The following is a 115,343-nucleotide window of genomic DNA, read 5'->3' on the forward strand; positions in this document are numbered from 1 at the left end:
GGACGCCCGCGAGCACGCCCAGCACCAGGGTGACGACCAGCGCCGCGAGCACCTGACGCCGCCGTGCGGCGCCCGCCCTGCGCACCGCCCCGCGCCGGGCGGCCACCCTGGCGCGGCTGTCCACCCTGACGGGGCTGTCCGGACCGAGCGCCCTGGCCGCCACCGCTGCCCTGGCCGTCGCGCCGGGCACGGCTGCGGCCGCCACCGGCCTGTCCGGGCGCCTGCGCCCGGCGCCGCTGCGGCCGCTGCTGCTGCGCCACCGGCTGCGGCACCTCGACGGTGACCGCCACGCCCGACGGCTCGCGCGCCCCCGTGAGGCGGGCCAGCTCCTCGTCGCTGGACTTGATCCTGGCGGTGCGCGGGCTGATCCCGGCGTCCGCCATCAGCCGGGTCATCTCACGCCGCTGCTCGGGCAGCACCAGGGTCACGACGCTGCCGGACTCGCCCGCCCGTGCGGTGCGACCGCCGCGGTGCAGATAGTCCTTGTGGTCGACCGGCGGGTCGACGTTGACGACCAGGTCGAGGTCGTCGACGTGGATCCCTCGGGCGGCGACGTTGGTCGCGACCAGCGCGCTGACCTGACCGTTCTTGAACTGCTCCAGGGTGCGGTTGCGCTGCGGCTGCGAACGGCCGCCGTGCAGGGCCGCGGCCCGTACGCCGTTGGCCAGCAGCCGCTTGGCGAACCGGTCGGCGGAACGCTTCGTGTCGACGAAGAGGATCACCCGTCCGTCGCGGGCGGCGATACGGAGGGCGACGGCCTTCTTGTCGGTCTCGTCCGCGATGTGCAGCACATGGTGCTCCATCGTGGTGACCGCACCCGCGGACGGGTCGACGGAGTGCACCACCGGGTCGGTGAGGAACATCCGGACGAGCCGGTCGATGTTCTTGTCCAGCGTCGCCGAGAACAGCATCCGCTGACCGTCCGCCTCGACCTGCTTGAGCAGCGCCGTGACCTGCGGCATGAAGCCCATGTCGGCCATCTGGTCGGCCTCGTCCAGGACGGTGATCGCGACCCGGTCGAGGACGCAGTCGCCGCGCTCGATGAGGTCCTTCAGCCGCCCGGGCGTGGCCACGAGGACCTCGGCGCCGCGCCGGAGCGCGCCCGCCTGCTTGTTGATCGACAGGCCGCCGACAACCGTGGCGATCCGCAGCTGCACGGAGGTCGCGTACGGCGAGAGCGCGTCGGTGACCTGCTGCGCGAGCTCACGGGTGGGTACGAGGACGAGCGCGAGCGGGGCCCTCGGTTCGGCGCGCCGGCCCGCGGTACGGGCGAGCAGCGCAAGCCCGAAGGCGAGGGTCTTGCCGGAGCCGGTGCGTCCGCGGCCGAGGATGTCGCGGCCCGCGAGCGAGTTCGGCAGCGTGGCGGCCTGGATCGGGAAGGGGTCGGTGACGCCCTGCGCGTCGAGGGTCTTCAGCAGGGCGGCCGGCATGTCCAGCTCACCGAACGCGTGGACGGCCGAGAGCGCCGGGGTGATGGTTTCCGGCAGCGTGAATTCCTGTGGGGGCGTCGGCGCGGCCTTGCGGGCGGACGCTTTCCCGGAGCGCTGTGCGGGGACCCTCGCGCGGGAATTGGCAGGGCGCTTTCGTGCCGGGCGTTCGGAGCGGTTCATGCGGAATATGCCTTCCTGGGCCTGTGGACAGATGCGGCCGGGGCCCGCACCGAGCTCGGTGCGGGCCCCGGCCGCGTGCAAACGCGTCCAGCGATCAGGCCGGGACGATGTTCTCCGCCTGCGGGCCCTTCTGGCCCTGCGTGACGTCGAAGGTGACCTTCTGGCCTTCCTGAAGCTCACGGAAGCCCGAGGTGGCGATGTTGGAGTAGTGGGCGAAGACGTCGGCGCCGCCGCCGTCCTGCTCGATGAAGCCGAAGCCCTTTTCCGCGTTGAACCACTTCACGGTGCCAGTTGCCATGTCAATCTCCTAAAACAGGGGCAAGCCGGGAATTCACACTGCGTGAACTCCCCGTCGCCGCAATGACCCCCATCCGGAGAAGCCGGAAACAAAACGTGCGCCTGAGGAAGCTTCCCGTCAGGCGCACACAAAGTTCATGGGTACCAAAACTGCAACTACGTCACCGTAGCACATGCCGCTGAGCTGCTGCCGCCACCGCCCCCGCCGTCGTGTCCCGGCCCCTGCCGCCCGCACGACTGCCCGGGGGCTGCACCCTCACACCCGCTCGATGATCGTCACGTTCGCCTGGCCGCCCCCCTCGCACATCGTCTGCAGACCGAACCTCCCGCCCCTGCGCTCCAGTTCATGCAGCAGCGTGGTCATCAGCTTCGCCCCCGTCGCACCCAGCGGATGCCCCAGCGCGATCGCGCCACCGTTGACATTGACCTTGTCCGGGTCCGCGCCCGTCTCCTTGAGCCATGCCAGCACGACCGGCGCGAACGCCTCGTTGATCTCGACGAGATCCATGTCGTCGATCGTCATGCCGGTCTTCTTCAGCGCATGCGCCGTCGCGGGGACGGGCGCCGACAGCATGCGGATCGGGTCCTCGCCGCGTACCGACAGATGGTGGATCCGGGCGCGGGGGGTCAGTCCGTGCTCCGCGACGGCCCGTTCGCTCGCGATCAGCATCGCCGCCGCGCCGTCCGAGACCTGGGAGGAGCAGGCCGCCGTGATGGTGCCGCCCTCCAGGACCGGCGCCAGGGCCGCCATCTTCTCCAGGGTCGTGTCGCGGCGCGGCCCCTCGTCCCTGGTCACGGTGGCGTACGCGACGGTCTCCCGGTCGAATCGCCCTTCGTCGATCGCGCGGACCGCTCTCTGGTGCGACAGGAGCGCGAACTCCTCCATGGCGCGCCGGGTGATCCCCCATTTCGCGGCGATCAACTGGGCCCCGTGGAACTGGTTGACCGGCGCGTCCCCGTACCGGGCCCGCCAGCCCTCGCTGCCCGCGAACGGCCCCTGGGTCAGACCGAGCGGTTCGGCGGCCTGCCGGGAGGCGAAGGCGATCGGGATCTGGGTCATGTTCTGGGTGCCGCCCGCGACCACCAGGTCCTGGGTGCCGGACAGTACGCCCTGGGCCGCGAAGTGCACGGCCTGCTGAGAGGATCCGCACTGCCGGTCGATGGTCACACCGGGTACCTCTTCGGGCAGCCCGGCGGCGAGCCAGGATGTGCGCGCTATGTCGCCGGCCTGCGGACCGACGGTGTCGAGGCAGCCGAAGACGACGTCCTCGACGGCGGCCGGGTCGATCCCGGAGCGTTCGACCAGGGCGCGCAGCACGTGCGCGCCGAGGTCCGCGGGGTGGACGGCGGCGAGGCCTCCCCCTCGCCTGCCGACCGGGGTGCGTACCGCTTCGACGATGTAGGCCTCGCGCATGACGTCAACTCCCTGTCCGGCCGAGCCGGTCACGTTCGTACGGCGATCCCGTCCAGCACCATCGACAGGTACTGCCGGGCGATCTCTTCGGGGCTGTGCTGTCCGCCCGGCCGGTACCAGGACGCCGCGACCCACACCGTGTCGCGCACGAACCGGTAGGTGAGCCGGACGTCGAGGTCGGCGCGGAAGGCCCGTTCGGCGACCCCGCGCTCCAGCGTGCCGAGCCAGGCCTTCTCGAACTTCTGCTGCGAGTCGGTGAGATAGCCGAAGCGCGGCTGGGTGGCCAGATGGCGGGATTCCTTCTGGTAGATGGCGACGGCGGCGCGGTGCCGGTCGATCTCCCGGAAGGACTCGGTGACGAGGGCCTCGATGGTCTCCCGGGGTCCCAGACCGGCGGCGAGCACGGCGTCGTACCCCTCCCACAGCTCGGTGAGGAAGGAGGAGAGGATCTCGTCGAGCATCGATTCCTTGGAATCGAAGTGGTAGTAGAGGCTGCCGGCGAGCATGCCGGCCGCGTCCGCGATCCTGCGGACGGTGGTGGCGTTGTAGCCCTGGGCGGCGAACACCTCGGCGGCGGTGTCGAGGAGTTGCTTGCGCCGATCGGCCGGGGCGGCGGTCACCTGGTGCTGCTTCTTCGTGGGAGGCACACGACCATTGTGGTGCCAGGCCCGTTCAGGGCGGTCGTGCCGGGTAGGCGACGAGCGCCCGGAGCGGTCTCAGGCATGCTGGCTGCTGACGGAGAGGACCTCGCCGGTCAGGTACGAGGAGTAGTCGCCGGCGAGGAAGACGATCACGTTGGCGACCTCCCACGGCTCTGCGTACCGTCCGAAGGCCTCGCGCGCGGTCAGTTCCTCCAGCAGTTCGGCCGAGGTGACCTTCACCAGGTGCGGATGCATGGCGAGGCTGGGTGCGACGGCATTGACCCGTACGCCGTACTCGGCCGCTTCGACGGCCGCGCACCGGGTGAGCGCCATGACGCCCGCCTTGGCGGCGGCGTAGTGGGCCTGGCCGGCCTGGGCCCGCCAGCCGGCGACGGAGGAGTTGTTGACGATCACGCCGCCGTGGCCGCCCGCGCGGAAGGCGCGCAGGGCGGCACGAGTGCAGCGGAAGGTGCCGTTCAGGGTGACGTCGAGGACGCGGGACCACTGGTCGTCGGTCATGTCGGCGAGGGCCGCGGTACCGCCGAGGCCCGCGTTGTTGACGACGATGTCGAGCCCGCCGTGCTCCTGGACCGCCCTGTCGAACAGGGCCTGGACCTGCGTCTCGTCGGTGACGTCGCACGGCAGTGCGGTGACCGCGCCGGCGCCGAACTCCGCGGCGAGCGCCGCCTCGGTCTCCTTCAGCCGGCGCGCATGGGCGTCGGAGACAAGGATGCGCGCGCCCTCCTCCAGGAACCGGCGGGCGGTCGCGCCGCCGATGCCTGCGCCCGCGGCGGCGGTGATGACGGCGGTGCGGCGCGTCAGCAGGCCGTGCCCGGGTACGTACTGCGCCCTGTCGTTCCTCACATCGGCACGTTAACCTACCAAACACTTGTTAGGGAAGGATGGAGCATGGACCTCGACCTCTCCCCGGACGAGCGGGCCTTCCGCGCCGAGGCCCGCGCGTGGCTCGCCGGGCACGTCCCCGCCGAACCGCTCCCTTCCCTGGAGACCGAGGAGGGCTTCGCGGCGCACCGTGCCTGGGAGGCGCGGCTCGCGGCGGACCGCTGGTCGGTGGTCTCCTGGCCCGAGCGGTACGGCGGCCGGGGTGCGGACCTCGTGCGCTGGCTGCTGTTCGAGGAGGAGTACTACGCGGCGGGCGCACCCGGCCGGGTCGCGCAGAACGGCATCCACCTGCTCGCCCCGACCCTCTTCGACCACGGGACCGAGGAACAGCGCACACGCGTACTTCCGTCGATGGCGAGCGGTGAGGTCATCTGGGCGCAGGCCTGGTCCGAGCCCGAGGCCGGCTCGGATCTCGCCTCACTGCGCTCGCGTGCCGTGCGCACGGACGGGGGCTGGCTGCTGAACGGCCTGAAGACCTGGTCCTCGCGGGCGGCCTTCGCCGACCGCGCGTTCGGCATCTTCCGTACGGATCCCGCTGCCCCGAGGCCGCATCAGGGCCTGACGTACCTGATGTTCGACCTGTCGGCGCCCGGCGTGACGGTCCGGCCCATCGGCCGGCTCGACGGCAGGCCCGCATTCGCGGAGCTCTTCCTCGACGACGTGTTCGTGCCGGACGCGGACGTGATCGGCGAGCCCGGCGCAGGCTGGCGGATCGCGATGGCGGCAACGGGCAACGAGCGCGGGCTGACCTTGCGCTCGCCCGGCCGGTTCCTGGCCGCGGCGGACCGTCTCGTACAGCAGTGGCACGCCTCGGCCCCCGCCGCGGACACGGCGCTGCGGGACCGGGTCGCGGACGCGGTGATCGGCGCCCGTGCGTACCAGCTGTTCACCTGGGCGAGCGCGGCGCGGTGCGCGGCAGGCGGGCGCATCGGCGCGGAGTCGAGCCTGAACAAGGTCTTCTGGTCCGAGTACGACATCGCCCTGCACGAGACGGCGCTCGACCTGCTGGGTGCGGACGGGGAGTTGGCGGACGGCGCATGGTCGGAGGGGTACGTCTTCTCGCTCGCCGGTCCGCTGTACGCCGGCACGAACGAGATCCAGCGCGACATCATCGCCGAGCGGCTGCTCGGCCTGCCGAAGGGCCGCCGCTGATGCGTTTTCTGCTGACCGACGAGCAACAGGCGTTCGCCCGTTCGCTGGACACGATGCTGACGGCCGCGGACACCCCCGCGACGGCGCGCGCCTGGGCCGCCGGAGAGCCGGGACCCGGGCGCGCGGTGTGGCAGCACCTCGGCGGGGCGGGCGTGTTCGCGCTGGCCGTGCCGGAGACTTACGAGGGGTCGGGACTGCTACCCGTCGAACTCGCCGTCGCCTTCGTGGAGTTGGGTCGGCATGCGGTGGCGGGCCCGGTGGTGGAGACGGTCGCCGCGGCGGTGCTGGTCGCCGAGCTGGGCGATTCGGCCCTGGCCAAGCGGCTGCTGCCGGGCATCGCGACGGGCGAGATCGCGGTGTCGGTGCTGCTGCCCGGCTCGGAGCCGTACGCCTTGGACGCGGATGCGGCGGACTGCGTCCTGGCGGTCACCGCCCCCGCACCCCGGCCGGACGCCGGCAGCCCCGCGGGACCCGAGCTGCGCACCGCGCCCGGCCACGGGTCCGTGCGGGCCTCGGTCGATCCCGTGCGGCGGCTGAGCATTCCCCTGCCGGGAGGTGAGATCCTGGCGGCCGGAGCGGAGGTGGCCGCCGCAGCCGCTCGGGCCGGGCAGTGGGCGCGGCTCGCCACGGCGGCCCAGTCCCTCGGTGTCGGGCTGGCGCTGCTGGACCGTACCGTCGCGTACGTCAAGCAGCGCACCCAGTTCGGTGCCGCCATCGGCTCCTTCCAGGCGGTCAAGCACCGGCTCGCGGACACGCTGATCGCCCTCGAGTTCGCCCGGCCCCTGCTGTTCGGGGCTGCGCTGTCCATGGACGGGGCCGATGTCGCCGCCGCCAAGGTGGCGGCGGGCGAGGCCGCGTACACGGCCGCCCGCACCGCACTCCAACTGCACGGCGCCGCCGGATACACCGAGGAACTCGATCTGTCCCTGTGGCTGCGCAAGGCACGGCCGCTGCGGGACGCCTGGGGCACGCCGGCGCAATGCCGGGCCGCCGTGCTGGCCTGACCGGCTGCTCAGTCGTCGCCGGCCGCTCGGTCGTCGCCGCGCGGCGGGCTGTCGTCGTTGCCGCGCCGCATGGTCCGCAACCTCCGGCCCGGACGCCAGATCTGTACGACGAGTTCGTCGCCGTCGACCCTGGTCCGCACCACCTCGGCGAGCTCCGCCCGGAACAGATGGAACGGCTGCGGCTCGCCCGCCTCCTGCGTGAACGCCGCCTTCGCCCGCGGGTCGGTCACCTCGACCGCCCGCCCGGAGACACGGACGTCCCCGCCGTCCATGGAGGTGCCGCTGCCGGGGTTCGCCTGGACGGCGAACCTCGGGTCGCGGCGGAGGTCCTGCGCCTTGCGGGAGTTCGGCATCATGCCGAGCCAGCTCGCCGTGGCTGAACTTCACCTCCAGCCCGGACATCCGAGGCGAACCGTCCTTGCGGAGCGTCGCGAGGACGTGGTGCGTGTGCTTTTCGAAGCGCTGCTGTGCGGTCGCGGCGTAGTCCGGTTCCGCGGCCCGGAAGTCTGCCCAACGGGAGGTCATGACCCCATGGAAGCGCGGATACCCGACATCTTCTGTCGTGTTCGGCACGCGTGTCCCGACCGGACGCCACGGCGGCACGCCGGTGCTCGGGCAGGCACCCTCACGCATGCACCCTGAGCGTGACAACCGCCGCGTGTCCGTCCGTACGCAGCACTCCGGGCGAGCGGTCCAGGACCGCCGCGTCGTACGGGTCGAGTGTCACGGGCTCATCGGCGCCGAGCAGTGTGGTGCCGTCCAGTGCGACGACCACCACGGCCGCGTCCGCCGGGACGGGGAGCAGCAGGGCGCCCCGTACCACCGAGGTCAGCGCCGTGACGCGCCCTCTGCGGTACATCACGTTGAGATTGACGACGGGGCCTTCGAGGAGCCGTCCCGCGGTCGCGACGTCGCCGGGGAAGTCGTGCGGCGCACAGCGCTCGCCGACGCGCAGGTACTCACCGCCGACGGTGAGGTCCATACCGGCGCCCTCGACCACGGTCAGGGTCCGGTCCACGTCCGGGAACGCGGAGAACGGGCCGTCCGCACGCACGTCCGCGAGGCTGATCCGCCAGTCGAAGTCGTCCATCGGCGCGCCTGCGGGTGACACGGCGATCTCCCGGGTCACCCCGCCGCCGTTCTTCCACGGCACGGCCGTACGGCCTGCCGCCCGCAGGATCCTCATCGCACGATGCCCTGTGCCCTCGCCGCCGCCAGCCACTGCGGGAACTCGCCGACCAGCCGGTCGTACAGCTCCGTGTCGGGGACCTGGCGCGGGTCGAGCCCGGCGTGGAAGAAGCCGGCGTTGTCGATGGGCCGTTTGGCCGGTACGGCGAGTTCGTCGAGCCTGTGCAGGAAGTCGAACTGCGAACTGCGCTTGTTGCCGAAGCCGACGAACTGCCAGAACAACGGCAGACGCGCGGCCTTGCACAGATAGCGCTCCGCGGCGTGCTTGCTGATCGGGCCGCCGTCCGTCTGGAAGACGACGAGCGCGGGGGCCGTGGAGCCGCTGTCGAGGTAGTGGTCTATGACCGCGTCCATGGCCAGGTGGTAGCTGGTCTTGCCCATGTGGCCGAGGCCCGCGACGATCTCGTCGACCCGGCCCCGGTGGTTCTCCAGGGCGATGTCGGTCACGGCGTCGATGTCGGTGGAGAAGAAGACCACGGGCACCGAGCCGTCGTCGTCGAGATTGGCCGAGAGGCCCAGCACCCGGTCGGCGAGCCCCTGGACACTGCCGTCCTTGTAGTAGTCCTTCATGGAGCCCGAGTAGTCGAGCACCAGATAGACGGCTGCACGCTGCCCGTGCAGGCCGTGCTTCTGGAGGGACACGCCGGCGCTCTTGTAGAGACTGACCAGGGCCGGTGCCCGCTCCTCGACCTTGCGGAGGCTGATGGCCGGTCCGGGGATGCTGGCAGTGGCCATGCGGGGCTCCGTTTCCTCACGTTCCTCACGCCGAAAGGCGACTCAGCGTACCCCCGAGTGGGCGGGGAACCCGCCGGGTTCCGTCTCACCGCATGGCGCCGCGCCTGCCCCGCGGCGGAACGGCAACGCGGCGCCTGCCCATGTCCGGTCGGGGACGTGGCAGGCGCCGCGTTCGTGTCCGCACGCCGTTGTACGAGACGTTCTGTTCGCGCCGCGGTCAGACCGTCAGCGCGCGGTCCGTCGGGCGGATCGGGGCCGGGAGCGCGCTCGTCCCCGTCAGGAAACGGTCCACGCCACGGGCCGCCGAGCGGCCCTCGGCGATCGCCCAGACGATCAGGGACTGGCCGCGGCCCGCGTCGCCGGCCACGAAGACGCCGGCCACGTTGGTGGCGAAGTCGGCGTCCCGTGCGACGTTGCCGCGTTCGTCCAGCTCCAGGCCGAACTGCTGGACCAGACCGTTCTCCTGGTCCGTACCGGTGAAGCCCATCGCCAGCGTCACCAGCTGCGCCGGGATCCGGCGCTCCGTGCCCGCCTTCTGCTCCAGCTTGCCGTCCTTGAACTCCACCTCGATGAGGTGCAGCGCCTGGACGTTGCCGTCCTCGTCGCCCTCGAAGTGGGTGGTGGAGACGGAGTAGACCCGCTCGCCGCCCTCCTCGTGCGCCGAGGTGACCTTGTAGAGCATCGGGAACGTCGGCCAGGGCTGGTTGGTGCTGCGCTCCTCACCGGGCCGCGGCATGATCTCCAGCTGGGTGACGGAGGCCGCGCCCTGGCGGTGGGCGGTGCCCACGCAGTCCGCGCCGGTGTCGCCACCGCCGATGACGACGACGTGCTTGCCCTCGGCGGTGATCGGCGGGGCCACGAAGTCGCCCTCGACGACCTTGTTGGCGAGCGGCAGGTACTCCATCGCGAAGTGGATGCCGTTCAGCTCACGGCCCGGGACCGGCAGATCACGCGAGACGGTGGCACCCGCGGCGATGACCACCGCGTCGTAGCGCCGGCGCAGCGCGTCGGCCGGCATGTCTCGGCCGATCTCCACCTCGGTACGGAACTTGGTGCCCTCCGCGCGCATCTGCTCGATACGGCGGTTGATGTGCACCTTCTCCATCTTGAACTCGGGGATGCCGTACCGCAGCAGCCCGCCGATGCGGTCGGCCCGCTCGTACACGACGGTGGTGTGGCCGGCCCGGGTCAGCTGCTGGGCGGCGGCCAGGCCCGCCGGGCCCGAGCCGATGACCGCGACGGTCTTGCCGGACAGGCGCTCCGGCGCCTGCGGCCTGACGTCACCCGTGTCCCACGCCTTGTCGATGATGGAGACTTCGACGTTCTTGATGGTGACGGCCGGCTGGTTGATGCCGAGCACGCACGCCGCCTCGCACGGAGCGGGGCACAGCCGCCCGGTGAACTCCGGGAAGTTGTTCGTCGCGTGCAGGCGCTCGCTCGCCGCCGCCCAGTCCCCGCGGTAGGCGTAGTCGTTCCACTCGGGGATCAGGTTCCCGAGCGGGCAGCCGTTGTGGCAGAACGGGATGCCGCAGTCCATGCAGCGGCCGGCCTGCTTGCTGATGATCGGCAGCAGCGAGCCGCGGACGTACACCTCGTTCCAGTCCCTGACGCGCTCGCCGACGGGACGGGTCTCGGCGACCTCGCGCCCGGTGGTCAGGAAGCCCTTGGGGTCAGCCATTGGTCGCCGCCTCCATCATCTTCTCGGTGGTCTCCTGCTCGGAGAGACCGGCGAGCTCAGCGGCGTCCTTGGCGGCGAGCACTGCCTTGTACGTGGTCGGGATGATCTTGCTGAAGCGGTCCACGTTCACGGACCAGTCGGCGAGGAGCCTCGCAGCGACGGTCGAGCCGGTCTCCTCCTGGTGGCGGCGCACGACATCGTGCAGCCACTGCTTGTCGGCGTCGGACAGGGTCTCGATCGCCTCCAGGTTCCCGGCGTTGACGTTGTCCGGGTCGAGGTCGACGACGTAGGCGACACCACCGGACATGCCGGCCGCGAAGTTGCGTCCGGTCTCGCCGAGCACGACCGCGTGTCCGCCGGTCATGTACTCGCAGCCGTGGTCGCCCACACCCTCGGAGACCACCAGCGCGCCGGAGTTGCGGACGCAGAACCGCTCGCCGGTGCGGCCCCGCAGGAACATCTCGCCGCCGGTCGCACCGTAGGCGATGGTGTTGCCCGCGATGGTCGAGTACTCGGCGAGGTGGTCGGCGCCGCGGTCCGGGCGGACCACGATCCGGCCGCCCGACAGCCCCTTGCCGACGTAGTCGTTGGCGTCGCCCTCCAGACGCAGCGTGACGCCGCGCGGCACGAACGCGCCGAAGGACTGGCCGGCCGAGCCGGTGAAGATGATGTCGATGGTGTCGTCCGGCAGACCCGCACCGCCGAACCGCTTGGTGACCTCGTGTCCGAGCATCGTGCCGACGGTCCGGTTGATGTTGCGGATCGCGACCTGGCCGCGCACCGGCTGGGCGTCCTCGGCCGTCGCCGCGTTCAGCGCCTCGGCAGCCAGCTCGATCAGCTCGTTGTCGAGAGCCTTCTCCAGACCGTGGTCCTGCTCGACGATCTGGTGGCGCACCGCGCCGTCGGGCAGCTCGGGGACGTGGAAGAGCGGCTCCAGGTCGAGCCCCTGCGCCTTCCAGTGCTTCACGGCCTGCGCGGTGTCCAGCAGCTCGGCGTGGCCGACGGCCTCCTCGACGCTGCGGAAGCCCAGCTCCGCGAGGATCTCGCGGACCTCCTCGGCGATGAACTCGAAGAAGTTGACGACGAATTCCGCCTTGCCGGCGAACCGCTCGCGCAGCACCGGGTTCTGAGTGGCGATACCGACCGGGCAGGTGTCCAGGTGGCAGACGCGCATCATGACGCAGCCGGAGACGACGAGCGGCGCGGTCGCGAAACCGAACTCCTCGGCGCCGAGCAGCGCGGCGATGACGACGTCGCGCCCGGTCTTCAGCTGACCGTCGGTCTGCACGACGATGCGGTCGCGCAGGCCGTTGAGCAGCAGCGTCTGCTGGGTCTCGGCGAGGCCGAGCTCCCAGGGGCCGCCGGCGTGCTTCAGCGAGGTGAGCGGCGAGGCACCGGTACCGCCGTCGTGGCCGGAGATGAGGACGACGTCCGCGTGCGCCTTGGAGACACCCGCGGCAACCGTGCCGACACCGACCTCGGAGACCAGCTTCACGTGGATACGCGCGGCCGGGTTGGCGTTCTTGAGGTCGTGGATCAGCTGAGCCAGGTCCTCGATGGAGTAGATGTCGTGGTGCGGCGGCGGGGAGATCAGACCGACACCCGGGGTGGAGTGCCGGGTCTTGGCGACCCACGGGTAGACCTTGTGGCCGGGCAGCTGGCCGCCCTCGCCGGGCTTGGCGCCCTGGGCCATCTTGATCTGGATGTCGTCCGCGTTGACCAGGTACTCGCTCGTCACACCGAAGCGGCCGGAGGCGACCTGCTTGATGGAGGAGCGGCGCTCGGGGTCGTACAGGCGCTCCGGGTCCTCGCCGCCCTCACCGGTGTTGGACTTGCCGCCCAGCTGGTTCATGGCGATGGCGAGGGTCTCGTGCGCCTCGCGCGAGATCGAGCCGTACGACATGGCGCCGGTGGAGAAGCGCTTGACGATCTCGGAGACCGGCTCGACCTCGTCGATCGAGATGGGCTCGCGGCCGCTCGTGAAGCCGAACAGGCCGCGCAGCGTCATCAGACGCTCGGACTGCTCGTTCACCCGGTCCGTGTACTTCTTGAAGATGTCGTAGCGGCGGTTGCGGGTGGCGTGCTGCAGCCGGAAGACCGTCTCCGGGTCGAACAGGTGCGGCTCGCCCTCACGGCGCCACTGGTACTCGCCGCCGATGTCCAGCGCGCGGTGCGCCGAGGCGATGCCGGAGGCCGGGTAGCCCTTGGCGTGCCGGGCGGCGACCTCCTTGGCGACGACCTCGAGACCGGCGCCGCCGATCTTGGAGGCGGTGCCGTTGAAGTACTTCTCGACGAAGCCCTCGTCGAGACCGACGGCCTCGAAGACCTGCGCGCCGCGGTAGGAGGCGACGGTCGAGATGCCCATCTTGGACATGACCTTCAGCACCCCCTTGCCGAGGGCGTAGATGAGGTTGCGGATGGCGTGCTCGGGCTCCAGGCCCTCGATGAAGGTGCCGGCGCGGACCAGGTCCTCGACCGACTCCATCGCCAGGTACGGGTTGACGGCGGCGGCGCCGTAGCCGATGAGCAGCGCGACGTGGTGCACCTCACGGACGTCACCGGCCTCGACCAGCAGGCCCACCTGGGTGCGCTGCTTGGTGCGGATGAGGTGGTGGTGCACGGCGGAGGTGAGCAGCAGCGACGGGATCGGCGCGTGCTCGGCGTCCGAGTGCCGGTCGGAGAGCACGATGAGGCGGGCGCCGTCCTCGATGGCGGCGTCGGCCTCGGCGCAGATCTCCTCGATACGGGCGGCCAGCGCGTCGCCGCCGCCGGAGACCCGGTACAGGCCGGAGAGCGTCGCGGCGGTCATGCCGGGCATGTCGCCGTCGGCGTTGATGTGGATGAGCTTGGCCAGCTCGTCGTTGTCGATCACCGGGAAGGGCAGCGTGACGCTGCGGCAGGACGCCGCGGTCGGCTCCAGGAGGTTGCCCTGGGGGCCCAGCGAGGAGAGCAGCGAGGTGACGAGCTCCTCGCGGATGGCGTCCAGCGGCGGGTTGGTGACCTGCGCGAACAGCTGGGTGAAGTAGTCGAACAGCAGCCGGGGGCGCTCGGACAGGGCCGCGATCGGGGAGTCCGTGCCCATGGAGCCCAGCGGCTCGCCGCCGGTACGGGCCATCGGCGCCAGGATCACGCGCAGCTCCTCCTCGGTGTAACCGAAGGTCTGCTGGCGACGGGTGACCGAGGCGTGGGTGTGGACGATGTGCTCGCGCTCGGGGAGGTCCTCGAGCTCGATCTCGCCGGTCTCCAGCCAGTCCGCGTAGGGGTGCTCCGCGGCGAGGGCCGACTTGATCTCGTCGTCCTCGATGATGCGGTGCTCGGCGGTGTCGACGAGGAACATCTTTCCGGGCTGGAGGCGGCCCTTGCGGACGACCTTCGCCGGGTCGATGTCGAGGACGCCGACCTCGGAGGACAGGACGACGAGTCCGTCGTCGGTGACCCAGTAGCGGCCGGGGCGCAGACCGTTGCGGTCGAGGACCGCGCCGACCTGGGTGCCGTCGGTGAAGGTGACGCAGGCCGGTCCGTCCCAGGGCTCCATCATCGTGGAGTGGTACTTGTAGAACGCGCGGCGGGCCGGGTCCATGGAGTCGTGGTTCTCCCACGCCTCGGGGACCATCATCAGGACCGAGTGCGGCAGCGAACGGCCTCCGAGGTGGAGCAGCTCCAGGACCTCGTCGAAGGAGGCGGAGTCGGAGGCGTCCGGCGTACAGACCGGGAAGATCCGGTCCAGCGTCTCGCCCCCGAAGAGGTCGGACACGAGCTGGGACTCGCGGGCGCGCATCCAGTTGCGGTTGCCCTTGACCGTGTTGATCTCACCGTTGTGCGCGACGAAGCGGTACGGGTGGGCCAGCGGCCAGCTCGGGAAGGTGTTCGTGGAGAACCGGGAGTGGACCAGGGCGACGGTGGTGGCGCAGCGCCGGTCGGACAGGTCCGGGAAGAAGGGCTCCAGCTGGCCGGTGGTCAGCATGCCCTTGTAGACGATCGTGCGGGCGGAGAGCGAGGGGAAGTACACCCCGGCCTCGCGCTCGGCGCGCTTGCGCAGCACGAACGCCTTGCGGTCGAGCGCGATGCCCGTGTTCTCACCGTCCGCGACGAAGAGCTGACGGAAGGCGGGCATGGTGGCGCGCGCGCCGCTGCCGAGCAGGTCGGGGGTGACCGGGACCTCACGCCAGCCGAGGACGTCGAGGCCCTCCTCGCCGGCGATCGTCTCGATCCGTGAGACGGCGGCCGTGGTCGCGTCGTCCCCTTCGGCGGGGAGGAAGGCGATACCGACGGCGTACGAACCGGCCTCGGGAAGCTCGAAAGCGGTGACCTCACGGAGGAACGCGTCCGGGACCTGCATCAGGATGCCCGCACCGTCGCCGGAGTCCGGCTCGGAGCCGGTGGCGCCGCGGTGCTCCAGATTGCGCAGTACGGTCAACGCCTGCTCGACCAGCTCATGGCTGGCAACACCGGTGAGGGTGGCCACGAACCCGACGCCACATGCGTCGTGTTCGTTACGGGGGTCGTACATCCCCTGCGGTGCGGGGCGACCGTCCATGGGCGACCAGGCGTCGGAACGCATCGGCTCTCCCGTCGTCGTCGTGGCATGTAGCAGTGCCGAGGGACGACGTTGGCCCTCTGCGAAATTTCGTGCAGGTTACATGATGGAGTGCTTCTCGGAAAGTGGATAGGCCGTTCCAACATGCGGACACCGCGAGGCGGTGGGAGGGGGTCACCGCCGGACAGATCGATGTCCGGTGGACCATCGCAGACAGGCTTCGTTGCCCACAGCGTCTACGGCTCATGCCCGGTGGTGAGGGAATCGAAACAGCCGGGTAACGGCTACTTATGTTGCTCCCTGCATAGTGTCTCACCCCAGGCCTGATCCGCGGAGGGGATGTACGTCACAGGGTCGGCCACGCGGGCCATGAACGCCAGCCCATCAGGCACTGAGCAGGTGCCGGAGCGGCAACCGGCCGCGGTTCCCGGCGAGCGGCGGCCCCTCGCGTGACGCCTCCGCCCGGGCCGCGGACCTCGAACAGCGGCGGGGCACACACACGCCTCGACCGGGGTGGGGCGTACCTGCCGGGGCGCATCACCCGGGGCGTCGGCCGGGCAAGCGGGCTGCCGCCCCGGCGGGACACGCCCGCCCGGCCGGGGCACACGTACGCAAGCGCGCGGCCCCGGGCGCAGCCGGACGAGGGGCGCAGCCCGGGTCGGACCGCGGCAGGGGCGCCGCCCAGGTCAGACGGCGGCGCCGATGAGCATCCCCAGGCCGTAGGTGAACGCCGCCGCCGCGCCGCCCAGGACCAGCTGCCGCAGCCCGCTGAACCACCAGTTGCGTGCCGTCACCTGGGCCACCAGCGCACCGCAGGCGAACAGCCCCGTCAGCGCGAGCAGCACGGCCGGCCACAGCGCGCTCGCGCCGAGCAGATACGGCAGCACCGGCAGCAGCGCACCCAGGGCGAACGATCCGAACGACGAGACCGCAGCGACGGCCGGCGAGGGCAGGTCGTCCGGGTCGATGCCGAGCTCCTCGCGGGCGTGGATCTCCAGCGCCTGCTCGGGGTCCCTGGAGAGCTGCATCGCCACCTCACGGGCGAGCTGGGGCTCGACGCCACGCGCCACGTACAGCGCGGCGAGCTCCTCCATCTCGTCGACCGGGTGCCCCAGCAACTGGCGGCGCTCCACCTCCAGTTCGGCCTGGACCAGCTCGCGCTGGGAGGCGACGGAGGTGTACTCGCCCGCGGCCATGGAGAACGCGCCGGCCGCGAGGCCGGCCAACCCCGTGACGACGATGGTCTGCTGGGAGACCGCGCCGCCCGCGACACCGGTCATCAGGGCCAGGTTGGAAACGAGCCCGTCCATCGCTCCGAACACTGCCGGACGCAGCCACCCGCCGTTGACATCACGGTGGGTGTGGTTGTCGCGGTGTGCAACGTGAAGTGTGGCTTCGGTTTCGATGACGGACACAGCTCTCCCCTTCTCCGGCAGCGGCCCTGCCTGCGCCGCTCCCCCTCTACACCCTCGAAACTACGCACGACGTAAGGGGCGCGCCAGCAAGGCAGGCTTTACTTACTTGGAGTCAGGCGGGTGACAGAAACGTTTCTTCCGACTCGTGGGCCTCGTGAGGTGGCAGGAATCCACGAACACGCGCACTGCGCGCGAAAGGGGTGACGCGTTGAGGCTGCCTGCATGCGATCCCGTCTCTGCCGAGTCGGCCGCGCTCCGGGAGCGAGCTCGCGGCGCACTGCTCGGACTGGCCGTCGGGGATGCGCTCGGGGCGCCGGCGGAGAACATGCGGCCCTCCGAGATCCGCCGCAGATGGGGCCGTATCGAGGGCTTCGTGAGCGACGACCCGGCCGGCACCGACGACACCGAGTACGCGATCTTCTCCGGGCTGCTGCTCGCCCGGCACGGCTCGGCGCTCACCGTCGCGCATGTGGAGGCGGCATGGCACCACTGGATCGCGGATCTCGACGAAGGACCGTTCCGGGGGGCGGGGTTCAGCGAACGCGGCACCCTTGAGAATCTGCGCAGGGGCCTCGCCGCCCCCATCTCGGCCCAGCACCGGCACGCCTGGAGCGACGGTCTCGCCATGCGGGCGGCGCCCTTCGGCGTCTTCGCGGCGGGCCGGCCCGCCGAGGCGGCCCGGCTGGTCGCCATCGACGGCTGCGTCAGCCACGACGGCGAGGGCATCTACGGCGGCCAGGCCGTGGCCGCCGGAGTGGCCGCGGCGATGGCGGGCGCGGGCCCGGCCGGTGTGATCGGCGCGGCGCTGTCGGTGGTCCCCATGGACTCCTGGACCGCGCGCTCCATGCGCCGCGCCGTCGTCGCGGCAGGGCGGGGGGACTCCGACCACCGCACCCGCGAACGGACGGTCCGCTCCGCGGTCGTCATCGGCGGCTACCCGTGGACGGACCTCGCCCCGGAGGCGGTGGGGCTCGCGTTCGGCGCGTTCGCGGCGGCGCGGGGAGACTTCCGTACGTCCGTGCTCACGGCGGTCAACATGGGCCGCGACGCCGACACGACGGCGGCGGTGGCGGGCGCGCTGGCCGGAGCGATGTCCGGTGCCTCCGCGATCCCGGCCGAGTGGGCGGCGGCGATCGGTTCGGTCAGGGGAAGCTGTCTGCCCTCGATGGCGGGCTACCACGTCCTGGACATCGCGGACCTGCTCACTCCGGACGACGACACCGAGGCCCTGTCATGACCCCGCGCCCCCTGGACCCCAACGGCACCCAGCCCCTGCCGGCCGACGATCCCGACGACCGGACCACGGCGACGCCGCCGGTCGCGGACGGGGACCCCGGCGGGCGGGAGGCGCCGGACGACGGCCGGCCGCCCGGCAACCCGCCGCCCGCCCCGGCCGGCCGACCCGGCGGGACGCCGGCCCCCGGTGACCCGCCCACGACCGCGGCCGCCCTGGGCGAGATGCACCGGACACCGCAGGCACCACGGCGCGGACGGACCGGGCCCGGCCGAACCCCTGACGCCCTGGGGGACCACCGCACCCGCCCCGGCGACACGCCCGTTTCGGGCTGGGGGTATCTGCCCGGGGAAGCCGTCGGGGAGGCCGCCGTCGGGGACATCCCCCGGCTGCCGCCCCGGCCACAGGCGACACCCGTGCACGCGTACGCCCCCGTGGCCACGGCGGCACCGGCCCGCGAGCGTGCGGTGCCCGCCGCACCCGTCACCCACCGCGACCGGATCGAGGGACTGATCCTCGGGCTCGCCGCAGGAGACGCCGCCGGGTGGCCCGCCGCCCGGCACCGCGCCGCGCGGATGCCCGAGTGGACCCGCCGGCTCACCCGTGAGCTCGACACGTTCGCCGAGCAGAACGCGACGACCACCCTCCCCGTCCCCATCGCCCTCAACCAGCCGCCCGAGCCGCTGCGCCTCGGTCCCTCGGACGACGCGGAGTGGGCCGCCTTCGCCGCCGGGACCGTACTCACCGCCGCAGGTGCGCTCTTCCGCAGCCTGCCCCCCGGCCGGCGTACGCGCGCCGCCATCGACCTCGCCTGGAACTCCCTCGCCGGCCAGGTCGCCGCCGCCGCCGAGAGCGCGCCCGAGGTCGAGTCCGCCGTACTCCCGCTGCGTGCCCGGATCTCGGTGCGCGCGGGGCTCGGCAACCTCGCCACTGGGCTGCGGCCGCCGGCCACCGGGCACGACAACCCCCACTACTTCGACGACGCCGCCTGTGTGCGAGCCGTTGTGCTCGCGGTCGTCCATACGGGCGACCCGGCCGCCGCCGCCGTGCTCGCCGAGTTCGACGCCCGGTACACCCAGGACGGGGACGGTGTGCACGGCGCCCGCGCCATGGCCGCCGCCGTGGCCACCGCGCTCGGCGGGGCATCCGTCGACGACGCCGTCGACGCGGCGCTGGCCGAACTCCCCGAGTCCAGCGAGATCGGCCGCAACTCCCACCACGCGGTCAAGCTTGCACGCGCCGCGGACGGCGCCTTCGAACTCGTCCCCCTCCTCGAGCACCAGATCGTCGACCACGTCTACAGCTACGGGATCGCCGCCGCCGAGACCGTCCCGGTCGCCCTCGCCGTCGCGACCGCCGCCCGCGGCCGGGTCGCCGAGGCCGTGCCCGCGGCCGTGTGCCTGTCGCGGGTCGCGGACTCCGCCCCCGCGCTCGCCGGAGCCCTCACCGGGGCGCTCGGCGGCGGGAACTGCGTGCCCGTCACCTGGCGCGACGCCTGCCGCACCCTCGCGGGCTGCGCCCTCCCCCGGCTCGCCGGGACGGATCTCGTGGAACTCGCCGGGCTCCTGGCAGACACGGAACTGACCACTACTGGTGGACAATTCCGACATGACGACGACGACACTCGAGACGCTCGCACTCGATGACCGGATCACGGGAAGCCTCATCGGAGCAGCCGTCGGTGACGCGCTCGGCGGCCCCGTAGAGGGCTACACCCCTGAACAGATCGTGGAGCGGCACGGCGGCCGCATCCACGGAATCGTCGGACCCTGGCACGGGGACCAGTGGCGTACGGCCCGCCCGATCGCCCCGTACCACAAGGGCGACGGACACATCACGGACGACACACTCATGACCCACGCGCTCATCCGGGTGTACACGGTGGTACGCGACCACCTCGACGCCTACGCCGTCGCCGACCACCTGGTCCCCGACCTGATCTCGAAACCCCGCTGGATCCCGGAGCTCGAGGCGGAGGCCCTCCCCCTGCAGCGGATCTTCCTGGCCGAGAAATGGCTCGTCAGCCGCCTCCACTACGGACACAACGACCCGCGTGAGGCGGGCGTCGGGAACATCGTCAACTGCGGTGCCGCGATGTACATGGCCCCGGTGGGCCTGGTCAACGCGGCGCATCCGACGGCCGCCTACGCAGAGGCCGTCGACATCGCGGGCGCGCACCAGTCCTCGTACGGGCGGGAGGCGGCCGGCGTCTTCGCGGCGGCGGTCTCGGCGGCGTGTGCGCCGGACGCCACCCCCACCACGGTGGTGGATGCCGCGCTGTCCCTGGCCAAGGACGGAACGCAGGCCGCCATCGAGTCGGTGGCCGAAGCAGCCGCGCGCCACACGGACTTCGAATCGGCCCTGGTGCCGTTGCGGGCGGCGATCGCGCCCTTCGACACGGTCGGCCCCGACTACCGCACCCCGTCCATGGGCGCGCGCCGCCCGTCCCGGCTGCACTCCATCGAGGAACTGCCGATCGCGCTCGGCATGCTCCTGGTCAACGGCGGCGACTACCGCCGTACGGTGCTGTCCTCGGTCAACTACGGCCGTGACTGCGACTCGATCGCCACGATGGCGGGGGCGATGGCGGGCGCGCTGAACGGGGCCTCGGCGGTCCCGGAGGAGTGGGCGAAGCGGGTCGCCGAGGCGAGCCGCATCGACCTGCACGAACCGGCAGCAGCCCTCACGGCCGTGACCCGCGAGATCTTCGCCCTGGACATGGAACGCCGCCGGGCCCACGAAGCGGCGTTCGCCCGCCTGACGGATTCGCGATGAGTCTTCGCCTCACCTGGGTCCAGCCCGAGGATCTGATCGGCCATGAACTCCGCCAGGCGACGGAGGACGGCCGCGACGCCTCCGCCGTCCGCACCCGCTGGCTGCTCGCGGGCGGCGCCCTGTCCCCGCCGAGGGCGGGCGCGTCCCCGGACCCGGCCCCACCGGAACTCCGCGCCCTTGCGCTCGCGCTCCTGGACGAACTGGCCCATCTGCCGTCCCCCATGGCAGAGGCCGAGCCGTCATCTCTGGCGGCGATCATGTCCGCGTGTCCCGCCTGGCCCGCGAGCGGCGGCGGCTCCGGGCACGAACGGCCGGCGGGCCCGCTGCACGCCGCCTGGCTCGGCCGGGCCGTGGGGTGCCTGCTCGGCAAACCCGTCGAGAAGCTCCCCCTCCCCGCCATCCGTGCCCTCGCCCGCGCCACCGGCAACTGGCCGCTTGCCACCTGGTTCACCGCCAGGGGCGTACCTGACGATCTCGCCGCCGCGCACCCCTGGAACCGGCGCAGTGCCGCGAACAGTCTTGCCGAGAACATCGACGGGATGCCCGAGGACGACGACCTCAACTACCCCCTCCTCGATCTGCTGCTCCTGCAGCGCCACGGCAGGGCGTTCACCACCGAGCACGTCGCCCAGCTGTGGCTGGACGAGCTGCCGGCCGGGCGCACCTTCACCGCCGAGCGGGTCGCCTACCGCAATCTCCTCTCCGGTCTCGAACCCCCGCTCACCGCCACCCACCGCAACCCCTTCCGGGAGTGGATCGGCGCCGCCATCCGCGCCGACATGCACGGCTGGACCAATCCCGGCGACCCGGCGGCCGCCGCGGCGCAGGCGTACCGGGACGCGGCGCTCACGCACACCGCGAACGGCGTGTACGGCGCGATGTTCATCGCGGCCGCCGTCGCGGCAGCGGCCGGTGGCGGCGCCGACGTGCACCGGGCCATCACTGTCGGCCTGTCCGTCGTACCGCCCCGCTCCCGGCTCGCCCGCGCCGTCCGCTTCGGCATCGAAGCGGCCCGTACCGAGGCGGACTTCGACGACGCCGTGGACCGCATCCACTCCGCCTACGGCTCCTACCACTGGGTCCATGCCGTCCCCAACGCCGCCCTGCTCGCCGCCGCCCTCACCCACGCCGACGGCGACTTCAGCGGTTCGGTCTGCCGGGCCGTGTCCGGGGGCCTCGACACCGACTCCAACGGTGCCACGGCCGGTTCGATCGCCGGACTGCTCGCCGGTCACCCCGACGCCCTGCCCGACCGCTGGACCGCCCCTCTCAAGAACCGGCTCGCCACCTCTGTCGCCGCCTTCGACGGCATCGGCTTCGACACCCTCGCACAACTCACGCACCAGGAGGCTCTCCGCCCATGACCGGCATCGTGGTGCTCGGCAGCACCAACATGGACCTCGTCGCCTATGTCGCCCATGCTCCCAAGCGCGGAGAGACCGTCACGGGACGCGAGTTCCGTACGATCCCCGGTGGCAAGGGCGCCAACCAGGCGGTGGCCGCCGCCCGCGCCGGCGGTGAGGTCACCATGATCGGCGCGGTCGGCTCGGACGAGTTCGGCTCCCTGCTGCGCCACACGCTCGAGTCCTCCGGCGTCGACACCGATCTGCTCCGTACCGCCGAGGGCCCTTCCGGCACCGCCCATATCGTCGTGGACGACGACGGCGGCAACTCCATCGTCGTGATCCCCGGCGCGAACGGCACCGTCACCGCCCTCGCGCCCGGCGAAGAGGCCCTCATCGCCACCGCCGACACGCTGCTCCTGCAGCTCGAACTCCCCCTCAGCGCCGTGCTCGAGGGTGCCGAGGCCGCCCGCAGACACGGCGTGCGCACCGTTCTCACCCCGTCTCCCGCCCAGCCGCTGCCGCCGGAACTCCTCGCCGTCACCGATCTGTTGGTCCCCAACGAGCACGAGGCGGCCACCCTCGCGGGCCTCGCCGACCCGCACCAGGCGATCGCGGCACTGCTGCGCCAGGTCCCCGAGGTCGTGATCACGCTCGGCTCGGCCGGCTGTCTCTATGCCACCCGGGACACGGCGAACCCCCTCACCGTGCCCGCCCCGAAGGTCACCGCAGTCGACAGCACCGCCGCCGGGGACACCTTCGTCGGCGCCCTCGCCGTCGCGCTCGGTGAGGGCAGACCGGTCCCCGAGGCCCTGACCTGGGCCTCGGCGGCAGCCGCCCTCTCCGTCCAACGCCCTGGAGCCACGTCGTCCATGCCCTACCGCACCGAGATCGACGCCGCCTCATGACCCCGCCGCTGCAGGGCCTGCGCGTCCTGGACCTCGCCACCCTCTTCGCCGGCCCGATGTGCGCCACCCTGCTCGGTGACTTCGGCGCCGAGGTGATCAAGGTCGAGCATCCCGCCAAACCCGACCCTTCCCGGGGGCACGGCCCGGCCAAGGACGGCGTCGGACTGTGGTGGAAAGTGCTGGGCCGCAACAAGCGGGCCATCACCCTCGATCTGTCCACGCCCGGCGGCCGCGCGACCCTGCTGCGCCTGGCAGCCACCGCCGATGTCGTCGTCGAGAACTTCCGCCCCGGCACCCTGGAGAAATGGGGCCTCGGCTGGGAGGAGCTGAGCAATGCCAATCCCCGACTCGTCCTGACCCGGGTCACCGCCTTCGGGCAGTTCGGCCCCTACTCCCACCGGCCCGGCTTCGGCACGCTCGCCGAGGCCATGAGCGGCTTCGCCGCCATTACCGGCGAGCCGCAGGGCCCACCGACCCTGCCGCCGTTCGGTCTCGCCGACTCCATCGCCGCACTCGCCACCGCCTACGCCGTGATGACCGCGCTGACCGCTCGCGACACCACCGGTCGCGGCCAGGTCGTCGACATGGCGATCATCGAGCCGATCCTGGCCGTGCTCGGGCCGCACCCGCTCTGGTACGACCAGCTCGGCTACCTCCAGCCCCGCACCGGCAACCGCTCCCGCAACAACGCCCCGCGCAACATCTACCGCACGGCCGACGGATGCTGGCTGGCCGTGTCCACCTCCGCCCAGTCCATCGCGGAACGCGTGATGCATCTGGTCGGACGCCCCGAACTCATCGACGAGCCCTGGTTCGGCACCGGAACCGGCCGCGCCGAACACGCCGACGTACTCGACGAGGCGGTCGGCGGCTGGATCGCCCGGCAGACCCGCACCGACGCGCTGGCCGCCTTCGAGAAGGCCGAGGCCGCCATCGCGCCGATCTACGACATCCGCGATGTCATGGAGGATCCCCAGTTCCAGGCGCTGGACACGATCACCGAGGTCCCCGATCCCGAACTCGGGCCGCTGCGTATGCAGAACGTCCTCTTCCGGCTCTCCGACACCCCCGGCGCCATCCGCTGGGCCGGCCGCCCGCACGGCGCCGACACCGAAGAGGTCCTCGCCGAACTGGGTCTGACCCCCGCCGACATCACCGCACTCCGCACCCAAGGCGCGCTATGACTCTCCCCCTCACCTTGCTGTACGCCCCCGGTGACCGCCCCGACGTCGTGCACAAGGCCCTTGGCTCCGCAGCCGATGTCGTGATCGTCGATCTGGAGGACGCGGTCGGTCTCGGCCGCAAGGAATACGCCCTTGCCGCCACGGCCGAACTCCTGTCCTCGCCCCAGCCCCTCCCGGTCCATGTCCGCATCAACACCCCCCATGACATCGAGACCCTCGCCGGACTGCCGGGCCTCAGTGCGTTGCGTGTCCCCAAGGTCGCATACGCCACTGACATTCAGCAGATCGCGGCGCGGGCGCCCGGCATCCCGCTGTACGCCCTGCTCGAGTCGGCGCTCGCCGTCGAGCACGCCTACGCCATCGCCACCGCCCACCCGGCCCTGCACGGCATCGCGCTGGGCGAGGCAGATCTCCGCGCCGACCTCGGCGTACGCGGCGACACCGGCCTGGACTGGCCCCGCACCCGGACCGTGATCGCCGCACGCGCCGCCGGTCTCACGCCCCCGACACAGTCGGTCTTCCCCGACATCGTCGATCTCGACGGCCTCTACGAGTCCTGCACCCATGGCCGCGCCATCGGCTTCCTGGGCCGCGCGGCCATCCATCCCCGCCAGCTCCCGGTCATCGAGCGCGCCTTCCGGCCCACCCCGCACGAGATCGAGGCCGCGGAGGAGGTCGTCAAGGCGGCCGCCGCGGACGCGGGCGCGCTCGCCCTGCCGGACGGCCGTTTCGTCGACGCCGCGATCGTTGCGGCGGCACAGCGCACCCTCGCTCTCGCCCGGCGCGAGGAGTCCTGAGCGCCCGGCCTGGAACGCGAAGACCGCCGGATCGATCACCTCCGGCGGTCTTGTCGCTCGAGCGGTACGGTCAGCTCTTCCCGGCCGACTCCGCGTCCGCGTCCTTCTGGGCGGCTTCCGCGGGCTCGGTGTCCGTGGGCCCGGCGTCCGTTGCGGCTTCGGCCGACTCCGCTCCGCCGGAGCCCTCGGCCTCGCCGGAGCCGCCGTCGCTGTCGCTGCTGCCGTCGCCGTCCCCGGCCGCCTTCGACGTCGACTTCGTCAGATCCGCGGCGGCAGGCTCGACGATCTCCTCGCGCCCCGGACGCCGTCGGGACGAGATCACGATGTACGCCACCGCCAGGGCGAAGACGATGATCGAGGTCCACACGTTCAGCCGCAGGCCCAGAACGTGGTGCGCCTCGTCGACCCGCATGTACTCGATCCAGCCGCGGCCCGTGCAGTACGCCGCGACGTACAGCGCGAACGCCCGGCCATGGCCCAGCGTGAAGCGCCGGTCGGCCCAGATGACCAGCAGTGCGACGCCGATGCACCACAGGGACTCGTACAGGAACGTGGGGTGGTACAGCCCGGCCTCGCGGTTCACGCCCTCGGTGATCTTGACGGCCCAGGGCAGATCGGTCTCCTTGCCGTACAGCTCCTGGTTGAACCAGTTGCCCCAGCGGCCGATCGCCTGCGCGAAGGCGATTCCGGGCGCGATGGCGTCCGCGTAGGCCGGAAGCGGGATGCCCCGGCGGCGGCAGCCGATCCAGGCGCCGACGGCGCCCAGCGCGATGGCGCCCCAGATACCGAGGCCGCCCTCCCAGATCTTGAAGGCGTCGACCCAGTTCTCACCCTCGCTGAAGTACAGCTGGTAGTCGGTGATCACGTGGTAGAGCCGGCCGCCGACCAGGCCGAAGGGCACGGCCCATACGGCGATGTCGGCCACGGTGCCGGCTTTGCCGCCCCGGGCGAGCCAGCGCTTGTTGCCGTACCAGACGGCCACGAAGACGCCGATGATGATGCAGAAGGCATAGCCGCGCAGCGGGAGCGGTCCGAGGTGGATCACTCCGGTCGACGGGCTGGGAATGTAGGCAAGGTCCATGGCAGGACCGACGCTACCTTGCCGGGTGGACCGTACGGCAACCCACCCGGCAACGTCTGGGTAACGAGCAGTGGATCAGGAGGCCGAGGCGGACGGGCTGCCGTCCACCCCTGCGCCGGAGGCCGGACTGGGGCGTTCGGTGCCGGGTTTCTTGCCCTGGTTCGCCTCGTCGACCCACTTCTTCAGGTTGGGGACCGACAGCTGCTCGCCGTTCTTCGCGGGGAAGATCGATTCCCCGTTGAGCAGCACGGTAGGCGTACCGCGGAAGCCGCCGTCCTGGAAGGCGGCGTTCGACTTGTTCACCCAGGCGTCGTGCCTGCCCTCGTTCACGCAGCTGCGGAACTCGGGGGTGTCCAGGCCCTCGACCTTGCCCGCGAGCTCGATCAGCTTGCCGTTGTCGGCGAAGGCGTCGACCGTCTCCTGCGGCTGGTTCATGTAGAGCACGTCGTGGTACTCGGGGAACTTGCCGGCGTCCTGGGCGCACGCTGCCGCGTTCGCCGCGCGCAGTGAGCCGGTACCGCCCATGTTCCCGTCGATGATCGTGGCGAGGTGGTACTCGACCTTGACCTTCCCGGCCTGTTCCAGCTCGCGGATGGTGTCGCGCGCGGCGTTCTCGAACGCCGCGCAGGCGGGGCAGCGGAAGTCCTCCCACACGGTGAGGGTGGACGGGGCGTCGTTCGCGCCGACCGGGATCGCCAACTGGTCCTTGCCCTGCACGCCGGCCGGGGCGAGCAGGGGACCCGAGTCGGCCCCGCCGTCGGAGTCCTTTCCGGCATTGGCCGCGATCAGGCCCACCACGGCTGCCAGGCCCAGGACGCCCACCACTGCGCCGGCCACGATCAGCGTCCGGCGGCGCTTCTCGCGCGCCTTGTCCATCTCGCGTTCCTGTTGGAGCCGCTCGCGTGCGGACCGATTTCGTTCAGGTTTCTGACTCACACACCAGCAAACGAACCGGGGAGGCATGCAGCATGCCTCCCCGGTCGCCTTTCCACCCGTACGGGCTACGGCCGCCTGCAACGGGCGCGCGCTACGAGGAGCGGCGCACGCCCCGGGCGAGATCGCCCGCCAGTTCCCGTACGGCCTTGAGACCGGCGCTCTCGTCCGGTGCGTCGAGGATCCGCTTGACGAAGGCGGATCCGACGATCACCCCGTCCGCGAAGGCCGCGACCTCGGCGGCCTGCGCCGCGTTGGACACGCCGAGACCCACGCAGACCGGAAGTTCGGTGGTGGCGCGGGTACGCCGTACCAGGTCCTGGGCCTGCTCGCCGACCGACTCACGGGTGCCGGTGACGCCCATCAGGGACGCGGCGTAGACGAATCCGGAGCCGGCCGCCGTGATCTTGGCCAACCGGGCGTCCTTGCTGCTCGGGGCGACGACGAAGACGGTGGCAAGACCGTGCTTCTCGGCGTGCTCCCGCCACTGCCCGGCCTCCTCGACCGGCAGATCCGGCAGGATGCAGCCCGCGCCGCCCGCCTCCGACAGCTCGGCCGTGAAGCGCTCGACCCCGTACCGGTCGACCGGGTTCCAGTACGTCATCACCAGGACGGGCCTGCCGGTCGCGGCGTGCGCCTCGCGGACGGTGCGCAGCACATCGGCGATCTTGACGCCGCCGCGCAGGGCGATGTCGTCCGCCGTCTGGATGACGGGGCCGTCGAGGACCGGGTCGCTGTGCGGCAGCCCGACCTCCACGATGTCGGCGCCCCCGTCCAGGACCGCCTTGACCGCCTCGATCCCTCCGTCCACGGTCGGGAAGCCGGCCGGGAGGTAGGCGATGAGTGCGGCCCGGTTCTCCCTCTTCGCCGCGGCGAGGGTGTCGCTCAGCAGCTTGATGTTCCCGCTCACTTCGCATCCCCCTGGATCTCGGCGGCGCCGTTCTCGGCGGAGGCGTCTGCCTCGACCTGGGCGTCGGTGTGGTACAGCCCGAAGTAGCGGGCGGCCGTGTCCATGTCCTTGTCGCCCCGGCCGGACAGATTGACCACGATCAGTCCGTCCTTGCCCAGCTCCCGGCCCACCTCGAGCGCACCGGCCAGGGCGTGCGCGGACTCGATGGCCGGGATGATGCCCTCGGTGCGCGACAGCAGCCGCAGCGCCTGCATGGCCTCGTCGTCGGTGATCGCGCGGTACTCCCCGCGGCCGATGTCCTTGAGGTACGAGTGCTCGGGGCCGATACCGGGGTAGTCGAGCCCGGCCGAGATCGAGTACGGCTCGGTGATCTGGCCCTCCTCGTCCTGGAGGACGTAGGAGCGCGAGCCGTGCAGGATGCCGGGCTCGCCTGCGGTCAGCGTGGCCGCGTGCTCCCCGGTCTCCACGCCGTGGCCTGCGGGCTCACAGCCGATCAGACGGACGCCGGTGTCCGGGATGAAGGCGTGGAACAGGCCGATCGCGTTCGATCCGCCGCCCACGCAGGCGACGGCGGCGTCGGGGAGGCGGCCCGCGCGCTGGAGGATCTGGCGCCTGGTCTCCACGCCGATGACGCGGTGGAAGTCGCGCACCATGGCGGGGAAGGGGTGGGGGCCCGCGACCGTACCGAAGAGGTAGTGGGTGCGGTCCACATTGGCCACCCAGTCGCGGAACGCCTCGTTGATGGCGTCCTTGAGGGTGCGGCTGCCGGACTTCACCGCGACGACCTCGGCGCCGAGCATGCGCATACGGGCCACGTTCAGGGCCTGGCGCTGGGTGTCGATCTCGCCCATGTAGATCGTGCACTCGAGACCGAACAGGGCGCATGCGGTCGCGGTGGCGACGCCGTGCTGGCCGGCGCCGGTCTCGGCGATGACCCGGGTCTTGCCCATCCGCCTGGTGAGCAGGGCCTGACCGAGCACGTTGTTGATCTTGTGCGAGCCGGTGTGGTTGAGGTCCTCCCGCTTGAGGAAGACCCGGGCGCCGCCCGCGTGCTCGGCGAACCGGGGCACCTCGGTGAGCGCGCTCGGGCGGCCCGTGTAGTTGACCATCAGGTCGTTGAGCTCGGCGACGAAGGCCGGATCGGCCTTGGCCTTGTCGTACTCGACGGCGACCTCGTCGACCGCGGCGACGAGCGCCTCGGGGATGAACTTGCCGCCGAAGGCGCCGAAGTAGCCCTCCGGGCCGGGAACCTGACCCTCCGGGTCAGGGATGAAGTAGTCGCTGGACATGGCGACGGTGCTCCTTGTCGGGGGCGCGGGGCCCCGGAAGTCTGGTGTGATTGACACGGTATGCGCGCTGCGCCGTCGGCAAGGTGCTCCCCCTGAAGGGCAGGCCCCCAGGCCCCCGTACGGCCCACGGCCGCGTGCCAGGTCGCCTTCCGGACGGACAGGATCTCCCGCCCTGGGGGCGGTGATCGTGCCCGGGAGGCCGACGACCGGAGCGGGCCGAGTCAGGCGTGCGGGCGGTGGAGGCGGTTCCCGGGGGAGAGCCCCGGAATCCGCCGTCGTCGGCACCCTGCGGGACGCTCCCGCGCAGAGACCGACCTCGGCCCCTGCTACGACAGGCACACGCTCCCGGGCAGGGCCCGGAAACCACCCGCGCCGCCCGCGGCGCGAGGTCGCGGGCAAAGCCAGGAACCGGACCCGGTCGCGGACGAGACACAAGATCCCGGGCAGAGACCGGAGACCTGGATCGCCGACGACCAGGACGCGGGATCCGGGCAGAAGCCGGACCCGGCCCCTGGGGTCTCCCCAGGACGTAGTCCGGGGGAGACCGGGCGCAGGGAGTGCGGGGGGCGTCCCCCCACGCCCGCCAGGGCGCAGGGGACCTTGGTGACGAAAGGCCGGGTGGGGGGAGAACCCCCTAGCGGCCGGCGCGCGCGGGCGCGCCGCGCCATCGCATTCCGTTGACCTGGCCCGGCTCGTCCCCGATCACGTAACGGACCCGCCGCCCGTGCACCCGCCGTGCCGGTGCCCGGCAGCCGCGAGGGCGGCATCCGCGGGCGAGCCGCGCATAGCGGTCACACGCCGCCGCGTCCGGCCGCGCGCAGACCGCGGAGCCGGTCGAGCCGGGGCTCGTCCGGGTCCGGGCGGGGGCGACGCGGGCATCGGTCATCGCGGGGGTCAGTCCCTCCCGTGCCGCAGCGCCGGGTGGGCGCCCGCGGCGACCAGGTCGGCGACCGCCGACTTGGGGTCACGGCCGGTGACCAGGGACTCACCGACGAGTACGGCGTCGGCCCCCGAGTTGGCGTAGGCGATCAGGTCGTGCGGACCCCGCACACCCGACTCGGCGATCTTGACGATATGGGCCGGGATCTCGGAGGCGACCCGGTCGAAGGTGGACCGGTCGACCTTGAGCGTCTTGAGGTCCCGGGCGTTGACGCCGATGATCTTCGCCCCGGCCTCGACGGCCCGCTCGACCTCGTCCTCGTCGTGAACCTCGACGAGCGGGGTCAGCCCGATGGACTCGGCCCGCTCGATCAGGGAGACCAGAGCCTCCTGCTCCAGTGCGGCCACGATCAGCAGCACGAGGTCGGCGCCGTACGCACGGGCCTCCCACAGCTGGTAGGCGGTCACGATGAAGTCCTTGCGCAGCACCGGGACGTCGACCCGGGCCCGGACGGCCTCCAGGTCGGCGAGCGATCCGCCGAAGCGGCGCTGTTCGGTGAGCACGGAGATGACGGCCGCGCCGCCCGCCTCGTAGTCCGCGGCAAGTCCGGCCGGGTCGGCGATCGCCGCGAGGGCGCCCTTGGACGGGCTGGAGCGCTTGACCTCGCAGATCACCTGTACGCCCTCGCCGCGCAGTGCGGCGACGCCGTCCTTGGCCGCGGGAGCCTTGGCGGCGCGCTCCTTGAGCTCGTCGAGGCTGACACGCGCCTGCCGCTCAGCCAGGTCGGCGCGCACACCTTCGATGATCTCGTCGAGCACACTCACGCGAGCGGCCCCCTTCCGGGACGGTGATGATGGTTCAGGATCAGCCATGTCGATGGTATCCGCAGGAGGGCGTCGGGCTCGCATCAGGCCGTCGTCCGTCCCACAGGCTGGGACTTCACGGCGCGAGTCCCGCGCCGAACGGCAGGTTCCGCACCACGCTGAAAATCAGGACGACGGCGCCGACGGACCACCACCAGGCGCGCGGGAGCGAGATCCGCAGGGGCCTGGCCTGTACGGCGCGAATCAGCCACATCGCCCACACCACGGCGAAGATCACGTAGCCGACGACGGCGACGGCATTGGCCCCGAGGGCGGTGGCCAGGTCCCCGTGGATGAACGCGTGGGCACTGCGCAGCCCGCCGCAGCCGGGGCAGTAGATCCCGGTGAATCGCACCAGCGGGCAGACCGGATAGTGCCCGGGTTCATTGGGGTCGACGGTGCCGACGTATGCGAAGGCCGCGGCGACCGAGACGATGGCGCCCACGGGCATGGCCACGCGACGCGCGAGCGGAACGTGGCCCGCTCCGGGCCCGCCTGCCGGGCGGGGCACGCCCCACGCCGGACCGCCTGCCGAGCCGGGGTGGTGCTCTCCGGGCGCGTGCGCCTGCGACGGGGGCTCATCGGCAGGAACGGGACGGCAGGCCGGTCCCGACCCGTGGTCGGGACCGCCGGAACCGTGCGCCGTTCCGCGCTCGTGCACGGGCGCGGACGCGGGTTCGTGCCCGGCGAAGGGCGCGTACTCGGGCGCGGACGCAAGCCCGGGCTCGTGCGCGGGCTCAGCGCCCGGTGTCGAGCCCACGGGCCCAGGGTCCCGGTCGGTGGGGAAAGGCATGGCGTCCACCCCGTGATTCTCTCCGTCGGCACACGAAGGCGCAGCCCGGCAGCGCCGGGCTGCGCCCGATGAACAAGCCTGCGCGGCAGGGTCAGGCCGCGCTGCGGGCCTCGGCGCCGGTGGCGCGGTCGCGGGCCTGGACCACGGAGTCCGGCTCCTTCGGCGTACCGAGGCCGGCCATCTTCATCGCGCCACCGACGACACCGCCGAGGAGGATGACGGCCATACCGGCCCAGAAGCCGAGCGGGTTGTCCGCCACCATGAAGACGCCTGCCACGCAGAAGCCGATGAGGGTGATGATGGAACCGGTCCAGGCGGCCGGGGTGTGTCCGTGGCTGCTGCCCGCCATGTGAATGCTCCTCGTATCTGGTGCTCTGGTGCTCTGTCGTGAGCTGGTGCGCTGTGCTGAGCCGGTCGCTCGCCCATCATTGTCCCGTACGGCAACGACGGCATGATCCGGGGGTCATCCTTCGCGCGTCGGATCCTCACCGTGGTCGAGAGCCCTCCAGAGGTCCTCGGGCCGGTCGGGGTCGACGGCCCGGGCCTTGCGGGGCCGCGGGCTGCCGTCGCGCTCGTAGCGGCCGGACATGGCGGGCCACTGCTTGCCGTACCGCAGCGCGAGCAGGCCCGCGAGCAGGATCAGCAGTCCGCCGGCGGCCGTCACGTACGGCCAGGCCGTATGGGTGAGCCCATCGATGGCGGCGGCCGCGTCGCCGGTGGTCCTGGCCGCCTTCTCGTCGAGCGCTTCGCTGTCGGACGCGCCGAGCACGGCGGCGACGGCCGCGCCCGCGCCGCTCACGGCGAGCAGGGCGGAGACGAGCATCCGGCCGCCGCTGCGGACCGCGAACACGGCGACGAGGGCGGCGAGGCCGACGATCGCCAGTGCCGTGGGGACGCCGGTGACATCGCCGCCGTCGGCATTCAGCGGCACCTTTCCACCGCCGACGGCGGCCGTGCCCTCGGCCCAGATCCGGCCGGCGGCGAGCAGGACGACGGTCGCACCGGCACCGCCGAGGAGCAGAGCAGCGGCCAGACTACGGCGGCTGCCGGTGGAGGAGGCGGAGGAGGCGGCCGCGGGACGGGGCTGGGGTACGGGTACAGCAGTCACGCGTCCACTATCCCCTACCGGTCCGCGTGAGAGTTCAGGCGGTTGGCGGTGTGCACGGCGCGCAGCACCGCGGCCGCCTTGTTGCGGCACTCGTTGTCCTCGCCGACCGGGTCGGAGTCGGCCACCACGCCCGCTCCGGCCTGCACATAGGCCGTGCCGTCGCGCAGCAGCGCGGTGCGGATGGCAATGGCGGTGTCCGAGTCGCCGGCGAAGTCGAGATAGCCGACGCAGCCGCCGTACAGACCGCGGCGCGAGGGTTCGAGCTCGTCGATGATCTGCATCGCGCGGGGCTTGGGCGCGCCGGACAGGGTGCCGGCCGGGAAACAGGCGGTGAGGACGTCGAAGGCGGTGCGGCCGTCGGCGACCTTGCCGGTCACGGTCGAGACGATGTGCATGACGTGCGAGTACCGCTCGATGGACATGAAGTCGACGACCTCGACGCTGCCCGGCGCGCAGACGCGGCCCAGGTCGTTGCGGCCGAGATCGACGAGCATCAGATGCTCGGCGCGCTCCTTCGGGTCGGCGAGCAGTTCCTCGGCGAGCGCCTGGTCCTCCTGCGGTGTGGCTCCGCGCGGCCTGGTCCCGGCGATGGGGTGGACCATGGCGTGCCCGTCCTCGACCTTGACCAGTGCCTCGGGGCTGGAGCCGACCACGTCGAAGCCGTCGAAGCGGAAGAGGTACATGTACGGGCTCGGGTTGGTGGCCCGCAGCACCCGGTAGACGTCCAGGGCGCTCGCCGTGCACGGGGTCTCGAACCGCTGGGACGGCACGACCTGGAAGGCCTCGCCGGCCCGGATGCGCTCCTTGATGTCCTCGACGGCCTCCTGGTAGTCCTTGCCGCCCCACAGCGCGGAGAACTCGGGAAGTTCGGAGGGCGGCAGCACGGCGGGGGCGGAGGCCAGTGGCCGGGCAAGGTCCGCCTCCATGGCATCGAGGCGGGCCACGGCGTCCGCGTGCGCCTCGTCGACGCCGGTGTCGAGGTCGTTGTGGTTGATCGCGTTGGCGATCAGCAGGACGGTGCCGTCCCAGTGGTCGAGAACCGCGAGGTCCGAGGTGAGCAGCATGGTCAGCTCGGGAAGCTTCAGGTCGTCCCGCTCGCCGGGGCCGATCTTCTCCAGGCGCCGCACGATGTCGTACCCGAGATAACCGACCATGCCTCCGGTGAACGGCGGCATGCCGGCACCGAGGTCGTGGGGGGTGTGCAGGGTCTCCACGGTGGCGCGCAGGGCGGCGAGCGGGTCGCCGTCGACCGGGACGCCGACCGGCGGGGTGCCGAGCCAGTGTGCCTGGCCCTCCCGTTCGGTGAGCGTGCCCGCGCTGCGTACCCCGATGAACGAGTACCGCGCCCAGCGGCCTCCGCCACTGCCTACGGTGTGGGAGGTGCCCCCCTCCGCCGACTCCAGCAGGAACGTGCCGGGGCGTTCGGCGGCGAGCTTGCGGTAGAGGCCGACAGGGGTGTCGCCGTCCGCAAGGAGCCGGCGGCTGACGGGGATGACGCGGCGGTCCCCTGCCAGCTTGCGGAAGGTCTCGAGATCCATGGCGCCCGACCCTACTCGCCGAGGGGCAGCACGTCGGCGTCGAAGCAGGTGCGGTCCCCGGTGTGGCAGGCGGCCCCGATCTGGTCGACCTTCACGAGCAGGGTGTCCGCGTCGCAGTCGAGGGCGACGGACTTGACGTGCTGGACATGGCCGGAGGTGTCGCCCTTGACCCAGTACTCCTGGCGGCTGCGGGACCAGTACGTGCAGCGGCCGGTGGTCAGGGTGCGATGCAGGGCCTCGTCGTCCATCCAGCCGAGCATCAGCACCTCGCCGGTGTCGTACTGCTGCGCGATGGCCGGGAGCAGGCCGTCGGCGCTGCGCTTGAGACGGGCGGCGATGGCGGGATCGAGGGCGCTTGCGGGGACACTGCTGGTCATGGCGCCATTGTGCCGTGTCGACCGGGCCCTTCGGGCGGTGCGTCCACTGGGCGGACCGGGCGCGCCGGTCGTACGCTGGCGAGCATGTCGACCCATGCGAAGCGTGAACGACTTCTGCTCGCCGAACTGTTGGAGACGGCGGGCCCCGCGGCCCCCACCCTGTGCGAGGGCTGGCTGACCCGGGACCTGGCGGCCCACGTGGTGATGCGCGAGCGCCGTCCGGACGCGGCCGGCGGGGTGCTGATCAGCCTGCTGAGGGACCGTATGGAGCGGGTGCGGGCGGAGTACGCGGCCAAGCCCTACGAGGAGCTGATCCAGCTCATCCGTACCGGTCCGCCGCGTTTGTCGCCCTACGGGATCAAGCCGCTCGACGAGGCCGCGAACACGGTCGAGTTCTTCGTGCACGCGGAGGATGTGCGCCGTGCACAGCCGGAGTGGACGCCGCGCGAGCTGGACCAGGTCTTCGAGAACGCGCTGTGGTCGCGGCTCGAGAAAGGGGCCCGGCTGCTGGGACGCAAGTCGCCGGTCGGTCTGGTGCTGCGCCGGTCGAACGGCCAGACGGCGGTGGCCCACCGCGGCGTCCCGGTGGTGACGGTGACCGCGGAGCCGGGCGAGCTGACGATGTTCGCGTTCGGGCGGCAGGACGCTGCGCGGGTGGACCTGGAGGGGGACAAGGACGCGATCGACCGGCTGCACACGGTCAGGCTGGGCGTGGGGATGTAGCACGGCGGGCGGCCGGCTCCCGTTCCGGGGTCCTGGCGTCGGGGTTCAGGGCACGTCCGACGTCGGTGAGGTCGGGAGTGCGCGTCCGGACGGTGGCCGCGGATGGACGACGGCCGCGGCGGTGGCGTGCAGGGCGGCCAGGGCGTAGGCGACGTCTTGCGCGCGCCGGGCGCGGCTGTCCGTGGCCCGCAGACGGCGCGGCTGCCGAGACGGGCCCGGCGCTCCGCCGTGATCCGGCGAGTGGTCCGCGCACCGCGCATCATCCCCGGTCCGGTTCCGTTGCCCGCCGCCGCTTCCGGAGCGGCCGCCTCCGTACGGTTCAGCGCGGCAACTCGGCGCGGCGCAGGGTCCTGGCGCACAGCCCGTAGATCCCGCCTGCCGCGCAGACCGCCGCGCTGGCCAGGAAGACGGGCGTGGTGCCCCACAGGTCCACGGCGGCGCCGGTGACGGGGAAGCTCAGCGGGGCGAGACCGAGGCTGAAGAGGGTGGCGAGCGAGGTGACCCGCCCGAGGTAGGCCGGGTCGGACTCGGTCTGCACCAGCGCGTTGCACAGGGTGCCGCTGAGCCCGGTGAGGAGACCGATCGTCACGGCGACGCCGACCGCGGCCACGACCGAGGGGACCAGGGCGAGGCCCGCCAGTCCGGTCGCGCCGACGGTCAGGACGAGTCCTTGGACGAGTCCGGCGCGCGGCAGCCGGCCCCGTACGGCGAGCACGAGGGCGGTCGCGCCGGAGCCGACGCCGAACCCGGCGAGGATCCAGCCCATGCCGGACGCGCCCCAGCCGCGTTCGTCGGCGAGCAGCGCGAGGCCGACGTTCAGCGGGCCCACGAAGCCCAGGTCACCGAGGGCGATGACGACGAGCAGCGGAGCGAGTACGCGGTGGCGCCGTACGTACCGCAGTCCGTCGGCCAGGTCGCGCCAGGCGGTGGCCCCTGGCCGGCCGGCATCGTCGGCGGGCAGCGGGGTGATGCGTACGGCGAGCAACAGCGGTACGGAGAGCACGAACAGCAGACCGGCCACGGCGAACGCGGTCACCGGGCCGCCGAGGGCCACCGCGATGCCGCCCAGCGGCGCACCGAGGACGGTGGCGGCCCGGGAGGCGAGTGAGCGCATGCCCTGGATCCTGGCGAGCTGTCCTGGCGGGGCGATCCGGGGCGGCAGGGCGCCGACGGCCGGCATGAACAGTGCGTCGAGGACGCCGAAGACCACGGCGACGGCGGCGAGCAGCCACAGTCCGGGGGAAGTGACGAGCAGGGCGGCGGCGACGCCGAGCACGATCAGGCTGCGCGCGGCGTCACTGGCGATGACGACCCGGCGCGGGCCGATGCGGTCGGCGATCACTCCTCCGCCGAGCATCAGCACGGCGCGCGGTACGGCGCTCACCGCCATGACCACGCCTGCCTGGGCGGGGCTGCCGCCGCGGGTGGCCGCCCAGGACAGAGCGAGGTAGTAGATGCTGTCGCCGACGGCGGATGCCGCATACGCGCCGAGCCAGCGCAGCACATTGCCGTCGCGGTAGGCGGGCCGCTCGGCGGCCGGCGCCATGGGGGTGTGTACGGGGGTGCCCGCGGCGGACATACCGGTCGGGTCCTTTCAGGGCCTGGAACGGCACACCGTACACATGGACACCGGCGCTCTCGCGGCCGGCAGTGTCGCCGGCCGCTCCGGCGCTCCCGGCTCAGCGCCTCCTGGCCCAGGGGGCGACCGGGAAGGGCGGCTTCGGCGGAGCCACGTCGTACGCGGCCTCGTGGAACGCCTCGCCCGCGTACGGCGGTGGCGCGTCCGGGCGGCGGTGCGCAGCGCGATGCCGGCGGGAGCCGAGATACGCGAGCAGGAACCCCGTGGGAATGGTGACCAGGCCCGGCGTCTGCAGCGGGAACCAGTGGAAGTCGCTGTCGGGCAGGAGCGCGATGGGGGTGCCCGACACCGCCGGCGAGAACGCCATCAGGAAGACGACGACCGGCAGCGTCCCATACACCGCCCAGCGCACCCCGCCGGCGGTGAAGCCACGCCGGAACAGCGCGTACAGCAGCACCGGAGGCAGCACGGACGACGCGGCGGCGAACGAGAAGGCCAGCATCACCTGCGGATTGCGGCCGTACGTCTGGGCCGACAGCAGCACGGCCGCGGCACCGACCCCGGCCACCGCCCAGCGGGCGAACCGGACTTCGTGCGCCATGGAACGACGGCCGGCGCTCCACCCGGGCCGGGCGAAATCACGCGCCAGTGACGAGGCGGCGGCAAGCGTGATCCCGGCGACCGTCGAGAGTGTGGTGGCGAAGACCGCGCAGGCCACCACCGCGAAGAGCATGCTGTGCCGCGGTCCGCCCGCTTCCGGGTCCAGCGCCGAAGTGACCAGCAGCAGGGCGGTGTTGCCGCCCGGGTCGGAGGCGTGCAGGAGCTTGCTGCCCACCAGCGCCGACGCGCCGAGCCCGATGACGACCACGCCGGTGCACAGCAGCGCCACCGGACCGACGGCCCAGCGCGTGGCGCGGCGTACGGAACGCGCGCCGCGCATCGGGTGCAGTCTCATGGTGATGTGCGGCATGCAGGCCGCGCCCAGTACGAGGGTGAGCAGGAAGCCGAGCAGGTCCAGCCGGCCGGCGAGGTCGTGGCCGAACTGCAGACCCGGCAGGGCGTACGAGCCGCCCTGGCCGCTGCCTCGCTGCGCGGCGTCGAAGAGCGATGCGGGCGACCATCCGAAGCGGCTGAGCACCTGGCCTGCGAGCAGCAGTATGACGGCGACCACGACGAACGTCTTGAGGATCTGGATGTAGCCGGTGCCCCGCATCCCGCCGAAGGCGGAGTAACAGACCATCAGCGCGCCACAGGCGACGGTGCATCCGGTGAGTGCCCCGGCCGGCAGCCCGAACATTGCGATCATGATCCGGCCGGCCGTGGTCAGCTGGACCACGAGCAGCGGGAACAGGACCACCAGCGTGGCGATGCCCAGAGCGCGGCGTACGGAGGGATCGGCCAGGCGCTCGGCGAGGAAGTCGCCCAGCGTGTACACGCCCGTGCGGCGCAGCGGCCGGGCCAGCACCACCATCACCAGGGCCAGTGAGGCGACGCTGGCACAGGCGAAGAGGATGCCGTCGGCCCCGGTGAGGGCGACCGCGCCGGTGGTGCTGAGCAGGGTGGCGGCCGACACGTAGTCGCCGGCGACGGCGAGACCGCCGCCGACCGGGCCGAGCGCCGCGCCGCCCGCGTAGAAGTGTTCCGGGTCGTCCTGGTCGGCGGCGGCAACTCCACACAGCAGCAGGGAGACCGCGACGAACGCGAGGAAGACGACAAGGGCCAGGGACCGGGCGTCGAACGAGGCGCTCACCGGCCGTGCTCCGTGACGGACGCGGGCTCGGCGGGCAGAGCGGACGGTGTCGGCATACGGGAGCCGGGAGAGTCATGGCGGGACATGCCCGTACGCCATCAGTGCCGGTGCGGTGACGTACAGCAGTCGGCTCCGCCTCGATGCGTGCGCACAGCCGGAGGCCGGAGCGGGCTGTGCGGCGGCACACCCCTCGGCTCGTCAGCTGTCGAGGAGCCGCCGTGCCGCGAGCGCGAGCGACACCTCGACGGCATCGGAAGGCCGGGACAGGAGTCGGCCGGTGAGCTGCTCGAACCGGCGCAGCCGGTTGAGGACGGTGTTGCGGTGGCAGTAGAGCCGGGCCGCGGCACGCTGCGCGGAGCCGTCCTCGTCGAGCCAGACCGTGAGCGTCTCCACGAGCAGTTCGCGGTCGGCCGGATCGACCCCGTCCAGCGGACCGAGTACGCGTTCGGCGAGCGCGGTGCCCAGTGCGGGTGACGACACGACGAGCGCGGCCGGCAGATGGTCGTCGAGGAGGACGACTCCGCCGCCGCGAGGACAGGCGCGCAAGGCGGTGCCCGCGAGCCTGCGGGCGTCGCCGACCGCGGCGAGCCCTGTCACGGCGGAACTGACCCCGACCCGCACACCCATGGGTGCGGTGAGCAGGGCGGCGAGGCCGGCCGGCGTGAGGGCCCCGGGGACGGCCGGACCCGGTCCGGTCCCACCGCGCACGGGACGTGGACCGCCGCGGGCGGTCCGGGCTCCGTCGTGCCCCTGTGCCGGGCCACGGTCCGCCTCGCTACCCGAAGGACGCACGGAACTCCCCGCGGCGGCGGGCGCCGACGAGAGTTCGGCCCGGGCCACCCTGACGGGACGCCCGTGGACCGGCGGCACGCGGCCGGACTCCGTGTCGCCGGATCCCCCGCCCGTACCGCCTGCCGCGCGTCCTTCGCCCCGCGCGAGAACGAGAGACGCCCCGTGTACCGATCCGCCGGACGCCTCGGTTCCCACGCGGGCCGGCCCCGGCGCGTACGGGAGCGGCCCGTCGCACACGCCTTCCTCGGGCGCGTCGTCGAGCAGCACGACCGCCAGCTCCTCGTCCGCCGACGTGTGCCGGATCGCCCGGGTGCCCGGGGGCAGTGCCATCCGCGCAGGGTGCACCCCGGCGGCCGCGATGACCGCGTACCGCCCGTGCTCCGGCAGGTCCAGCATCGCCGCCGCGTCGGGGAGGTCCGTGATGCGCAGAGTGCCGTCCAGCAGTGCCGCCGTCATCAGCCGGAGCCGGTTCTCACGTCGCCACACCAGGTGCCGCTCCGTACGCCGGTAGGCCTCGGCGACGACGCCGCAGTGTTCGTCGACGAAGTTCCACACATCCGCCGCGACATGGACGAGCAGCCGCACGTCGTCGGGGTCGTACCGGGCCGTCTCGTCCACCAGGTCCTGCCACACCATCGCGCCGCCGAGCCGGAACGCGTGCTGCACCGCCTCCAGCGGCAGGCCCTGCTCGGCCCGGTTCTCGCCGATCTGCCACGAAGTGCGCAGGGCCGCGTCGCGGCACTCCCGCGGCCGGATCAGCGAGCCGACGTTGTACCGCAGGGAGCGGTGGATCTCCTGCCACACCTCGTCGGCATCGGTCTCGAGCGCCGCCCGGTACGCCGGTTCCTGCGCGCGCAGCGCCGCGACCAGCCGGCCGGTGAGCCCGGCGAGGTCGTCGACGAGCACCTGGGCCGCCCGGTGCAGTACGGCGGTGGCCTCCGTGTCGACCGGCGAGTGCCCCCTCAGCGAAGCGGCGGTGCGCGTACGGAGCCTGCGCACGCGCGGGCTCATGGCGTGTGACATGGCGTGGGACATGGCGGCGGCCTCCACGGGAGTCGGCTCGCTCCGATGCGCCGGGACAGACAGCCGGACGGCACACCGAATGCTCCTGAACGCCGAGAATGGCATACCGCCCGGTCGGTACCCAGGGGTTTGCCGCATTCTCCTCATTACGGTCCTGCAACTGAGGCCCCGGTCAGGGGCAGACGCACCACGTCCGGGCCGGTCGCGGAACGACCGGGCCCGGACGGGTGTTCAGCGGACCGGGTGACCGGACTCCCGCAAGGTGTCCTTGACCTGCGAGATCCGCAGGTCTCCGAAGTGGAACACCGACGCGGCCAGTACCGCGTCCGCGCCCGCAGCGATGGCCGGCGGGAAGTCCGCGAGCTTGCCCGCGCCGCCGCTCGCGATCACCGGCACCGTGACATGCCCGCGCACCGCAGCGATCATCTCGGTGTCGTAGCCGTCCTTGGTGCCGTCGGCGTCCATCGAGTTGAGCAGGATCTCCCCCGCGCCCAGCTCGGCCGCCCGGTGCGCCCACTCGACCGCGTCGATGCCGGTGCCCTTGCGGCCGCCGTGCGTGGTCACCTCGAACGAGCCGGACGCGGTACGGCGGGCGTCCACCGACAGCACCAGCACCTGGCGGCCGAAACGCTCGGCGATCTCGCGGATGAGGTCCGGGCGGGCGATCGCCGCGGTGTTGACCCCGACCTTGTCGGCGCCGGCCCGCAGCAGTTTGTCGACGTCCTCGGCGCTGCGCACCCCGCCGCCGACGGTGAGCGGGATGAAGACCTGCTCGGCGGTGCGGCGCACCACGTCGTAGGTCGTCTCGCGGTTGCCGGACGAGGCCGTGATGTCGAGGAAGGTGAGCTCGTCGGCGCCCTCGGCGTCGTACAGCTTGGCCATCTCGACGGGGTCGCCCGCGTCGCGCAGATTCTGGAAGTTGACGCCCTTGACGACCCTTCCGTTGTCGACGTCCAGGCAGGGGATGACTCGTACCGCGAGCGTCATGCGGCACCTCCTCGGAAGGCCTCGACCTCGACCTCGACGACCAGACGGGGGTCGACGAAGCCGGACACGATGATCATCGATGCGGCCGGGCGTACGGCACCGAGCAGTTCCTTGTGGGCGCGTCCGACCTCGTCGACGTCCCGCGCGTGGGTGAGGTACATCCGGGTGCGCACCACGTGCTCGCTGCCGAGGCCGAGCTCCTTCAGCGCGGCAAAGGCAGCCTTGAAGGCGTTGACGGCCTGCTCGTAGGGGCCGCCGTCGATGACCGCGCCGTCCCTGACCGACGTGCAGCCCGACACCAGGACCAGGCCGCTGGGCAGCTCGACCGCGCGGGAGTACCCGAAGGCCTCTTCCCACGGGCCGCTGGAGTTCACGCGGCGGATGCCGTCGCTCATCGCGACGACACCGCCTCGAGCGCCTCCTCAAGGGTGAACGCCTTGGCGTACAGCGCCTTGCCGACGATCGCGCCCTCGACACCGTCCGGGACCAGCCCGGCGAGCGCCCGCAGGTCATCGATGCTCGACACGCCGCCGGAGGCGACGACCGGCTTGTCGGTCACGGCACAGACGCTCTTCAGCAGCTCCACGTTGGGACCCTGGAGCGTGCCGTCCTTGGCGATGTCGGTGACGACGTAGCGGGCGCAGCCCTCGGAGTCGAGACGCGCCAGCGTCTCGTACAGGTCGCCGCCGTCACGGGTCCAGCCCCGGCCGCGCAGCGTCGTGCCGCGTACGTCGAGGCCGACCGCGATCTTGTCGCCGTGCTCGGCGATGACCTTGGCGACCCACTCAGGGGTCTCGAGGGCGGCGGTGCCGAGGTTGACCCGGGTGCAGCCGGTGGCGAGCGCCGCGGCGAGCGAGGCGTCGTCCCGGATGCCGCCGGACAGCTCGACCTTGATGTCCATGGCGCCCGCGACCTCGGCGATCAGCTCCCGGTTGTCGCCGGTGCCGAAGGCGGCGTCCAGGTCGACCAGGTGCAGCCACTCGGCGCCGGCGCGCTGCCAGGCGAGGGCGGCCTCGAGGGGGGAGCCGTAGGAGGTCTCCGTGCCGGACTCGCCGTGGACCAGGCGGACGGCCTGGCCGTCGCGGACGTCGACTGCGGGAAGGAGCTCGAGGTAGTTCGAAGGCATTACAGCGTCTCGATCCAGTTGGTCAGCAGCTGGGCGCCGGCGTCGCCGGACTTCTCGGGGTGGAACTGGGTGGCCCACAGCGCGCGGTTCTCGACCGCGGCCACGAAGGGCTCGCCGTGCGTGGCCCAGGTGACCTGGGGTGCCCGCATGGCGGGGTTGGTGATCTCGAGCTCCCACTCGTGCACCGCGTAGGAGTGCACGAAGTAGAACCTGGCGTCGGCGTCGACACCGGCGAAGAGCTCGCTGCCGGCGGGTGCTTCGACGGTGTTCCAGCCCATGTGGGGGACGATCGGGGCCTTCAGCGGGCCGACCGTGCCGGGCCACTCGTCGAGGCCCTCGCTCTCCACACCGTGCTCGATACCGCGGGCGAAGAGGATCTGCATGCCGACGCAGATGCCCATGACCGGGCGGCCGCCGGAGAGCCTGCGGTCGATGATCCATTCGCCGCGGGCCTTCTTCAGACCCTCCATGCAGGCGGAGAAGGCACCGACTCCGGGCACGAGGAGCCCGTCGGCGTTCATCGCCCTGTCGTAGTCACGGGTGATCTCGACATCGGCACCGACACGGGCGAGCGCCCGCTCCGCGGAGCGGACGTTGCCGAACCCGTAGTCGAAGACGACGACCTTCTTGGGCTGCGATGCGCTCATTCCCAGATCCCCTGAATCCGCAGGACACCGGCGACCAGACACATCACCGAGGCGATGGTCAGCAGGATGATCGGGCCCTTGGGCATCCCCTGCTTGGCGAAGGAGTACACACCGCCCGCGAGGAAGAGTCCGACAACGATGAGGATGGTGGACAGACCGGTCATGTTGTTTACAGGGCGCCCTTCGTGGACGGGAGGATGCCGGCAGCGCGCGGGTCGCGCTCCGAGGCGTACCGCAGCGCCCGCGCCAGCGCCTTGAACTGGCACTCCACGATGTGGTGGGCGTTGCGTCCGTACGGCACGTGCACGTGCAGCGCGATCTGGGCCTGCGCGACGAACGACTCCAGGATGTGCCGGGTCATCGTGGTGTCGTAGGTGCCGATCATCGGCGCCATGTTCTCCGGCTCGGAGTGCACCAGATACGGGCGGCCGGACAGGTCCACGGTCACCTGGGCGAGCGACTCGTCCAGCGGCACCGTGCAGTTGCCGAAGCGGTAGATGCCGACCTTGTCACCGAGGGCCTGCTTGAACGCGGCGCCCAGCGCGAGCGCGGTGTCCTCGATCGTGTGGTGGGTGTCGATGTGCAGATCGCCGTCGGTCTTGACGGTGAGATCGAACAGGCCGTGCCGGCCGAGCTGGTCGAGCATGTGGTCGTAGAAGCCGACCCCGGTGGCGACATCGACCTTGCCGGTGCCGTCGAGGTCGATCTCGACGACGACCGAGGTCTCCTTGGTGGTGCGCTCGACCCGTCCTACGCGGCTCATGACTCCTGCTCCTTCGGGGGTGTGGGGGTGGCCCCCACAGAACTCAGTAGTGCGCGAACCGCATCGAGGAACGCGTCGTTCTCTTCGGGCGTGCCGGCGGTCACTCGCAGCCAGCCGGGTACACCGTTGTCACGGACCAGGACGCCCCGGTCGAGGATCTGCCGCCACATCTGCTGCGCGTCCTCGAAGCGGCCGAACTGCACGAAGTTGGCGTCGGACTCGGTGACTTCGTAGCCGATGGCCCGCAGCTCGGCGACCAGGCGGTCCCGCTCGGTCTTGAGCTGTTCGACATAGCTGAGAAGCGTATCTGTGTGCTCCAGCGCGGCCAGGGCGGTGGCCTGGGTGACGGCGGACAGGTGGTAGGGCAGCCGCACCAGCTGGACGGCGTCCACCACGGCCGGGTGGGCGGCGAGATAGCCGAGGCGCAGCCCGGCCGCGCCGAACGCCTTGGACATCGTGCGGGAGACGACCAGGTTCGGCCGGCCCTCGATCAGCGGCAGCAGCGAGGCGCGGTGGCTGAACTCGACGTATGCCTCGTCGACCACGACCAGCGACGGCTTCGCGGCCTGTGCGGCCTCGTACAGCGCGAGGACCGTCTCGGCCTCGACCGCCGTACCTGTCGGGTTGTTGGGCGAGGTGATGAAGACGACGTCCGGGCGGTGCTCGGCGATGGCGGCCGTGGCGGTGGCGACGTCGATGGCGAAGTCGTCGCTGCGCGGGCCGGAGATCCAGCCGGTGCCGGTGCCGCGGGAGATCAGGCCGTGCATCGAGTACGACGGCTCGAAGCCGATCGCGATCCTGCCCGGCCCGGCGAAGGTCTGCAGAAGCTGCTGGATGACCTCGTTCGAGCCGTTGGCCGCCCAGACGTTGGCGAGCGCGACCTCGTGGCCGGTCGTACGCGTGAGGTAGCGCGCCAGCTCGGTGCGCAGTTCGACCGCGTCCCGGTCGGGGTAGCGGTTGAGCTCGCGGGCCGCCTCGCGCACGCGCTCGGCGATGCGCTCCACCAGCGGCTCGGGCAGCGGGTAGGGGTTCTCGTTGGTGTTCAGCCGGACGGGGACGTCGAGCTGGGGCGCGCCGTACGGGGACTTGCCGCGCAGCTCGTCACGGATGGGGAGGTCGTCGATGCCGATGTCGGCACCGGTGCTGGACATGCTGTTCACTCGCCGGGCACCTTCCATCCAACGCTCTCGTCCTGTTCGCCTCCGGCACTGCTCCCGTTGAAACGTGCCTTCACGGCGGCGCCGTGCGCCGGCAGGTCCTCCGCCTCCGCCAGCGTGACCACGTGGTGGGCGACCTCCGCCAGCGCGTCGCGGGTGTAGTCCACGATGTGGATGCCGCGCAGGAAGGACTGCACGGACAGGCCGGAGGAGTGGCAGGCACAGCCGCCGGTGGGCAGGACGTGGTTGGAGCCGGCGCAGTAGTCGCCGAGCGAGACCGGTGCCCAGGGGCCGACGAAGATCGCGCCCGCGTTGCGGACCCGGTGCGCGACGGCCAAGGCGTCCGCGGTCTGGATCTCCAGGTGCTCGGCGCCGTACGCGTCGACGACCCGCAGTCCCTCGTCCACACCGTCGACCAGGACGATCGCGGACTGCTTGCCGGTCAGGGCCGGGACGATCCGGTCCTCGACGTGCTTGGTGGCGGCGATCTGCGGCTCCAGCTCCCGCTGGACCGCGTCGGCGAGCTCGACGGAGTCGGTGACCAGGACGGCCGCGGCCAGCGGGTCGTGCTCGGCCTGGCTGATCAGGTCGGCGGCGACGTGGACCGGATCCGCGGTGGAGTCGGCGAGGATCGCGATCTCGGTCGGGCCGGCCTCGGTGTCGATGCCGATGCGTCCGGTGAAGTAGCGCTTGGCGGCGGCGACCCAGACATTGCCGGGCCCGGTGACCATGTTGGCGGGGGCGCACGACTCGGTCCCGTAGGCGAACATCGCGACGGCCTGCGCGCCGCCCGCGGCGTACACCTCGTCGACGCCGAGCAGCGCGCACGCCGCGAGGATCGTCGGGTGCGGCAGTCCGCCGAACTCCTTCTGCGGCGGCGACGACAGCGCGATGGACTCGACGCCCGCCTCCTGGGCAGGGACGACGTTCATCACGACGGACGAGGGGTAGACCGACCGGCCGCCCGGCGCGTACAGCCCGACACGCTGGACGGGCACCCACTTCTCGGTCACGGTGCCACCGGGCGCCACCTGGGTGGTGTGGTCCTTGCGGCGCTGTGCACGGTGCACGGTCCTGGCGCGCCGGATGGACTCCTCCAGAGCGTCCCTGACCTGGGGGTCGAGCTGCTCCAGGGCTTCGGCGAGCGCGGCCGCGGGGACCCGCACCTGCGTGAGCTGCACTCCGTCGAACCGCTCCGCGTAGTCGATCAGCGCCGCGTCGCCCCGATGATGCACGGCCTCGCAGATCGGCCGCACCTTCTCCAGGGCGGCTTCCACGTCGAACTCGGCACGAGGCAGCAGGTCGCGCAGAGCGGCGCCCTCCGGGAGGGCGTCACCGCGCAGATCGATTCGATAGATCACGGATCCAATTCTCTCAGACCCGCTCCGACCTCTGGTCTTCCGTATCACTGGCTGATACATGCCTCAGTTGTTGACCATGACCACTAGCGTTCAGACCGCTACCCAGCGGGAACAACAGCTGTACGAGCCAACGAAGCGGAGGAGCGGCAGTGACCGAGCCGCCGGACGACGGCCCTCCGGGCGGACTGAGCCCGGCCGAACTGCAGATGTGGAACGCCTTCCGGAACGGAAGCGCCTTCGACCTCAGCGACACCGACCCCCTGCTGAACGACCCCTTCGCGCCGCGCCCCTGGGGTCCCGAGCGAAGTGTCCGCGCCTCCGTCGTCGCCCGGCTGCTGCTGAGCGGGCCGATGGCAAGACCCGGGCGCGTCGCGGCCCTCAAACTGCGCGGCATGCAGATAACCGGCACCCTCAAGCTCGCCGGCGGCCGCATAGGCCCGTACGTGGAGCTCAACGGCTGCCGCTTCGAGAACGAACTGCTCATGCCCGAGGCGCACTTCACCACCGTGCGTATGGTCGGCTGCGCGATTCCGCGGATCGAGGGGGCGCGGCTGCGCACCGAGGGCGATCTGCATCTGCCGCGCTGCCGGGTGGACCACGGCATCCGGCTGACCGACGCCCAGATCGGCACGGACCTGCTGATCAACCAGATCCAGGTACGGCCCGACCGCCGGGGCCGCGCGATCACCGCCGACGGGATGTCGGTCGCGCAGGACTTACAGGCCGAACTGATCGAGACATACGGCGAGTTCAGTCTGCGCGGCGCAAAGGTCGGCGTGTCGATGAGCCTGCGGGGCAGCCGGCTGCGGGCGGCGGCCGAGCGGCGGGCGCTGAACGCTCCGCAGCTGAGCGTGGAGCGGACGCTGTACATGACGGGCGCGTGGGTGAGCGAGGTCACCGGCAATCAGGGGGCCACTCCCCCGTACGGCGTCGCGAGCCTCGGTAGCCCGTCACGCGCCACCCGGCTGCAGCCCTTCGAGTGCCATGGCGGGGTGCGGCTGGACGACGGGCGTTTCGGTGACGCGATCGACCTCGCGCGGGCTCGCTTCAGGCTCAGCCCGCTCGAGGAGCTGTCGCTGCGCCGGATCGCCACGCCCGAGCTGCGGTTCAACGCCGAGCGCCCTGAGGAGGGACGCGTCGTCCTGAACGGCGCCAAGGTGGTGACGCTGATCGACCGGGCCTCCAGCTGGCCAGGGCCCGGCGGCCTGGCGATGGGCGGCTTCGTCTACGAGAACCTGGTGCCGTACGAGGAGTTCCCGCTCGCGCGGCGGCTGGAGTGGGTGGCGTCGGCGACACCGGAGTACTCGCCTGAGCCGTACGAGCGGCTGGCGACCGTGCTGCGCAACAGCGGTGAGGACTCGGATGCCCGCGAGGTGCTGCTGGCCAAGCAGCGCCGCCGCCGCGAGACGCTGCCGCTGGCCGCCAAGCTCTGGGGGGTGCTGCAGGACTGGACGGTGGCCTACGGCTACCGGCCGGGCCGGGCCGCGCTGTGGATGGCGGTGCTGTGGGCGGCCGGCGCGGTGGCGTTCTCGCAGATCACCCCGGCACCGATCAAGCCCGAGGAGCATCCGCAGTGGAATCCCGCGCTGTACGCCCTGGATCTGCTGCTGCCGGTGATCAATCTCGGCCAGGACGGCTACTGGCGGATGGACGACGCCTGGCAGTGGGCGGCGGCGGCTCTGGTGCTGCTGGGCTGGATCCTCGCGACCACGGTGGCGGCGGGAGCCTCGCGGCTGCTGCGCCGAACCTGAGCGCCCACGCGCCGGAAAGCCCTTACCGCGCCACTTTCTTTACGGTCTCTTGGCTTTCGCCAGGACAACCATTCCGCCACTACCAACTCTTCACAGCCGGCCCTCTGGCGCGCCGTTTCACCTGCGGTTTTCAATGGTCGACACCATGTCATTGCTCCGCGCCCTGATCCGCGCCGCGCGCATGATCCGTCATACGCCGCATCTGTCCGACGGCCTGACGTCCGACGACGAGGTGCTGCTGGACGCGCCTGACGACCGGCTGGGCCCGGCGCTCGTCGCGGCTGCCCTGGGCGAGTACGAACCGGCCGCGAAGCTGCTCGCGACGACCCGCGAGTCGGCGGAGTGGGAGAACCGGGACCGGTACGTGATGCGGCTCGCCGCCTTTGCGTACAACCGCGGCCAATGGCTCGGGGAGTGGCTCGGGGCCGCGCCCCACGACCCGGACGCGCTCGTCGTCAAGGCGGAGCTCGCGGTCCGCCGGGCATGGGAGTCGCCGGCGCGGGCCGAGCGGCTGCGGGAGGTCGGCCCGCTGATCGACGCCGCGGCGGACGCGGAAGCGAGGGACCCGGTGCCCTGGCGCATCGCGCTCGACCACGCGCGCGGCGCGCATGCCACGCACACGGCGTTCGAGGCGCTGTGGGAGCAGGCGGTGCGCCGCTCCTCGCACCACTACGGGTGCCATGTCGCCGCGCTGCAGTACCTGTCGGCGCAGTGGTACGGCTCACACCGCGAGTGCTTCGACTTCGCCGAGCAGGCCGCCGCGGATGCGCTCCCGGGCTCGCTGGTGCAGGCGCTGCCGGTGCGTGCGGCGTTCGCCCAGCTGCTGGGCGGCGAGGCCATGTCGTCCGTGCAGAGCGACCGGATCGATGCAGCAGCCGATCTGGCGATCACGCTCTCCGGCGACTACGCGGCCGGGGATGCGTGGCCGGCCGAGGTACGCAACCTGCTGGCGTACGTCCTGGTGGCGCGGGGGCGCTGGACGGATGCCCTGGAGCAGTTCCGCCTGATCGGGCCATATGCGACGTCCTTCCCGTGGATGTCGGTGACGGATGATCCGCTGGGGCAGTTCCTGCAGGCCAGGGACGGCGTGCGGATCGAGGTGGCCGCTGCGATGCCATTGCGTGGACGGGGCGGACGGAGCACTCTCGGCGAGCATTACCCTTATCGCCTGTGACGACCGCTCGCCTCCCCCTCTTCCCGCTGAACACGGTGCTGTTCCCGGGCCTCGTGCTGCCCCTGAACGTGTTCGAGGAGCGGTACCGCGCCATGATGCGCGAGCTGCTCAAGACGGACGAGTCGGAGCCGCGCCGCTTCGCCGTGGTCGCCATCCGCGACGGCCGCGAGGTCGCGCAGACTGCGCCCGGCATGCCCGACCCGACGGCGCTGCCCGAGCGCGGGCCTGCGGCCGGCTTCGGGTCCGACCCGATCCAGGCGTTCCACCGGGTGGGCTGTGTCGCGGACGCGGCAACGATCCGCGAGCGCGCGGACGGCAGCTTCGAGGTGCTCGCCACCGGTACGAACAGGGTCAAGCTGCTCTCGGTGGACGCGAGCGGACCGTACCTGACCGCCGAACTGGAGGAGATCCCCGAGGAGCCGGGCGACGAAGCGGGGGCGCTGGCCGAGGGGGTGCTGCGGGCCTTCCGCAGCTACCAGAAGCGGCTGGCGGGAGCACGGGAGCGGTCGCTGTCGACGGGGGCCGACCTGCCGGACGAGCCGTCGGTCGTGTCGTACCTCGTCGCGGCTGCGGCGGTGCTCGACACCCCGGCGAAGCAGCGCCTCCTTCAGGCGCCCGACGCGGCGACGCGGCTGCGCGAGGAGCTGACGCTGCTGCGCTCGGAAACGGCGGTGCTGCGCCATCTGCCGTCGCTTCCGGCGGTCGATCTGACCCGGCAGCCGACGAGCCCCAACTGAGGCGAGAACCGACGCGAGGGACAACTGCCGTGGCGAAGAAGCAGAAGAAGCAAGCGGGAGGCACCCCCGCGACGGTGGCCCTGACGGCCGCGGGCACGCCCTTCACGCTCCACGCGTACGACCACGACCCGTCGTCCCCCTCGTACGGCGAGGAGGCGGCTCAGGCACTGGGCGTCTCCCCCGACCGGGTCTTCAAGACCCTGGTCGCGGACGTCGACGGCACTCTGACGGTGGCCGTGGTCCCGGTCGCGGGTCAGCTGGACCTGAAGGCTCTCGCGGCGGCGGTCGGCGGCAAGCGGGCCACGATGGCGGACCCGGCTGCGGCGGAGCGCACCACGGGATACGTGCGCGGCGGCATCTCCCCGCTGGGGCAGCGCAAACGCCTCCCCACGGTCCTCGACGCCTCGGCGGCGTCACACGCCACGATCTGCATCTCGGCGGGCCGCCGCGGCCTGGAGGTCGAGCTCTCCCCCGCGGACCTGGCCACCCTGACCGAGGCGACCCTGGCCCCGATCGGCCGCGGTTAGCCGCTCACGGCTGTCCCACCCCATCGTGTGCGACCGGACGAGGGGGCGCAGAGGGCCGGATCCCCGGTCACGGGAACGGCGGGGGAAACGCCCCGGCCGGTCAGACGCCCCCGTCCTCCCACTCCGGCTCAGGGTCCCGGGGGCCGAACAGCGCCGTCAGGCCCAGGTGCACCACCATCGCCGACAGGGGCCATGCCAGCAGCGAGCCCCAGGCCTGGAGCTTCAGATAGGCGTCGAAGGTGACACCTTCGCCCACCTGCTGCGCGTGCTGGGCCACGTCCTGTGTGGGGCCGAACCAGACGCCCACGCCCCAGGCCAGCAGCGAGCCCAGCAGTGCGCCCACCGCGAGGGCGATGACCAGGGCGACACCCCCGCGCCGGCGGAGCCAGACAGCCGTCGCGGCCGTGACGGCCCCGAACGCGACGCCCAGCAGGACGAACGTTCCGTCCGCACCGATCGCCTCTTCGCCCTCCGTGTCCTTGAGGAAGACCGCCTCGCCGTTGGAGACCAGCGGCACCTTCGGTGCCAGCCACAGCCACAGCAGGCCCATCAGCACGCCAAGGACCGTCATGACCAGCACCGTCACGCCCGCGTCCAGCAGGTCCCGCTTGAAGTCGCCGTCCGGATCCGGGTCGGGCTTCTCGTACCCCTCGTACGGAGGCGGTGCAGGCGCCTGCCACGCGTTGTCGTTCTGCGGTGGCTGATGCGGCGGTGTCAGAGGTGCGGTCACCCCGCCATCGTGCCAGGCGGGCCGGGACGACGCCTCACCGGACTGCCGCCCGCCGGTACGCCCACGTCGCCACCGTCAGCGACACCACACCGACGGCCGCGCAGACCGCCAGGTCCAGTCCGACCGCCGGCCAGTGGGGACGGCTGTCGAAGGTCCGGGCCAGCGCCTCCACGCCGTACGTGGACGGCAGCAGATCCCGCGCGTACCCGACCGGTCCCGGCAGCCGGTCGGCCGGCAGCACCCCCAGCAGCAGCGCCGCCGACATGCCCAGCTGGCCGAGCAGCGTCGCGAGTTCCTGGCGCGGCGCGAGCAGCCCGAGCGCCGCGCCGAGCCCGGCGAGCGCCGCCCCGGACAGCGGGATCACCGCGGCCAGCACCCACAGATGGGTCATCGGCAGCTGGAAGAGCACACTGCCGGCGACCGCCGTGACCAATGTCCCCGGCACCGTGAAGGAGGCGTACGCCCCGGCCGCGCCGAGCACCACCGCCGCCGGCGGCACCGGCAGCGTCGCGTAGTGGTCGAGGCCGCCCCCGGCCCGCAGCTGCCCGAAGTACTGCGCGAGCAGGTTCAGCGCGACGAAGGCGACGACGAGCACGCTCGCGCCCGCGACGACCGCCCGCGCCTCCGCGCCGCCGTCGACGACGCCACGCATCAGAACCATGATCCCGACGGACTGGAAGGTGGCCACGAACAGCAGCGGTATCCGGGCCACCCGCGCCCGTGACAGCTGCGCCCGGTACACAGCGGCCAGCGCCGGCAGCAGCCGTGCCCGCGGCGCCAGCGGCGCGGCGCCGCCGTCCTGCGACGGCGTCACCGCGCTTCCCGTCCGTGTCATGGCCTGCGCGGCCACCGTCTCTGCGGCGGACCCGATGCTCACGCCTTGACCAGCCCCTTCGTCGCGTTCCCCCCGAGTGCCAAGTACACGTCCTCCAGGCTGGGCGTGGCCAGCGTGAAGTCGTCGAGCGCCGCGAACGCCGCCCCGCCCGTCACCGCGGCGACCGCGGCCCGCGCCTCCTCCGGTGCCAGCCGGAGCACCCAGCGCCGCCCGGACTCCTGCGCGATGTCGCGCAGGGCTGCGACCTCGGGAACCTCCAGCGGCGCGCTCTCGCGCCACACCAGCTCGACCCGTACCTCTCCGGCGACGCGCTCCTTGAGCCCGGCCGGGGTGTCGCAGGCGATCACCCGGCCCCGCTCGAGCACCGCGACCCGGTCGAGGACGGTCTCGGCCTCGATGACGTTATGGGTGACGAGGACCACGGTCGTCCCGTTCCCGGCCCGGCGCCGGTCGACCGCGGCCCACACCGCGCGCCGCGCGACGGGGTCCATACCGGTCGTCGGCTCGTCCAGGACGAGCAGTGACCGCTCCCCGACGAGCGTCGCCGCGAAGCAGGCGAGCCGCCGCTGGCCGCCGGACAGCTTCTTCAGCGGGCGCCCGGCGAGCCCGGTCAGCCCCAGTTCCTCCAGCACGTCGTCCCGCGCGGCCCGCGCCCGCTGTGCGGTGAGTCCGCGCAGCCGGCCGGTCGTCTCGGCGGCGAGCGACACGGTCAGTTCGTCGAGTGCGGTCGATTCCTGCCCGAGGTAGCCGATGAGCCGGGCCGCCCGCTCGGGGTGTCGCACCAGATCGTGGCCGAGCACCTCGACACCGCCCGAGTCCGGGCGCATCAGTCCGGTCAGCTGGCGTACGAGCGTGGACTTGCCGGCGCCGTTCGGTCCGAGCAGCCCGAAGATCTCGCCGCGCCCGACATCGAGGCTGATCCCGTCGGTGGCCCGCACCTCGGGTGTCCCGGGCGTCCCCCGCCTGCCACGCGCGGCGGGGTACGTCTTGACCAGATCCCGCACCACGCACACCGTACTCACGAGGTACGAGACTACGGGGTCCGGCCGCCCCGGATGCCCTCGGGCCCCGCCTGCTCCCCCGCCGGGGTGTGTTCGGCGGCCGCCCGTACATCGATCTCGCGCCAGAATCCGGCCCGGATCGCATAGCGGTCGTGCTCGTCGATCTGGTCGTCCTTGTGGGCCAGCAGCCCGAAGCGGGCGGCGTAGCGGAGCAGTTCACCGTCGATGCGGTGCGGGATGCGCGGGTACATGGTGGACAGCTTCTGCACATGGCCGGTTTCCGGCAGCCGTTCCATCCAGCGCCGGGCGAAGACCTGACCCACCTCGAAAGGGTCGCCGCCGACGGTGGTGATGTCCTCCTCCCGGTCGGCCCAGCGCTGCTCGGCGCTGGTGAGCTGGGCCAGCGTCGGCAGGGACGCGGTCTCCGCCGGCTCGCCGAGGGGGCCGCCACCGGGCCGCTCCACCCAGCCCCGGTCGGACGACCAGCGCAGTGTGGCGCCGGCCGCGGGCGGGGAGGGGTGCTGTCCGGGACCACGCAGTCCGGCCAGGTCCTTGGGAGTGGGGACGTGGGTGGACACACCCTTGGGAGCGGCGGGGGCCGGGGCGGGCGCGGCACCGTTCTCCACCGGAGCGGGCTGCGAGCCGTTGCGCACGGCGTCCGCGGCGCGCTCGGCGGAGGCGGCGAGCGCCGACTCCGGCAGCGGCGCGGAGAGGATCGCCGCGATCTCGGGGCGGGGCGCGGGCGGCGGGGCGCAGATGCCGGTGAGTTCCTTGGCCCGCACGGCACGGGTGATCCAGGCCCGGTCGAGCACCCGCCGTTCGTCCGCCTCGGCGACGAGATCCTCCGACTGGTTGTAGTCGCCGTCGGCGGCCTGGACGGCCCACAGATGCACGGCGACCCCGTGTTCCTTCGCGGACATGAGTCCGGGCAGCAGATCACCGTCGCCGGTCACGAGCACCACGTCCGAGCAGGCGCGATTTCTGGCCAACTCGGTGAGCTCGGCATGCATGGCGGCGTCCACGCCCTTCTGCGCCCAGCGGCCGTCGCTGCGGGTCAGCGCACCGAGTCGCACGGTGACGCGCGGCATGACGCGCATCCTGCGGTGCTCGGGCTGCGGGACCCGGTCGGGGGCGCCGTCGAACCAGTAGATGCGCAGCAGGGGGCGGGTGGTGTCCGCTTCGGCGAGCTCCCGTAGTCCCTGGATGAGAGCCGCGTGGTCGACAGTGATCCGGGAACGTGCCGGTTCTCCCGCGAGAAGGCTCGCGGCCGCGCCCAGCAGATATCCGGCGTCCACCAGGACGACGCAGCGGTCCACGCGTTCCACCCTCTTTCGGGAACTTCTCTCGGGGAACTGCTTTCGGCAAGCTTCGGAATCGGGGAAGGTTCCGGATCGGGGATTGTTCCGGGTTTCCGTCGAGTCTGCCCGACCACGGGAGGGTTAACGGCCGGAACTCGATCACCGGCGTGGCGAATCCCTCGGCCCCTACCCCTGATAACCGGTTACTACACACCGTAATGATCCAAAATGCGCCGGTTGTTCGCCTATGTGAGTCTGGTCGCGGCCCTGGCCCCTAGACCCCGCAGGAGGCATCACCATGGCCAAGAACAAGAACCGAGAACGCAGCCAGAAGTCCTCTCCGGCCGAGCGCGGCCAGCAGCAGGCCGCCAAGTCGTCCATGGAGGCCCAGTCCGAGCAGCGCGCTTCGCAGGTCACCCCCGCCGACATAGCCCACAAGGGCCGGCAGAAGCGCTTCGGCCACAACTGAGCGCGCACGCTGACCGCGTGACGAGAACAACCACAGAAGGGGCGCACCCGTGACGGCGGGTGCGCCCCTTGTGTACGGGCTCGGCTTTCTCTGCAGACCGCGGGAATCAGCCGGCGAGGCAGGACGGGCCGAGCAGCACCTTGAGATCACCGAAGAGGGCAGGGTCCGGCTGCACCCGGTGCCGGTCGAGCCGTAGCACCGTGGTCTTGCGGGGCCCCTGGAGCTTGATCCGCACCTCGGTGTTGCCCTTGTGGTGGCTGAGGATCTCTCCCAGCCGGGTGATCATCGGCGGGGTCACCTTGACGGTCGGGATGGTCACGACCACCGGGGCGTTCGTACCGGCCGACGAGAGGTCGGGAACCATCAGTTCCATCGCGACGAGCCGCGGAATGTCCTCGCGCTTGTCGAGCCGCCCCTTGACGAAGACCACGGTGTCCTCGACCAGCTGGGTCGACACCAGCTGGTACGTCGCCGGGAAGAACATGCACTCGATCGAGCCGGCCAGGTCCTCGACGGTGGCGATCGCCCAGGCGTTGCCCTGCTTGGTCATCTTGCGCTGCAGGCCGGAGATGATGCCGCCGATGGTCACGACCGCGCCGTCGGCGTGCTCACCGCCGGTGAGCTGGGAGATCCCGGCGTCCGTCTTGTCGGACAGGACGTGCTCCAGGCCGAAGAGCGGATGGTCGGACACATAGAGGCCGAGCATCTCGCGCTCCTGCGCGAGGAGGTAGGACTTCTCCCACTCCACGTCGGAAAACTCGACGTCGAGCCCGAAGCCCGGCTCCTTGGTGTCCTCCTCGCCCATGCCGCCGAAGAGATCGAACTGGCCCTCGGCCTCCTTGCGTTTGACCGCGACCACGTTGTCGATCATCGGCTCGTGGTGGGCGACCAGACCCTTGCGGGTGTGGCCCATCTCGTCGAAGGCGCCCGCCTTGATCAGCGATTCGACGGTCCGCTTGTTGCAGACGACCGCCTCGACCTTGTCGAGGAAGTCGGGGAAGGACGAGTACTTCCCCTTGGCCTTGCGGGACCTGATGATCGACTCGACGACGTTCGTACCGACGTTACGTACGGCGGAGAGGCCGAACAGGATCACGTCGTCGCCCTGCGCGGCGAAGTTCGACTCGGACTCGTTCACATTGGGCGGCAGGACCTTGATGCCCATGCGGCGGCACTCGTTCAGATAGACGGCCGACTTGTCCTTGTCGTCCTTGACCGAGGTGAGCAGCGCCGCCATGTACTCGGCCGGGTAGTTCGCCTTGAGGTACGCGGTCCAGTAGGTGACCAGTCCGTACGCCGAGGAGTGCGCCTTGTTGAAGGCGTATCCGGCGAACGGCACCAGGACGTCCCAGAGCGCCTGGATCGCCGCATCGCTGAAGCCGTTCTTGCGGGCACCGGCCTGGAAGATGCCGAAGTTCTTCTCCAGCTCCTCCGGCTTCTTCTTGCCCATCACGCGACGGAGGATGTCGGCCTCGCCGAGCGAGTACCCGGCGACGATCTGGGCGGCCTTCTGCACCTGCTCCTGGTAGACGATCAGGCCGTAGGTGAGGCCCAGGACCTCCTTGAGCGGCTCCTCGAGCTCCGGGTGGATCGGGGTGATCTCCTGGCGGCCGTTCTTGCGCTCGGCGTAGTTCGTGTGCGAGTTCATGCCCATCGGGCCCGGCCGGTACAGGGCCGAAACGGCGGAGATGTCCTCGAAGTTGTCGGGCTGCATCTGGCGCAGCAGCGAGCGCATCGGGCCGCCGTCGAACTGGAACACGCCGAGCGTGTCACCACGGCAGAGCATTTCGTACGTCTTGGGGTCGTCGAGCGGGATCTCCAGCATCTCCAGCTTGACGCCCTTGTTGGCCTCCACCATTTTCACGGCGTCGTCCATGATGGTGAGGTTCCGCAGGCCCAGGAAGTCCATCTTGAGCAGGCCGAGCGACTCGCACTGGGGGTAGTCCCACTGCGTGATGGTCACGCCGTCCGTGTGCCTGACCCAGATCGGGGCGTGGTCGACGATGGGCTCGCTGGACATGATCACGCCGGCAGCGTGGACGCCCATCTGCCGGACGAGGCCCTCGACGCCCTTGGCGGTGTCGATGACCTTCTTCACGTCCGGCTCGTTCTCGTACATCCCCCGGATCTCACCCGCCTCGTTGTAGCGGGGGTGGGAGGGGTCGGTGATGCCGCTGAGGTCGATGCCCTTGCCGAGGACGTCGGCGGGCATGGCCTTGGTGAGGCGGTCGCCCATCGCGTACGGATAACCCAGCACACGGGCCGAGTCCTTGATCGCGTTCTTCGCCTTGATCTTTCCGTACGTGCCGATCATGGCGACCTTGTCGGCGCCGTACTTCTCGGTCACATACCTGATCACTTCGACGCGCCGGCGCTCGTCGAAGTCGATGTCGACATCGGGCATGGAGACACGCTCGGGGTTGAGGAACCGCTCGAAGATCAGCCCGTGCTCGATCGGGTCGAGGTCGGTGATCCCCATGGCGTACGCGACGATCGCGCCGGCCGCCGAACCACGGCCGGGACCCACCGCGATGCCCTGCTTCTTGGCCCACATGATGAAGTCGGCGACCACCAGGAAGTAGCCCGGGAACCCCATCTGGATGATGATGTCCATCTCGTAGTCCGCCTGCTTCTGGCGGTCCTCGGGGACACCTCCGGGGTAGCGGCGGTTCATGCCGCGCCGCACTTCCTCCTTGAACCAGGTGACCTCGGTGTAGCCCTCCTCCGGGATGTCGAACTTCGGCATGAGGTTCTTCGCCTCGAACATGCCGGTGGTGTCGATCTGCTCCGCGACCAGCAGCGTGTTGCGGCAGCCCTCCTGCCAGGCGTCCGACGAGTCGACGGCGTACATCTCGTCGGTCGACTTCAGGTAGTAGCCGGTGCCGTCGAACTTGAAGCGGTCCGGGTCCGAGAGGTTCTTGCCGGTCTGGATGCACAGCAGCGCGTCGTGGGCGGTCGCCTCGTGCGCATATGTGTAGTGCGAGTCATTGGTGACGAGCGGCGGGATGCCGAGCTTCTTGCCGATCTCCAGCAGTCCGTCGCGGACGCGGCGCTCGATCTCGATGCCGTGGTCCATCAGCTCCAGGAAGTACCGGTCCTTGCCGAAGATGTCCTGGTACTCGGAGGCGGACTTCAGGGCCTCGTCGAACTGACCGAGGCGCAGCCGGGTCTGGAGCTCGCCCGAGGGGCAGCCGGTGGAGGCGATGAGCCCCTCGGACCACTGGGCGATGGTCTCCTTGTCCATCCGCGGCCACTTCTGCAGCCAGCCCTCGGCGTACGCGTCCGACGACAGCCGGAAGAGGTTGTGCAGTCCGGTCTTGTTCGCCGCCCAGATCGTCTTGTGGGTGTAACCACCGGAACCGGAGACGTCGTCCCGCTTCTGGTGGGGCTGTCCCCACTGGATCTTCCGCTTGTTCCGCCGGGACTCGGGGGCGACATAGGCCTCGATACCGATGATCGGGGTGACTCCGGCCTTCTTCGCGGAGTGGAAGAAGTCGTACGCGCCGTGAAGGTTGCCATGGTCACTCATGGCGATGTGCGTCATGCCCATCTCGTTGCAGGCATTGAACATGTCCTTGAGCCGCGCGGCACCGTCCAGCAGCGAGTACTGGGTGTGGACGTGAAGGTGCGTGAAGGGCGGCTTGGTCACGGCGGAAGGCCTCCGGAAGACACTGCGGCGCAGAGCGCCTCGATGGGGTGGTCGGGCGAGGGTGGACGGTGGTCGACGGGCTGAGGACAGTCTGACGGGACAGCCTGGAAGTCTACGTCTCCGCACCGACAATTCAGGGTCGGTGGCGCGATGGGGGTCCCCCGGACGAAGTCCGGGGAGCCTCGATGAGGGGCGGTGGCCGGACGACGGGAGGGCGGGCACTCCCGAGTACCGTCGCGCGTTGGACGGGGCGGAAAGCCTGTCCCGTTTGTCATGCACCAGGAGGCACCCAGCGATGTCGGTACCGCGACCCGCCGAGGTCACAGCTGAAGAGCGCGGCGAGCAGATCCTCGCCGTCTTCGACACCGCCTTCGGGGCGCTCCTGGCGGCCGATCCGGCCGCCTTCCAGGTCAAGTTCCGCAAGATGGCCGCGTCGGCGTTCGCCTTCTACCGGGGCACGGCATGCCTGTTCTACAGCGACCTGGGCGATGAGCAGCACGGCGGCCCGTATCTGGACGATCGGACCGGCCGGGTGTGGATCCACGGCGATCTGCACGCGGAGAACTTCGGCACGTACATGGACGCCAACGGCCGGCTGATCTTCAACGTCAACGACTTCGACGAAGCCTATGTGGGCCCCTTCACCTGGGACCTCAAGCGCTTCGCCGCCTCCGTCGCCCTGATCGGCTACACCAAGGCGCTGAGCGACGACCAGATCACCGAGCTGGTGCGGATCTACGCCGCCGCCTACCGCGAGCGCATCCACGCCCTCGCCACCGGCGCCAAGAACGACGAGGTGCCGCCCTTCACGCTCGACACGGCAGAGGGCCCGCTGCTGGACGCGCTGAGGGACGCACGCTCGCTCACCCGCTTCGGCCTGCTGGACTCGATGACGCAGATCCGTGACTTCGAGCGCCGCTTCGCGCCCGGCGGCGGCTCCATCGAGCTGGACGCGGCCACCCGGTACAAGGTCCTGGCCGCCTTCGACGGCTATCTGGAGACCCTGCCCGAGTCCAGCCTGGCCCGCCCGGACTCCTACCGCGTCAAGGACGTGGTGGGGCGTCGGGGCATCGGCATCGGCTCGGCCGGCCTGCCGTCGTACAACATCCTGCTGGAGGGCCACACGGACGCCCTCGAGAACGACGTCGTGATCTACATGAAGCAGGCGCAGACCCCCGCGGTCTCCCGCCACATCGGCGACGAGCAGGTGCGGGACTACTTCCAGCACGAGGGCCACCGCACGGTGATCTCGCAGCGCGCGCTCCAGGACCACGCCGACCCCTGGCTGGGCTGGACCGAGCTGGACGGTGCGGGCCAGCTGGTCGCCGAGGTCTCCCCGTACGCGGTGGACCTGGACTGGTCGGACATCGACGACCCGCAGGAGATCGCGGCGGTCGTCGCGGACCTCGGCAGGGCGACGGCCACGATGCACGCCGCCGCGGACGACGAGAGCGGTCACTCCCTGGTGCCGTTCTCGACCGAGCGGGCCATCGACGCCGCGATCGCCGCCGACGAGGAGGGCTTCGGCGAGATGCTGGTCGAGTTCGCGCACAGCTACGGCGCCCGCGCCCGGCTCGACCACCAGATCTTCGTGGACCTGTTCCGCAACGACCGCATCCGCTAGGCCCTCGCCGGGGGCTCCGGCGAGGCGACCCCTTTAAGGAGCCCTTACAGCGAACCGTGGCACACTCGCGAACGATGGACATCACAGGAATGCAGCTCAGGGGGCTGCGGGCAGCGATCTTCACGGCACTGGTCGTGACACTGTCCGCCGCCTCCCATGTGCTGCTGTCCCGGGTCCCGCTTCCGCTGACGACCGTCGCCGGGCTCTTCGCGGCGGTCTTCGCCGTTGCCTTCGCCCTCGGTGGCCAGGAGCGGAGCTACTGGCGGATCGCCGGTCTGCTGATCCCGCTGGAACTGGCCGCGGACACCGTCTTCACCGCGGGCCAGCACGCCTGTTACGGCTCCGCGGGCGGCCCGGTCACCGGTTCGCTGCGCTCGGTCGGTCTCGACATGCTGTGCGGCGGCACATCCATGGGCGTCCCGCTGCCCGGTGTGGCCGCGCCCGACAGCGGCGCGGCCGCCCTGCTGAACTCCCCCGCGCCCGCGCTGCCCTGGCTGCTGCTCGCCGCCCATGTCTCGGTCGGGCTGCTGGCCGCGGCGTGGCTGCGGCGCGGCGAGGCCGCTCTGGCCTCCTTGGTACGCACGGTGGGGGCGTTCGCCTTCCGGCCGCTGCTGCTCGCGGTCGCCGCGGTGCGCGGCACCGCCGGACCGCTGCGCCCGTCTGCGGGCCGCGCGCCGGGCCCGACCCGAGCGACCTCCCGTACCCGTCTGTTCGTGCACTCCGTCGGACGGAGGGGACCGCCGCGCACGGCCGCCGTTCCCGGCTGAGCCCGCAGCTGTCCCCCTTTCCGTATTTCTCGCGTACCGCGACGCCGGTACGTATCACCCGGAGTCATCACCATGAGTGCACGCAACAACCAGGCCAACAAGGCAGCTGCCCGTGAGCGGCTGCGCCAGGAGCGGGAGCGCCAGGCCAAGAAGGACAAGACCCGCCGCCAGCTGATCGTCATCGCCTCCACCATCGGCGTGCTGGCGGCCGCCGGCGGGATCAGCTACGGCATCATGCAGGCCAACAAGCCGTCCCACTGGGAGTCGGCCGCGAAGCAGAGCAGCGTCACCGCGCCGAAGAACACCACGGGCGAGAACGGCACGACCGTCGTCATCGGCAAGCCGTCCGCGAAGAAGACCCTGGAGCTCTACGAGGACTCGCGCTGCCCGGTCTGTGCGAGCTTCGAGCAGGCGGTGGGCGAGACGGTCGAGAAGGACGTGAACGCCGGCAAGTACAAGGTCAAGTACATCGGCGCGACCTTCATCGACGGTGAGAAGTCCATCAACGGCGAGGGCTCCAAGAACGCTCTCAGCGCGCTGGGCGCCGCTCTGAACGTCAGCCCCGAGGCGTTCACGGCGTACAAGTCGGCGCTCTACTCCACGCAGTTCCACCCTCAGGAGAGCGACGACAAGTTCGCGAAGGACTCGTATCTGATCGAGGTGGCCGACTCGGTGCCGGCGCTGAAGAACAACGCCGAGTTCCGCAAGAACGTCGAGCAGGGGACCTTCGACGCCTGGGCGATGAAGATGTCCGCGGAGTTCGGCAAGAGCAAGGTCGGTGGCACGCCCACGCTGATGATGGACGGCAAGAAGCTCACCGTCGGTCCGCAGGAGAACCCTCCGCTGACGGTCGAGCAGTTCACCACGGTGGTGAACCAGGCCCTCAAGGGCTGAGCCCCCACACCGACCGAAAAAGGCTGGAACAGCCGAAAGAACCGCATCACGGTCATGGCCGGCGGACCGCCGGGCGACCTCCCGGTTGACCGCTTCCGATGGGCGGGCGAACTTTTTACGTTCGCCCGCCCATTCGACGTACCGATCAGTAGTCTGATCGGCCGTGACCAGTCGATTTTCCCCAACTCCGAGCCGCCGCACGGTCGTCAAGGCCGCGGCCGCCACCGCTGTAGCCGCACCCGTCATCGCGGCCGCCACCTCCGGATCCGTCGCTTCGGCGGCCGACCAAGGACCCGCGTTCCTCCATGGCACCGCCTCGGGCGACCCGCTGCCCGACGGCGTACTGCTGTGGACCCGCATCACGCCGAGCCCCGACGCCGTGCCGGGCTCCGGCAAGGGCGCCGACACCGAAGTGAGCTGGGAGGTCGCCGAGGACAAGGCGTTCACCCGCATCACAGCCCGGGGCACGGCCACCTCGAAGGCAGCCTCCGACCACACCGTCAAGGTGGATGTCAGGGGCCTGCGCCCGGCAACCGTCTACTACTTCCGCTTCACCGCCGGTTCGGCCGCCTCCCCGGTCGCCCGCACCCGCACCGCCCCGGCCACCGACGCCACCACGTCCGGGGTGCGCTTCGGCGTGGTCTCCTGCGCCAACTGGGAGTCGGGTTACTTCTCGGCGTACCGGCATCTCGCGGCCCGCAGCGACCTCGACGCGATCCTGCATCTCGGTGACTACATCTACGAGTACGCGACCGGCAGCTACCCGGCCGAGAAGTACGTCGTACGGCAGCACGAGCCGCGCCACGAGATCGTCACCCTGGCCGACTACCGGCTGCGCCACGCCACGTACAAGTCGGACCCCGATCTGCAGGCGCTGCACGCCGCACACCCGCTGATCGCGATATGGGACGACCACGAACTCGCCAACGACGCCTGGTCGGGCGGAGCGGAGAACCACACGCCGGGCAGCGAGGGCGAGTGGGCGGCCCGGGCCACTGCCGCCAGGCAGGCGTACTTCGAGTGGATGCCCGTGCGCGCGTCGACCGAGGGCACGGTCTACCGCCGGCTGCGCTTCGGCAAGCTCGCCGACCTTCATCTGCTGGACCTGCGTTCCTTCCGGTCGCAGCAGTCGAGCGTCGGCAACGGCGACGTGGACGACCCTGCGCGCACCATCACCGGGCGGGCGCAGCTGGACTGGCTCAAGGCGGGACTGGCCTCCTCGGACACCGCATGGCGGCTGGTCGGCACCTCGGTGATGATCTCGCCGGTCGCGTTCGCCTCGCTCCCCGCCCATCTGCTGGGTCCGATAGCCGGGTTGCTCGGCCTGCCCGCCGAGGGGCTCGCCATCAACGTCGACCAGTGGGACGGCTACACGGACGACCGGAAGGAGCTGCTGAAGCACCTGACGGACCGCGGGATCAAGAACACCGTCTTCCTCACCGGCGACATCCACATGGCGTGGGCGAACGACGTTCCCGTCAAGGCGGCGACGTATCCGCTGTCGCAGTCGGCGGCGACCGAGTTCGTGGTGACCTCGGTGACCTCCGACAACCTGGACGACATCCTGCATGTCGCGCCGGGCACCGTCTCGCTGGTCGCCTCCACCGCGATCAAGGCCGCCAACCGCCATGTGAAGTGGCTGGACATGGACAACCACGGCTACGGCGTTCTCGATGTCACGGCCGAGCGCTCGCAGATGGACTACTACGTCCTCTCCGACCGGACGCAGAGCGGTGCGACCACCAAGTGGGCGCGCTCCTACCGCACGCTGAACGGAACGCAGAAGGTCGAGCGCGTGAACCAGCCGGTGCTCTGACGGCGATTTTCAGCCACTCAGCGCACTGTTAACGCACGATCACATCGCCACGACGGGTGGTGTTTTCCGCAGCCCTAATGCGGACACACCACCCGTCGTCGTATCCCCCTTCGTTACAGGCTGATTTCAGCCCCTGCGCATGGCCGAAGCTTTTCTCCCCCATGTCCGCAATTCATCAAAGATTGATTGGGCTTGATCGATTCTCATCAAGATCTGACATGCACCCGTAATCTCCCCGCGGTGGCCAGTAAAGGCCCCCCCCACAACCCCCCGCGAGGAGACTCGATGCGTGCTCTTGCCCGTATATCCCCCCGTTTGCGTCACCGCGCACTCGGTACGGCAATCATGGCCGGAACCCTGGCCATCGCCCCTCTCTCCACCACCGGCAGCGTCGCCGTTGCCAAGGCACCCGTCGCCTCCACCGCCGAGGACTGCGCCAAGGACACCGCGAGCGCCACCGCCCGTGAGAAGCGCCCCGGATCCACCCACGCCCATGAGCCCAACGAGGTCACCGAGGCCAAGGCCAAGGCCATGGACGCGGACCTGAAGCAGAGACTCGGGTCGGCCCGCAGCAGCAGCCGCGGCTTCTCCGCCACCGCCGCGACCGGCATCCCGGTCTACTTCCACGTCATCCACAGCGGCACCACCGGCAAGCTCACCGCCACCCAGATCAACAACCAGCTCGCGGTCCTCAACGCGGCCTACGGCGGCCAGGGCACCGGCAACACCGACTCGGGCTTCCAGTTCACGCTGGCCGGTACGGACTACACGGACAACGCGACCTGGTACAACCTCAGCTCCGGTTCCACCGCGGAGAAGAACATGAAGTCCACCTTGCGCAAGGGCGGCGCCGGCGCGCTGAACTTCTACACCGCCAACCTCGGCGGCGGCCTGCTCGGCTGGGCGACCTTCCCCTCCTCGTACGGCTCGAACCCGAAGCAGGACGGTGTGGTGGTCCTCGACACCTCGCTGCCCGGCGGCTCCGCGACCAACTACGACGAGGGTGACACCGCCACCCACGAGGTCGGCCACTGGCTGGGGCTCTACCACACCTTCCAGGGCGGCTGCAACGGCAACGGCGACTACGTCACCGACACCCCCGCCGAGAAGAGCGCGGCCTACGCCTGCCCGACCGGCCGTGACACCTGCACCAACAAGACCGGTGTGGACCCGATCCACAACTTCATGGACTACACGTACGACGCGTGCATGTACCAGTTCACGGCCGGTCAGGTGCAGCGGATGAAGGACCACTGGTCCGCATACCGCGCGGGCTGACCCGGCCCTCCTCTAACCTGGCGCCATGCATGCGCCGGGGGACGTGATCGACGGGCGGTTCGAGCTGATCCAGCAGCTCGGCAGCGGAGGAATGGGCACGGTGTGGCGGGCTCGCGACACCGTGCTCCACCGCGAAGTCGCCCTCAAAGCAGTGAGATCCGACGCCGGAGCGTCCGGTGCCGTACGCGAGCGCGTGCTCCGTGAGGCCCGGGCGCTCGCGCGGCTCAGCCACCCTCATGTGGTGACGATCCATCACATCGCGGACGCAGAACCCCATCCGTGGATCGTGATGGAGCTGGTGGACGGCACGACCCTCCAGGACCGGCTCGCCGACGGCCCACTGGCCCCGGCGGAGGCTGCGCGGATCGGTTGCCAGGTGCTCTCGGCCCTGCGCGCGGCGCACACCGCGGGCATCCAGCACCGGGACGTGAAGCCCGCCAACGTCCTGCTGCGCGCCGACGGCAGCGCCGTCCTCACCGACTTCGGGATCGCGGCGCTCCAGGGCTCGGCCTCACTCACCGCCACCGGCGAGCTGATCGGCTCGCCCGAGTACATCGCCCCGGAACGGATCCGCGGCAGCGACGACGACCCGGCCTCCGACCTGTGGTCGCTGGCACTGGTCATGTACGTGTGCGTGGAAGGCGTCAGCCCGCTGCGCCGGGGGACCACGCTGGCCACGCTGGCGGCCGTGCTCGACGAACCGGTGCCACCGCCGGTCCGGTCAGGGCCGCTTGCGCCGGTGTTGCAGGCGGTGCTCGTGCGGGATCCGGCGGCGCGGCCGGACGCGGGCCGGCTGGAGGCGATGCTGGCACAGGTGGAGTCCGGGGCAACCCCTGAGTGGGCGCAGCCGACGATGACGACGCCGGTGCCGCCAGGGCCGGTACCGCCCGTCCCCACCCTGCTGGACAGCCCCCACCCCACCGTTCCCCAACCGCCGCTGCCGCCCCGGACACCGGAACGACAGCCGGGCCGCACCCCCGTGGTGGTGGCCGTGATCGCGGTGGCGGTCGCCGTCACCGCCGCAACCGCGCTCGTGTTCGCGCTGCGCGATTCCGGACGGGACACCTCGGGCGGCACCGCCGGCGGCAAGGGCAGTACGGCGCCGTCCACTCCTGGGCCGAGTACGGCCAAGAGCCGCACGCCGACCCCGACGGCCACGCCCACTCCGACGCCGAGCCCGACCCCCACACCCACGCCCAGCACCGAACCGCCGCCGCCCTCCGGACAGTGGATCGCCCAGCTCTTCTCCGAACCGGTGGGCTCGGGCACCGCCGCGCGGGACCGCAGGCTCGCCGAAGTCCGCGAGACCGTCCCCGAGGCCGTGTACCTACGCAGCGGCGACTACGCCTCTCTGCGTGCGGGCTTCTGGGTGATCTACGCACCGGGCCCGTTCGCGGACGGCCGCGCGGCACTCACCTTCTGTGCCGAGCGCGGCCGGACGTCCGCGAACACCTGCATCGGCCGCTATCTGAGCACGAGTTCGGCCGACTTCGCCCTGCAGTGCCGCCCGCCCGCCGCGGCCCCGACCGGCCGCTGCACCCGTTCCTAGGCCGTGTCCGACACATGGCGCCGTCCGCCCGCAGGGCGGGGTGCGCGGCGTCCGGTGCGTGCAATCGCAAGGCGGTGGGGGTACCGCCCGGCCGGAGGCTGGGGGAGATCATCCTCGTACCGGACGTACTCGGATGACTCCGACAACGCAGCCGGGGGTACCCCCGGGCGAAACTCCGGGGGAAGGCGTGCCGGGCGTCACGCACCAGGCGGGATTGTCAGACACGGCCTAGCGCTCCCCGAGCGAATCCAGGAAGTCGAGCGCCACCCGCCAGGTCTGCTCGGCGGCGTCCTCGTCGTAGTCCGCCAGATCCGGGTCGGTGTAGAGGTGCCCCGCACCCGGGTAGCGGTGGACCTCGACGTCCGCTCCGGCCTTCCCCATCCGGAGGTACCAGGCCGTCAGCCAGTCATGCGGCTCGAACGGGTCCGGGTCGGCGACATGCAGCTGCACCGGCAGTTCGTCGACCGATGCGTCCTCCGCGATGTCGGACGTGCCGTGCATCAGCAGCAGTCCGCGGGCCTTCTCGTCGCCGAACGCCAGGTTCTGCGCGACGGCCGCGCCGAGCGAGAAGCCCGCGTAGACGAGGCCGCGCTCGGAGAGCGGAGCGGCCGCCAGAATCGCCCGCTTCAGCAGCTCTTCGTGGCCGGTCTCCTCCCTGAACGCACGGGACTCCTCGAGGTCGTCGAAAACCCGGCCGTCGAACAGATCGGGCGTCCACACCTCGTGACCTGCGGCCCGAAAGCGCTCGGCGGCCGCCTCCACGGCCGGACGCAGACCATATCTCGAATGGAAAAGCATGATGTCCATGCGGTCAGGTTACGTTCGTAGGCATGGAGAACGTGCTGCGTCCGTTGTTGGTCATCGGCGGCTCGGTCGTGCTCACGCTGTTCGTGGGATGGCTGACCGACCTGCTGCTGCGCCGGGCCGATGCCCGGCACAGCGAGACACCGCTGTGGGGCCTGCTGCGCCGCTGCCGGGTCCCGCTCCAGTTCGCGCTCGGCGCCGCGCTGCTCAGAACTACGTTTGCGCAGGCGCAGATCCGGTTCGTCCAGGAGCACCAGTGGGGCGCCGGGCAGGTGCTCACGCTCGTGCTGATCGGGGCCTCGGCCTGGCTGGTCGTCCGGATCGCCACGGCCGTCGTCGAGTCGTCCTACGCCCGCTACGCCACCGCGACCCGTGACCCGGCCCGGCTCCGCCGGGTGCGGACCCAGGTGACGCTGATCCAACGGGTCGTCATCGCGGTGGCGGGGGTGGTCGCGGTCGCGGCGATGCTGCTGTCGTTCCCCGCCATGCGTACGGTCGGTGCGTCGATGCTGGCGTCGGCCGGTGTGCTCGGCATCGTCGCCGGTATCGCGGCCCAGTCGACGCTGGGCAATCTCTTCGCGGGTCTGCAGATCGCGTTCGGTGACATGGTGCGCATCGGTGACACCGTGGTGGTGGACGGCGAGTGGGGGACGGTCGAGGAGATCACGCTCACCTTCCTCGCCGTGCGGACCTGGGACGAGCGCCGGATCACCATGCCCGTCTCGTACTTCACCGGCAAACCGTTCGAGAACTGGTCGCGCGGCGGGGTGCAGATGACCGGCACGGTCTTCTTCCATCTGGACCATTCCGCGCCCGTTCCCGAGATGCGGGAGAAGCTCCAGGACATCCTGCGGGAGTGCCCCGCCTGGGACGGCCGCGACTGGTCCCTCGCCGTCACGGACACCACACCCAGCACCCTGGAGGTCCGGGCGGTGGTCACCGCCAAGGACTCCGACGACATCTGGACGGTGCGGTGCGCGGTGCGCGAGCAGATGATCGCCTGGATCTGCGACCACCATCCGTACGCGCTGCCGCGGATCGCCACGTCGCAGGCGCTGCCGCCGCCCCGCCGGCCCGCCCTGGCCGACGAGCCTTCGGCGCGGACCGGCCGCGGCTGAGGACTGTCCTGGCGGGCATCCCGGAGGCTCAATGGCCGCGTTCCGCGCCGCCGTTCACCTGGATGACCTGCGCCGTGATGTGGGCTGCGGCGGGTGAGGCGAGCCAGCGCAGCGTCTGGGCGACATCCCCCGGGTGGCCGACCCGCCCGGTGCAGGTCTCCGCGATGAGCTCGGCGCGCCGCTCCTCGGGGAACGGCCCGCCGAAGAAGTCCGTCTCCTCGATGTAGCCGGGCGCCACCACGTTCACGGTGATGCCGCGCGGCCCGAGCCGGCGGGCCAGCTGAAAGGCGTACGGATGCAGGGCGGCCTTCGCGGCGGCGTACGGGGCCGGGCCGGAGCCCCGGTACGCGGCGATCGACCCGACGAACAGCACCCGGCCGCCGGGGGTCGCCAGATGGTCCTGGAGGGCCTCGGTGAGCAGCGCGGCGGTGAGGGTGTTGAGCTTGAAGTTGACGGCCCAGTCGTGGGCGACGGCGTCCAGCGGATCCAGGTGCGCGGGGCGTTCCTCGAGTGTGCCGTTGCCGCCCGCGCTGAGCACCAGCACGTCGACCGCGCCGTACTCCCGCTCGACGAACTCCGCGGCCCGCCGGACGTCCCCGGGCTCGCTGAGATCCGCCGCGCAGTGACCGGCGCCGGGCAGCCGCCCGGCGGCCCGCGCAAGGACCGTCTCGCGCCGGCCGAGCAGCACGACCTGCTCCCCGTCCGCGGCAAACGCCTCCGCCGCCGCGAACCCGATCCCGGTCCCCCCACCACTGATCACAACGGTGCGCGCCATGGCTCGGATCCTACCCAGGGCCCTCGGTGTCGGCCTTGCGTGCAGGGCCGTCGTGGTCAGGCGGGGGTGGTGCCGCCGGCTGCGGGGAGCGGATGCGGTCGGGGGTCGCTAACGTCGGATTCGTGATCTCAACGCCGAAACGTCTCGCCTGGGCGGTCGAGCAACTGGCCGTCCGGCCGACCGACCGTGTGCTGGAGATCGGCTGCGGCCGCGGTGTCGCCGTCGCGCTGGTGGCCGAACGCCTCGTCACGGGCAGCATCACCGCGATCGACCGCTCGGCCCACGCCGTCGCGGGTGCCCGCCAGCGCAACGGCGCTCATCTCGCCGCCGGGCGGGCCGAGCTGCGGCACACCGCACTCGTCGAGCTGCCGCAGGGCCCCGAGCGCTACGACAAGATCTTCGCGGTCAACGTCAACGTCTTCTGGATGAGCGCGGCAGCCCGTGAGCTGAGCCTGGTACGGAACCTGCTCGCCCCGCTCGGTACGTTCTCGCTGTTCTACGAGCCGCCGGAGCCCGCCGGGGCGGCCAAGCTCGAGACCGTCCTTCTCCCGAAGCTGAACTGGCCCGGAGCCATCACCGTCACGGTGCAGGAGCACACCGGCCGCTCCACACTGCTGGGCATCCACGTCAGCGTGGAGTGACAATCAGCGTGGAGTGACGGAGTGAGCCGCCGCGGGCCCGCAGGATCCGAAGGAAAGCGCTAGAGCTCGCGCCGCATCGCCAGATGCGCGATCCCGGCGTCCAGGAACTCGTCCCCGTACGCGACGTATCCCAGCCGCTCGTAGAAGCCCGTCGCTTGCGTCTGCGCGTACAGGTCCACCGCTGCCAGGCCACGCTCCCGGGCCGCGTCCTCGATCGCCCGTACCAGCGCCGCGCCGACACCGAGGCCACGGGCCGCCCGGGTCACCGCGAGGCGGCCGAGTGAGCCGACCGAGGTGTCGCCGCCGGTCTTGCCGGCCGCGGCCGGTCCGTGCAGCAGCCGGCCGGTGCCCAGCGGGCCGTCGGGCCCGACGGCGAGGACATGGACGGTGTCCGCGTCCGGCGCGTCATGGGCGTCGTACTCGATCTCCTGCGGCACGTTCTGCTCGGCGACGAAGACTTCCTTGCGGACCGAGAAGCACGCCTCCCGGTCGGCCGGGCCGGTCGCCACCCGCACCACGACGCCGCTCACGCGCTCTCCGCCGCGATCTTGTCCAGAGCCTGCTGCAGATCGTCCGGGTAGCTGCTCGCGAACTCGACCCACTGGCCGTCCGAGGGGTGCTCGAAGCCCAGCCGCACCGCGTGCAGCCACTGCCGGGTCAGCCCCAGCCGCTTGGCCATGGTGGGGTCGGCGCCGTACGTCGTGTCACCCACACAGGGGTGGCGGTGCGCGGCCATGTGCACCCGGATCTGGTGCGTGCGCCCGGTCTCCAGCTTGATGTCCAGCAGGGACGCCGCCCGGAACGCCTCGATCAGGTCGTAGTGCGTGACGGACGGCTTGCCCTCGGCCGTCACGGCCCACTTGTAGTCGTGCTGGGGGTGGCGGCCGATGGGGGCGTCGATCGTCCCGCTCAGCGGGTCCGGGTGCCCCTGCACCAGCGCGTGGTAGCGCTTGTCGACCGTGCGGTCCCGGAACTGCTGCTTCAGCAGCGTGTAGGCCCGCTCCGACTTGGCGACCACCATCAGCCCGGAGGTGCCCACGTCCAGGCGGTGGACGATGCCCTGCCGCTCGGCCGCACCGGACGTCGAGATGCGGTATCCGGCGGCCGCGAGCCCCCCGATCACCGTGGTCCCGCTCCAGCCGGGGCTGGGGTGCGCGGCCACGCCGACCGGCTTGGCGATCACGACGATGTCGTCGTCGTCGTGCACGATCTCCATGCCCTCGACCGGCTCGGCCACGATCTGCACCGGCGCGGGCGCCTGCGGCATCTCCACCTCGAGCCAGGCACCACCGCGCACCCGTTCGGACTTGCCGACGACCGAGCCGTCGACCTGCACCTTTCCGGCAGCGGCAAGCTCGGCCGCCTTCGTACGGGAGAACCCGAACATCCGGGAGATGGCGGCGTCCACACGCTCGCCCTCCAGGCCGTCGGGTACGGGCAGGGTGCGGACCTCGGGAATTACACTCACCCGTCGAGTATGCCTTGTCAGTCCTTGTGGACGGTGCCGTCGGGGTCCAGCCCCTTGAAGGACAGCAGCACGATGAGGACTCCGCCACAGACGATCGCGGAGTCCGCGAGGTTGAACACGGCGAAGTGCGCGGGCGCGATGAAGTCCACGACCGCGCCCTTGAAGACGCCGGGCGAGCGGAAGATCCGGTCGGTGAGATTGCCGAGAGCGCCACCGAGCAGCAGTCCGAGGGCGATCGCCCAGGGCAGGCTGTAGAGCTTGCGCGCCAGCCGGACGATCACGACGATCACAGCCGCCGCGATGACCGTGAAGATCACCGTGAAGGCCTCGCCGATACCGAACGCGGCACCCGCGTTCCGTACCGCCTCGAACCTGAGCAGATCGCCGATGATCTCGATGGGTTCATGGTGCTCCAGCTTGGCCACCACGATCATCTTGCTGACGAGGTCGAGCAGATACGCCACCACGGCCACGGCGAACAGCACCGCGATCTTGCGCTTGCCCTTGGGCTGCTCGGCGGGAGCCGCAGCCTCGTCGTCCACATCCGGCGTACCGATGATGCGCTCCGCCTCTGCCACGTGAGTCCCTCAACCTAGGTGCCTGACTGTGCACGAGGGTACGACACCCGCACAGGGCCCCGACCGGGGACTCAGCCTCGCCGCTCCTGCTTCTGCTTGCACTCGACGCACAGGGTCGCGCGCGGGAACGCCTGCATACGGGCCTTTCCGATCGGATTGCCGCAGTTCTCGCAGAGTCCGTACGTGCCCGAGTCGAGCCGCTGCAGCGCCCGCTCGCTCTGCTCCAGGCTCTCGCGGGCATTCGCCGCGAGCGCCATCTCGTGCTCGCGTGTGATGTTCTTCGTCCCGGTGTCGGCTTCGTCGTCGCCCGCGCCGTTGCCCGAATCCCGCATCAGACCGGTCAGGGCCACCTCGGAGGCGGTGAGCTCGGCGTTCAGCCGGGTCACCTCGCTCTCGAGCCCGGCTCGCGCCGCGGAGACCTCTTCGTCGGTCCACGGGTCCTCGCCGGGCCGTACGGCGAGCTCGCCCGGCGATACCGCGCCCATTGGGCGGGCCGTGGGCACAGCCACCGCACTCTTGGTCTTCTTCGCTCCCACCGTTCTGGCTCCTGTCTGCTTCGCGGCCTGGGCGGCCGCCCCCTCGGCCGCGGGTGCGGCCTTTTTCGCGGCCATGGCGGCCGCGGCCTTTGTGGCAGTCGCCTTCTTGGCGGTCGCCTTCGCCGTCCGCGCCTTACGGGGCGCCGACGCGGTCCTGCCTGCCGCAGTGTCCTTGGCCGGGCTCTTTCCCGTGCTCCTGGCAGCGGCCTTTCTGGTGGTTGCCTTCTTCTCGGCTGTCGTCTTCGCGGCCGGCTCCTTGTCGACCGTCCTCCCGGCCTTCTCGGCGGTCCTCTTCGCGGTGGTCTTCTTCGTTGCCACGGTCTTCCTCGCGGCGGTGCTCGTCCTTCCGCCCGCGCCTTTGCCCACCGCCTCAGCGGCGGTGGACCGTGCGGACGCCGACTTCTCGGCTGTCTTTCTCGCCACCATGGCCGCGGCCCCTTCACATATTGTGATCTTGCTCGCGAATCGTGCTGGGACGATAAATCGACTCCAGTCCCGCGGCAACGGGGCACGCCGCCGATTCGACCCGCCCCGGGCTGCGACACGGCGGGCCTGCATCCGTTGTGCCCAGCTCCCCGCCCTGTAATCGCGGCCCGCCGCTCCACCGGACCCCGCGGGGCGGCGTGTGGCCATTCGGGTCATGTACGCGGCCGGGGGCTGCCCGCCTGCGAGCCGGGAGCAAAAGCGGTCGGCCCTCCCCGGAGGGGCCCGTACACTGGGCGAAGCGAAAGGCGTGGATGGGGACGAGTAGCGTCGTACGCAGCCATGAGCGACCCGGGGACGGTGAGAGCCCGGGGGCGAGCGCGATGTGAAGCATCACCCCGGAGCCGCCGGAAGAAAGCCAGCAGGTGAGTAGACCCGGCGTCGCGGCCCCAATGAGGGGGCGGTGCCATGTGCGCCGCCAAGGAGGGTGGTACCGCGGGAGCGAGGGCTCTCGTCCCTCCGACGGAACGACGAACAGTCCCCGCCGGAGGAGACCGCCGATGACACCGCCGCAGTACCGCCAGGTGCCCGCCCAGGTCGACCTGCCCGCGCTCGAGCACGCCGTGCTCGACTTCTGGCGCGAGAGCAAGGTCTTCGCCAAGAGCCTCGAGCAGTCCGAGGGCCGCCCGGAGTGGGTGTTCTACGAGGGCCCGCCGACGGCGAACGGCATGCCCGGTGCACACCACATCGAGGCCCGCGTCTTCAAGGACGTCTTCCCGCGCTTCCGCACCATGCGCGGCTACCACGTCGCCCGCAAGGCCGGCTGGGACTGTCACGGCCTGCCGGTCGAGCTCGCCGTCGAGAAGGAGCTCGGCTTCTCCGGCAAGAAGGACATCGAGGCCTACGGCATCGCCGAGTTCAACGCCAAGTGCCGGGAGTCGGTGACCCGGCACACGGACGCCTTCGCCGAGCTGACGAACCGCATGGGCTACTGGGTCGACCTCGACGACGCCTACCGGACGATGGACCCCTCGTACATCGAGTCGGTGTGGTGGTCGCTGAAGGAGATCTTCAACAAGGGTCTGCTGGTCCAGGACCACCGCGTCGCCCCCTGGTGCCCGCGCTGCGGCACCGGTCTGTCGGACCACGAGCTGGCGCAGGGCTACGAGACGGTCGTGGACCCCTCGGTCTTCGTCCGCTTCCCGCTGACCTCCGGCCCGCTGGCCGGCGAGGCGGCGCTGCTGGTGTGGACGACCACTCCCTGGACGCTCGTGTCCAACACGGCCGTGGCCGCGCACCCCGACGTCACCTACGTCGTCGCGACGAACGGCGAGGAGAAGCTCGTCGTCGCCCAGCCGCTGCTGGAGAAGGCGCTCGGCGAAGGCTGGGAGGCCACCGGCCGGACCTTCACGGGTGCCGAGATGGAGCGGTGGACGTACGACCGTCCCTTCCAGCTCGTGCCCTTCGACCAGCCGGCCCACTTCGTCGTCAACGCCGAGTACGTGACGACCGAGGACGGTACGGGTCTGGTCCACCAGTCCCCCGCCTTCGGCGAGGACGACCTGAAGGTCTGCCGCGCCTACGGGCTGCCGGTCGTGAACCCGGTCCGCCCCGACGGGACCTTCGAGGAGGACGTACCGCTGGTCGGCGGCGTCTTCTTCAAGAAGGCGGACGAGGCGCTCACCGCCGACCTGCAGACGCGCGGGCTGCTGTTCAAGCACATCCCGTACGAGCACAGCTACCCGCACTGCTGGCGCTGCCACACGGCACTGCTCTACTACGCGCAGCCGTCCTGGTACATCCGCACCACCGCGATCAAGGACCGACTGCTCGCGGAGAACGAGAACACCAACTGGTTCCCGGACTCGGTCAAGCAGGGCCGTTTCGGGGACTGGCTGAACAACAACATCGACTGGGCGCTGTCCCGCAACCGCTACTGGGGCACGCCGCTGCCGATCTGGCGCTGCGAGGAGGGCCACCTCACCTGCGTCGGCTCGCGCGCCGAACTCACCGAGCTGACCGGCACGGACCAGTCGGCGCTGGACCCGCACCGTCCGTTCATCGACGAGGTCACGTTCCCCTGCCCGACCTGCCAGGAGACGGCGACCCGCGTCCCGGAGGTCATCGACGCCTGGTACGACTCGGGATCGATGCCGTTCGCGCAGTGGGGCTACCCGTACAAGAACAAGGAGATCTTCGAGAAGCGCTACCCGGCGCAGTTCATCTCGGAGGCGATCGACCAGACGCGCGGCTGGTTCTACACGCTCATGGCGGTCGGCACGCTGGTCTTCGACAAGTCGTCGTACGAGAACGTGGTGTGCCTGGGCCACATCCTCGCCGAGGACGGCCGCAAGATGTCCAAGCACCTGGGCAACATCCTGCAGCCGATCCCGCTGATGGACCAGCACGGCGCGGACGCGGTGCGGTGGTTCATGGCCGCGGGCGGCTCACCCTGGGCCGCCCGCCGGGTGGGTCACGGCACCATCCAGGAGGTCGTGCGCAAGACCCTGCTGACGTACTGGAACACGGTGGCCTTCCAGGCGCTGTACGCCCGTACGTCCGGCTGGGCGCCGTCGGCGGCCGACCCGGCGCCCGCCGGCCGCACGGTCCTGGACCGCTGGCTGCTCAGCGAGCTGAACGCGCTCGTGGACCAGGTCACGCAGGCGATGGAGGCGTACGACACCCAGCGCGCCGGAAAGCTGCTGTCCGCGTTCGTCGACGACCTGTCGAACTGGTACGTGCGGCGCTCGCGCCGCCGCTTCTGGCAGGGCGACAAGGCGGCGCTGCGCACGCTGCACGACGTCGTCGAGACGGTGACCCGCCTGATGGCTCCGCTGACCCCGTTCATCACCGAGCGGGTGTGGCAGGACCTCGTCGTCCCGGTGTCCCCGGAGGCTCCGGAGTCCGTGCACCTGTCGAGCTGGCCCGCGGCCGACCTGTCCGCGATCGATCCGACCCTCTCGTCGCAGATGGCGTTGGTCCGCCGGCTGGTAGAACTCGGCCGTGCGACGCGTGCGGAGTCGGGCGTGAAGACCCGCCAGCCGCTGTCCCGGGCACTGGTCGCGGCGTCGGGCTTCGAGTCGCTCTCCCCCGAACTGCACGCGCAGATCACGGAGGAGCTGAACGTCTCGTCCCTTGCGTCCCTCTCCGAGGTCGGCGGCTCCCTGGTGGACACCACGGCCAAGGCGAACTTCCGCGCGCTGGGCAAGCGCTTCGGGAAGGGCGTCCAGGACGTCGCCAAGGCGATCGCGGCGGCGGATGCGGCGGCCCTGTCGCTGGCCCTGCGCGAGGGCACGGCCACCGTCGAGGTCGACGGCTCGCCGGTGACGCTCTCCCCCGACGAGGTCATCATCACCGAGACGCCCCGCGAGGGCTGGTCGGTGGCCTCCGACGCGGGTGCGACGGTCGCACTAGACCTGGAGATCACCCCGGAGCTGCGGCTGGCCGGCCTGGCCCGCGATGCCATCCGTCTGATCCAGGAGGCCCGCAAGAACAGCGGCCTGGACGTCGCGGACCGGATCGCCCTGCGCTGGAGCTCCACGGACGAGGAGGTCACCTCGGCACTGGCGGACCACGCGGCGCTGATCGCGGACGAGGTGCTGGCGACGGACTTCGCGACGGGCGAGGGCGATGAGGCGTACGGGGAGCCGTTCACCGACGAGGGCCTGTACCTGACGTTCCGCCTCCGCAAGGCGTGAGCACGGCTGCGTAACGGGCCCGGCAGCGCCTGCTGCCGGGCCCGTCGGCCTTCCCCTTCGAAGGCGGCGCCCGCCCCTGGGCCGGGCGCCGCCTTCGAGCATGTCCAGGGCTCGCCCTTGGCCCCCACGCGTGCTCAGCGGCAGGCCTGGATGCGTCGCCCTGGTGGTCGTCGACACCCTGGAGGCCGCCCGCGCGGGGGCGATGCGGTGCGCGTCGCGTACGACACCGGGGAGCACGATGTGCGGCTCAGGCCGGACCGTCCGGGCGTCCACACGCGACACGGTCAACGGCGGCTTGCGCCTGCCCTTCAGGGGGCACCCCGCCCGCGGGGTGTGCGGACTCCGGGCAGTCAGGGCTCTGCCGCCGAACCCCGCACCGCACCCGCCGCCGGGCCACGCGGTCAGGCTCCGCCCCGAAACCCCGCGCCTCAACGCCAGGCACGACCACGTACGCCCGCCTGACACCCCAGTCAGAGCTCCGCCCTGAACCCGACACCCCACCCGCCTGTGGGGCTCAATATCGCCCGCAGGGGGATCAGCCCGTCTTGCGTGCAAGGACACCCCCCAAGCCCTGCGGGCGGAGGAGGCGCCCCCGCACCGGCGTCGGCGCAGGGCCACGGCACGAAGGCCGCCGCGCGTGGGGTGCGGGGCCTCAGCGCCCGCGCACACCCGTACCCCCAAGGGGTCGGGACGGGGTACCCCCGCCGCCAGGCCCGTGGAAGGGGGTCGGCCGGGGACAGAGCCCGCCGCACGCGACCCACCCCCACCCCGCCCACGGCAGAGGGCCGGGTCCGGAGACGTTCAACGTCCCGGGCCCGGCCCTCAGTGCCGACGGCTACGCGCGCTACGCGCGAGACGCCGTCAGTTGTCGTCCTCGTCGATCAGGAAGCCCCGCATCGGCGACGGTGCCTGCTGCATCGGCTGCGGCGCCTGCGGCCGCACCGGTGCCATCGGCTGGGTCATCGCCGGCGACATCTGCTGCTGGCCGCCGTACGACGGGCCGCCCGAGGACGGACCGTGGCCACCCATGGTCTGCCCCATCGACTGCCCCATGGACGGGCCGCCACCCATGGTGTGACCCATCGCACCCGCACCGGCCGGAGCCATCGACGGGGACGGCGGCAGCGAAGCGGCCGGAGGCGTGCGCGGCGGGGCCAGCGAGTCGTCCGCCTGGGTCTCCAGCTGGCGCAGCTGGCTCTCCAGGTAGGACTTCAGTCGCGTGCGGTACTCGCGCTCGAAGCCACGCAGGTCCTCGACCTTGCGCTCCAACGTGGCGCGGGCCGACTCCAGCGAGCCCATCGCGACGCGGTGCTTCTCCTGCGCGTCCCGCTCGAGCGCGTCCGCCTTGGCGCGCGCGTCGCGCTCCAGGCCCTCGGCGCGCGAGCGCGCCTCGCCGACGATCTTGTTGGCCTCGGAGCGGGCCTCGGCGATCGCCTGGTCAGCGGTCTGCTGGGCAAGGGACAGCACTCGGGCCGCGCTGTCACCGCCCGGACCCTGCTGCGGCATGCCGGGGCCACCCATGGGACCACCCATGGGACCGCCCTGCATGGGGCCACCCATCGGACCGCCCATCGGGCCGCCCTGCATGGGGCCACCCTGCATCGGGCCGCCCATGCCCTGCGGGCCGCCGTGGCTGGGACCGGCTGGCAGCTGCGGAGCACCACCGGGCAGCTGGGGCGGACCCATCTGCGGGGGCTGCTGCTGGACCGGCGGTCCGGATATGGCGGCGGGCACCGGAGCGCCCGGACCTCGGCCGTCCTGCGGCTCCGGCGGCTTGCGCATGGCCTGCTGCTGCTGGTTCTGCGCGGCGGCACGCGTGGCGGCGGCCAGCTTCGCGCGGAGGTCCTCGTTCTCACGCAGCAGACGCGTCAGCTCGGCTTCGACCTCGTCGAGGAAGGCATCGACCTCGTCCTCGTCATAGCCTTCTCGGAGGCGGACGGTCGTGAACTGCTTGTTCCGCACGTCCTCGGGGGTCAGCGGCATCTCTTCTTCACCTCTACGTAGTCGTCGGCAGTCGGCAGGACCGTATCGCTCATACCTGGCTCGCAAAGTTGTTAACGATGGAGATCAGGATGTAGACGATGATCATCAGAACGAAGAAGGACAGGTCGAGTGCCACGCCCCCGAGACGCAGCGGCGGGATGAACCGCCGCAGAAGCTTGAGCGGTGGATCGGTGACAGTGTAGGTGGCCTCCAGTACGACCACCATCGGCTTGCCGGGCTGCCATGAACGTGCGAACTGGAAGACGTAGTCCATGACCAGCCGGAAAATCAGCACGATGAGGAAGCACATCAGCGCGATGTAGACCACATCCAATGCGACGCCCATCCCGCGCTTCCCTCTCCCCTGGCTCTCGTGTTCCGGCCTTGCGGCCGGGTCGTTCCGGTGTCGTTTCTCAGCTCTGGTTGAAGAATCCGCCCTCAGCGATGCGGGCCTTGTCCTCCGCCGTGACATCGACGTTAGCAGGAGACAACAGGAACACCTTCTGCGTCACCCTCTCAATGCTGCCATGCAGACCGAAGACGAGTCCCGCGGCAAAGTCGACAAGTCGCTTCGCATCCGTGTCGTCCATCTCAGTCAGGTTCATGATCACCGGGGTGCCCTCGCGGAAGTGTTCCCCGATGGTACGGGCCTCGTTATAGGTCCGTGGATGCAGCGTGGTGATGCGGTACGGCTCCCGCTCGGACACGACCTTCGGCATGATCACAGGCGCGTTCTTCTCCAGGCTCGGGCGTTCAGGTGTGATGGATGCCACGGGGGCGATTCGCGCCGGGCGCCCGCTCTCGACGGGAAGAGGTACTGGATCACGCTGCACGGGCGGCGTCACCACCCGTACCGGCTCCTCCCGCTCCACCTGGTGCGGGGGCTGGTGCCGCCGGTGCTCACGCTCCGGCTCCGGCTCGGGTTCGAAGTCGTCGTCGGGGTCGAAGCCCCTGCCGTCGTACCCATCGTCCTCCACGAGGCCGAGGTAGACCGCCATCTTGCGCATCGCGCCGGCCATTCTCTGAGTCCTCCGCTCTGTGGTGGATCGGCATTGTCACCAAGTGCCCTCGATCCACACGGTCTGCCCGCTTTTGGGCGGTAATGACCATATTTTCTACTGTGGTCCGACTTGCTTCGCGACGTTACCCGAGCCGGGGTCGGACTCCGAGTACCGCAGTGCCGACGCGCACATGTGTCGCTCCTGCCGCCACGGCCTGTTCGAGGTCCGCACTCATCCCTGCTGACACCATGTTCGCAGCAGGATGGCCCGCGCGCAGGCTTGCCGAGATTTCCATCAGCCGCTCGAACGCCGCCTGTTGCCGTCCCGCGTACGGTCCGGCCAGCGGCGCGACGGTCATCAGTCCGCCCAGCCGCAGTCCCGGCGAGCCGTCGATCGCCGCAGCCAACTCCTCGACGCCGCCCGGCGCCACACCACCGCGGCCTCCGGCATCCCCCGACTCCGCGTCGAGCGCCACCTGGATCAGACAGCTCAGTTCACGCTCCGCTCGCACCGCGGCAGCAGACAGTGACGAAGCGAGCTTGAGGCGGTCGACCGACTGCACAACGTCGGCATAACTCGCCACAGAACGGACCTTATTGGTCTGCAACTGACCGACGAAGTGCCAGACGAGATCCAGATCGGCGCATGCCGCTGCCTTCGGGGCCGCGTCCTGATCACGGTTCTCCGCCACATGGCGAGCGCCCAACTCGTGGAGGAGACGCACATCTTCGGCGGGATAGGTCTTGGTGACCACGATCAGGGTCACCTCCTCGCGCTTGCGGCCCGCGGCCGCGCACGCGGAGGCGATACGTTCCTCCACCGCCGCCAGGTTCGCAGCGAGTTCGGTTCTGCGGTCCGTCATCTCTCTCAGTCCAGCCAGACATATCCGGCGAGCCGCCCGGTGGTGCGGTCGCGGCGGTACGAGTAGTGGTCTTCCGATTCCAGTGTGCAGACGGGCGACGCCTGCCGGGCGCGCACCCCGAGCGCCTCGAGCTGGGCGTGCACCCCGGCGGTGACATCGACGGCCGGCGTACCCCAGCTGGTCTCGGACCAGGCGGCGGGTTCGACTGCGGTCACGTCTGCCCGCATCTGCTCGGGTACTTCGTAACAGCGACCGCAGACGGCCGGTCCGGTGCGGGCGACGATCCGTTCCGGTTCGGCCCCGAGAGACGTCATCGCCGCGACCGTCGCCGGGACGATGCCGGCGATCATTCCGGGCCGCCCGGCGTGCGCCGCACCCACGACCCCCGCGACCGGATCGGCGAGCAGTACAGGGGTGCAGTCCGCGGTGAGCACGGCGAGTGCGAGCCCGCGTCGCGCGGTGACCAGGCCGTCCACCGCCGGGGGGTCCATGGTGGTCCACGGCCCGTCCACCTCGGCGACGTCGTTGCCGTGGACCTGGTTCATCCACACCACCCCGGCGGGATCGAGGTTTAGCGACTTCGCGGCGATCGTCCGGTTGGCCCGTACGGCGTCCGGGTCGTCGCCGACCGCTCCGCCGAGGTTGAGCTCCTCGTACGGAGCGGCGCTCACCCCGCCCCACCGGTCGGTGAAGGCGAAGTGCGCGCCGCTCCCGTGTATCGCGTCGTGCTGCACTGTCACTTCAGGAAGTCCGGGACATCCAGCTCTTCGGCCTGGGTGTCGTACGGGCGGGCCGAGGGAACCTGCGGCGATCCGCCCTGGCCGAGGTCGTTCGCCGCCGTGGCCGGCTCGGCCGGGAGCGCGGGCTCCTCGCGGACCGGAACGGTGCCGAGGCCCGACGCACGGGAGCTCTCGGCGCGGGACGGGGCCACCGGCTCCTCGCGCTTGGCCGACGCGGAGCCGATCACGTTCTCCCGGCGGGCCGGCGGCTGTCCGCCGTCGAAGCCGGCCGCGATGACCGTGACCCGGACCTCGTCCCCGAGCGCGTCGTCGATGACGGCGCCGAAGATGATGTTCGCCTCGGGGTGGGCCGCCTCGCTGACCAGCTGGGCGGCCTCGTTGATCTCGAAGAGACCGAGGTCCGAACCACCGGAGATGGACAGCAGCACACCGCGGGCGCCGTCGATGGACGCCTCCAGCAGCGGCGAGGAGATCGCCATCTCGGCGGCGGCCACCGCGCGGTCGTCACCGCGGGCCGAGCCGATGCCCATGAGCGCCGATCCCGCCTCGGACATCACGGACTTGACGTCGGCGAAGTCGAGGTTGATGAGGCCGGGCGTCGTGATGAGGTCCGTGATGCCCTGGACACCCGACAGAAGCACCTGGTCCGCGGACTTGAACGCGTCCAGCACGCTGACCTGGCGGTCCGAGATGGACAGCAGCCGGTCGTTGGGGATCACGATGAGGGTGTCGACCTCTTCCCGGAGCTCGGCGATGCCGTCCTCCGCCTGGTTCGCGCGCCTGCGGCCCTCGAAGGTGAACGGGCGGGTGACCACGCCGATCGTCAGCGCGCCCAGCGAGCGGGCGATGTTCGCGACCACGGGCGCGCCGCCGGTGCCGGTGCCACCGCCTTCGCCGGCGGTGACGAAGACCATGTCGGCCCCCTTGAGGACCTCTTCGATCTCCTCGCGGTGGTCCTCTGCCGCCTTGCGACCGACTGCCGGATTGGCTCCGGCACCGAGGCCCCGGGTGAGTTCACGGCCGACGTCGAGCTTCACGTCGGCGTCGCTCATCAACAGCGCTTGCGCGTCCGTGTTGATCGCGATGAACTCGACACCCTTGAGACCGACCTCGATCATTCGGTTGATGGCATTGACACCACCGCCGCCGACACCGATGACCTTGATGACTGCGAGGTAGTTCTGCGGTGCTGCCACGTCGAAGGCCTCTCGCCTCGAGTTACGTGTCGCCGCCTCGCTGGGCTGCGCTGCGACGACTGATGTCGAATGGGGACGGCCCGACCAGCCTGATTGCCGACCCGAACCCTAACGCTGAAGTTTAGGGTTACCAGTGTGTCTGTTCCCTGGACTCTTCCGAACAGGACACTAAGTCGACAAGTGGCGCGCGTTCAACGAACACGCCGAACCTCCCGTTTTTCTTTTCACCCTATGTGATCACGCTGTGCCATGACCAACCAGGGTGTTGGCCAGCACGAATGTGCGTCAACTATCCGATACGGATGGAGCCGTGGGGGCGCTCACATCGAAGTGGCGGGCCTTGGGCGCGGCTTTCATCAGCGCGACGAGTGAGCGGGCCTTCGCCGCGCCGTCCTCCGAGCTGCCCCACACGACGGTGCGATCCCCGCTCAACTCCAGGGAGATGGCGTCGTACGAGCGCACGGTGACGACCCGGGTGTCGGCGGCGACGGTTGCCGGGATGTCGGCGCGGACCCGAACCGCCTCGGCCACCAGCCTGTCGGACCCGAAGCGCTTCAGACTCGGGGAGCCATCGGCCGCCAGCTCCAGCACGGGTACGCGCTTGGGCGCCTTCAACGGGTCCACGGTCGCGAATCGGACGCTGTTCGCGTCCACTTCGACGTAGTTCGATCCCTTTTTCAACAGCAGAACCGGCTGCCGTTCGGTCACCTTCAGATCGATTCCGTGCGGCCACGACCGGGTCGCTTCCACCGAGTCGACCCGAAGCAGCTTGTGCCGCAGCCGGGCCTCGATGGCGTCCGTGTCGACGGAAATGAGGGGCGCCCCGAGCGGCACGGCGGCCGCGGCCTCCACTTCGTGCTCGCTCAGCTGGTCCGTGCCGGTGGTCCGCACCCGCTCGGCGCGCAGCCAAGGGGAGCCGTACAGCACCCAGATCGTCGCCGCGACCAACAGGACCACGGCGACGGCGATCAGCAGGGAGCGCGGTCCCGGCACTCGCAGCCGGCCCCTCGGAGCCCCGCCCAGCGGCGAGCGGGCCGAACCGTCCCCGGTGTTCGGGGGTTTGTGTGCACCGCGTTCGGCGGTGGTCGGTCCGGCCACGCTCCCCTGCCTTCTCACGCCTTACGGCGTGCCGCAATCGCCTCGTACACCATTCCGACAAGCAGATCATCTGCATCCCGGCGGCCGAACTCCGCGGCCGCGCGGGACATCTCGTACAACCGGTGCGGATCGGTAAGAACCGGAAGCACATTGCCCTGGACCCACTCAGGGGTCAGTTCGGCGTCGTCGACCAGCAGTCCGCCGCCGGCCTTCACCACCGGCTGGGCGTTCAGCCGCTGTTCGCCGTTGCCGATCGGCAGCGGTACGTACGCGGCGGGCAGCCCCACTGCGGAGAGTTCGGCGACGGTCATGGCGCCCGCACGGCACAGCATCATGTCGGCCGCGGCGTACGCGAGATCCATCCGGTCCACGTACGGTACCGGGACATACGGCGGCATGCCGGGCATGTTGTCCACGCGCGGCAGTTCGTTCTTCGGGCCGACCGCGTGCAGGACCTGGATGCCGGACTGCTGGAGCACCGGGCCGATCTGCTGGATCACCTCGTTGAGCCGGCGTGCGCCCTGCGAGCCGCCGGAGACCAGCAGCGTCGGCAGGTTGGGATCGAGCCCGAAGGCCGCGCGCGCCTCGGGCCGCACCCGGGCGCGGTCCAGCGTCGCGATGGAGTGGCGCAACGGGATGCCGATGTAGCGGGCGTTCCGCAGCTTGCTGTCCGGAGTGGCGACGGCGACCCCGGCGGCGTACCGCGACCCGATCTTGTTGGCGAGTCCGGGGCGGGCGTTGGCCTCGTGGACGACGATCGGCACTCCGAGGCGCTTGGCGGCCAGATAGCCGGGCAGCGCGACATAGCCGCCGAAGCCGACGACACAGTCCGCCTTGGTGCGCTCCAGGATCTGCTCGGCGGCCTTGATCGTGCCGCGCAGCCGTCCGGGGACGGTGATCAGCTCGGGCGTGGGCTTGCGCGGCAGCGGAACGGCAGGGATGAGCGCCAGCTCGTAGCCGCGCTCGGGTACGAGCCTGGTCTCCAGGCCCCGCTCCGTGCCGAGGGCCGTGATACCCACGGTCGGGTCCTGCCTGCGCAGTGCGTCCGCGAGGGCGAGCGCGGGCTCGATGTGGCCGGCGGTCCCCCCACCGGCGAGTACGACATGCACCGAAATTCACCGCTCTCCGGACGGACGCTGCTTGACGCGCCGTCTCATCGTCTTCCATCTCACCCCGGGCCTCCGCATGGCCAGGGCCGCTTTCGCGGCGGGATCCTCTCGCGCGAAGGCGATCAGCAGCCCGACGGCGAACATCGTCGGCAGCAGTGCCGATCCTCCGTAGGAGAACAGCGGCAGCGGGACTCCGGCGATCGGCAGCAGGCCGAGCACCGCACCGATGTTGACCACGGCCTGGGCCGTGATCCAGGTGGTCACACCTCCCGCTGCGTACCTCACGAAGGGGTCCTCCGTGCGTCCGGCCACGCGGATACCCGCATAGCCTAGAGCCGCGAACAGAGCGAGCACCGACAGAGTCCCCGCCAGACCCAGTTCCTCACCGGCGATGGCGAAGATGAAATCGGTGTGCGGTTCGGGTAGTTGGCCCCATTTTTCCACACTTGCACCGAGACCGGAACCGAACCATCCGCCGGAGGCAAGAGCATAGATGCCGTGCACGGCCTGCCAGCACTCGCCTTTGGGGCCGAGATCGATCGCGCCGACGCAGAACAGCCTCGACATCCGGTTCTCATTGGTTCTGATCAGTACGAAACCGACGAAAGCGGCGACGGCGAGTACGCCGGCGAAAAGGCGGGTGGGGGCTCCGGCCAGCCACAGCAGACCGAAAAGAATCGCGGTCAGGATGATGGCGGTGCCCATGTCACCGCCGAGCATGATCAGACCGAGCAGCAGGAACGCGACCGGGACGAGCGGCACGAGCAGGTGCTTCCACTGGGTCAGCAGCCGCTTGTCCTGCTTGCGGGCGAGCAGGTCCGCGCCCCACAGGATCAGCGCGAGTTTGCCGAACTCACTGGGCTGGAGCTGGAACGGGCCGCCGAGGTAGAGCCAGTTCTGGTTGCCGTTGACCGAATGCCCTATCCCGGGAACCTGGACGAGGACCATCAGGAAGACCGCGCCCACCAGGAGAGGGTAGGAAAGCGCCCGGTGCAGTTTGACGGGCATCCGGGAGGCGAGCAGCAGCAGCACGGCGCCGATGACGGCGGCCAGGAACTGCTTGCGGAAGAAGTACGTGGCGGGCAGCGAGAGCTCGAGCGCCTTGATGATCGAGGCGGAGTAGACCATCACCAGGCCGAGCACGGTGATGAACAGGCTGCTGCCGAGGATCACGTAGTACGCGGTCAGCGGCCGGTCCCAGGCCCGCCGCGCCTGCTCGTACAGCCGCCGGACGCCGCTGCCGCGGGGCGGCCGGGGCGCGCCGGACCCGGAGGCGCTCCCGCCCCGGGCCGCCGGCAGCCGCCGCACAACGGCCCCGCCTCTGCCGCGCAGGGCCACACCGGCCACACCGGCCGGGCCGGCGAGGGCGGGCACGGGTACGGGAACGAGGAGGCACCCGAGGGCCCTCCAGGCGCCCGCGAGGGGGCGCCGCCGAGCCGCCGGGAGCAGGCCCCTGGACCGGGTGGTGCCGTCGGCGGCGAGGGGCGCGGCTTCGCCGCGCTGTCCCACGCCGGGAGGGGCCGTTCGCCCGGCCTCCGGCGCCTGGGGCACATGCCTGGGCCGGAGGCCACCGTCGGCGAAGGCGCCGGGCGCCGCTCCGGCGCCGTCGCCCGGCACAACGGCGTCGACCGGGCCGTTCCGCTGAGCCGACGGCACGCGCCCGGACCGGGCCTCACACACGGCGTCACCGGGCGCGGCCGCGCCCGGTGCGGTGACGGATTCAGCAGGCACGGGTGGAGTCGGCAGCCCGGTCCGGGGCGCCGCAGCGGGCCGGGTGCCCGCATGACGCGGCACCGGGTCGGGAACGCCCGCCTCGGGCGCAGATGCCCCGGGACGGGGCGGATTGGCCTGCATGGTCGCTGTCCCCTCCAGTCGTGCCTGGCGCGCTGCCGGGAATCCTGGGCGGCGCGGAGGTGGGCCGGTCAGGCGCGCTCGTCGGCGAGGGCGCGGACCGCGTCCGCGAAGGCCTCGCCTCGCTTGTTGTAGTTGGCGAACATGTCCATCGAGGCGCACGCCGGGGCCAGCAGAACCGTGTCTCCCGGCCGGGCGAGCTGCGCCGCTTCGCGGACCGCCGCGGACATCGCCCCAGTGTCGGTCCGGTCGAGCTCGACGACCGGGACTTCGGGCGCGTGTCGCGCGAGGGCTTCCCGCACGAGAGCACGGTCCGCCCCGATCAGCACCACACCGCGCAGCCGCGGTGCGGACTTCTCGACGATCTCGTCGAAGGTCGCACCCTTGGCAAGTCCCCCCGCGATCCACACGATCGGGTCGTAGGCGGCCAGAGAGGCTTCCGCGGCATGGGTGTTGGTGGCCTTCGAGTCGTCGATGTACGTGACGCCCGCGACCTCCTCGACGCGCTCGATGCGGTGCGCGTCAGGGCGGAAGTTGCGCAGCCCCTCGCGTACCGCGGCCGGTGCGACGCCGAACGCCCGCGCAAGCGCCGCCGCCGCAAGGGCATTGGCGATGTTGTGCGGGGCGGGCGGGTCGATGTCCGTGACCTCGGCGAGTTCCTGGGCCTGCTTGTGCCGGTTCTCGACGAACGCCCGGTCCACCAGGATCCCGTCCACGACGCCGAGTTGGGAGGGGCCGGGCGTACGGAGGGTGAAGCCGATGGCACGGCAGCCCTCTTCGACGTCCGCCTCGCGCACGAGGTCCTCGGTGGCGGGATCGGCGACGTTGTAGACGCAGGCGACCGAGTTGCCCTCGTAGATCCGGCCCTTGTCGGCGGCGTACTCCTTCATGGAGCCGTGCCAGTCGAGATGGTCGGGTGCGACGTTGAGCACGGCGCCGGAGTGGGCGCGCAGCGAGGGCGCCCAGTGCAGCTGGTAGCTGGAGAGTTCGACGGCGAGCACGTCGTACGGCTCGTCGCCGACGACCACGTCGATGATCGGGGTGCCGATGTTGCCGATCGCGGCGGTACGCAGCCCCGCGGCCGACAGGATCGAGGCGAGCATCCGCGTCGTGGTCGTCTTGCCGTTGGTACCGGTGATCGCGAGCCACGGAGCGGCGTCCGGGCCGCGCAGCCGCCAGGCGATCTCGACATCGCCGACCACGTCCACACCCGCCTGCGCAGCGGCTGCGAAGAGCGGGCTGGACGGCTTCCAGCCGGGCGAGGTGACGACGAGGTCGGTCCCCTCGGGAAGGGTCTGCGCGTCGCCGAGGCGCACGGTGATCCCCAGCTCGGCCAGTTCGGCCGCGCGGGCGCGGTGCTCCTCGCTGTCGCCGCCGTCCACGACGGTGACCGATGCACCGAGGCCGGCCAGGGCGCGGGCGGCGCTGATGCCGCTCACGCCGAGACCCGCGACGGTGATCCGCTTGCCCTGCCAGTCCCGGTCACTCACTTGTCGGCTGCCCATCCTGCGTAGAAGAGCCCCAGACCCACGATGACGCACATGCCCTGGATGATCCAGAAGCGGACCACCACAAGGACCTCGGACCACCCCTTGAGTTCGAAATGGTGCTGGAGCGGCGCCATCCGGAAGACACGCTTACCGGTCATCTTGAACGAGCCGACCTGGATGACCACGGACATGGTGATCAGGACGAAGAGTCCGCCGAGGAGGGCCAGCAGGAGCTCCGTACGGGAGCAGATCGCCAGACCCGCGAGCGCTCCACCGAGCGCGAGCGACCCGGTGTCGCCCATGAAGATCTTGGCGGGTGAGGTGTTCCACCACAGGAAGCCGAAGCAGGAGCCCATCAGGGCGGAGGCCACGACCGCGAGGTCGAGCGGATCCCGTACCTCGAAGCAGGCGTTGGGGTTGGTCAGCGTCACGGCGTTGGCGCAGGACTCCTGGAACTGCCAGAGCCCGATGAACGTGTACGCGCCGAAGACCATCACCGAAGCGCCGGTGGCCAGGCCGTCCAGACCGTCGGTCAGATTCACGCCGTTGGACATCGCGAGAATCATGAACAGCGCCCAGACGACGAACAGCACCGGGCCGATCGACCAGCCGAAGTCCGTGATGAACGACAGCTTGGTGGAGGCGGGGGTCTGGTGGCGGCTGTCGGCGAACTGCAGTGACAGCACGGCGAAGGCGATACCGACGATCAGCTGGCCGGCCATCTTCGCCTTGGCCCGCAGACCGAGCGAACGCTGCTTGACGATCTTGATGTAGTCGTCCAGGAAGCCGACAAGGCCCATGCCCGCCATCAGGAACAGCACCAGCACACCCGAGAAGGTCGGGTCCTCACCGGTGATGACCTTGGCGAGCGCGTACGCGACGAGCGTGGCCAGGATGAAGGAGATGCCGCCCATGGTGGGCGTGCCCTTCTTGCTGCCGTGGCTGCGCGGGCCGTCGTCGCGGATGAACTGCCCGTATCCCTTGCGGGCCAGCAGCTTGATCAGCAGCGGGGTACCGATCAGGGTCAGGAAGAGACCGATGGCTCCCGCGAAGAGGATCTGCCTCATCGGACGGCACCCTCACCCTCGAGCAGAGCCTCGGCGACCCGCTCCAGTCCCACCGCCCTGGAAGCCTTCACCAGCACGACGTCTCCCGGGCGCAACTCACTGCGCAACAGGTCGACAGCCGCCTGCGCGTCGGACACGTGCACCGACTCCTCACCCCACGAACCCTCGTTATAAGCGCCCAGCTGCAACCAGGCCGCTTCCCTGCCCCCGACCGCTACGAGCTTGCTGACGTTGAGCCGGACGGCAAGCCGTCCGACCGCGTCGTGCTCGACGAGCGCCTCGTCCCCGAGCTCGGCCATCCGGCCCAGCACCGCCCACGTACGACGCCCCTTGCCCATGGCGGCCAGCGCGCGCAGCGCGGCACGCATGGACTCGGGGTTCGCGTTGTAGGCGTCGTTGACGACCGTCACGCCGTCCGGACGCTCGGTGACCTCCATACGCCAGCGGGAGAGGGTGCCCGCCTCGGAGAGCGCACGGGCGATCTCGTCGACGGACATGCCCAGCTCATGGGCGACGGCGGCCGCGGCGAGCGCGTTCGACACGTGGTGCTCACCGTACAGCCGCATGGTCACGTCACTGCACCCGGTGGGTGTGTGGAGTGTGAAGGCAGGCTGTCCGAGCTCCGTGAGCCGGACATTCTCCGCGCGTACGGCGGCGTCCTCGGACTCGCCGAAGAGCAGCACACGGGCCTTTGTCCGGGATTCCATGGCCCGCACCAGCGGGTCGTCGGCGTTGAGGACGGCGACGCCGTCGGCCGGGAGGGACTCGACCATCTCGCCCTTGGCCTCGGCGATCTGCTCGCGCCCGCCGAACTCGCCGATGTGGGCGGTGCCGACGTTGATCACCAGGCCGATCCTGGGCGGGGTGAGCTCGGTGAGGTACCGGATGTGGCCGATACCGCGCGCCCCCATCTCCAGGACGAGGTGCTCGGTCTCCTCGGTGGCGCGCAGCGCGGTGAGCGGCAGCCCGATCTCGTTGTTGAGGGAGCCCGGCGTCCAGACGGTGGGCGCCTTCTGCTGGAGCACCTGGGCGATCAGGTCCTTGGTGCTGGTCTTGCCGGCCGAGCCGGTCAGCGCGACGACCTGGGTGCCGAGCCGTTCGACGACGGCACGGGCCAGCCGCCCGAGGGCGCTCTGTACGTCGTCTACGACGATGGCGGGTACGCCCACGGGGCGGGCGGCCAGCACGGCAGCAGCACCCGCCGCCACCGCGCGCTCCGCGTAGTCGTGGCCGTCGACGTTCTCGCCGTGGAAGGCGGCGAAGAGACTGCCGGGTTCGACGGCTCGGGAGTCGATCACGACAGGCCCGGTGATCCGGGCGCCCGGATCCGGTATGTCGTACGTCTGCCCGCCGACGATTTCGGCGATCTCGGCGAGGGTGAGGGCGATCACTGGGTCATCCCTGATTCTCGTGCTGATGGGCGCGGCGTGCTGCGTTTTCGATGGCTGCGCGAAGGACCTCACGATCGTCGAACGGGCGGACCACTCCGGCGATGTCCTGGCCCTGCTCATGCCCCTTGCCGGCGACCAGCACGGTGTCGCCGGGCTCCGCCCGGGCGACGGCTGCGGCGATGGCCGCGGCCCGGTCGGCCTCGACCAGGACGTCACCGCGCTCGTGGATCGGCACCTCGGCGGCGCCCGCGAGCATCGTGGCGAGGATCGCCAGCGGGTCCTCGGAGCGGGGGTTGTCGGAGGTCAGTACGGCGGTGTCGGCGAGCCGCGCTGCGGCGGCGCCCATCGGGCCGCGTTTGGTCGTGTCGCGGTCGCCGCCGCAGCCGAGCACGATGTGCAGCCGGCCACCGGTGACCTTGCGCAGGGAACGCAGGACCGATTCGACGGCGTCGGTCTTGTGGGCGTAGTCGACGACCGCGAGGTACGGCTGGCCCGCGTCCACGCGCTCCAGACGGCCCGGTACGCCGGGAACGGCCGCGACGCCGTCGGCGGCGGTCTGCGGGTCGATGCCGGCGACGGCGAGGGTGACGACGGCGGCCAGTGTGTTGGCGACGTTGAACGGACCCGGCAGCGGTGCCTTCGCGCGTACCCGCTCGCCCTGCGGGCCGACCGCGGTGAACGTGGAGCCGTGCGAGCCGACCTCGACGTCCTCGGCGCGCCAGTCGGCGTCCGGGTGGCCCTCCGCGGAGAAGGTGGTGACCGGGACGGACGCCTCCTTGACCAGCCGGCGGCCGTACTCGTCGTCGAGGTTGACGACCGCGGCCTTGCTGCGCTCCGGCGTGAACAGCTGCGCCTTCGCCTGGAAGTAGTCCTCCATGCCGGAGTGGAATTCCATGTGCTCGGGGCTGAGGTTGTTGAAGACGGCGATGTCGAAGACACAGCCGTCGACCCGGCCGAGCACGAGGGCGTGGCTGGAGACCTCCATCGCGACCGATTCGACGCCGCGCTCGCGCATGACGGCGAACAGGGCCTGGAGGTCGGTGGCTTCGGGGGTGGTGCGCTCGGACTTGATGCGCTCGTCGCCGATCCGCATCTCGACCGTGCCGATCAGGCCGGTGGCGCGGCCGGCCGCACGGAGCCCGCCCTCGACGAGGTATGCCGTGGTGGTCTTGCCCGAGGTGCCGGTGATGCCGATCTGGAGCAGAGCGTCGCCGGGGCGTCCGTAGATCTCGGCGGCGAGTTCGCCCATCCGGCCGCGCGGGTTCTCGGTGACCAGGACCGGCAGGCCGGTGGCCGCCGCGCGCTCTGCGCCCGCCGGGTCGGTGAGGATCGCGCCGGCCCCGAGGTCGGCCGCCTGGGCGACGAAGTCGGCGCCGTGGAGGCGGGCGCCGGGGAGGGCGGCGTACACGTCACCGGGGCGTACCGCCCGCGAGTCGTGGGTGATGCCGGTGACCGCACCGGAACCGGGCGGCTCGACCTCCAGACGGTCGGCCAGCACCCCGAGAGGGGTGGGGCGGACCTCGGCCGGACGGGGCGGGGCGGTTCGGTACTGATCAGCGTGTGGCACGGCGGTGAGCGTACCGGGCGGAATGGGCCGGGGGGAAAAAGAGGGGGTCCCTGCCGGGCGGCCGCCGGGTCGGTCCTCGTCGGGAGTGATTGCTCTCACTGTGGTTCCTCCGGTCATTCGCCGGGGTCGAAGGTGACGGGGAGCCGGGCCGGTGCCTTGCCGGTCGGTGCGATCTGCAGGGACTTCAGCGAGAACTCCATGACCTTCTGGTAGACCGGACCGCAGATCTGGCCGCCGAAGTAACTCCCTTTGGTGGGGTTCTGGATCGCGCAGTAGACCGTGATCTCCGGCTTGTCCGCGGGCGCGAATCCGGCGAAGGACGCCGTGTAGCCCCTGTAGCGGCCGAGCTCGGGGTCGACGCGGTTGGCCGTGCCGGTCTTGCCCGCGACGCGGTAGCCGGGGATGCGGGCCTTGGTGCCGGTGCCTTCCCGGTCGTCGACGACGGACTCGAGCATCGTGGCCAGTGTCCGCGCGGTCTGCTCGCTGACCACCCGGTTCCTCTCGGGCGCGGGGGCCGCGACGAACTGCCCGTCGGGGCCCCGGGTGCCGCGGATCAGGGTGGGCTCGATGCGTACGCCGCCGTTGGCGATGGTCGAGTACACGGAGGCGGCCTGCATGGCGTTCAGCGACAGTCCCTGACCGAACGGGATCGTGTACTGCTGCGAAGTGGACCACTTCTGCGGCTTGGCGAGGATGCCGGGGGTCTCGCCGGGGTACTCGAGCCCGGTCGGGCGGCCGATGCCGAATTTGCGCAGGTAGGAGTGGAGAACCTGGTTCGCCTCGGTCTGTGTCCTGCCGAGCTGCCCGGTCGCCAGGATCGTGCCGAGGTTGCTGGACTTGGCGAGTACGCCGTTGAGCGTGAGGTACCAGGTGGGGTGGTCGATGTCGTCCTTGAACAGCCGGTCGCCGCGGTGCAGCCGGTTGGGTACGACGACATGGGTGCCGGGGGTGGCGGCCTTCTCCTCCAGGACGGCGGCCATGGACATCACCTTGGCGGTGGAGCCGGGCTCGTACGCGTCCTGGAGCGCGGCGTTGCCCATGGCGGCGGAGTTGGCCTGGCCGAGGTCGTTGGGGTCGAAGCCGGGGGCGTTGGCCATGGCGAGCACCTCGCCGGTGCGGGTGTTCTGCACGATCACATAGCCGCGGTCCGCCTTGGACTTGCTCACCTGCTCCGAGATGGCCTTCTGGGCGGCCCACTGGATGTCGCGGTCGATGGTCAGCTCGACGTCGGAGCCGGGGACGGCGGGCACCTCGCGGGAGCCGGCGGTGGGGACGCGGCGGCCACCGGACTGGGCATATGTGATCTGGCCGTCCTCGCCGGCGAGCGTCTTGTCGAGCATGGACTCGACACCGCCGCCGCCGCGGTTCTCGGCGTTGACGTAGCCGAGTATCCCGGCGGCGAGATCACCGTTGGGGTAGACGCGCTTGCTGCTCGGCTCCTGGAAGATGCCGGCCAGCACATTGGCGCCGGGTCCGCCGGTCCGCCTGTCGGCGGCGGCCTCCTCGGCGTAGATGCTCTTGAGGTCCTTGATCTGGTTCCAGACCTGGGGGGTCTGACGGCGGGCCAGCACGGCGTAGCGGGACTTGGGCGCCTTGAGCTTCTTCGTCAGCTCGGCGACGTCCTTGCCGAGGATCGGGGCGAGCAGTGCGGCCGCCTGTTCCGGCGCGTCCTCGGCCTTGCTCTCCTTCGGCGTGAACATCTTCGGGTCGGCGGTGATGTCGTGAGCGTCGACGCTGATGGCGAGCGCGATGCCGGCCCGATCGGTGATCTCGCCGCGTTCCGCGGCGAGCTTGTGGCTGAGGTAGCGGTTCTTCTCGGCCTTGGCCGCGTAGGCGCTCCCGTCGACGGCCTGCACCTGGAGCAGCCGCACCACGAACACCAGCATCACGAGGGTGAGGCCGAGGCTGACCAGCCGCAGCCGGGGACGCGGGCTGCCGAGGCGAAGCGTGCGGGCGGCCGGGCGCGGGCGGCGCGCCTCCGGGCGCACGGACGGCTGCCTCGAGGGCCGCCTGGCGGGGCCCGGCACCCGGCGGCGCGGAGGTTCCTTGCGGGGCACTGTCTCACCTGCCGGGGAGGGTCGGGGTCGGCTTCGGGGACGTACGGGGGGCGGAGGCGGACACGGGCGGCGCAGAGGCCGCGGAGGGCGCGGATGCGAGCGTCTGCGGGGCTGCTGAACGGGGTGCCCGGGTGGCGGCAGGGGGCGTCGCCGGGGGCCGGGCGGAGCCGGAGGCGGCCGCGGAGGGCGACGCCGAGGGGGCGGCGGCCGCGGAGGGCGACGCCGAGGGAGGGGCCGCCGCCGTGGGAGGAGCCGCCGCGGGAGGGGCCGTGGGTGTGGGTGAGGCCGTCACGGAAGGGGCCGCGAGCGACGCGGAGGCCAGGGGCGTGGGGTCGGGGATCGCCTGTGCGGTGGCCTCGTCGGGTACGCCGTGGATCTTGCCGTCGGGTCCGAGGAAGGCGGGGTTGCCGCCGGGCACCATGCCGAGCTCCCGGGCCCGCCGCTCCAGCGCGTCCGGGGCGGAGCGGCTGTCCACGTCCCGCTGCAGAGCCTGTTCCTGGTCGGTGAGGTCGGTGGTCCGCTTCTTGAGTTCGCTCAGCTTGAACGATCCCTGGTTGAGCGAGGAGTTGAGCAGGAGAAGGGTGATCAGCCCCCCGGACAGCAGGAGCACGACCAGCAGGACGAAAGGCGTACGGGCGGCGGTACTCGGCCCGGACGGCATCAGCCGCGCGAGCTGCGCGGCCCTCCCCTTCAACTGCTTGGCCGCTGTGCTCAAGGTGTCCTCCGCATCGCCGCGCCGCCCGTCGTGCACCCCGTCCCGTACACCCCCGCGCCGCTCACGACACGTCCTCCCGGATGCGCTCTGCTCCCCTCAGACGCGCGGGAGCCGCCCGGCGGTTCTCGGCCACCTCTTCATCGGTGGGCAGTTCCGCACCGCGTGTCAGCAGCTTGAGCCGGGGCTGGTACTGCTCCGGGACGACGGGCAGTCCGGGCGGCGCCGTGTTCGCGGCACCGGCCGCGAAGACCTGCTTGACCAGCCGGTCCTCCAGCGAGTGGTACGACAGGACGGCGATCCGGCCGCCGACGGCGAGCGTGCCGACCGCGGCCGGCACGGCCCGTTCGAGAACGCTGAGCTCGCCGTTCACCTCGATCCGCAGGGCCTGGAAGGTGCGCTTGGCCGGATTGCCGCCGGTGCGCTTGGCCGCCTGCGGCAGTGCGTCCCGGATCAGCTCGACGAGCCGCGCGCTGTTGGTGAAGGGCTCCTTGTCCCGCTCCCGCACGATCGCCGAGACGATCCGCTTGGCCTGCTTCTCCTCCCCGTACGAGCGCAGGATCCGCACCAGCTCGCCCGCCGGGTAGGTGTTGAGCACTTCGGCCGCGCTCATGCCCGTCGTCTGGTCCATGCGCATGTCGAGCGGGGCGTCCTGGGCGTACGCGAAGCCCCGGTCGGCCTCGTCCAGCTGCATGGAGGAGACACCGAGATCGAAGAGCACACCCTCGACGCGCGGGACGCCGAGCCGGGCGAGGACCTCGGGAAGTTCGTCGTAGACGGCGTGCACCAGGGTCGCCCGGTCGCCGAAGGGGGCGAGCCGCTCACCCGACAGGCGCAGTGCCTCCCTGTCCCGGTCGAGTGCGATCAGACGTGCCTCGGGAAACTGCGTGAGCAGCGCCTCGCTGTGGCCGCCGAGTCCGAGGGTGCAGTCGACGACCACCGCCCCCGGCCGCTGCAGGGCCGGGGCCAACAGGTCCAGGCACCGCTGGAGCATCACCGGGACGTGTCGGGTGTGGCTCATGCGCCCTCTCAGGTACGGCGCGGGCGGGTCATGGCCGGGCCGTGCGTACGCCGCGCACGCGGGAAAACTTGCGGGAGACCACCAGGTGTGCCGATGGTGTCCGTGAACTCGCGTCACTTTAGTCCACTGGTCCGGCCGGTCAATCAACCGGCGAGCGCGTCGCGTGGGCCGCCGTTCCACACTTGTGGGTTACCTCACAACCACGCACGTTGACGGTCTTTGTCCGCTCTCACAACGGGCCGGGACGCGTTGTGCCCAGTACCTTCATTGCCATGTCGACTTCTGCGCACAAGTCCGCCGAACCGGTCCCCACAGGCGGGACGGTCACAGACCGTCTCGTCGAAGCCAACCTGCGCTACGCCGCCGAGTTCCAGGACCCCGGGATGGACGCGCGGCCCGTGCTCCAGGTCGCTGTCGTCGCCTGCATGGACGCCCGGCTCGACCTGCACGCCGCGCTCGGCCTGGAACTGGGCGACTGCCACACCATCCGCAACGCCGGCGGCGTGGTCACCGATGACGTGATCCGTTCACTGACCATCAGCCAGCGGGCGCTGGGCACCCGCAGCGTGATACTGGTCCACCACACCGGCTGCGGTCTGGAGAACATCACCGAGGACTTCCGGATCGAGCTGGAGGAGGAGGTCGGCCAGCGTCCGGCGTGGGCGGTCGAGGCGTTCCGCGACGTGGAGCAGGACGTACGGCAGTCGATGCAGCGGGTGCGCACCTCGCCGTTCCTGCCGCACACGGATGACGTCCGGGGCTTCGTCTTCGATGTCACGAAGGGTGTACTGCGGGAGATCGACCCCGCTGAGTGACCGGTCGGGCACTCGACAATTCCACCAAACCCGGCATATCCCTCTCAGTTATCCACAGGCGAGTGACACAACGCGGTAACGCCAACAAGAATGCGGGTGAGACATCCCTCCGGAACCCTCCGGAGGCGGTGTCCGTGTTTCGGGGTGGGCCGTGCTGTGTCAAGCACCGGCCCTAGAACGGGCCGAGGAGGGCCGGGTGACGACCTATGACGATCGAGCGAGCCTCACAGATCTGACCACCACAGCGGAGCGTGTCCGCAGGTCGGTGGAGAGTGTGATCGAGGGCAAGCCTGAGGTCGTACGGCTTTCGCTGACCGTGTTGCTGGCTGAGGGACATCTGCTGATCGAAGATGTCCCCGGCGTCGGCAAGACGATGCTGGCCAAGGCACTTGCACGCTCCATCGACTGCTCGGTGCGGCGTATCCAGTTCACGCCGGATCTGCTGCCGTCCGACATCACCGGTGTGTCGATCTTCGACCAGCAGCGGCGCGACTTCGAGTTCAAGCCCGGCGCGATCTTCGCCCAGATCGTGATCGGCGACGAGATCAACCGCGCTTCGCCCAAGACGCAGTCCGCGCTGCTGGAGTCCATGGAGGAGCGCCAGGTCACCATCGACGGGCACAGCTACGAGCTGCCCAACCCGTTCATGGTGGTGGCGACGCAGAACCCGGTGGAGATGGAGGGCACCTACCCTCTCCCCGAGGCGCAGCGCGACCGTTTCATGGCGCGGGTGTCCATCGGCTACCCGAGTGCGGCGGCCGAGCTGCAGATGCTCGATGTCCACGGCGGCGTCAACCCGCTGGACGACCTGCAGCCGGTGGCGCACGCGCACGAGATCGTGAAGCTCATCGAGGCCGTGCGCCAGGTCCACGTGGCCGAATCCGTGCGGCGGTACGCGGTGGAACTGGTGGCTGCCACCCGTAACCACCCGGACCTCAGACTCGGCGCGTCCCCGCGCGCGACGCTTCATCTGCTGCGCGCCGCGAAGGCGTCGGCCGCACTCAGCGGCCGTGAGTACGCCCTGCCGGACGACGTGCAGGGCCTGGCCGTGCAGGTGCTGGCGCACCGCCTGCTGCCCACCGCACAGGCGCAGCTGAACCGCCGCACCGCCGAGCAGGTCGTGCTCGACATCGTGCAGCGCACCCCCGTGCCCACGTCCGGCAGCCCGGACGGCGCCTACGTCGCGGGCGGGCAGCAGCCCCTCTACGGCCAGCAGCCCGGCGCCCGGCGGCTGTGATGTCGGCCCAGGGTCCCGCCGCCCCCGACGGCCACGAAGGCAGCAAGGACAAGGGCGGTGTGAAGGCGGCTCTGGGCGGGCTGACCACGCGGGGCCGATCCTTCCTCGCCGCCGGGGTGGCGGCCGCCGCATGCGCGTATCTGCTCGGGCAGGCTGATCTGCTGCGGGTCGGCCTGCTGCTCGCCGTACTGCCGTTGCTGGCCGTGCTGGTGCTGTACCGCACCCGCTACCGGGTCGCGGCCAGCCGGCGGCTCGCGCCGGCCCGGGTGCCCTCCGGCTCCGAGGCCCGGGTGCACCTTCGGATGGACAATGTCTCGCGGATGCCCACCGGGCTGCTGATGCTCCAGGACCATGTGCCGTACGTGCTGGGGCCACGACCCCGGTTCGTGCTGGACCGGGTGGAGGCGGGCGGCCGGCGCGAAGTGTCCTACCGGGTCCGTTCCGACCTGCGCGGGCGTTATCCGCTCGGCCCGCTGCAGCTCAGGCTGAGCGACCCGTTCGGGATGTGCGAGCTGACCCGCTCCTTCAGCGCGTTCGACACCCTCACCGTCATCCCCCGGACCGAGGCGCTGCCCGCGGTGCGCCTGTCCGGCGAGGCGTCCGGGTACGGCGACGGGCGCCAGCGCTCGCTCGCCCTGGCCGGTGACGACGACGTGATCCCCCGCGCCTACCGCCACGGAGACGATCTGCGCCGGGTGCACTGGCGCTCCACCGCGCGCTACGGCGAGCTGATGGTGCGCCGCGAGGAGCAGCCGCAGCGGTCCCGCTGCACGGTGCTGCTCGACACCCGGGCCAAGGCCTATCAGGGCTCGGGACCGGACTCGGCCTTCGAGTGGGCGGTCTCCGGCGCGGCATCGGCCCTGATGCACCTGCTGGAGCGGGGCTTCGCCGTCCGGCTGCTCACGGACACGGGCGCCTCCGTGCCCGGCGAGGGCTCCGACGGCTTCGCCGGCTCGACCCAGGAGTCCGCGGCCTCCGCGGGCACGATGATGGACACCCTCGCCGTCGTGGACCACTCCGACGGTGGCGGACTGTCGCGCGCGTACGACGTGCTGCGCGGCGGCAACGAAGGTCTGCTGGTGGCCTTCTTCGGCGACCTTGACGACGAACAGGCCGCGATGGCGGCCAGGATGCGCCGGCGCAGCGGTGCGGCGGTCGCCTTCGTGCTGGACAGCGGGACCTGGGTGACCGGCGGTGCGGTGGCGGGCGCGGTCGACGAAAGTCTGCAACGGCTGCGCGAAGCGGGCTGGACGGCGCTCGCGGTGCCGCCAGGGGTGCCGCTGGCCGATCTGTGGCAGCAGGCGGGCCGGCAGTACACCGACTCGCCCGGCGCCGGTACGAACGGGTTCACGGGGGGTTGGTCATGAGCGGTCGCGGAAGGCTCGCGCTGTGCGCCTTCGCCGCCACCCTGATGACGGCGGCGTCACTGCTGCCGCTGGTCGATTCGGCGGGCTGGCTGGTGCAGGCGGCGTTCCTGCTGGCGATCCAGTGCGGCGTCGGCGCACTCGCCCTGCGGGTGCCGCTGGCCCGGCCTCTGACGGTGGCGGCGCAGGCGCTGGCGGCGCTGCTGCTGCTCACCGTGGTGTTCGCCCATGAGCAGGCACTGCTTTGGGTGCTGCCGGGCCCGGAAGCGTTCGAGCAGTTCTCCCGGTTGCTGACGACGGGCGCGGACGACGTGGGCCGCTATGCGAGCCCGGCCCCGGCGACGGACGGCATCAAGCTGATGCTGATCGGCGGTGTGCTGCTGATCGGCCTCGCGGTGGACGCGCTCGCGGTGACGTACCGCAGCGCGGCCCCGGCCGGTCTGCCGCTGCTCGCGCTCTACTCGGTGGCCGCCGGACTCTCCGGCGGCGCGAGCTGGATCTGGTTCCTCCTCGCGGCCTGCGGCTATCTGGTGCTGCTGCTGGCCGAGGGCCGCGACCGGCTCTCCCAGTGGGGGCGCGTCTTCGGCGGCGCGCCGCCGGGCCAGGCGCGTACGCCCGGCGGATTCGCCGGTGGCAGCGGCCAGGCCACGGCGCCGGTCCGCACGGGACGCCGGATCGGCGCGCTGGCGCTCGGTGTCGCACTGGCGGTCCCGGCGGCGCTGCCCGCCCTGAACGGCGGGCTGCTCGGCGGCGTGGGGAACGGCCCCGGCTCGGGTCCAGGCGGTGGCGGCACGATCGACGCGGTGAACCCGCTGGTCGCGCTCGACGACAGTCTGAAGCAGTCGGAGAACCGTGAGGTGCTGCGGTACCGGACGAACGCGCCCGCCCTCAAGGACATGTATCTGCGGATCGTCGCGCTCGACAAGTTCAACGGCACCGCGTGGAGTTCCTCCCAGCGCAGTGTGGGGAACGTGCCGGAGCGGCTGCCCGAGCCCCCCGGGCTGAGCCCGGCGGTCGCTGTCACCGAGGTCAGGACGAACCTGTCCGCGGCCAAGACCTACCGGCAGAGCTGGCTGCCGCTGCCCTATCCGGCGACCAAGGTGGCCATCGACGGGAACTGGCGGTTCGAGCCCGTGGGACGCGGCCTGGTCGGTGACCGGAAGCAGACCACCTCGGGCGTGCAGTACTCGGCGAACAGTCTGGTGGTGCGGCCGACGCAGGACCAGCTGGTCGACGCCCCGCCCGCATCCGCCGCCCTGCGGCGTGAGTTCACGCAGGTGCCCGACGCACTGCCGGACGACGTCAGGCAGACCGCGCAGAAGGTCACCAAGGGCGCGACGAACGACTGGGAACGGGCCGTGGCGCTGCAGGACTGGTTCGCCGAGGACGGCGGATTCGTCTACGACACCAAGGTGCAGTCGGGTACGGGCGCCAGGGCGATCAGCCGCTTCCTGAAGCAGAAGGAGGGCTTCTGCGTCCACTTCTCGTTCTCGATGGCGGCGATGGCCCGGACCCTGGGCATCCCGGCCCGGGTCGCCGTGGGATTCGTGCCCGGAACCCCGCAGTCGGACGGCACGGTCTCGGTCGGTCTGCGTGATGCGCACGCCTGGCCGGAGCTGTACTTCGAGGGCGTGGGCTGGACGCGTTTCGAGCCGACCCCGAGCCGTGGCAACGTCCCCGACTACGCGCGGCCGCAGGCCCCTTCAGGCTCCCCCAGCGACCCGGCGCAGCCCGAGGAGCAGGAGTCCTCGGCCCCGTCGGTGGCCCCGACCGACCGGGGCGCCTGCCCCGAGCCGGAGCGGCGCCTCGGCGAGTGCGGCGCTGCCACTCCCCGTGACATCGAGCCGCCCAAGGCCGACGACTCCATGCTGGGCACGGTACTGACCGTGGGTCTGAGCGTGGTGGGAGCAGCGCTGGTGCTGCTGCTTCCGCTGCTGTGGCGGCTCAGGACACGCGCCCGCAGGCTGTCCGCGAGTGTGCGCAGACCTGCGAAGCCGGCGGCCGACGACGAGGTGTCCGCCGAGGGCTTCGCAACACCGGCCACCGCGGGTCGTACGGACGTGGACGACCCGGGCAGGACGCTGGCCATCTGGCAGGAGGTCAACGACACGGCCTGGGACTTCGGTATCACGCCCGACGAATCGCAGACGCCGCGCAAGGCGGCGGCCCGCATCGTCCGGCTGGGCAAGCTGGAGGACGAGCCCGCGGCAGCGGTGCACCGCATGGCCCGCGCTGTGGAACAGGTGCTGTACGCCCCGTCCCCCCTCCCCGTCACCGGTCTTGCGGAGGACGCCCGCGGGATCCGTGAGGGCCTGCGGGAGGCGGCGGACTTCAGGACCCGCACGCGGGCTCTGCTGCTGCCTCCGTCATCGGTCCGGGTGGTGTGGGCCCTCTCGGAGCGCTGGGCCACGCTCACGGACCGCTGGAGCCCGCGCCGCCTGGGCCTGGACCGCTGGACGGCGAGGCTGCGTCTACCGTCCCGCCAGCGAGGCTGACGGCGGCCGTACGGGGCGGGGCGGGGTGTCCGGCACCCGCCCGCCCCGTACGCGCTCACAGGAGTACAACCGGCCCCGTCCTTGCGTGCAGCCCGCACGCCCCGGCGTGGAGCGCAACCCGGTCGCGTGGGGATTCGCCGGACGACGTGACCGAACTCGGTCCGGGATCCCCGGAGCACGTCCGGAGCCGGGTCCGGGTGGGTTCGAGGCCGGACACCGCAACGGGTGAGGGGCGACGCAGGAAGCGTCGCCCCTCACCCGTTGCGGTATGTATGTGGTCCGCGGCCTCGGTCCCCGCGGTGCTCAGTGGCCCTGTTCGTCGCGGCGGCGCTGCCACCGCTGTTCGATCCGGTCCAACATCGACCTGCGCTGATGGGACTGCCGGCGTGGAGCCGGATCCCCAGGGGTCTGCTGCTCGCCCGGTTTCGGCGCCTTGCGCCAGCCGGTGACCGCCAGGACCGCACAGCCGAGCATGACGAGGAAACCCACCACGCTGATCCAGATCTGCTGGGCGACCATTCCGGCCATGAGGAGCGCGATACCCACCAGGAAGCCTGCGACCGCCTGGTAGACCCGTCGCCGGGTGTACGTACGCAGCCCGCTTCCCTCAAGCGCTGTCGCGAACTTGGGATCTTCGGCGTACAGCGCTCGCTCCATCTGCTCGAGCATTCGCTGCTCGTGCTCCGAGAGCGGCACGGAGTCCTCCTAGTCGTCGGTCGCGGGGGCGACCGGTATGCGGCCCTTTCAGGATAGGCAGGGTTTCGCCCCCGTGAAACCCACCCACTCGCCATTCGCCGGTCCGGGCCGCCATGCCGGACAGATGCTGAGGCGTTGATTCCCCAACAGCCCGTCCGCCATGCCGGATGGTGTCCCCCGATCATACGGGGCGAACGCCACGAACGGAGGGTCTGTGGCGTACTCCATCTGCCGCTACGCCGCTGATCAGCCCCGCTTCTCGCCCAGTACGTGCAACTGGGTCGCGACCGAGTGGAACGCCGGGAGCTCGGCGGCCGCCGCCTCGAGCTTCAGCAGGGCGTCCAGAGCTCCCGGCTCGGTGTCCACCAGAACACCCGGAACCAGATCGGCGAAGACCCGGACACCGTGCACGGCACCCACCTCGGCGCCGGCGGCCACAACGGCTTCGCCGAGCTGCTCGGCCGTGAAACGCCGCGGGACCGGGTCACCGGCGCCCCAGCGGCCGTCGGGGTCCGTGAGCGCCCGCCGGGCCTCGGTGAAGTGACCGGCGAGCGCGCGGGCGAGGACCGCGCCGCCTGTTCCGGCCGCGAGCAGGCTGAGCGCTCCGGCGGGGCGCAGCGCGTCCACCGCGTTGCGCACGCCCTCGGCCAGATCGTCCGCGTACTCCAGGACTCCGTGGCACAGCACGACGTCGTAGCCTCCGCGCTCGACGACGTCGAACAGGCCGTGGATATCGCCCTGGACGCCGTTGACCCGCTCGGCGACTCCCGCCTCGGCAGCCCGCCGCTCGAGCGCGAACAGCGCGTTCGGGCTGGGGTCGACGACCGTGACCCGGTGGCCGAGCCGGGCGACGGGCACCGCGAAGTTGCCGCTGCCGCCGCCGGTGTCGAGGACGTCCAGGGCGTCCTTCCCGGTCGCCTTGACCCGGCGGTCGAGTGCCTCCTCGAGGATGTGCCAGACCACGGCGGTACGGAGAGAGGCGCGGGGTCGCATCGGGTCCGACACGGCAGTTGACTCCTCGGGCTGTGTGCTGGTGAAGACGCAGCCCACCCTATTGCCTCCGACGGCCTTGCCTGGGCCTTGGTCTCACCCCACGGCGCCCTCCGTGCCCGGCCGCTCCGGCTGGTCGGCCCGGGGCTGGGGCAGCACGGGCTGAAGCACCAGCAGCCGCTCGACCAGGCGCAGGAACATGGCCGCGTCGCGCAGCAGGTCGTCCGCGTCGCGCGTGCTGGCGGCGCCCTGGATGCCGGCCTCGGCGCGGGCCCGCCGGGTCGCCCCGGAGGCGAACAGCAGGCTCCACTCGGCCAGCTCGGGGGCTATCTCGGGAAGCACTTCCCAGGCGCTCCTTATGCGCTGCCTGCGACGGGGGCCGGTCTCGGGACGGCCACGGGCCGCGAGCACCGCGGCGGCGGTGCGCAGTGCGGCGAGATGTGCCGTGGCATACCGCTCGTTCGGCTGGGTGAGGGTGGCGGCCTCGTCCAGTCCCGCGCGGGCCTGGGCGAGCAGATCGAGGGCGGCGGGCGGCGCCGAGGCCCGCCGCAGGACGGGGTGCATGTCGTGCGCCGGTCCGGTCAGTGAGGGGGCAGGGCCGGTGGCGCGGCGCCGGGCTGCGGCTGCTGCGGAGTAGCTGGCCATGACGAACCTCCTGTCGTCGTGTGACGGCACTGTGGCCGTATGTGTCCATCGTGAAGGCCACCACTGACAATCGGCTCTGACCTGCCACTTTCCTGGTGAGGTGGCGGGCGGCGGCACCAGCTATGGTGAGTTGCAGGAGCAGGCGGGACTCGGGAGCCGGCATGCGCGGACATCGCAGCGACCCGCCCGACAGTGCGCAGCAACTCCTGGTCACCCTTGGGCAACTCGTCGACCAGGCGCTGGAGCGGATCAAGCTCCAGCAGGCGCGCGTCGAGCTGGCCATGGCCCTTCAGCGCCACATGCTCCCGCCCGGCCTGCCGGAGCTGCCCGGTCTTCACATCGCGGCCCGCTACACGCCCTCGCGGGACGGCCTCGACGTGGGCGGCGACTGGTACGACGCCTTCGTGATGAAGGACGGGTCCCTCGCGCTCGCGATCGGCGATGTGCAGGGCCACGATGTGGAGGCCATCGCGTTCATGGGGCAGGTACGCACCACCATGCGGGCCCTCGCCCAGGCGACGAGCGATCCTCGAGAAGTGCTCAGCGGCGCCAACGACCTGCTGATCTCGATGGGTTGCGGCCTCTTCGCGACCTGCTGCTTCATGCGCTTCGACCCGGCCACCCGCGATCTGACGGTGTCCCGGGCCGGCCATGTCCCGATGATCTGGGCCACCGCCGGCGGTGGCTACGGCGTCGCCCTCGACAGCGGAGGTCCGCCTCTGGGCATCGTGGCGGGCGTGCGCTACCCGGTGACGCACCGACGGCTGCTGGAGGCAGGGGTGGTGGTCCTGGTCACCGACGGGGTCGTGGAAGGACCGGACTATCCGATGGACGCGGGCCTGGCCGAGGTGGCCCAGCTGGTACGCGCAGGCTTCGACGCCGCCCCCGACGTGCTGGCCCACGCGGTGGTCAAGGTGGCCGACATGACGGGACACCGTGACGACGCCGCCGTGCTCGTGGTCCGCTACGACGGCCCGCCTGAGCCGCCCTGACCGCTCTGCGCCTCCTGAGTCGCCGTGGGTCCGCCGAGGGCGCAAACTGCTGACGTGCGCACTGCGGAGATCGGCCGTTACGGTTCTGCTGCCCTGCGCATCCTCGCCGTTGCCGCCGTCTACTACGGGTCCGCCCGGCTGGGACTGCTTCAGCAGCTCGTGCGGGGGCAGGTCACGCCGCTGTGGCCGCCGACCGGTGTCGCACTCGCCGGCCTGCTCTTCTTCGGTCTGCGCGTCTGGCCCGGCATCGCGCTCGGGGCGTTCCTGGTCAATCTGTCCATCGGCCCTTCGGCCGTCGCCGTGCTCACCATCGCAGCCGGCAACACCCTGGCGCCCGTCTGCGCGTACCTGATGCTGGGCCGGGCCGGGTTCCGCGACGAACTGGACCGGCTGCGGGACGGACTGGCGCTGATTTTCCTCGGCGCGCTGGCCGGGATGCTGGTCAGCTCGACGGTGGGCACTTCGGTGCTCGTGTACTCCGGGGCGCTGGAGCAGAGCGACTTCTGGCCGGCCTGGTCGGTGTGGTGGACCGGCGACGCCATGGGGGTCCTCGTGGTCACCCCGTTCCTGCTCCTCCTGCGCCGGGCCCGGTGGCCACTGGCCGCCCGGCCCACCCGCTGGATCGAGGCGGCGGCGCTGCTGGTGACCACGGCCTTCGCGACGGTTCTCGCGACGAGTACGAACAGCAGCTCCCTGCTCTTCCTGGTCTTCCCCTGCCTGATCTGGGCCGCTTTCCGCTTCCAGCTGGCCGGCGCCGCGCCGTGCGCGCTGGGGGTGTCCACGCTGGCGATCCACGCGGCGGCGGTGGGGTCCGGACCGTTCGCGGGTGGGGACCTGTTCTCGAACATGGTCACCCTGCAGGCCTTCAACGGTGCGGCGGCGCTGACCGCCCTGCTGCTCGCCGCGGTCATCACCGAGCGGAACGAGACCCACGACGAGATCGAACGGGTCTGTGCCCGGCTGTCCGAGATCGTGTCCCGCATCGAGCCCCGCGGGGGGTGGAACGACTTCCCGCCCGCCGAGGGCGGAACCCGTCCCCGTCCGCCCGAACGCGGGCGCTGACCCCGGGTTTTGCTTCACACCCGGGTTCGGGGGTAGTTTTTGAACTGACCAGTCAGTTCAAAGGGGGAAGTGGGGTGGGGGACGTGGACAGCCCGCACGGGGCGGCCGTCACCGCCGAGGGCTTCGGACTCAAGGGCCCGCGGGGTTGGACGTTCCGCTCGGTGAGCATCGATGCGGCACCCGGCGCGCTCGTGGCGATCGAGGGGCCCTCGGGTTCGGGGAGGACCTGTCTGCTGCTCGCTCTCGCGGGGCGGATGCACGCGACCGAGGGCCGGGCCGAGGTGGGCGGTCTGCCGCTGCCGCGCAAGATGGCCGCGGTGCGCCGGATCAGCGCGCTCGGCCCGGTACCCGGGGTCAGTGAGCTCGACCCGGCGCTGACCGTGGCCGAGCACCTGCGCGAACGCGCCCTGCTGCAGCGGCGGTTCGACGGCTCGCTGCGCGCCCTGTTGCGCCCGCGCGCCGAGCGGGCCGCCGAGGCCCGCGGGCGCATCGATGCGGCGCTGGAGGCCGCCGGGCTGGACCTGGCCACGCTGCCCAAGCAGGAGCGGACCTCGGTGCGCGATCTGGAGCGGCTCGAGGGGCTGCGGCTGTCCGTCGCGCTCGCCCTGATCGGCCGTCCGCGGCTGCTGGCCGTCGACGACACCGATCTCAAGCTGTCCGACGCCGACCGGGCCGAGGCGTGGGCGCTCCTGCGCCGCGTCACCGAGGGCGGCACGACCGTGCTCGCGGTGTGCAGCCAGGCCCCGGAGGGCACGACGATCGTCCGCACGACGGCAGGACAGGACATCCCTGCCGCCGCCGATGCGGACGCCGAGGCCGGTTCCGAGGCCGACGCGCAGGCCGTGGTGCCTCCCGCGCAGCCCGAGGCCGACACCGAGGCCGAGTCCGGCACCGAGGCCGCCGTCGGGTCCAGGCCCGACACCAGGCCCGAGGCCGACATCGAGGCCGAGACCGGCATCGGGACAGGGTCCGAGACCGCATCCCTGCCGGAGTCCGGCAGCGGCCCGGACAGCGGCAGCAAGGGCACAGGCAGGTCCGGCGCCGGCATCCGTACGAACGACACGAACGAGGAGGGGGCGGCCGATGCGCTCGCCGAAACTGGCCGCGCTTGAGCTGAGGCGCTTCGGCAGGGGGAAGCTGCCGGGTGCCGCGCTCGTCGCGGTCCTGCTGCTGCCGCTGCTCTACGGCGCCCTGTACCTGTGCTCCTTCTGGGACCCGTACAGCCGGCTCGACAAGATCCCTGTCGCCCTCGTCAACGAGGACAAGGGCGCCACCGCCGACGGCAAGAAGATCGCCGCCGGTGACGAGATCACCAAGGGGCTTCGCGAGAGCGGCGTCTTCGAGTGGCACGAGGTGGGTGACGCAGAGGCCCGCAAGGGCGTCGAGAACGGCACGTACTACCTCTCGCTGACCATGCCGAAGGACTTCAGCCGCCGTATCGCCTCCAGTTCCGGCGACTCGCCGGAGACCGGAGCGCTGAAGGTCCGTACGAACGACGCCAACAACTACATCGTCGGACAGATCTCGCGGACCGTCTTCACCGAGGTGCGCACGGCCGCGTCGACCGACGCGTCCCGCTCGTTCCTCGACCGGATCTTCATCTCCTTCTCCGACATCCACGGGGCGACCGAGAAGGCCGCCAAGGGTGCCGACAAGCTCAAGGACGGTGTGGGCAAGGCCAAGCAGGGCTCGAAGGACCTCGCCGACGGGCTCAAGGACGCCAAGGACGGCAGCGGCAAGCTGGCCGGCGGGCTGACCCGGCTCACCAAGGGCGCCGCCGGCCTCGAGTCCGGCTCCCGGCAGGTCGCCGGCGGCACCCAGGAACTCGCCGACAAGGTCAACACGTACGCCGACGGCATCCGCCCGTACCTCAAGGACAACGGCAGGCTGATCGGGGACTCTGCCCTTCTGGTCGCCGACACCTCCCAGGCGGTCCGCCGCAACCTCGACGAACTGGTCAAGGCGGCACCGGGCACGGCGGCTGCCGCCCATGCGTCGGCCGACGAGCTCGGCGAGCTCTACGGGACGCGCTGCGAGCAGGAGTTGCTCCCCGATCCGGCGTTCTGCCCCGCGCTCAAGCGGGCGAGGGACACGGCCTCTGATGTCGCCGGGATCGCGGACGACGTCAACGCGCTGGTGAAGGACAACAGCGGCGACCTCAAGAAGCTGGACGGGCATCTCCAGAAGCTGGAGAAGCAGGCGCGGGATCTCGCCGAACGGGCTCCCCGCCTCAACGAGGATCTGGAGTCGACCGTCCGCGACATCAACAAGCTCAACGCGGGCGCACACAAGGTCGCCAAGGGCGCCGGCGATCTGCACACCGGACTGACCAGTGCCAGGACGGGGTCCACCGACCTCGACTCGGGTGTCGGCAGGCTCAAGAAGGGCGCGGGCGACCTCGACGGCGGGCTGTTCCGGCTCAAGGACGGCTCCACCGAGCTGGCCGGCGGGCTGAACGACGGCGTGGACAAGATCCCCGACTACGACAAGCAGGAACGCGACCGCCGCACCGAGGTGATGGCCGATCCGGTCCAGCTGGCCGCCCAGTCCCTGCACAAGGCCCCCAACTACGGCACCGGTTTCGCTCCGTACTTCATCCCGCTCTCGCTCTGGGTCGGCTCGATGGTCGCGTACATGATCATCCAGCCGCTCAACCGCCGCGCACTCGCCGCCGGTGCGTCCGCCTGGCGGATCGCCCTGGCCGGGCTGCTGCCGGTGGCCGTGATCGGTCTGCTCCAGGTCGCCGCCCTGATGTCGGTGCTGCACTGGGGCATGGGTCTGAAGCTCGCGTACGCCGCCGGGGCCGTCGCGTTCCTGGGCCTGGTCGCCTGCTGCTTCGCGGCGATCATCCAGTGGCTGAACGCCCGTTTCGGGGCCGCGGGCCGGATCCTGGTCCTCGCGGCGCTGATGCTCCAGCTGACCTCGGCAGGCGGCACGTATCCGGTGCAGACCAGCCCGGCGTTCTTCAACTGGATCCATCCCTTCCTGCCGATGACGTACGTCGTGGAGGCGCTGCGCAGGCTGATCACGGGCGGCGGGCTCGGACCGGTGTGGCAGGCGTGCGCCGTACTGGCCGCCTTCACCGCGGGAGCGCTCGCGCTGACCGCCGTCTCCGCCCGGCGCAAGCAGGTGTGGACGCTGGACCGGCTGCATCCGGAGCTGAGCCTGTGACCGCGCTGAAACCTGTGAGAATCGATCTCATGGACACCAGCACCAGACGCCGGGCCACCCGCGCCAAGCTCTATGAGGCAGCGGTCACACTCATCGCCGAACAGGGCTTCTCCGCCACGACGGTGGACGAGATCGCCGAGCGCGCCGGGGTGGCCAAGGGCACGGTCTACTACAACTTCAAGAGCAAGACCGAGCTCTTCGAGGAGCTGCTGCGCTACGGCGTCGGCCTGCTGACCGCCTCGCTGCAGCGGGCCGCCGACGAGACACAGGAGCGCGGCGGCTCCAAGGTCGAGGCGCTGGACGCGATGATCAGGGCCGGTCTGGTCTTCATCGACCGCTATCCCGCCTTCACGCAGCTGTATGTCGCCGAGCTGTGGCGGACGAACCGCGCCTGGCAGTCGACGCTGCTGGTCGTGCGGCAGGAGGCGGTGGCCGTCGTCGAGACAGTGCTGCGGGAGGGGGTCGAGCGCGGCGAGCTGAGCCCGGAGATCGACATTCCGCTCACTGCCGCGGCACTGGTCGGGATGGTGCTGGTGGCGGCGCTGGACTGGCAGGCGTTCCAGCGGGAGCGGTCGCTGGACGATGTCCACGGGGCGCTGTCCCTGCTGCTGCACGGGCGGGTGAGCGGCCGCCGGGACTGAGCCGCAGCCGGACCCGCCGGTGCGGCTGCGCCCGCGGCCCGGAGACATGAATGCGCCGGTCCGGTGACGGCTCGATCCCCCCGAGCCTCGCCGGACCGGCGCATTCCCCCGTGTCCCCGTTCCCTCCCTGTTCCCCCTCGTCCCCCCGTGGTCCGAAGAGCCCGGTCCCCGCTGTTCCCCCCGCGGCATGGGCTCTTCGTCGTGCACCCCGTTCCGGCAGGGGAGCCGCGCCGTTCCGCCGCCCCGTGTCGTCGGTGCCGGCGCCGCGCCCCTTCCGTGGTCCCCACTCTTCCGTCTGCGCAGGGCCGGACCCATCCGCCCCGGTACTCATCTCCCCTGCTAGGTACAGATACTCAGCCGTCCGTACTCATGCCCACCCGCCGCCGACGGCAGGTGGTTACGATCGCGTCCGTGTCCGTACTCCCTCTCGTCTTCACCAGCGGCTGGGCCAGCGGGATCAACGCCTACGCCGTGGTCCTGCTGCTCGGCGTCTTCGGCGCGACCGGGCTGACCGACGAGGTGCCCGAGTCACTGCAGCGCACCGATGTCCTGGTCGCCGCGGGTGTGCTGTTCCTGTGTGAGGCAGTGGCGGACAAGATCCCGTACGTGGACTCGATATGGGATGCCGTCCACACGGTGATCCGGCCGGTGGCCGGTGCGGTGGTGGCCGCGCTGCTGGCGGGCGAGAGCGGGTCGCTGCCGGAGCTCGCGGCGGGTGCGGTCGGCGGTTCGACGGCGCTGATGAGCCATCTCGTCAAGGCCGGCACCCGGATGGCGATCAACACCTCGCCCGAGCCGTTCAGCAATATCGCCGTGAGCACGGCGGAGGACCTGGGCGTCGCCGGGATCATCACCTTCGCGATGTTCCATCCTGTCGCCGCGGCGGTCATCGCGGCCACGCTGCTCGCCCTGGGCATCGTGACAGTGGTCTTCCTGGCCGGCCGCATCCGGCGCTTTCTGCGGCGCAGGGCCCAACGTCGCGAGGAGAAGCGGCTCGTGCGCACGGGAGTTGTCCACCGGCCTCCGGAATGAGCGCCGGTGGCGGTCGCCTCGCCGCAGCCGTCACGGACAGCGACACCGGACAGCGATCACCGACGCCCCCGGCCCGGTGCGCCGCGGACGGAGTACTAGGGTCGCGGACATGGCACGGATTGCGGTGATCGGCGCCGGGATGGGCGCGATGGCGGCTGCTGCCCGGCTGGCCGTGGCAGGCCACCGGGTGACGGTGTACGAGCGGTCGGCGACCCACGGCGGCGCGGTGGGCCGCTTCGAACGGGACGGGTTCCGCTTCGACACCGGGCCGGGTCTGCTCCATCTGCCCGCCGTATGGCGGGACTTGTTCGTCAAGACCGGAAAGGAGCCGCTCGAGCAGTGCGTCGAGCTCGTCCAGGTCGACCCCGCGAGCCGGCACCTGTTCGCCGACGGCACGGACGCAACGCTGCCGAACGTCTCGCGGGCCGGGATCGTCTCCGCCCTGGACACCGCGCTGGGCGCGGGCGCGGGCGAGCGATGGGGCGAGTTCCTGGGCCGCGCCCGGGACGCCTGGGACCGTTCGCGCCGCCCGCTGCTGGAGGAGCCGCTGCCCGCCGACCGGGCACGCGTCGCCCAGGATCCCTACCCCGCGCTGCGACAGGGACTGATGCGGCGCACCGCCCGCACGCTCGGCGAGGTCGGCAGCCGGGAGCTGCGCGATCCCCGTCTGGCGGCTCTCCTGGACAGCCATGCCCTCGCGTACGGTCTCGATCCGCGCTCGGCACCCGCCTCCGCCGCCGTGCTGCCGTACATGGAGCAGACCTTCGGCAGCTGGTACGTGAAGGGCGGCATCCGGGCGCTCGCGGACGCGGTGTACGAGCGATGTGTGGCCCGGAAGGTGGAGTTCGTCTTCGGTGCCGCCGTCACGGAGGTGCTGGAGAAGGACGGCCGCGCGGTCGGCCTGGGGCTGGAGCACGACGGCCCGGTGGAGGCGGACCTGGTGGTCGCCGGAGCGCCGGTGCCCGCGCTCTTCCGCGACCACGTGGTGCCGTGGGTGCGCCAGGACGAGTGGCCCGCGTGGCAGTCGACCGTGCGGACGGGCCGGGTCACCGTACTGCTGGCCCTGCGAGGCGCCCGACCGGCAGAGTCGGTGCACCGCACGGTGGTGCATGCAGCGGACTCGGCGGCCGAGTGGGACGCGATCGCCGCCGGCAGGCCGGCCCGACGGCCCACGGTGACCGTGCTGCGCCCCGACGATCCGCTGCTGCGCCCCGACGACGCCCACGAGACGGTCACGCTGACCGCCACCGTGCCCGCTGAGCTGGAGGGCGAGGACTCCTGGGCGGCGGCTGCCGACGCGTTCGCGGACCGGATGGTGGAAGCGGCCCGGGCTGCGGTGCCGGACCTGCGCGACCGGATCCTGTGGCGCGAGGTGCGCACTCCGGCCGACACCGGCCGTGACACCGGGGTCCGTGAGGTCCCGGCCCCGGCCCTGGCAGGCGCGCGCGGCGCCCTCCTGCCCGCGTCCAACAGTTCCTCGACGCCCGGCCTGTACTTCGCGGGCGGCTGGTCGCACCCGGGCGGCGGTCTGCCGCACGCGGGTATGTCGGGCGCTCTGGTCGCGGGCCTGATCGTGGAGGGAGCGGCGTTCCGCGGCTCCCAGTGACAGCGGGGCGTGGCGGCGTCCGGCTCATGCCCCGGCCCGTGTCGCGCCCGGGCGTGCCGGCCGGCTTCAGAAGCGGTACTGCTGCTCGTTGTAGGCGTCGTAGTCGTACTGGGACGGCTGGTCCTGCGGCATCGGCGGGACGTACTGCTCACCCTCACGCTGCTGCGGCACCCAGACACCCCCGGGCGGGGTCTCGTAGTACTGCTGCTGCGCGTACGGGTCTGCCGGCTGCGCGTACTGCTGCTGGCCGCCGTAACCGTCGTACGTTCCGTAGGCGTTGTACTGCTGGCCTCCGGCCGCGTACGGGTCCGCGTACGCGGCGTACTGCTGCTGCCCGTAGTCGTACTGGCCCTCGGGGGCGGGGGCGGGCTGCTGCTGCCCGTAGTCCCCGTAGGCGTCGTACGCCGCGTACCCCTCGCTGTACTGGGCGTAGTTCTCGCTCTCGCTGCGCTCGCGCTCGGCCGTGTACGCATCGGCCGTGTAGATGCCGTACTCGCCCGTGTCCTCGGGCATCGGCCGCGTCTGATAGACCTCGGGCTCGCCCTGCTCCCCCGGGTCCGTCCGCTCCATCGCCTCGTCGTCCGGCTCGTACGTGAGGTCGGACACCTCCAGCGTCGGTTCGCGCATGGCCGCTCCGTCCCGCGGCGGGGCCATCTTGCGGCGCCTGCTGACGCCCGGACCGCCGCCCAGCGCCCAGCCGGTCGAGAAGCCGCGGCGGAAGGAGAGCGTCACATAGGTCTGGCCTATCGCGAAGGCGATCGCGCCCAGCGCGATCACCAGCACCGACGGCATCAGCACACCGAGGACCACGCCGAGGAACCCGGCGAAGGCGAGCAGGCGGTAGCGCAGCCTCGCCTTGTACTGCAGCAGTACCTCACCGAGCAGCCACAGCGCGACGATGCCGAACGCGATATAGAGGACCGTCCAGCCCATGCCCGCCCCTCTCCAGCGGCCGCCGCCCCGGTGCGGGGCGGGTACGACCGGTCACGACTGCTCGTGCAGTCCGAGATTCTCGTAGATTTCGAGCGTCGCCGTGGAGTTGTTGAGGGTGATGAAGTGCAGTCCGGGGACACCCTCGCTGAGCAGCCTTGCGCAGAACTCCGTCGCGAACTCGATGCCAATGGAGCGTACAGCGGCCGGATCGTCCTTGACGGAGAGGATCCTCTCTTTCAGTCCGGGCGGGAAAGAGGCATTGCTGAGCTCGGCGAACCGCTCCAGCTGCCTGACGCTGGTGAGCGGCATGATCTCGGGGATGATCGGGGTCTCGCAGCCCGCGGCGGCGACCCGGTCGCGCAGGCTCAGATAGTCCTCGGCCTGGAAGAACATCTGGGTGATCGCATAGTCGGCACCGGCGCGGCACTTGTCCACGAAGTGCCGGATGTCCTCTTCCCAGTCGGTGGAGCGCGGATGCATCTCCGGGAAGGCGGCGACGCCGACGCAGAAGTCCCCGGACTCCTTGATCAACCGGACCAGATCCGCGGCGTACTCGACACCGTCGGGGTGCTTGACCCACTCGCCCATCGGATCACCCGGCGGGTCTCCCCGGACGGCGAGGATGTTGCGGATCCCCGCGTCCGCATACTGACCGACCATGTTCCGCAGTTCGGCGATGGAGTGGTTCACCGCCGTGAGATGGGCGACCGGGGTCAGCGTGGTGTCCGCGGCGATCCGCTCGGTCGCCTTGACCGTGCCCGCCCTGGTGGAGCCGCCGGCACCGTAGGTCACGGAGACGAAGTTCGGGGCCACCGCCTCGACCCTGCGCAGCGCGTTCCACAGGTTCCGCTCGCCCTTTTCCGTTTTGGGCGCCCAGAATTCGAACGAGTAGGAGGTCTTGCCGGTCGCGAGCAGTTCACGCACCGTCAGTGCGTGATCCGTCCTGGTCGAAGCTGTGCCGAGGGCCATACCGGCAGGTTAGCCACGGTCCGCCGGTCCCCCAACAGGATCAGGGAAATATGCCGCTTTTGTCGGGCTCCTGTCCACCCATCGGACACTTTGCGGACACCCGGAGGCGTGCGGCGACTCCCTTTGCGTGTCCCTATGCGTCACGCGTCCTGCGTTACGCGTCCCTTCACGCACTCCGCTCCCTGATCCGCTTGGCGAGGTCCGCCGTCGTGCAGCCCGGATCATCGGCCTCGGTGATCGCCCGTACGACGACGATCCTGCGTGCACCGGCGTCCAGCACCTGGTCGAGGTTGCCGGCGTCGATCCCGCCGATGGCGAACCAGGGGCGGTCGCTCCCGATCCCGGCCGCGTAGCGCACCAGGTCGAGACCGGGGGCGTGCCGGCCGGGCTTGGTGGGGGTGGGCCAGCACGGACCGGTGCAGAAGTAGTCCACGCCGGGCTCGGCCGCGGCGGCGGCCACCTCGGACTCGGCGTGGGTGGAGCGGCCGATGAGCACCTCGTCGCCGAGGACGGCCCGTGCGGCCGGGACGGGAAGATCGCCCTGCCCGAGGTGCAGCACGTCCGACCCGATGGCATGCGCGACATCCGCCCGGTCGTTGACCGCCAGCAGCTTGCCGTGCCGGCGGCAGGCGTCGGCGAAGACCTGGAGGTGCTCCAGCTCCTCACCCGCCTCCATGCCCTTGTCGCGCAGCTGCACGATGTCCACCCCGGCCGCCAGCACCGCGTCCAGGAACGCGGGCAGATCCCCCTGGCGCTTGCGCGCGTCCGTGCACAGATACAGCCGGGCGTCGGACAGCAGAGCGCGTGCGGTGGACATGAGCGGTTCCCCCCATGGGTGAGTGGCGTACGGGCCGGACCGGCCGGCCCGTACACCACGGTCGGTGGATCGGATCAGACGGCGAGCGCCTGGGCCCG

General features: G+C 71.3%; 101 protein-coding genes and 1 pseudogene (1 of these 102 running past the window's edge). 35 read left to right on the forward strand and 67 right to left on the reverse strand.

Translation table 11 applies throughout. The annotated features are described in order from the left end of the window. From ABZ208_RS09035 to ABZ208_RS09055, 5 genes are all read right to left on the reverse strand, one after another. Window positions 1–1,610, reverse strand: a 1,610-nt coding sequence (locus ABZ208_RS09035; RefSeq protein WP_356908858.1) for a DEAD/DEAH box helicase, incomplete at its 3' end; no start/stop codon positions are given. 94 nt (window positions 1,611–1,704) lie between these two features. After that, the gene (locus ABZ208_RS09040; RefSeq protein ID WP_020871138.1) at window positions 1,705–1,908 is read right to left on the reverse strand and encodes a cold-shock protein; all 204 of its coding nucleotides are present in this window, start codon (window positions 1,906–1,908) and stop codon (window positions 1,705–1,707) included. 255 nt (window positions 1,909–2,163) lie between these two features. After that, window positions 2,164–3,321 (reverse strand): acetyl-CoA C-acetyltransferase, encoded by a 1,158-nt coding sequence (locus ABZ208_RS09045; RefSeq protein WP_356908859.1) that lies wholly within the window; start codon window positions 3,319–3,321, stop codon window positions 2,164–2,166. 29 nt (window positions 3,322–3,350) lie between these two features. After that, window positions 3,351–3,968, reverse strand: coding sequence for a TetR/AcrR family transcriptional regulator (locus ABZ208_RS09050; protein ID WP_356908860.1), 618 nt, complete (start codon window positions 3,966–3,968; stop codon window positions 3,351–3,353). Window positions 3,969–4,037: 69 nt separating this feature from the next. Then, window positions 4,038–4,826, reverse strand: coding sequence for an SDR family oxidoreductase (locus ABZ208_RS09055; RefSeq protein WP_356908861.1), 789 nt, complete (start codon window positions 4,824–4,826; stop codon window positions 4,038–4,040). Between the two features lie 45 nt (window positions 4,827–4,871). Between ABZ208_RS09055 and ABZ208_RS09060 the strand changes: the two genes are divergently transcribed. Beyond that, window positions 4,872–6,017 carry an acyl-CoA dehydrogenase family protein gene (locus ABZ208_RS09060; protein WP_356908862.1) on the forward strand — a complete coding sequence of 382 codons (1,146 nt, stop codon included), beginning with the start codon at window positions 4,872–4,874 and terminating at the stop codon, window positions 6,015–6,017. Continuing rightward, window positions 6,017–7,021 (forward strand): acyl-CoA dehydrogenase family protein, encoded by a 1,005-nt coding sequence (locus ABZ208_RS09065; RefSeq protein WP_356908863.1) that lies wholly within the window; start codon window positions 6,017–6,019, stop codon window positions 7,019–7,021. Before ABZ208_RS09060 ends, ABZ208_RS09065 begins: the two co-directional genes overlap by 1 nt. A gap of 8 nt (window positions 7,022–7,029) precedes the next feature. Here the strand turns inward: ABZ208_RS09065 and ABZ208_RS09070 are convergent. The 6 genes and pseudogenes from ABZ208_RS09070 to ABZ208_RS09095 all read right to left on the reverse strand — a co-directional run bounded on the left by ABZ208_RS09070 (window position 7,030) and on the right by ABZ208_RS09095 (window position 16,574). Continuing rightward, window positions 7,030–7,546 (reverse strand): annotated as a pseudogene (locus ABZ208_RS09070) (pyridoxamine 5'-phosphate oxidase family protein). Window positions 7,547–7,646: 100 nt separating this feature from the next. Then, entirely contained in the window at window positions 7,647–8,207 is a 561-nt protein-coding gene (locus tag ABZ208_RS09075) for a HutD family protein (protein WP_356908864.1), read from the reverse strand. Continuing rightward, window positions 8,204–8,944, reverse strand: a complete 741-nt coding sequence (locus ABZ208_RS09080) for a VWA domain-containing protein (protein ID WP_356908865.1) — start codon at window positions 8,942–8,944, stop codon at window positions 8,204–8,206. The genes ABZ208_RS09075 and ABZ208_RS09080 overlap by 4 nt, the downstream gene beginning before the upstream one ends. Before the next feature lie 217 nt (window positions 8,945–9,161). After that, window positions 9,162–10,622 (reverse strand): glutamate synthase subunit beta, encoded by a 1,461-nt coding sequence (locus tag ABZ208_RS09085; RefSeq protein WP_356908866.1) that lies wholly within the window; start codon window positions 10,620–10,622, stop codon window positions 9,162–9,164. After that, window positions 10,615–15,183 carry a glutamate synthase large subunit gene (gene gltB / locus ABZ208_RS09090; protein WP_356908867.1) on the reverse strand — a complete coding sequence of 1,523 codons (4,569 nt, stop codon included), beginning with the start codon at window positions 15,181–15,183 and terminating at the stop codon, window positions 10,615–10,617. The genes ABZ208_RS09085 and gltB overlap by 8 nt, the downstream gene beginning before the upstream one ends. A gap of 662 nt (window positions 15,184–15,845) precedes the next feature. Beyond that, window positions 15,846–16,574, reverse strand: a complete 729-nt coding sequence (locus ABZ208_RS09095; RefSeq protein ID WP_356908868.1) for a VIT1/CCC1 transporter family protein — start codon at window positions 16,572–16,574, stop codon at window positions 15,846–15,848. Window positions 16,575–16,782: 208 nt separating this feature from the next. Here ABZ208_RS09095 and ABZ208_RS09100 point away from each other — a divergent pair, with 208 nt between their 5' ends. The 7 genes from ABZ208_RS09100 to ABZ208_RS09130 all read left to right on the forward strand — a co-directional run bounded on the left by ABZ208_RS09100 (window position 16,783) and on the right by ABZ208_RS09130 (window position 24,815). Continuing rightward, window positions 16,783–17,811 (forward strand): ADP-ribosylglycohydrolase family protein, encoded by a 1,029-nt coding sequence (locus ABZ208_RS09100; protein ID WP_328401793.1) that lies wholly within the window; start codon window positions 16,783–16,785, stop codon window positions 17,809–17,811. A 464-nt stretch (window positions 17,812–18,275) separates the two neighbouring features. Then, window positions 18,276–19,454, forward strand: a complete 1,179-nt coding sequence (locus ABZ208_RS09105) for an ADP-ribosylglycohydrolase family protein (protein WP_356909010.1) — start codon at window positions 18,276–18,278, stop codon at window positions 19,452–19,454. Then, window positions 19,417–20,583 carry an ADP-ribosylglycohydrolase family protein gene (locus ABZ208_RS09110; RefSeq protein WP_356908869.1) on the forward strand — a complete coding sequence of 389 codons (1,167 nt, stop codon included), beginning with the start codon at window positions 19,417–19,419 and terminating at the stop codon, window positions 20,581–20,583. Before ABZ208_RS09105 ends, ABZ208_RS09110 begins: the two co-directional genes overlap by 38 nt. Further along, the gene (locus ABZ208_RS09115; protein WP_356908870.1) at window positions 20,580–21,947 is read left to right on the forward strand and encodes an ADP-ribosylglycohydrolase family protein; all 1,368 of its coding nucleotides are present in this window, start codon (window positions 20,580–20,582) and stop codon (window positions 21,945–21,947) included. The genes ABZ208_RS09110 and ABZ208_RS09115 overlap by 4 nt, the downstream gene beginning before the upstream one ends. Then, the gene (gene rbsK / locus ABZ208_RS09120) at window positions 21,944–22,834 is read left to right on the forward strand and encodes a ribokinase (protein WP_356908871.1); all 891 of its coding nucleotides are present in this window, start codon (window positions 21,944–21,946) and stop codon (window positions 22,832–22,834) included. Before ABZ208_RS09115 ends, rbsK begins: the two co-directional genes overlap by 4 nt. Next, window positions 22,831–24,018, forward strand: a complete 1,188-nt coding sequence (locus ABZ208_RS09125) for a CoA transferase (protein WP_356908872.1) — start codon at window positions 22,831–22,833, stop codon at window positions 24,016–24,018. The genes rbsK and ABZ208_RS09125 overlap by 4 nt, the downstream gene beginning before the upstream one ends. Further along, window positions 24,015–24,815 (forward strand): CoA ester lyase, encoded by an 801-nt coding sequence (locus ABZ208_RS09130; RefSeq protein WP_356908873.1) that lies wholly within the window; start codon window positions 24,015–24,017, stop codon window positions 24,813–24,815. The genes ABZ208_RS09125 and ABZ208_RS09130 overlap by 4 nt, the downstream gene beginning before the upstream one ends. A 70-nt stretch (window positions 24,816–24,885) precedes the next feature. On the opposite strand, the gene lgt is transcribed toward ABZ208_RS09130, so the two are convergent. The 11 genes from lgt to hisI all read right to left on the reverse strand — a co-directional run bounded on the left by lgt (window position 24,886) and on the right by hisI (window position 34,587). Further along, the gene (gene lgt, locus ABZ208_RS09135; protein ID WP_356908874.1) at window positions 24,886–25,896 is read right to left on the reverse strand and encodes a prolipoprotein diacylglyceryl transferase; all 1,011 of its coding nucleotides are present in this window, start codon (window positions 25,894–25,896) and stop codon (window positions 24,886–24,888) included. A gap of 75 nt (window positions 25,897–25,971) precedes the next feature. Further along, window positions 25,972–26,832 carry a thioredoxin domain-containing protein gene (locus ABZ208_RS09140; protein WP_356908875.1) on the reverse strand — a complete coding sequence of 287 codons (861 nt, stop codon included), beginning with the start codon at window positions 26,830–26,832 and terminating at the stop codon, window positions 25,972–25,974. Between the two features lie 91 nt (window positions 26,833–26,923). Then, the gene (gene trpA, locus ABZ208_RS09145; protein ID WP_356908876.1) at window positions 26,924–27,739 is read right to left on the reverse strand and encodes a tryptophan synthase subunit alpha; all 816 of its coding nucleotides are present in this window, start codon (window positions 27,737–27,739) and stop codon (window positions 26,924–26,926) included. After that, window positions 27,736–29,028 (reverse strand): tryptophan synthase subunit beta, encoded by a 1,293-nt coding sequence (trpB, locus tag ABZ208_RS09150; RefSeq protein ID WP_356908877.1) that lies wholly within the window; start codon window positions 29,026–29,028, stop codon window positions 27,736–27,738. The genes trpA and trpB overlap by 4 nt, the downstream gene beginning before the upstream one ends. Window positions 29,029–29,662: 634 nt before the next feature. Further along, the gene (locus ABZ208_RS09155) at window positions 29,663–29,914 is read right to left on the reverse strand and encodes a hypothetical protein (RefSeq protein ID WP_356908878.1); all 252 of its coding nucleotides are present in this window, start codon (window positions 29,912–29,914) and stop codon (window positions 29,663–29,665) included. Window positions 29,915–29,922: 8 nt separating this feature from the next. Next, window positions 29,923–30,732: an indole-3-glycerol phosphate synthase TrpC gene (trpC, locus tag ABZ208_RS09160; RefSeq protein WP_356908879.1), complete on the reverse strand. Its 810-nt coding sequence runs from the start codon at window positions 30,730–30,732 to the stop codon at window positions 29,923–29,925. 115 nt (window positions 30,733–30,847) lie between these two features. Then, entirely contained in the window at window positions 30,848–31,282 is a 435-nt protein-coding gene (locus tag ABZ208_RS09165) for a DUF2752 domain-containing protein (RefSeq protein WP_356909011.1), read from the reverse strand. Window positions 31,283–31,655: 373 nt separating this feature from the next. Beyond that, a complete protein-coding gene (locus ABZ208_RS09170; protein WP_356908880.1) occupies window positions 31,656–31,913 on the reverse strand; it encodes an HGxxPAAW family protein in 258 nt (85 codons plus the stop codon). A 114-nt stretch (window positions 31,914–32,027) separates the two neighbouring features. Continuing rightward, entirely contained in the window at window positions 32,028–32,672 is a 645-nt protein-coding gene (locus tag ABZ208_RS09175) for a TIGR02234 family membrane protein (RefSeq protein WP_356908881.1), read from the reverse strand. Window positions 32,673–32,686: 14 nt separating this feature from the next. Next, complete coding sequence (locus ABZ208_RS09180) at window positions 32,687–34,210, reverse strand: anthranilate synthase component I (protein ID WP_356908882.1); 1,524 nt, start codon at window positions 34,208–34,210, stop codon at window positions 32,687–32,689. Window positions 34,211–34,221: 11 nt separating this feature from the next. Next, window positions 34,222–34,587 carry a phosphoribosyl-AMP cyclohydrolase gene (gene hisI, locus ABZ208_RS09185; protein WP_356908883.1) on the reverse strand — a complete coding sequence of 122 codons (366 nt, stop codon included), beginning with the start codon at window positions 34,585–34,587 and terminating at the stop codon, window positions 34,222–34,224. 84 nt (window positions 34,588–34,671) lie between these two features. Here hisI and ABZ208_RS09190 point away from each other — a divergent pair, with 84 nt between their 5' ends. Then, entirely contained in the window at window positions 34,672–35,310 is a 639-nt protein-coding gene (locus ABZ208_RS09190; RefSeq protein ID WP_356908884.1) for a TIGR03085 family metal-binding protein, read from the forward strand. Between the two features lie 319 nt (window positions 35,311–35,629). On the opposite strand, the gene ABZ208_RS09195 is transcribed toward ABZ208_RS09190, so the two are convergent. The 11 genes from ABZ208_RS09195 to hisD form a co-directional block, all read right to left on the reverse strand. Continuing rightward, window positions 35,630–36,889: an MFS transporter gene (locus ABZ208_RS09195; RefSeq protein ID WP_356908885.1), complete on the reverse strand. Its 1,260-nt coding sequence runs from the start codon at window positions 36,887–36,889 to the stop codon at window positions 35,630–35,632. Between the two features lie 100 nt (window positions 36,890–36,989). Continuing rightward, a complete protein-coding gene (locus tag ABZ208_RS09200; protein ID WP_356908886.1) occupies window positions 36,990–38,639 on the reverse strand; it encodes a cation acetate symporter in 1,650 nt (549 codons plus the stop codon). A 198-nt stretch (window positions 38,640–38,837) separates the two neighbouring features. Next, entirely contained in the window at window positions 38,838–40,466 is a 1,629-nt protein-coding gene (locus ABZ208_RS09205) for a helix-turn-helix domain-containing protein (protein ID WP_356908887.1), read from the reverse strand. A gap of 219 nt (window positions 40,467–40,685) precedes the next feature. After that, entirely contained in the window at window positions 40,686–41,441 is a 756-nt protein-coding gene (gene hisF / locus ABZ208_RS09210) for an imidazole glycerol phosphate synthase subunit HisF (protein WP_328401753.1), read from the reverse strand. Next, entirely contained in the window at window positions 41,438–41,836 is a 399-nt protein-coding gene (locus ABZ208_RS09215; protein ID WP_356908888.1) for a Rid family hydrolase, read from the reverse strand. Before ABZ208_RS09215 ends, hisF begins: the two co-directional genes overlap by 4 nt. Beyond that, entirely contained in the window at window positions 41,833–42,567 is a 735-nt protein-coding gene (gene priA, locus ABZ208_RS09220; protein WP_356908889.1) for a bifunctional 1-(5-phosphoribosyl)-5-((5-phosphoribosylamino)methylideneamino)imidazole-4-carboxamide isomerase/phosphoribosylanthranilate isomerase PriA, read from the reverse strand. Before priA ends, ABZ208_RS09215 begins: the two co-directional genes overlap by 4 nt. Beyond that, entirely contained in the window at window positions 42,567–43,214 is a 648-nt protein-coding gene (gene hisH / locus ABZ208_RS09225) for an imidazole glycerol phosphate synthase subunit HisH (RefSeq protein WP_356908890.1), read from the reverse strand. The genes priA and hisH overlap by 1 nt, the downstream gene beginning before the upstream one ends. Then, window positions 43,211–43,378 carry a hypothetical protein gene (locus ABZ208_RS09230; protein WP_328401745.1) on the reverse strand — a complete coding sequence of 56 codons (168 nt, stop codon included), beginning with the start codon at window positions 43,376–43,378 and terminating at the stop codon, window positions 43,211–43,213. The genes hisH and ABZ208_RS09230 overlap by 4 nt, the downstream gene beginning before the upstream one ends. Window positions 43,379–43,383: 5 nt before the next feature. Beyond that, entirely contained in the window at window positions 43,384–43,977 is a 594-nt protein-coding gene (hisB, locus tag ABZ208_RS09235) for an imidazoleglycerol-phosphate dehydratase HisB (RefSeq protein WP_328401743.1), read from the reverse strand. Then, entirely contained in the window at window positions 43,974–45,128 is a 1,155-nt protein-coding gene (locus ABZ208_RS09240) for a histidinol-phosphate transaminase (protein ID WP_356909013.1), read from the reverse strand. The genes hisB and ABZ208_RS09240 overlap by 4 nt, the downstream gene beginning before the upstream one ends. A 5-nt stretch (window positions 45,129–45,133) precedes the next feature. Next, complete coding sequence (gene hisD / locus ABZ208_RS09245; RefSeq protein ID WP_356908891.1) at window positions 45,134–46,495, reverse strand: histidinol dehydrogenase; 1,362 nt, start codon at window positions 46,493–46,495, stop codon at window positions 45,134–45,136. A gap of 149 nt (window positions 46,496–46,644) precedes the next feature. Between hisD and ABZ208_RS09250 the strand changes: the two genes are divergently transcribed. The 4 genes from ABZ208_RS09250 (at window position 46,645) to ybaK (ending at window position 50,684) form a co-directional block, all read left to right on the forward strand. Next, window positions 46,645–48,246, forward strand: a complete 1,602-nt coding sequence (locus ABZ208_RS09250; RefSeq protein WP_356908892.1) for an oxidoreductase — start codon at window positions 46,645–46,647, stop codon at window positions 48,244–48,246. A 133-nt stretch (window positions 48,247–48,379) separates the two neighbouring features. Then, window positions 48,380–49,420, forward strand: coding sequence for a hypothetical protein (locus tag ABZ208_RS09255; RefSeq protein WP_356908893.1), 1,041 nt, complete (start codon window positions 48,380–48,382; stop codon window positions 49,418–49,420). Beyond that, a complete protein-coding gene (locus ABZ208_RS09260) occupies window positions 49,417–50,157 on the forward strand; it encodes an LON peptidase substrate-binding domain-containing protein (RefSeq protein ID WP_328401733.1) in 741 nt (246 codons plus the stop codon). Before ABZ208_RS09255 ends, ABZ208_RS09260 begins: the two co-directional genes overlap by 4 nt. Before the next feature lie 29 nt (window positions 50,158–50,186). Next, on the forward strand, window positions 50,187–50,684 hold the full coding sequence (ybaK, locus tag ABZ208_RS09265) for a Cys-tRNA(Pro) deacylase (RefSeq protein ID WP_328401731.1): 498 nt from the start codon (window positions 50,187–50,189) through the stop codon (window positions 50,682–50,684). A gap of 100 nt (window positions 50,685–50,784) precedes the next feature. Here ybaK and ABZ208_RS09270 read toward each other — a convergent pair whose 3' ends face one another. Genes ABZ208_RS09270 through ABZ208_RS09285 form a run of 4 tightly spaced genes read right to left on the reverse strand, consistent with a single transcriptional unit; the run spans window position 50,785 to window position 54,575 of the window. Further along, window positions 50,785–51,414: an ABC transporter permease gene (locus ABZ208_RS09270; RefSeq protein ID WP_356908894.1), complete on the reverse strand. Its 630-nt coding sequence runs from the start codon at window positions 51,412–51,414 to the stop codon at window positions 50,785–50,787. Window positions 51,415–51,448: 34 nt separating this feature from the next. Beyond that, window positions 51,449–52,249 (reverse strand): ABC transporter permease, encoded by an 801-nt coding sequence (locus ABZ208_RS09275; RefSeq protein WP_356909014.1) that lies wholly within the window; start codon window positions 52,247–52,249, stop codon window positions 51,449–51,451. A gap of 38 nt (window positions 52,250–52,287) precedes the next feature. Continuing rightward, entirely contained in the window at window positions 52,288–53,262 is a 975-nt protein-coding gene (locus tag ABZ208_RS09280) for an ABC transporter ATP-binding protein (protein ID WP_328405946.1), read from the reverse strand. A gap of 20 nt (window positions 53,263–53,282) precedes the next feature. Beyond that, on the reverse strand, window positions 53,283–54,575 hold the full coding sequence (locus tag ABZ208_RS09285) for an NYN domain-containing protein (RefSeq protein ID WP_356908895.1): 1,293 nt from the start codon (window positions 54,573–54,575) through the stop codon (window positions 53,283–53,285). Window positions 54,576–54,846: 271 nt separating this feature from the next. Between ABZ208_RS09285 and ABZ208_RS09290 the strand changes: the two genes are divergently transcribed. Then, the gene (locus tag ABZ208_RS09290; protein ID WP_328401725.1) at window positions 54,847–55,017 is read left to right on the forward strand and encodes a hypothetical protein; all 171 of its coding nucleotides are present in this window, start codon (window positions 54,847–54,849) and stop codon (window positions 55,015–55,017) included. 106 nt (window positions 55,018–55,123) lie between these two features. Here ABZ208_RS09290 and dnaE read toward each other — a convergent pair whose 3' ends face one another. Next, window positions 55,124–58,666, reverse strand: a complete 3,543-nt coding sequence (gene dnaE, locus ABZ208_RS09295; RefSeq protein ID WP_356908896.1) for a DNA polymerase III subunit alpha — start codon at window positions 58,664–58,666, stop codon at window positions 55,124–55,126. 295 nt (window positions 58,667–58,961) lie between these two features. Between dnaE and ABZ208_RS09300 the strand changes: the two genes are divergently transcribed. The 6 genes from ABZ208_RS09300 to ABZ208_RS09325 all read left to right on the forward strand — a co-directional run bounded on the left by ABZ208_RS09300 (window position 58,962) and on the right by ABZ208_RS09325 (window position 66,594). Next, window positions 58,962–60,290 (forward strand): DUF2252 domain-containing protein, encoded by a 1,329-nt coding sequence (locus ABZ208_RS09300; protein ID WP_356908897.1) that lies wholly within the window; start codon window positions 58,962–58,964, stop codon window positions 60,288–60,290. Between the two features lie 74 nt (window positions 60,291–60,364). Beyond that, window positions 60,365–61,057: a hypothetical protein gene (locus ABZ208_RS09305; RefSeq protein ID WP_356908898.1), complete on the forward strand. Its 693-nt coding sequence runs from the start codon at window positions 60,365–60,367 to the stop codon at window positions 61,055–61,057. A 72-nt stretch (window positions 61,058–61,129) separates the two neighbouring features. Continuing rightward, window positions 61,130–61,951: a DsbA family protein gene (locus ABZ208_RS09310; RefSeq protein WP_356908899.1), complete on the forward strand. Its 822-nt coding sequence runs from the start codon at window positions 61,130–61,132 to the stop codon at window positions 61,949–61,951. Between the two features lie 163 nt (window positions 61,952–62,114). After that, window positions 62,115–63,767 (forward strand): alkaline phosphatase D family protein, encoded by a 1,653-nt coding sequence (locus ABZ208_RS09315; RefSeq protein WP_356908900.1) that lies wholly within the window; start codon window positions 62,115–62,117, stop codon window positions 63,765–63,767. 285 nt (window positions 63,768–64,052) lie between these two features. Next, window positions 64,053–65,045 carry a M43 family zinc metalloprotease gene (locus ABZ208_RS09320; RefSeq protein ID WP_356908901.1) on the forward strand — a complete coding sequence of 331 codons (993 nt, stop codon included), beginning with the start codon at window positions 64,053–64,055 and terminating at the stop codon, window positions 65,043–65,045. Window positions 65,046–65,070: 25 nt separating this feature from the next. Further along, window positions 65,071–66,594, forward strand: coding sequence for a serine/threonine-protein kinase (locus ABZ208_RS09325; protein WP_356908902.1), 1,524 nt, complete (start codon window positions 65,071–65,073; stop codon window positions 66,592–66,594). A 228-nt stretch (window positions 66,595–66,822) separates the two neighbouring features. Here ABZ208_RS09325 and ABZ208_RS09330 read toward each other — a convergent pair whose 3' ends face one another. Further along, window positions 66,823–67,401 carry a dienelactone hydrolase family protein gene (locus ABZ208_RS09330; protein ID WP_356908903.1) on the reverse strand — a complete coding sequence of 193 codons (579 nt, stop codon included), beginning with the start codon at window positions 67,399–67,401 and terminating at the stop codon, window positions 66,823–66,825. Between the two features lie 23 nt (window positions 67,402–67,424). Between ABZ208_RS09330 and ABZ208_RS09335 the strand changes: the two genes are divergently transcribed. Beyond that, window positions 67,425–68,516, forward strand: a complete 1,092-nt coding sequence (locus ABZ208_RS09335; protein ID WP_356908904.1) for a mechanosensitive ion channel domain-containing protein — start codon at window positions 67,425–67,427, stop codon at window positions 68,514–68,516. 28 nt (window positions 68,517–68,544) lie between these two features. Here ABZ208_RS09335 and ABZ208_RS09340 read toward each other — a convergent pair whose 3' ends face one another. Continuing rightward, window positions 68,545–69,291, reverse strand: coding sequence for an SDR family oxidoreductase (locus tag ABZ208_RS09340; RefSeq protein WP_356908905.1), 747 nt, complete (start codon window positions 69,289–69,291; stop codon window positions 68,545–68,547). Window positions 69,292–69,413: 122 nt separating this feature from the next. On the opposite strand from ABZ208_RS09340, the gene ABZ208_RS09345 reads away from it, so the two are divergent. Further along, a complete protein-coding gene (locus ABZ208_RS09345) occupies window positions 69,414–69,932 on the forward strand; it encodes a class I SAM-dependent methyltransferase (protein WP_328401703.1) in 519 nt (172 codons plus the stop codon). Window positions 69,933–69,991: 59 nt separating this feature from the next. Here ABZ208_RS09345 and ABZ208_RS09350 read toward each other — a convergent pair whose 3' ends face one another. The 4 genes from ABZ208_RS09350 to ABZ208_RS09365 all read right to left on the reverse strand — a co-directional run bounded on the left by ABZ208_RS09350 (window position 69,992) and on the right by ABZ208_RS09365 (window position 72,832). Then, a complete protein-coding gene (locus ABZ208_RS09350; protein ID WP_356908906.1) occupies window positions 69,992–70,462 on the reverse strand; it encodes a GNAT family N-acetyltransferase in 471 nt (156 codons plus the stop codon). Beyond that, a complete protein-coding gene (locus ABZ208_RS09355) occupies window positions 70,459–71,400 on the reverse strand; it encodes an RluA family pseudouridine synthase (protein WP_356908907.1) in 942 nt (313 codons plus the stop codon). The genes ABZ208_RS09350 and ABZ208_RS09355 overlap by 4 nt, the downstream gene beginning before the upstream one ends. Before the next feature lie 17 nt (window positions 71,401–71,417). Continuing rightward, the gene (gene lspA / locus ABZ208_RS09360) at window positions 71,418–71,978 is read right to left on the reverse strand and encodes a signal peptidase II (RefSeq protein ID WP_328401697.1); all 561 of its coding nucleotides are present in this window, start codon (window positions 71,976–71,978) and stop codon (window positions 71,418–71,420) included. Between the two features lie 71 nt (window positions 71,979–72,049). Further along, window positions 72,050–72,832: a TraR/DksA C4-type zinc finger protein gene (locus ABZ208_RS09365; RefSeq protein WP_356908908.1), complete on the reverse strand. Its 783-nt coding sequence runs from the start codon at window positions 72,830–72,832 to the stop codon at window positions 72,050–72,052. A gap of 665 nt (window positions 72,833–73,497) precedes the next feature. On the opposite strand from ABZ208_RS09365, the gene ileS reads away from it, so the two are divergent. Next, the gene (gene ileS / locus ABZ208_RS09370) at window positions 73,498–76,635 is read left to right on the forward strand and encodes an isoleucine--tRNA ligase (protein ID WP_356908909.1); all 3,138 of its coding nucleotides are present in this window, start codon (window positions 73,498–73,500) and stop codon (window positions 76,633–76,635) included. Between the two features lie 861 nt (window positions 76,636–77,496). Here ileS and ABZ208_RS09375 read toward each other — a convergent pair. The 16 genes from ABZ208_RS09375 to rsmH form a co-directional block, all read right to left on the reverse strand. Beyond that, the gene (locus tag ABZ208_RS09375; protein ID WP_356908910.1) at window positions 77,497–78,618 is read right to left on the reverse strand and encodes a DivIVA domain-containing protein; all 1,122 of its coding nucleotides are present in this window, start codon (window positions 78,616–78,618) and stop codon (window positions 77,497–77,499) included. 49 nt (window positions 78,619–78,667) lie between these two features. Then, window positions 78,668–78,964, reverse strand: a complete 297-nt coding sequence (locus ABZ208_RS09380; RefSeq protein ID WP_328401688.1) for a YggT family protein — start codon at window positions 78,962–78,964, stop codon at window positions 78,668–78,670. A 67-nt stretch (window positions 78,965–79,031) separates the two neighbouring features. Beyond that, a complete protein-coding gene (gene sepF / locus ABZ208_RS09385) occupies window positions 79,032–79,637 on the reverse strand; it encodes a cell division protein SepF (protein ID WP_328401686.1) in 606 nt (201 codons plus the stop codon). A 124-nt stretch (window positions 79,638–79,761) separates the two neighbouring features. Beyond that, on the reverse strand, window positions 79,762–80,481 hold the full coding sequence (locus ABZ208_RS09390; protein ID WP_356908911.1) for a YggS family pyridoxal phosphate-dependent enzyme: 720 nt from the start codon (window positions 80,479–80,481) through the stop codon (window positions 79,762–79,764). Between the two features lie 5 nt (window positions 80,482–80,486). Next, the gene (pgeF, locus tag ABZ208_RS09395; RefSeq protein ID WP_356908912.1) at window positions 80,487–81,221 is read right to left on the reverse strand and encodes a peptidoglycan editing factor PgeF; all 735 of its coding nucleotides are present in this window, start codon (window positions 81,219–81,221) and stop codon (window positions 80,487–80,489) included. Next, on the reverse strand, window positions 81,218–82,417 hold the full coding sequence (gene ftsZ / locus ABZ208_RS09400) for a cell division protein FtsZ (RefSeq protein ID WP_356908913.1): 1,200 nt from the start codon (window positions 82,415–82,417) through the stop codon (window positions 81,218–81,220). The genes pgeF and ftsZ overlap by 4 nt, the downstream gene beginning before the upstream one ends. Before the next feature lie 285 nt (window positions 82,418–82,702). Further along, window positions 82,703–83,515 carry an FtsQ-type POTRA domain-containing protein gene (locus tag ABZ208_RS09405; RefSeq protein WP_356908914.1) on the reverse strand — a complete coding sequence of 271 codons (813 nt, stop codon included), beginning with the start codon at window positions 83,513–83,515 and terminating at the stop codon, window positions 82,703–82,705. Between the two features lie 14 nt (window positions 83,516–83,529). Beyond that, window positions 83,530–84,624 carry an undecaprenyldiphospho-muramoylpentapeptide beta-N-acetylglucosaminyltransferase gene (murG, locus tag ABZ208_RS09410; RefSeq protein WP_328401676.1) on the reverse strand — a complete coding sequence of 365 codons (1,095 nt, stop codon included), beginning with the start codon at window positions 84,622–84,624 and terminating at the stop codon, window positions 83,530–83,532. A 6-nt stretch (window positions 84,625–84,630) separates the two neighbouring features. Further along, entirely contained in the window at window positions 84,631–85,932 is a 1,302-nt protein-coding gene (gene ftsW / locus ABZ208_RS09415) for a putative lipid II flippase FtsW (RefSeq protein WP_356909015.1), read from the reverse strand. A gap of 614 nt (window positions 85,933–86,546) precedes the next feature. Next, window positions 86,547–87,980 (reverse strand): UDP-N-acetylmuramoyl-L-alanine--D-glutamate ligase, encoded by a 1,434-nt coding sequence (murD, locus tag ABZ208_RS09420; RefSeq protein ID WP_356908915.1) that lies wholly within the window; start codon window positions 87,978–87,980, stop codon window positions 86,547–86,549. Further along, entirely contained in the window at window positions 87,962–89,032 is a 1,071-nt protein-coding gene (mraY, locus tag ABZ208_RS09425) for a phospho-N-acetylmuramoyl-pentapeptide-transferase (RefSeq protein ID WP_356908916.1), read from the reverse strand. The genes murD and mraY overlap by 19 nt, the downstream gene beginning before the upstream one ends. Continuing rightward, window positions 89,029–90,423 (reverse strand): UDP-N-acetylmuramoyl-tripeptide--D-alanyl-D-alanine ligase, encoded by a 1,395-nt coding sequence (gene murF / locus ABZ208_RS09430; protein ID WP_356908917.1) that lies wholly within the window; start codon window positions 90,421–90,423, stop codon window positions 89,029–89,031. The genes mraY and murF overlap by 4 nt, the downstream gene beginning before the upstream one ends. Before the next feature lie 4 nt (window positions 90,424–90,427). After that, the gene (locus ABZ208_RS09435; protein WP_356908918.1) at window positions 90,428–91,990 is read right to left on the reverse strand and encodes a UDP-N-acetylmuramoyl-L-alanyl-D-glutamate--2,6-diaminopimelate ligase; all 1,563 of its coding nucleotides are present in this window, start codon (window positions 91,988–91,990) and stop codon (window positions 90,428–90,430) included. A gap of 113 nt (window positions 91,991–92,103) precedes the next feature. Further along, entirely contained in the window at window positions 92,104–94,047 is a 1,944-nt protein-coding gene (locus ABZ208_RS09440) for a penicillin-binding protein 2 (protein WP_356908919.1), read from the reverse strand. Window positions 94,048–94,051: 4 nt separating this feature from the next. Beyond that, complete coding sequence (locus ABZ208_RS09445) at window positions 94,052–94,762, reverse strand: septum formation initiator family protein (RefSeq protein ID WP_356908920.1); 711 nt, start codon at window positions 94,760–94,762, stop codon at window positions 94,052–94,054. Window positions 94,763–94,823: 61 nt separating this feature from the next. Next, window positions 94,824–95,780, reverse strand: a complete 957-nt coding sequence (rsmH, locus tag ABZ208_RS09450) for a 16S rRNA (cytosine(1402)-N(4))-methyltransferase RsmH (RefSeq protein ID WP_356908921.1) — start codon at window positions 95,778–95,780, stop codon at window positions 94,824–94,826. A gap of 272 nt (window positions 95,781–96,052) precedes the next feature. Between rsmH and ABZ208_RS09455 the strand changes: the two genes are divergently transcribed. From ABZ208_RS09455 to ABZ208_RS09470, 4 genes are all read left to right on the forward strand, one after another. Continuing rightward, window positions 96,053–96,595, forward strand: coding sequence for a carbonic anhydrase (locus ABZ208_RS09455; RefSeq protein WP_356908922.1), 543 nt, complete (start codon window positions 96,053–96,055; stop codon window positions 96,593–96,595). Between the two features lie 196 nt (window positions 96,596–96,791). After that, on the forward strand, window positions 96,792–97,832 hold the full coding sequence (locus ABZ208_RS09460; RefSeq protein ID WP_356908923.1) for a MoxR family ATPase: 1,041 nt from the start codon (window positions 96,792–96,794) through the stop codon (window positions 97,830–97,832). After that, window positions 97,832–99,199, forward strand: a complete 1,368-nt coding sequence (locus tag ABZ208_RS09465) for a DUF58 domain-containing protein (RefSeq protein ID WP_356908924.1) — start codon at window positions 97,832–97,834, stop codon at window positions 99,197–99,199. Before ABZ208_RS09460 ends, ABZ208_RS09465 begins: the two co-directional genes overlap by 1 nt. Beyond that, a complete protein-coding gene (locus ABZ208_RS09470; protein WP_356908925.1) occupies window positions 99,196–101,691 on the forward strand; it encodes a DUF3488 and transglutaminase-like domain-containing protein in 2,496 nt (831 codons plus the stop codon). The genes ABZ208_RS09465 and ABZ208_RS09470 overlap by 4 nt, the downstream gene beginning before the upstream one ends. A gap of 303 nt (window positions 101,692–101,994) precedes the next feature. On the opposite strand, the gene ABZ208_RS09475 is transcribed toward ABZ208_RS09470, so the two are convergent. The 3 genes from ABZ208_RS09475 to ABZ208_RS09485 all read right to left on the reverse strand — a co-directional run bounded on the left by ABZ208_RS09475 (window position 101,995) and on the right by ABZ208_RS09485 (window position 104,022). Continuing rightward, window positions 101,995–102,387 carry a DUF3040 domain-containing protein gene (locus tag ABZ208_RS09475; RefSeq protein WP_328401654.1) on the reverse strand — a complete coding sequence of 131 codons (393 nt, stop codon included), beginning with the start codon at window positions 102,385–102,387 and terminating at the stop codon, window positions 101,995–101,997. A 246-nt stretch (window positions 102,388–102,633) separates the two neighbouring features. Further along, the gene (locus ABZ208_RS09480) at window positions 102,634–103,392 is read right to left on the reverse strand and encodes a methyltransferase (RefSeq protein ID WP_356908926.1); all 759 of its coding nucleotides are present in this window, start codon (window positions 103,390–103,392) and stop codon (window positions 102,634–102,636) included. 81 nt (window positions 103,393–103,473) lie between these two features. Then, window positions 103,474–104,022, reverse strand: a complete 549-nt coding sequence (locus ABZ208_RS09485) for an SAV_6107 family HEPN domain-containing protein (RefSeq protein WP_328401651.1) — start codon at window positions 104,020–104,022, stop codon at window positions 103,474–103,476. Window positions 104,023–104,183: 161 nt separating this feature from the next. Here ABZ208_RS09485 and ABZ208_RS09490 point away from each other — a divergent pair, with 161 nt between their 5' ends. The 7 genes from ABZ208_RS09490 to ABZ208_RS09520 all read left to right on the forward strand — a co-directional run bounded on the left by ABZ208_RS09490 (window position 104,184) and on the right by ABZ208_RS09520 (window position 112,526). After that, window positions 104,184–105,014, forward strand: coding sequence for a PP2C family protein-serine/threonine phosphatase (locus ABZ208_RS09490; RefSeq protein WP_356908927.1), 831 nt, complete (start codon window positions 104,184–104,186; stop codon window positions 105,012–105,014). A gap of 54 nt (window positions 105,015–105,068) precedes the next feature. After that, window positions 105,069–106,076, forward strand: a complete 1,008-nt coding sequence (locus ABZ208_RS09495) for an MASE1 domain-containing protein (protein WP_356908928.1) — start codon at window positions 105,069–105,071, stop codon at window positions 106,074–106,076. Window positions 106,077–106,159: 83 nt separating this feature from the next. Next, complete coding sequence (locus ABZ208_RS09500; RefSeq protein ID WP_356908929.1) at window positions 106,160–107,188, forward strand: ATP-binding cassette domain-containing protein; 1,029 nt, start codon at window positions 106,160–106,162, stop codon at window positions 107,186–107,188. Then, the gene (locus tag ABZ208_RS09505) at window positions 107,160–109,247 is read left to right on the forward strand and encodes a YhgE/Pip domain-containing protein (RefSeq protein ID WP_356908930.1); all 2,088 of its coding nucleotides are present in this window, start codon (window positions 107,160–107,162) and stop codon (window positions 109,245–109,247) included. Before ABZ208_RS09500 ends, ABZ208_RS09505 begins: the two co-directional genes overlap by 29 nt. Before the next feature lie 29 nt (window positions 109,248–109,276). After that, window positions 109,277–109,888, forward strand: a complete 612-nt coding sequence (locus ABZ208_RS09510) for a TetR/AcrR family transcriptional regulator (protein ID WP_356908931.1) — start codon at window positions 109,277–109,279, stop codon at window positions 109,886–109,888. 411 nt (window positions 109,889–110,299) lie between these two features. Then, window positions 110,300–110,920, forward strand: a complete 621-nt coding sequence (locus tag ABZ208_RS09515) for a DUF4126 domain-containing protein (RefSeq protein WP_356908932.1) — start codon at window positions 110,300–110,302, stop codon at window positions 110,918–110,920. A gap of 109 nt (window positions 110,921–111,029) precedes the next feature. Continuing rightward, a complete protein-coding gene (locus ABZ208_RS09520) occupies window positions 111,030–112,526 on the forward strand; it encodes an NAD(P)/FAD-dependent oxidoreductase (protein WP_356908933.1) in 1,497 nt (498 codons plus the stop codon). 66 nt (window positions 112,527–112,592) lie between these two features. Here ABZ208_RS09520 and ABZ208_RS09525 read toward each other — a convergent pair whose 3' ends face one another. From ABZ208_RS09525 to ABZ208_RS09540, 4 genes are all read right to left on the reverse strand, one after another. Then, a complete protein-coding gene (locus ABZ208_RS09525; RefSeq protein WP_356908934.1) occupies window positions 112,593–113,459 on the reverse strand; it encodes a hypothetical protein in 867 nt (288 codons plus the stop codon). A 51-nt stretch (window positions 113,460–113,510) separates the two neighbouring features. Next, window positions 113,511–114,428: a methylenetetrahydrofolate reductase [NAD(P)H] gene (metF, locus tag ABZ208_RS09530; RefSeq protein ID WP_356908935.1), complete on the reverse strand. Its 918-nt coding sequence runs from the start codon at window positions 114,426–114,428 to the stop codon at window positions 113,511–113,513. Window positions 114,429–114,594: 166 nt separating this feature from the next. Beyond that, the gene (gene thiE / locus ABZ208_RS09535; RefSeq protein WP_356908936.1) at window positions 114,595–115,245 is read right to left on the reverse strand and encodes a thiamine phosphate synthase; all 651 of its coding nucleotides are present in this window, start codon (window positions 115,243–115,245) and stop codon (window positions 114,595–114,597) included. 74 nt (window positions 115,246–115,319) lie between these two features. Continuing rightward, window positions 115,320–115,343: the 3' portion of an Rv2175c family DNA-binding protein gene (locus ABZ208_RS09540; protein WP_328401630.1), read on the reverse strand. 342 nt of this gene lie beyond the right edge of the window; 24 of the gene's 366 nt are visible here — the last part of the coding sequence; its start codon lies beyond the right edge, outside the window — the gene reads right to left on this strand; it ends in the stop codon at window positions 115,320–115,322.

It is taken from the genome of Streptomyces sp. NPDC006208 (assembly GCF_040613775.1).
Taxonomy (GTDB): Bacteria; Actinomycetota; Actinomycetes; order Streptomycetales; family Streptomycetaceae; genus Streptomyces.

Coding starts and splice junctions, on each gene's coding strand:
- ileS (WP_356908909.1), top strand. CDS start 73,498: ATGACACCGCCGCAGTACCGCCAGGTGCCCGCCCAGGTCGACCTGCCC.
- ABZ208_RS09075 (WP_356908864.1), bottom strand. CDS start 8,207: ATGAGGATCCTGCGGGCGGCAGGCCGTACGGCCGTGCCGTGGAAGAAC.
- rbsK (WP_356908871.1), top strand. CDS start 21,944: ATGACCGGCATCGTGGTGCTCGGCAGCACCAACATGGACCTCGTCGCC.
- ABZ208_RS09060 (WP_356908862.1), top strand. CDS start 4,872: ATGGACCTCGACCTCTCCCCGGACGAGCGGGCCTTCCGCGCCGAGGCC.
- ABZ208_RS09065 (WP_356908863.1), top strand. CDS start 6,017: ATGCGTTTTCTGCTGACCGACGAGCAACAGGCGTTCGCCCGTTCGCTG.
- lgt (WP_356908874.1), bottom strand. CDS start 25,896: ATGGACCTTGCCTACATTCCCAGCCCGTCGACCGGAGTGATCCACCTC.
- ABZ208_RS09510 (WP_356908931.1), top strand. CDS start 109,277: ATGGACACCAGCACCAGACGCCGGGCCACCCGCGCCAAGCTCTATGAG.
- ABZ208_RS09310 (WP_356908899.1), top strand. CDS start 61,130: ATGAGTGCACGCAACAACCAGGCCAACAAGGCAGCTGCCCGTGAGCGG.
- ABZ208_RS09520 (WP_356908933.1), top strand. CDS start 111,030: ATGGCACGGATTGCGGTGATCGGCGCCGGGATGGGCGCGATGGCGGCT.
- ABZ208_RS09040 (WP_020871138.1), bottom strand. CDS start 1,908: ATGGCAACTGGCACCGTGAAGTGGTTCAACGCGGAAAAGGGCTTCGGC.
- ABZ208_RS09375 (WP_356908910.1), bottom strand. CDS start 78,618: ATGCCGCTGACCCCCGAGGACGTGCGGAACAAGCAGTTCACGACCGTC.
- hisH (WP_356908890.1), bottom strand. CDS start 43,214: ATGAGCGCATCGCAGCCCAAGAAGGTCGTCGTCTTCGACTACGGGTTC.
- ABZ208_RS09505 (WP_356908930.1), top strand. CDS start 107,160: ATGCGCTCGCCGAAACTGGCCGCGCTTGAGCTGAGGCGCTTCGGCAGG.
- ABZ208_RS09110 (WP_356908869.1), top strand. CDS start 19,417: ATGACGACGACGACACTCGAGACGCTCGCACTCGATGACCGGATCACG.
- ABZ208_RS09325 (WP_356908902.1), top strand. CDS start 65,071: ATGCATGCGCCGGGGGACGTGATCGACGGGCGGTTCGAGCTGATCCAG.
- ABZ208_RS09305 (WP_356908898.1), top strand. CDS start 60,365: ATGGACATCACAGGAATGCAGCTCAGGGGGCTGCGGGCAGCGATCTTC.
- ABZ208_RS09380 (WP_328401688.1), bottom strand. CDS start 78,964: ATGGGCGTCGCATTGGATGTGGTCTACATCGCGCTGATGTGCTTCCTC.
- ABZ208_RS09230 (WP_328401745.1), bottom strand. CDS start 43,378: ATGACCGGTCTGTCCACCATCCTCATCGTTGTCGGACTCTTCCTCGCG.
- ABZ208_RS09085 (WP_356908866.1), bottom strand. CDS start 10,622: ATGGCTGACCCCAAGGGCTTCCTGACCACCGGGCGCGAGGTCGCCGAG.
- hisB (WP_328401743.1), bottom strand. CDS start 43,977: ATGAGCCGCGTAGGACGGGTCGAGCGCACCACCAAGGAGACCTCGGTC.
- metF (WP_356908935.1), bottom strand. CDS start 114,428: ATGGCCCTCGGCACAGCTTCGACCAGGACGGATCACGCACTGACGGTG.
- ABZ208_RS09290 (WP_328401725.1), top strand. CDS start 54,847: ATGGCCAAGAACAAGAACCGAGAACGCAGCCAGAAGTCCTCTCCGGCC.
- ABZ208_RS09195 (WP_356908885.1), bottom strand. CDS start 36,889: ATGTCCGCCGCGGGCACCCCCGTACACACCCCCATGGCGCCGGCCGCC.
- ABZ208_RS09215 (WP_356908888.1), bottom strand. CDS start 41,836: ATGAGCGACGGCATCCGCCGCGTGAACTCCAGCGGCCCGTGGGAAGAG.
- ABZ208_RS09300 (WP_356908897.1), top strand. CDS start 58,962: ATGTCGGTACCGCGACCCGCCGAGGTCACAGCTGAAGAGCGCGGCGAG.
- ABZ208_RS09455 (WP_356908922.1), top strand. CDS start 96,053: ATGTCGACTTCTGCGCACAAGTCCGCCGAACCGGTCCCCACAGGCGGG.
- ABZ208_RS09045 (WP_356908859.1), bottom strand. CDS start 3,321: ATGCGCGAGGCCTACATCGTCGAAGCGGTACGCACCCCGGTCGGCAGG.
- priA (WP_356908889.1), bottom strand. CDS start 42,567: ATGCCTTCGAACTACCTCGAGCTCCTTCCCGCAGTCGACGTCCGCGAC.
- ABZ208_RS09330 (WP_356908903.1), bottom strand. CDS start 67,401: ATGGACATCATGCTTTTCCATTCGAGATATGGTCTGCGTCCGGCCGTG.
- ABZ208_RS09180 (WP_356908882.1), bottom strand. CDS start 34,210: ATGGATCTCGAGACCTTCCGCAAGCTGGCAGGGGACCGCCGCGTCATC.
- thiE (WP_356908936.1), bottom strand. CDS start 115,245: ATGTCCACCGCACGCGCTCTGCTGTCCGACGCCCGGCTGTATCTGTGC.
- sepF (WP_328401686.1), bottom strand. CDS start 79,637: ATGGCCGGCGCGATGCGCAAGATGGCGGTCTACCTCGGCCTCGTGGAG.
- ABZ208_RS09320 (WP_356908901.1), top strand. CDS start 64,053: ATGCGTGCTCTTGCCCGTATATCCCCCCGTTTGCGTCACCGCGCACTC.
- ABZ208_RS09525 (WP_356908934.1), bottom strand. CDS start 113,459: ATGGGCTGGACGGTCCTCTATATCGCGTTCGGCATCGTCGCGCTGTGG.
- ABZ208_RS09080 (WP_356908865.1), bottom strand. CDS start 8,944: ATGGCCACTGCCAGCATCCCCGGACCGGCCATCAGCCTCCGCAAGGTC.
- ABZ208_RS09485 (WP_328401651.1), bottom strand. CDS start 104,022: ATGGCCAGCTACTCCGCAGCAGCCGCAGCCCGGCGCCGCGCCACCGGC.
- ABZ208_RS09190 (WP_356908884.1), top strand. CDS start 34,672: ATGTCGACCCATGCGAAGCGTGAACGACTTCTGCTCGCCGAACTGTTG.
- ABZ208_RS09275 (WP_356909014.1), bottom strand. CDS start 52,249: ATGACACGGACGGGAAGCGCGGTGACGCCGTCGCAGGACGGCGGCGCC.
- ABZ208_RS09115 (WP_356908870.1), top strand. CDS start 20,580: ATGAGTCTTCGCCTCACCTGGGTCCAGCCCGAGGATCTGATCGGCCAT.
- hisF (WP_328401753.1), bottom strand. CDS start 41,441: ATGACGCTCGCGGTACGAGTCATCCCCTGCCTGGACGTCGACAACGGA.
- mraY (WP_356908916.1), bottom strand. CDS start 89,032: ATGAGGCAGATCCTCTTCGCGGGAGCCATCGGTCTCTTCCTGACCCTG.
- trpB (WP_356908877.1), bottom strand. CDS start 29,028: ATGTCCAGCGACTACTTCATCCCTGACCCGGAGGGTCAGGTTCCCGGC.
- ABZ208_RS09255 (WP_356908893.1), top strand. CDS start 48,380: ATGGTCGACACCATGTCATTGCTCCGCGCCCTGATCCGCGCCGCGCGC.
- ABZ208_RS09125 (WP_356908872.1), top strand. CDS start 22,831: ATGACCCCGCCGCTGCAGGGCCTGCGCGTCCTGGACCTCGCCACCCTC.
- ABZ208_RS09470 (WP_356908925.1), top strand. CDS start 99,196: ATGAGCGGTCGCGGAAGGCTCGCGCTGTGCGCCTTCGCCGCCACCCTG.
- ABZ208_RS09490 (WP_356908927.1), top strand. CDS start 104,184: ATGCGCGGACATCGCAGCGACCCGCCCGACAGTGCGCAGCAACTCCTG.
- ABZ208_RS09240 (WP_356909013.1), bottom strand. CDS start 45,128: ATGTCCAGCACCGGTGCCGACATCGGCATCGACGACCTCCCCATCCGT.
- ABZ208_RS09205 (WP_356908887.1), bottom strand. CDS start 40,466: ATGTCCCACGCCATGTCACACGCCATGAGCCCGCGCGTGCGCAGGCTC.
- ABZ208_RS09335 (WP_356908904.1), top strand. CDS start 67,425: ATGGAGAACGTGCTGCGTCCGTTGTTGGTCATCGGCGGCTCGGTCGTG.
- ABZ208_RS09155 (WP_356908878.1), bottom strand. CDS start 29,914: ATGACCGATGCCCGCGTCGCCCCCGCCCGGACCCGGACGAGCCCCGGC.
- ABZ208_RS09465 (WP_356908924.1), top strand. CDS start 97,832: ATGTCGGCCCAGGGTCCCGCCGCCCCCGACGGCCACGAAGGCAGCAAG.
- rsmH (WP_356908921.1), bottom strand. CDS start 95,780: ATGAGCCACACCCGACACGTCCCGGTGATGCTCCAGCGGTGCCTGGAC.
- murD (WP_356908915.1), bottom strand. CDS start 87,980: ATGGGCAGCCGACAAGTGAGTGACCGGGACTGGCAGGGCAAGCGGATC.
- ABZ208_RS09130 (WP_356908873.1), top strand. CDS start 24,015: ATGACTCTCCCCCTCACCTTGCTGTACGCCCCCGGTGACCGCCCCGAC.
- hisI (WP_356908883.1), bottom strand. CDS start 34,587: ATGACCAGCAGTGTCCCCGCAAGCGCCCTCGATCCCGCCATCGCCGCC.
- gltB (WP_356908867.1), bottom strand. CDS start 15,183: ATGCGTTCCGACGCCTGGTCGCCCATGGACGGTCGCCCCGCACCGCAG.
- ABZ208_RS09340 (WP_356908905.1), bottom strand. CDS start 69,291: ATGGCGCGCACCGTTGTGATCAGTGGTGGGGGGACCGGGATCGGGTTC.
- ABZ208_RS09390 (WP_356908911.1), bottom strand. CDS start 80,481: ATGACGGACCGCAGAACCGAACTCGCTGCGAACCTGGCGGCGGTGGAG.
- ABZ208_RS09170 (WP_356908880.1), bottom strand. CDS start 31,913: ATGGCGGGCAGCAGCCACGGACACACCCCGGCCGCCTGGACCGGTTCC.